We start from the raw sequence: 112,478 nt of genomic DNA on the forward strand, positions 1-112,478 counted from the left end.
GCGGGCCACGGGGTGACGCTCGGGGGATGGCGGGTACGCCGGATGCCGTGCCGTGTGATTCATCGCTCTCCGTCGTCCGTGTGCGGCCCTGCTCCGCAACTGCCCGGCGCGGGCCGCTTCCTGGGGGTATCGCGGCGTCCTTGCGACGTCAGGGGTGACCTTAAGCACGTCGCGCCGCCGAGCGCACCGAAATCGGGCATTTGACGGGGCTCCGATTGGTCAAGCGGAGATCGATGCGGCAAACTTTTAGACTGACCAGTCAGATCAAAGGAGGGGCAGTGGACACCACCCGTCAAGGGGCGGCGGTCATCGCCAAGGGGATCGGCGTCAAAGGACCGCGCGGATGGGCCTTCAGAGGTGTCGACATCTCCGCGGAGCCCGGTGCGCTGATCGCGCTGCAGGGCCCCTCGGGCTCCGGCCGCACCTGCCTCCTGCTCGCCCTCACCGGCCGGATGCGGCTCGCCGAGGGTCAGGCCGCCGTCGCGGGCTTCCCGTTGCCCAAGCGGATGGGCGCGGTGCGCGGGCGGACGGCGGTCGCCCACGTGCCGGGCGTCGCCGAGCTGGAGCCGGCCCTCACCGTCGCCGAACACCTCAAGGAACAGGCCCTGTTGGTCGGCCGGCTCAAGGGCTCCCCGCTCGGCGGGCTCTCCTGGGGCCGCCGCCACAAGCAGGAGCGCCGGGCCCGGATCGAGGCGGCACTGGCGGCCGTGGGGCTCGACCCCGACACCCTGCCGAAGGGGCTGAACACCGCCGTCCGCGACCTCGAACGCCCGGAGGCGCTGCGGCTGTCCCTGGCGCTCGGCATGCTGCACGAGCCGCACCTGCTCGCCGTCGACGACATCGACCTCAAGCTCTCCGCCGCCGAACGCGACCAGATCTGGGGCCTGTTGCGCGATCTGGCGGCGGCGGGCACCACCGTCGTCGCCGTCGCCGGTGACGCCCCCGAGGACGCGCTGATCGTCCGTACGGATTCCGGCGCCACGGCCGCACCGGGCGCCACCACCGATGCCACGACCACCGCCGGCCCGCAGGGCCCGGCCGACACCCACGAGGAGGAAACAGCGCATGCGTTCGCCGAAACTGGCCGCGCTTGAGCTGAGGCGTTTCGGCCGGGGCACACTCCCCCGGCTCGGCATCATCGCTCTCACGCTGATCCCCCTGCTCTACGGAGCGCTCTACCTCTGTTCCTTCTGGGACCCTTACAGTCGCCTGGACAAGATCCCGGTCGCCCTCGTCAACGACGACAAGGGCGCCACGGCCGACGGCAAACAGCTCGACGCCGGCTCCCAGCTCGCCAAGAGCGTCCGCGACAGCGACACGTTCGACTGGCAGGAGGTCGGCTCCGGTGAGGCGGCGAAGGGCCTGGAGGACGGCAGGTACTACCTCTCGCTGACGATCCCCTCGAACTTCAGCGAGCGCATCGCGTCCAGCGGCGGCGACTCCCCGCAGACCGGCGCGCTCCAGGTCCGTACGAACGACGCCAACAACTACATCGTCGGCTCGATCTCCAAGACGGTGTTCTCGGAGATCCGGGCCAAGACGTCGGCGAAGTCGTCGCGGCAGTTCCTCGACAAGATCTTCGTCTCCTTCTCCGACCTCCACGACCAGACGCAGAAGGCCGCCGACGGCGCCGGAAAGCTGGACGACGGGCTGCACGACGCCAAGGAGGGCGCGGGCAAACTCGCCGACGGGCTCGGTACCGCCGAGGAGAGCACCGGCAAGCTGTCGGGCGGTCTCGGCAAGCTCAACGAGGGCTCGGGCAAGGTCAGCGACGGTGCGGACACCCTGCACGACAAGGCCGGGCAGCTCGGCAAGGGCGCATCCGACCTCCACTCCGGCATCGGCCAGGCACAGGCCAAGGCCCAGCAGCTGAGCAAGGGCGCCGGGCAGGTCGCCGACGGCACCCAGCAGCTCGCCACGGCGGTCAACGGCCTCGCCAAGAAGGACCTCCCCTACCTCAAGAAGCACAGCGAGGAGATCGCCAAGGGGGCGCGGTTCGTCGCCGACCTCACCGAGGCCCTCGACCACGACCTGGGCACGCTGCCGGGCAACTCCAGGACCGCCGCGGCCAAGGCACGGCAGGCGGCCGACGACGCGGCCGCGGTCTACCGCAAGCAGTGCACCGCCGGCTCCACCAACGCCGAGTGCCCGGAGCTGAAGGGCGTCGCCGTCGGTACCGCCGCCGCGGCGGACGCGGCGGAGAAGGTCGACAGCGCCCTCTCCCGCCTCGACCTCGGCGCGCAGCGCGCCAAGCTGCGCGAGATCCACCAGGGCGCGGTGATGGTCGCCGAGCAGGTGCCGGCCCTCGCGAAGAACGCCGACGGCCAGATCGCGCAGATCAACAAGTTGAACGCCGGGGCGCACCAGGTGGCCGACGGCGCCGAGCGGTTCGCCACCGGGCTGGGCGCGCTCTCCAACGGCAGTGCCAAGATCGCCGACGGCAGCGGCCGGCTCGCCGACGGCGCGGGCGACCTCGCCGACGGCGCGGGCCAGGTCCACAACGGCATCGGTGACGCCAAGACCGGCACCGACCAGCTGGCAGGCGGCCTGGGCAAGCTGAAGGACGGCGCGGTCTCCCTCAACGGCGGCCTGTACAAGCTGAAGGACGGCTCCAACCAGCTGGCCAGCGGCCTGAACAGCGGCGTCGACAAGATCCCCGACTACGACAAGAAGCAGCGCGACGCGCGGACCGAGGTCATGGCCGACCCGGTCGAACTGGCCGCCAAGTCGATGCACAAGGCGCCCAACTACGGCACGGGCCTCGCCCCGTACTTCATCCCGCTGTCCCTGTGGGTCGGCGCGATGGTCGCCTTCATGCTGCTCCAGCCGCTGAGCAAGCGGGCGCTCGCCGCGGGCGCGCCGGGCTGGCGGATAGCCCTCGGCTCCTGGCTCCCGGCCTTCGCGATCGGCGTGGCCCAGGTCCTGGCGCTGATGGCCGTACTCCACTGGGGCCTCGGCCTGGAGATGGCGCGGGCGACCGCCACGGTCGGCTATCTGCTGCTGGCGACGGCGTGCTTCACCGCCCTGATCCAGCTGCTGAGCGCGGTCTTCGGACCGGCGGGCCGGGTGCTCACCCTGGTCATCCTGATGCTCCAGCTGACCTCGGCGGGCGGCACCTACCCGGTGCAGACCAGCCCCGGGTTCTTCGCGGCGATCCACCCGTTCCTGCCGATGAGTTACGTCGTCGACGGGCTGCGCCGTCTGATCACCGGCGGCGACCTCTCGGTCGTCACCCAGGGCAGCATCGTGCTGGCGGTCTTCACCGTCGCCTCGCTGGCCCTGACCTCGCTGACCGCGCGGGGCCGGCAGGTCGTCCGGATGAAGGACCTGCATCCGGAACTCAGCCTGTGACCGACACCGCCACAGGCCGTAGGGGCGGTGCCGCTGACGGCACCGCCCCCGCGGCGGGTTCCCGCGCCGCCCGGCGGGAGAGCACCCGCCGCAAGCTCTTCGAGGCCGCCGTCACGCTCATCGCCGAGCAGGGCTTCTCGGCCACCACGGTGGACGAGATCGCCGAGCGCGCCGGGGTCGCGAAGGGCACCGTCTACTACAACTTCACCAGCAAGAACGTCCTCTTCGAGGAATTGCTGCGGGACGGCATCGACCTGCTCGCCGCCTCCCTGCGCCAGGCCTGCGACGAGGCGACGGCGCGCGGCGGCACCCATATCGACGCCGTGGACGCGATGATCCGCGCCGGCCTGGAGTTCATCGCCGGCGCTCCCGCGCTCACCCAGCTGTACGTCGCCGAGTTGTGGCGTACCAACCGCAGTTGGCGCACCACCTTGCGGTCGGTGCGCGGCCGCGCGCTGACCGTCGTCGAATCCGTCCTGCGGGACGCGGTCGACGCCGGGGAGCTGAGCGAGGAGATCGACGTCCCGCTCACCGCGTCCGCGCTGTTGGGCATGGTGCTGGTGGCCGCCCTCGACTGGCAGTCCTTCCAGCCGCACCGCACGGTCGAGGACGTCCACGCCGCGCTGTCCCGGCTGCTCCAGGGCCGTATCGGCGGCCCCGTCGTCGCGCCCCCGGGCCCGTCCGTGGCCATTCCCCCGGCCCCCGGCTCGCGCATATCCCGCCCGGCCCGCCGGCCCCGTGCGCCGCGCGCCACCGGGCACGCCGCTCCCGCCTGAGCACGCGCGGGCCGGAGAGCGAGGCGCGCTCGGGCCCGCGCGGCGCAGTCGCCGGTACGCAGCCGCCGCCGGTACTCCACGGTGGCCGCTGCGCCCCTCCGGTGCCCGGCCCTGTCCCCGTAGCGAGTTTCTACCGTGGGGGCCGTGATGTGGAGTGAGGCGGAGTACCTCGACTGTCTGCGGGCCGAGCGGCGTGGCTACGCGTGGGTGATGCGGCAGCACGGCGGGCTGACGCCGGCGGAGGCCGAGCAGGCCGCCCTGGAGCGGTACCCGTACGAGCCGGAGGGCGCCCCGTACCGCGGGCTCGTCTTTCACGACGAGGCGTGGCACTGGGCGATGCGCGCGCTCCACGGCGATCGGTACACGGTGGAAAACCCCGAACTGGCCCGCCCGTCACCCGAGTACCTCGACCTTGACTGAGCGCCGTTCAGGGAGCGGCCCACGCCGAGGCCGAGCCGCGGCCGACGGCAGCGCCGGGCCACCCACCGACCCCGAGGTCACCGGGTCCCAGGCCACCGGGCCGCTCCCCGCCGCCCAAGCCCTCACCGGGCCGACCGCCCATCAGGGCACGCCGCCCCTCGGGCACGCCGCCCCTCGGGCACGCCGCCCCCTGAAGGCGCGGAAAAGGCGGACGGGCGGCAGCATCGGCAGCTGTCGCCCGTCCGCTCCCCTCCGTCGTGTCAGCCGCGTGCCGCCGCGATCTGACGGGCCATGATCGTGGTGAGTTCGTACGCCGTGTGGGAGGCGGCCACCGACGTGATCTCCGCGTGGTCGTAGGCCGGGGCGACCTCGACGAGGTCGGCGGAGACGAGGTGGCAGGAGGCCAGGCCGCGCAGGATCTCCAGGAGTTCGCGGCTGGTGAGGCCGCCGGCCTCGGGGGTGCCGGTGCCCGGGGCGTGCGCGGGGTCCAGGACGTCGATGTCGATGGAGATGTAGAGCGGACGGTCGCCGATGCGCTGCCGGAGCTGGTCGGCGATCTCGTCGACGCCGCGCCGCATCACATCGGCGGAGGTGACGATGCCGAAGCCCATCTTCTCGTCGTCGGTGAGGTCCTGCTTGCCGTAGAGCGGGCCGCGGGTGCCGACGTGGGAGAGGGCGGAGGTGTCGAGGATGCCCTCCTCGACGGCGCGGCGGAACGGCGTGCCGTGGGTGTACTCGGCGCCGAAGTACGTGTCCCAGGTGTCGAGGTGCGCGTCGAAGTGGAGCAGGGCGACGGGGCCGTGCTTCTTCGCGACGGAGCGGAGCAGCGGCAGCGCGATGGTGTGGTCACCGCCGAGCGTCATCAGACGGGCGCCGGTGGCGAGCAGATCGTCGGCGCCCGCCTCGATCGTCTCGACCGCCTCGTTGATGTGGAACGGGTTGGCGGCGATGTCACCCGCGTCCGCGACCTGCGCCAGCGCGAAGGGGGACGCGTCCTGTGCCGGGTTGTACGGGCGCAGCAGGCGGGACGCCTCACGGATGGCGTTGCCGCCGAAGCGGGCGCCGGGCCGGTAGGAGACACCGGTGTCGAAGGGCACGCCGACCACCGCGACATCGGCGGCGCCGACCTGGTCGAGGCGGGGCAGACGGGCGAAGGTCGCGGGCCCGGCGTAACGCGGGACGCGGGAGGAGTCGGTGGGACCGACAGGGCCGGACGCGGCGGCGGATGCGGTGGTCATGAGGGCGAGAGTAGAGAGCACGGGGGCGCCGGGGGATGGACATTTACGTGAGTCGGCCGCGCACCGTTCGACGGAACGGCCAGGCGGGAGCCGCCCACCGAGAACACGCGCCCGGCCGGGGCCGAGCCCGGCGCAGGGCCCCGAGCCCGGCGCGCCGCCCCGCCCGCCCCGGCCGGGCGCGGGCCTCGTACGCCCCCTAGGCCGAACCAGCCCCCCGGCCCACCGGCCCCGGGAATCCAAGGCCCCGCCCCAGCCTCACGCCCGGCCCACCGGCCCCGGGAATCCAAGGCCCCGTTCCGGCCTCACGCCCGGCGCAGAGACCCCCAGCCGGACGCGGCGGCCCGCCCACCCCGAAACCGCCTCCGGGCCGGGCATGAGATCCCGTACGCCCCCGAAGCCGGCCCGAACCACCAGCCCCCACCGGCCGGGCTCCCGAAACCCACGGCTCCGCCCCGGCCACCGACCTCGCACGCCCCTCCCGGCCCCGGGCCAGGCACAGGTCCCGGCGCGCCCTCCGCCCGAGCCTCGTCACGGGCCTCCCGCTCCCACAGACCCGGGCTCCAGCAGGCCACCGCCACCGCCCCGGACCGTCTCCCACCGCCCTACCGGATCCGGCCCGGCCACCGTCGCCGCCGTCCGGGCCCCGCCATCGCCACCCGGCCTCTTCCCCGATACGGAGATCGCCGTCAGGACCGCCTCGTTCGACGGCGCGGGGCGCCACCCGCTCGAAGAGCCGGGCCTGACGCGGAAGCCGGAAGCCTCGCCGTCTTCGCCATGGAACGCACCGCCCGAAGGCGCCCTCCGCGCCCCGAAATCCGGTGGGCCCGCCCGCCGTCACCCGCTGCGGGCACAATGGCGCCATGCCGATACCCACCGTGGACGCCGTCCCCACCCGTGCCGAACTCGTCGACCATCTCGTACGGACCCGGATCGCCGGTGACGTCGCCACGCCCCGGGAGAACAACCTCTCCCACTACCGGCGGCTCGCCAACGGCGACCGTCACTACTGGTTCGGGCTGGAGCTGGGCGACCGGTGGACGGACGAACAGGACGTCCTGGCGGTGATGGCGGAGCGGTGCGGGGTCATCGACGACCCGCACCACCGCAGCGGGCAGGACACCATCGATCCCGAGCTGACGGTCGACGCGCTGGAGCGGGCGGCGGCGGTGCTGCACAAGGCGGCCGCGGGGCGGCAGCGGGTGCTGTTCGCCACCGGGCACCCGGGCGGACTGCTCGATGTGCACCGGGCCACCGCCCAGGCGCTGCGGACCCGGGGCTGCGACATCGTCGTGGTGCCGGACGGACTCCAGGCCGACGACGGGATGGTGTTCCAGTTCGGCGAGGTGGCGATGCTGGAGCGCGGGGCGACGCTGTGGCACACCCACTCCCCCGCGCCGATGGCCGCGGTCCTCGACGGGCTGGAGCGGGCCGGCCGCCCGCTGCCCGATCTGGTGATGGCCGACCACGGCTGGGCCGGGTGCGCGGCGCAGCGCGGTATCGACGCGGTGGGCTTCGCCGACTGCAACGACCCGGCGCTCTTCCTCGCCGAGGCCGAGGGCACGCTGCGCGTGACGATCCCCCTGGACGACCATGTCCGCAGCCCCCGCCACTACGACCCCCTGACCGCGTACCTCCTCAAGGCCGCCGGCCTGCTCTGACCCGCACCGGGACGGAGGGGACGACGGACGGGACGGGCACCGAGCCGCAACGGGCCAGGGCGACCGACGGGCCACCGGGCCGACCGGCAGACCACCGCTCCACACACCGGCACCGGGACGTACGGGCAACCACCACCCCGTACGCCCCGGCCGCCCGGACACCCGCCCCCGGGGCACCCGGCCCGCTCCCCCGGGGCCCGTCCCACCCCGGAAAACCCGCCTCAAGCCCCCCGAGGCACCCGGACCACGCCCTCCTGGACGACCGAGACGGCCAGTTGCCCGTCGGCGGTGAAGATCTGGCCGCGGGCGAGGCCGCGGCCGCCCTGGGCGGTGGGGGACTCCTGGTCGTAGAGCAGCCAGTCGTCGGCGCGCAGGGGGCGGTGGAACCACATGGCGTGGTCCAGGCTCGCGCCGACGACGTCGCCGACCGCCCAGCCGCCGCGCCCGTGGGCGAGCAGCACCGAGTCCAGCAGCGTCATGTCGGAGACGTAGGTGACCAGGCAGATGTCGAGCAGCGGCCGGGCGAACGGCTCGCCGCCGGCGGCGGGCGGCAGACCGTCGAGCGATCCGTTGGTGCGGAACCACACCTGGGAGCGGGGCTCGCGCGGCTCCCCCGGTGTGGCGTACGGCGGCGGATCGACGTAGCGCAGGTCGACGGCGGCGCGGGCGCGCAGCAGCCGCCGGGGGACGTCCGGATCGGTGAAGCGGTCCGCGTGGCGGGGCAGCGTCTCGGCGGCGGTCGGCAGCGACAGCGGGTCGGGCGCCTTAGGCATCGGCTCCTGGTGCTCCAGCCCCGCCTCGTGGACCTGGAACGAGGCGGAGAGGTGGAAGACCGGCCGGCCGTGCTGCACGGCGACGACCCGGCGGGTGGTGAAGGAACGCCCGTCGCGGATCCGGTCGACGGTGTAGACGATCGGCGCGCCGGGGTCGCCGGGCCGCAGGAAGTAGGCGTGCAGGGAGTGCGGCGGCCGGTCGGCGGGGACGGTGCGGCCCGCCGCGACCAGCGCCTGGGCGGCGACCTGCCCGCCGAAGACGCGGGGCACCAGGGACGCCCGGCTGGTGCCGCGGAAGATGTCCTGGTCGATCCGCTCCAGATCGAGCAGGTCGAGCAGATCCTTGAGGGCGTCGTTCACGTCGTGCGGTTCCGTTCGGGTGCGATGCGGCGTACGGACCCGGACCCGGGTGGCCGGGTGCCGGGTCCGTACGCCGTCTCAGAGGTTCTGCCGGGACCGGACCCCGGTCACAGCCCCATCGACTTGGCGATGATCGAGCGCATGACCTCGCTGGTGCCGCCGTAGATGCGGCTGACGCGGGTGTCGGCGTAGAGGCGGGAGATCGGGTACTCCTGCATGTAGCCGTAGCCGCCGTGCAGCTGGAGGCACTTGTCGATGACGACGGCGGCGCGCTCGGTGGTGAAGAGCTTGACGGACGCGGCGTCGGCGGCGGTCAGCTCTCCGGCGTCGTGCGTGTCGAGGGCGCGGTCGACGAACGCCTCCATCGCGTCCACCTCCGACTGACAGTCGGCGAGGACGAACTTGGTGTTCTGGAAGGAGGCGACGGTCTTGCCGAAGACCTCGCGCTGCTGCACGTACTCCTTGGCGAACCGCACCGCCGCCGCGGCCTGGGCGTACGCGCCGACGGCGATGCTCAGCCGCTCCTGCGGGAGGTTCTGGCCGAGGTAGGAGAACGCCTTGCCCTCCTCGCCGAGCCGGTCGGTGACGGGCACCTTGACGTCGGTGAAGGAGAGTTCGGCGGTGTCGGAGGTCTTCAGGCCGAGCTTGTCGAGCTTGCGGCCGACGGCGTAGCCCTCGGAGGTGGTGTCGACGACGAGGAGGGTGATGCCGGCGCGGCGGTCCTCCGGCGACGGAGGGGCCGTGCGGGCGCAGACGATGACGCGGTCGGCGAGGACGCCGCCGGTGATGAAGGTCTTGGCGCCGTTGAGGACGTAGTGGCTGCCGTCCTCGGAGAGCTTGGCGGTGGTCTTCATCCCGGCCAGGTCGGAGCCGGTACCGGGCTCGGTCATGGCGATGGCCGTCATCATGTCACCGGTGACGAACGGCGGCAGCCAGCGCCGCTTCTGCTCCTCGGTGGCGTACGCGAGGAGGTAGGGCAGGCAGAGCGCGGTGTGGACGCTGGAGCCGCCGAAGCTGACGCCGGCGCGGGCGCACTCCTCGGTGATGACCGCGGTGAACTTGAAACTGGTCTCCCCCGCGCCGCCGTACTCCTCGGGGACCTCGATGCCGAAGACACCCAGCTCACCCAGTTTGCGGTAGAAGTCGCGCGGGGCGGCGCCGGCCTCCATCCACTGGTCGTAGACGGGGACGACCTCGGCCTCGATGAAGGCGCGGATGGTCTCGCGGAACGCCTCGTGGTCCTCGTTGAACACTGTGCGACGCACGGCCGCCTCCTCCGGATCGCTGCCTAAGCGCTTGCTCAGCGAAAGCTACCGGCCGGTCAGCACGGTGTCCAGAGACGCTCAACCACCGGACGGCGCACCGGCGGCGTCCACGGCGCCCGCCATGGCGCCGAACGCCCCGAGCGCCAGCCGCCGCAGCAGCCGCGCCATCTCGGTACGGCCCGGCAGCGAGCCGGGGCGGGCCAGATGCGGGGTGGAGTTGAGGAGGCCGAAGACCGCGTGGACGGCGGCGCGCGCCTCCGCCTCCGACGGGGCCGGGTGTACCTCGCGGACGACCGCCACCCACAGTTCGACGTACTCGCGCTGGAGGCGGCGCACCCGCTTGCGGTCGGTCTCGCGCAGCCGGTCCAGCTCCCGGTCGTGGACGGTGATCAGCGGGCGGTCGTCGAGGGCGAAGTCGATGTGCCCGTCGATCAGCGCGTCCAGCACCGCCGCGGGGCTCTCACCGCCCTCGGCGACCCGCATCCGGCCGCCGTCCAGCAGCCGCTCGCTGATGCCGACCAGCAGCTCGGCGAGCATCGCGTCCTTGCCGGCGAAGTGGCGGTAGAGACCGGGGCCGGAGATGCCGACGGCGGCCCCTATCTCGTCGACGCCGACGCCGTGGAAGCCGCGTTCGGCGAAGAGCCGGGCCGCCTCCTTGAGGATCTGCTCGCGGCGGCTGGTCGGGGCGGGATCGGACGCGTTGCTCATGAACGCAATTGTAGACAGTGGGGTTAGTGGTCGTTAACCTGAATGGAGCGACGTTAACGGCCATTAACCGCCGGGCCCCGTGGCGGCCCGCGGTGACCGAGCAAGGGAGCGCGTACTGATGGAGCAGGCACCGGTGCTGGGGAGCGCCGCCGATCCGGCGTCCGGCTCCTGGCGCGCCAACGAGGCGGCGCACCGCGCGCTCGCCGACGAGCTGCGGGAGAAGCTGGCCACCGCCCGGCTCGGCGGCGGTGAGCGCGCCCGCGCCCGGCACACCGCCCGCGGCAAACTGCTGCCCCGCGAGCGCGTCGACACCCTGCTGGATGCGGGCTCGCCGTTCCTGGAGATCGCGCCGCTGGCCGCCGACGGGATGTACGGCGGCGCCGCACCGGCCGCCGGGGTGATCGCCGGGATCGGCCGGGTCTCCGGCCGCGAGACGCTGATCATCGCCAACGACGCCACCGTCAAGGGCGGCACGTACTACCCGATGACGGTCAAGAAGCATCTGCGGGCGCAGGAGATCGCGCTGGAGAACCGGCTGCCGTGCCTGTACCTCGTCGACTCCGGCGGCGCGTTCCTGCCGATGCAGGACGAGGTCTTCCCCGACCGCGAGCACTTCGGGCGGATCTTCTACAACCAGGCGCGGATGTCCGGCGCCGGGATCCCGCAGATCGCCGCCGTCCTCGGCTCCTGCACCGCCGGCGGCGCGTACGTCCCGGCGATGAGCGACGAGGCGGTCATCGTGCGGAACCAGGGCACCATCTTCCTCGGCGGCCCGCCGCTGGTGAAGGCCGCCACCGGGGAGGTCGTCACCGCCGAGGAGCTGGGCGGCGGCGAGGTGCACGCCAAGACCTCCGGCGTCACCGACCACCTCGCCGAGGACGACGCACACGCGCTGCGGATCGTCCGCACCCTCGTCGGTACGCTCGGCGACCGCCCGCCGCTGCCCTGGTCGGTGCGGCCCGTCGAGGAGCCCAAAGCCGATCCGGCCGGGCTGTACGGCATGGTGCCCGCCGACTCCCGTACGCCCTACGACGTCCGCGAGGTCATCGCCCGGCTCGTCGACGGCTCGCGGTTCGCGGAGTTCAAGGCGGAGTACGGCCAGACGCTGGTCACCGGCTTCGCGCACCTGCACGGCCACCCGGTCGGGATCGTCGCCAACAACGGCATCCTCTTCTCCGAGTCCGCGCAGAAGGGCGCCCATTTCATCGAGCTGTGCGACCAGCGCGGCATCCCGCTGGTCTTCCTCCAGAACATCTCCGGCTTCATGGTCGGCCGGCAGTACGAGGCCGGCGGTATCGCCAAGCACGGCGCGAAGATGGTCACCGCCGTCGCCTGCACCCGCGTGCCCAAGCTGACCGTCGTCATCGGCGGCTCGTACGGCGCCGGGAACTACTCGATGTGCGGCCGGGCGTACTCACCGCGCTTCCTGTGGATGTGGCCGAACGCCAAGATCTCCGTGATGGGCGGCGAACAGGCCGCTTCCGTCCTCGCCACCGTCAAGCGCGACCAGATGGAGGCGCGCGGCGAGGAGTGGAGCGCCGACGAGGAGAACGCCTTCAAGGACCCGATCCGCGCGCAGTACGAGACACAGGGCAACGCCTACTACGCGAGCGCCCGGCTGTGGGACGACGGCGTCATCGACCCGCTCCAGACCCGCCAGGTGCTCGGCCTGGCGCTGACCGCCTGCGCCAACGCCCCGCTGCCCGCCCGGGACGCCGCGGCGCCCGGCTACGGCGTCTTCCGGATGTGAGCGACGTGCCGCACACGAGAGGGACTTCGAAGGCCATGCCCACCACCATGTTCGACACCGTGCTGGTCGCCAACCGCGGCGAGATCGCGGTCCGCGTCATCCGTACGCTGCGCGCCCTCGGCATCCGTTCCGTCGCCGTCTTCAGCGACGCGGACGCCGGTGCCCGGCACGTACGGGAGGCCGACACCGCCGTCCGGCTCGGACCCGCGCCCGCCGCCGAGAGCTATCTCTCCGCCGAACGGCTGCTGGACGCGGCGGCCCGCACCGGCGCGCAGGCCGTCCACCCCGGCTACGGCTTCCTCGCCGAGAACGCCGCGTTCGCCGCCGCCTGCGCCGATGCCGGGCTGGTCTTCCTCGGCCCGCCCGCCGCCGCCATCGAGCTGATGGGCGACAAGATCCGCGCCAAGGAGACGGTCCGCGCGGCCGGTGTGCCGGTCGTCCCCGGCTCCTCCGGCAGCGGACTGAGCGACGCCGAACTGGCCGCCGCCGCCCGCGAGATCGGTGTGCCCGTGCTGCTCAAGCCGTCGGCGGGCGGCGGCGGCAAGGGCATGCGGCTGGTGCGGGACGAGGCGCTGCTCGGCGAGGAGATCGCCGCCGCCCGCCGCGAGGCCCGCGGCTCCTTCGGGGACGACACGCTGCTCGTCGAGCGGTGGATCGACCGGCCCCGGCACATCGAGATCCAGGTCCTCGCCGACGGCCACGGCAACGTCGTCCACCTCGGCGAGCGCGAGTGCTCCCTCCAGCGGCGCCACCAGAAGGTGATCGAGGAGGCGCCGTCGGTGCTGCTGGACGAGGCGACGCGCACCGCGATGGGCGAGGCGGCGGTCCGCGCGGCCCGCTCCTGCGGCTACCGCGGCGCCGGGACCGTCGAGTTCATCGTCCCCGGCAAGGACCCCTCGGCCCACTACTTCATGGAGATGAACACCCGCCTCCAGGTCGAGCACCCGGTCACCGAGCTGGCCGTGACCGTCGCCGGGGAGCGCGGCCTCGACCTCGTCGAATGGCAGCTGCGCATCGCCGCGGGCGAGGCGCTGCCCTTCGCCCAGGAGGACATCGGCTTCGCCGGGCACGCCGTCGAGGCGCGGATCTGCGCCGAGGACCCGGCCCGCGACTTCCTGCCCACCGGCGGCACCGTCCACCTGCTGCGCGAGCCGCAGGGCGCCACGGTCCGCACCGACTCCGGCCTTTCCCAGGACGCGGAGGTCGGCAGCCGGTACGACCCGATGCTCTCCAAGGTCATCGCGTACGGCCCGGACCGGGCGGCGGCGCTGCGCACCCTGCGGGCCGCGCTCGCGGACACCGTCACCCTCGGCGTCACCACCAACGCCGGGTTCCTGCGCCGCCTGCTGGCCCACCCGGACGTGGTGAGCGGCGAGCTGGACACCGGTCTGGTGGAACGGGAGGCGGCCGCGCTGCTGCCGGACGGGGTGCCGGACGAGGTGTACGCGGCGGCCGCGGCGGTCCGGCAGGCGGCGCTGGAGCCAGCAGTCGACGCGGGCGGCTGGCGTGACCCGTTCGGCGTACCGGACGGCTTCCGGACGGGCGGCCCGGCGGCCCCCGTGCGGCACTGGCTCAAGCTGCCCGGACACGAGCCCGTCGTGCGGGAGGTACCGCCCGGCACCAACGGCGCCGAGGTGACGGCGGACACCGTACGGGTCACCGTCGACGGCGTGGTCCACACCTTCCACCGCGCCGGCGACTGGCTGGGCCGCGACGGCGACTCCTGGCACGTCGCCGACCACGACCCGGTGGCGGCGGCGCTGCTCGGCGCGGCCGGCGGGCACGGCGCCGACGCGCTGACCGCGCCGATGCCCGGCACCGTCACCGTCGTCAAGGTCGCCGTCGGCGAGGAGGTCCGGGCGGGCCAGGGGCTGCTGGTGGTGGAGGCGATGAAGATGGAACACGTCATCGCCGCCCCGCACGCCGGCGTCGTCACCGCGCTGGACGTCACACCCGGCGCGACCGTCGCCATGGACCAGGTGCTGGCCGTGGTCGATCCGCACGAGCCCGTCGATCCGCACGAGCCCGCGGCCGACGGCGAGGAGGAGCAGACGCGATGACGGCTTCCGGACTTCCCATGACGGTGCCCGCGCGGGGGCTGCCCGCGCGCGTGCGCATCCACGAGGTCGGCGCCCGCGACGGCCTCCAGAACGAGAAGACGGTCGTCCCGACCGAGGTCAAGGCGGAATTCGTGCACCGGCTGGCCGCCGCCGGACTGCCCGTCGTCGAGGCGACCAGCTTCGTCCACCCCCGCTGGGTGCCCCAACTCGCCGACGCCGAGGAGCTGTTCGGCCGGCTCGGGGATCTGGACGCGGCGGCGCTGCCGGTACTGGTCCCCAACGACCGCGGGCTGGACCGGGCGCTCGCCCTCGGGGCGCGGTCGGTCGCGGTCTTCGCCAGCGCCACCGAATCGTTCGCCAAGGCCAACCTCAACCGCACCGTCGACGAGGCGCTGGCGATGTTCGCGCCGGTCGTCGCGCGGTCGAAGGAGGCCGGGGTCCGCGTCCGCGGCTATCTGTCGATGTGCTTCGGCGACCCCTGGGAGGGCCCGGTGGCGATCGAGCAGGTGGTGCGGGTCTGCCGGGCGCTGCTCGACATGGGGTGCGACGAGCTGAGCCTCGGCGACACCATCGGCGTCGCCACCCCCGGCCACGTCCGGGCGCTGCTGACCGCGCTGAACGGCGCGGACGTGGCGACCGGCCGGATCGGCGTGCACTTCCACGACACCTACGGACAGGCGCTGGCCAACACCCTGGCCTCGCTGGAGCACGGCGTCACCACCGTCGACGCCTCCGCGGGCGGCCTCGGCGGCTGCCCGTACGCCAAGTCCGCCACCGGCAACCTCGCCACCGAGGACCTCGTGTGGATGCTGCACGGCCTCGGCATCGACACCGGTGTCGACCTCACCGCCCTCACCGCCACCAGCGTGTGGATGGCCGAGGCCCTCGGACGGCCGAGCCCGTCCCGTACCGTCCGCGCCCTCTCCCACAAGGAGTGACACCCATGTCCCTGGACCACCGCCTCCCCGAGGAGCTGGAAGAACTCCGGCGCACGGTCGAGGCGTTCGCGCACGACGTCGTCGCTCCGCAGATCGGCGAGTTCTACGAGCAGCACGCCTTCCCGTACCCGATAGTCCGCGAGATGGGCCGGATGGGCCTGTTCGGGCTGCCGTTCCCCGAGGAGTACGGCGGGATGGGCGGCGACTACCTCGCGCTCGGCATCGCGCTGGAGGAGCTGGCGCGGGTCGACTCCTCGGTGGCGATCACCCTGGAGGCGGGGGTGTCGCTGGGCGCGATGCCGCTGTACCTCTTCGGTACGGAGGAGCAGAAGCGGCAGTGGCTGCCGAAGCTGTGCACCGGCGAGATGCTCGGCGCGTTCGGCCTGACCGAGCCGGACGGCGGCTCCGACGCGGGCGGCACCCGCACCACCGCGGTCCGCGACGGCGACTCCTGGGTGATCAACGGCTCCAAGTGCTTCATCACCAACTCCGGTACGGACATCACCGGGCTGGTCACCGTCACCGCCGTCACCGGCCGCAAGCCCGACGGCCGCCCGGAGATCTCCGCGATCATCGTCCCGTCGGGCACCCCCGGCTTCACCGTCGCCGCCCCGTACTCCAAGGTCGGCTGGAACGCCTCGGACACCCGCGAACTCTCCTTCACCGACGTCCGGGTGCCGCTCGCCAACCTCGTCGGCGAGGAGGGCCGCGGCTACGCGCAGTTCCTCCGCATCCTCGACGAGGGCCGCATCGCCATCGCGGCGCTCGCCACCGGTCTCGCCCAGGGCTGCGTCGACGAGTCGGTGAAGTACGCCCATGAGCGGCACGCGTTCGGCAAACCGATCGGCAGCAACCAGGCGATCCAGTTCAAGCTCGCCGACATGGAGATGCGGGCGTACACCGCCCGGCTGGCGTGGCGGGACGCCGCCTCCCGGATGGTGCACGGCGAGCGGTTCAAGAAGGAGGCGGCGCTGGCGAAGCTGTACTCGTCGGAGATCGCGGTCACCAACGCCCGTGAGGCCACCCAGATCCACGGCGGCTACGGCTTCATGAACGAGTACCCGGTCGCCCGGATGTGGCGGGACTCCAAGATTCTGGAGATCGGCGAGGGCACCAGCGAGGTCCAGCGGATGCTGATCGCCCGGGAGCTGGGCGTCGGCTGACGGCCGCACCGGGGGCGGCGGCACGCGCGGCCGCCCCCGGGCCCGTCAGCTCCCGCCGACGCAGACCGGCCGGAACCCGGGATCGGCGGGCCCGCGCCGCCCGAGCGCGTTCAGCACCCACTGCGCGACGACGGGGTCCTTGGTCGCCTGGTCGTGCAGGAACGGATCGAGCGGGCAGCGGTCCTGGAGGACGACGTTAGTGACGTCCTTCTCCGGCCCCGTCAGCAGCGCGCTGGTGTACGGCACCACGACCTCGTCGTGCCGGGTGGTGACGACGGTGTAGTGGGGCCCGGCCGGCGTCTCGGTGCCGGCGTTCAGCTTCCGCAGCAGCGCCGAGCCGGCCGTCTGGTCGGTGCAGGCGGGGCAGAACAGCACGCCGAGCGGCCGGGCCAGCGGGTTGGCCGTGCCGTGGTTGGACGGGACGATGCCGACGAGGTCGTCGACGACCGCGGCGCCGCCGAGGAACTTCACGTAGTAGCGGGGCATCATGCCGCCCTGGCTGTGGCCGACGAGGTCGACCTTGCGCGCGCCGGTGGCGCCGCGTACCGCCTCGACGAAGTCCTTCAGCTCGGCGGCGGACTTCTCGACCCTGTCGGTCTCCAGGTGGCCGTAGTTGAACGCGAAGACGCAGTACCCGGCGGCCTTGAGCTTCGGGGAGAGCGCGGACTAGTTCTCGGCCATGAGCTTGAAGGTGCCGTTGACCAGGACGACCGGCTGCGGATGCGCCGGATCCGGCTTGCAGGACCAGTCGTTGGCGCCCCGGGGCGGGATGTCGAGCGGCGAGGCGACGGCCGGCGTGGGCGCGGCGAGGCCCAGCACGCCGAGGGCGAGAGTGGCCGCGCAGGTCAGCAGTGACCTGACGGCGGGGTGACGCAGACGCATGAGAGTCCCGGATTTCTGCGAAGGGTCGGTGCGGGGAACGGGGCCGGTTCGGCATTGCCGACCGGCGTTCGGGATCCTGACCTGGCCGTATCCCGCAGTCAAGACATTACCGTCGGTCACATCCGCCCGTCTGTGTCACACCCGCCCCACGGCCCCCACGAACGGTGACGGGCGGACCGCACCGGCCCGCCCGTCACCTCACACCCCGGCCCGCGGACCGCCCGTCACCTCACGACCGGGCAGGCCACGGCACCTCCGGCGACCGGTAGTAGCCGATGCCCATCGCGTCCCAGCGCGGACCCTGGGCGGCGAGCCGGGCCTTGTACCGGTCCCAGTTGTGGCTCGACGCCGGGGACCAGCCCAGTTCGGCGATGCCGGGCAGCCGGGGGAAGGCCATGTACTCCAGATGCGCGGAGGTCGACAGCGTCTCCGCCCACAGCGGCGCCTCCACACCCAGCACCCCCTTCCGGGGGACACCCGGCAGATACGTGGCCGGGTCCCAGTCGTAGGAGCGCTGCACGCTGACGTAACCGGCCCAGGCCAGCCCCAGCGGCGTGTTCTTGTCGTACTTCATGTCGAGGTACGAGCGGTCGGCGGGCGAGACGATCACGCGGGTGCCGTGCGCCGCCGCGTCGGCGACCTGCTGCCGTTCGGCGGCGGAGGTCGCGTCGTAGCCCCAGTACTGCGCGATGGCGCCCTTCGCCGGGTGCGCGCCGGTCAGCTGGTGCCAGCCGATGGCCGTCTTGCCGTACTTCGCGACGACCGGCTGCACCTTGTCCATGAAGGTGACGTAGTCGTCGTGGCTGGTGGAGTGCGCCTCGTCGCCGCCGATGTGGAGATAGCGGCCCGGCGTCATCGCGGCCAGTTCCCGGATGACGTCGTCGACGAAGTCGTACGTCACCTTCTTCGGCACGCACAGCGAGCTGAAGCCCACGTCGGTGCCGGTGTAGAGCGGCGGCGCCTTCCCGTCGCAGTTCAGCTCGGCGTACGAGGAGAGCGCGGCGTTGGTGTGGCCCGGCATGTCGATCTCCGGGACGACCGTCAGATAGCGGCTCGCGGCGTACCGCACGATCTCGCGGTAGTCCGCCTTGGTGTAGAAACCGCCGCGTCCGCCGCCGACCTGGGTGCTGCCGCCGTGCGAGGTGAGCTTGGGCCAGGAGTCGATCGCGATCCGCCAGCCCTGGTCGTCGGAGAGGTGCAGATGGAGAGTGTTGATCTTGTAGAGGGCGAGCTGGTCGATGTACCGCTTGACCTTCTCGACGCCGAAGAAGTGCCGGGAGACGTCGAGCATCCCGGCGCGGTAGCCGTAGCGCGGGGTGTCGGTGATCGTGCCGCCGGCGACCCGCCAGGCGCCGGGCTGCTCGGTGCGGCGCTCGACGGCCGGCGGCAGCAGCTGACGCAGCGTCTGGACGCCGTGGAAGAGCCCGGCCGGACGGGCCGCGCGGACGGTGACGGCACGGGGCCCGGACTCCAGCCGGTACCCCTCGGCGCCGAGTTCCGCGGTGTCGCGCCCGCCGAGCTTCAGGACGATGCCGTCCGATCCGGAGCGGGTGGTGACGGGCAGCGCGAAGCCGGTGGCGGGGCGGAGCACCCCGGCGAGGTACCCGGCGACCTGCCGGGCCTCGGCGCCGCCGCCGGTCACCCGGATCGCGGTCCGGTCGCCGAGCGTGTAGGCGCCCCCGCCCGGATGGACCGCGGCGGGGGCGGGGATGACCTGGTCGAGCGGGGTGGCGGCCGGTGCCGCGGCGGCCGTCGGCGGCGCCGCGGCGGTGGACATCCCGGCGGCCGTCACCAGCAGCAGGGAACTCAGGAGTCTGCGTCGTCTCATCGACGATCCCTTCGGCGAGCATCGTGCATGGCATGTCGAACATGGCATGGAGCGACCGAACGGTCACCATGCGTACCGCGCACCCCCTTCCGGGTCAAGGCATGGCTCCGTTCTCGACCGCCGCGCCACGTTCTTGCCCGATATCGGGCAGGATTCTTGCGAAACGCCCCGCTCCCCCGCAGTATCGATCCGTGCTCGAACCCCCCGCCCGCGGCGCGGACACCCGCCCCGCCCTCCACGACGACCTGGTGGACCACCTGACGCGCAGCACACCGCTGCAGCGCGGTGAGGCCACCCGGGTGGTGCTGGACGTGCTCGCGTACTTCGACGAGACGACGGAGGCGTTCGTCCGCCGCCGCCACCGCGAGCTCCAGCACCAGGGGTTGCGCAACGACGCGATCTTCGAGCGCATCCGGCAGGAACTGCCGCACCGCGCCGTGACACCACCGGATCTCACGGCCCGCCAGCTCCGCCGCATGGTCTACGGCTGACCGCACCGCGGTCTCCCGCACCGGCCCATCCGCCATCCCCACACCCCTTTCTTCCGGTTTCTTCCGTTCCATCCGTTCTTACGTCATCACCCGCGCGGCCGCCGCGCACCGGCAGCGCGTCCCCTCGCGCGCCGCGCGGCCCGCCACCACATCACCCAGGAGGCTCACCCCATGTGCGGAATCGTCGGATACATCGGTAAGCGCGATGTCGCGCCGCTGCTCCTGGAGGGGTTGCAGCGCCTGGAGTACCGCGGCTACGACTCGGCGGGCATCGCCCTGCACGCCAAGGCGTCCGGCAAGTCCGCCGGCGGTCTGAAGACCGCCCGCGCCAAGGGCCGCGTCCGGGACCTGGAGGCCCGGCTGCCCAAGCGGTTCCAGGGCACCGCGGGCATCGCCCACACCCGCTGGGCCACCCACGGCGCACCGACCGACGAGAACGCCCACCCGCACCTCGACGCCACCGGCGAGGTCGCCGTCGTCCACAACGGCATCATCGACAACGCCTCCGAGCTGCGGACCCGGCTGACCGCCGACGGCGTGGAGTTCGCCTCCGAGACCGACACCGAGGTCCTCGCCCACCTCATCGGCCGCTCCACCGCCGAGACGCTGGAGGAGAAGGTCCGCGAGGCGCTGCGCCACATCGAGGGCACCTACGGCATCGCCGTCCTGCACGCCGCCTTCCCCGACCGCATCGTCGTCGCCCGCAACGGCTCCCCGGTCGTCCTCGGCATCGGCGAGCACGAGATGTTCGTCTCCTCCGACGTCGCCGCGCTCGTCTCCCACACCCGCCAGGTCGTCACCCTCGACGACGGCGAGATGGCCACCCTCAAGGCCGACGACTACCGCACCTACACCACCGAGGGCTCCCGCACGACGGCGACGCCCGAGACCGTCGAGTACGCGGCCGAGTCCTACGACCTGGGCGGCCACGAGACGTACATGCACAAGGAGATCTCCGAGCAGGCCGAGGCGGTGGACCGGGCGCTGCGCGGCCGGATCGACGACCGCTTCGCCACCGTCCACCTCGGCGGCCTCAACCTCGACGCCCGCGAGGCGCGCGCGGTGCGCCGGGTGAAGATCCTCGGCTGCGGCACCTCGTACCACGCCGGTCAGATCGGCGCCCAGATGATCGAGGAGCTGGCCCGCATCCCCTCGGACGCCGAACCGGCCTCCGAGTTCCGCTACCGCAACCCGGTCGTCGACCCCGACACCCTCTACGTCGCCGTCTCCCAGTCCGGCGAGACCTACGACGTGCTCGCCGCCGTCCAGGAGCTCAAGCGCAAGGGCGCCCGCGTGCTGGGCCTGGTCAACGTGGTCGGCTCGGCGATCGCCCGGGAGACCGACGGCGGCATCTACGTCCACGCGGGCCCCGAGGTCTGCGTGGTCTCCACCAAGTGCTTCACCAACATGGTGGTCTCCTTCGCCCTGCTCGCCCTGCACCTCGGCCGCATCCGCGACCTGTCCGTCGCGGACGGCAAGCGGATCATCGAGGGCCTGCGCAAGCTGCCCGGCCAGATCGACGAGATCCTCAAGGGCGAGGACGACATCAAGAAGCTCTCGGCGCTCTACGCCGACGCCAGGTCGATGATGTTCATCGGCCGGGTGCGCGGCTACCCGGTGGCCCGCGAGGCGTCCCTGAAGCTCAAGGAGGTCTCGTACATCCACGCCGAGGCGTACCCGGCGTCGGAGCTGAAGCACGGCCCGCTGGCGCTCATCGAGCCGGCGATGCCGACGGTCGCGATCGTGCCCGACGACGAGCTGCTGGAGAAGAACCGCGCCGCGCTGGAGGAGATCAAGGCCCGCAGCGGCCGCATCCTCGCCGTCGCCCACCAGGAGCAGGAGAAGGCCGACCACACCATCGTCGTGCCGAAGAACGAGCCGGAGCTGGACCCGATCCTGATGGGCATCCCGCTCCAGCTCCTCGCCCACCACACGGCGCTGGCACTCGGCCGCGACATCGACAAGCCGCGCAACCTCGCCAAGTCCGTGACCGTGGAGTAGTCCGCGAAAAGCGGCCGACGGCTCCGTGCGTGCCACCACGCCGCACGGAGCCGCCGCCTCCCCTGCTGCCGGCGTCGCCCATACGCCGGCGGATGCCGCCGCGCCGGTAACCGTCATCTCCCGGTCGGCGGCACGCTCCCGACCCGCCCGGAACCTCCCCGGACGGACCGTCGAGCCCGACCGGTATCTACCCGTCACACCGTCACAATCCACCTCGGTACGGCAGTTGATCTCACGACTGCCCGCAATCCCCATGTCTTGGCCGCAAGTGTGCACACTCCGGGGAGATCCGGACGGGCCCCGAAAGGCCGCACACGGACACGCACGGGCACAGGGAGAACGGGACGGCCCCCGGGGGCGACACCTCACACCCCGGGCGCCGTAAGGCCCCGGAGAGCGACACGGAGGCCGCGGGGAAAGCCGGACGGGACGGACCGCACTGCGGCCCCGGACACCTGGAACCGGAAAATTCGGCGGACCGGGCTCAGGGGATGACGATGACCGGACGCTGCGCGCGACGCGCCAGCCGGCCGGCGACGGAGCCGAAGATCCGCCCCACGATGCCGTGGGTGGAGCCCACCACGATCCCGTCGGCCTCGTACTCCCGGCCGACCTCCTCCAGTTCGTGGCAGATGTCCCCGCCGCGCTCGACGAGGATCCAGGGGACCTCGGAGAGATGGTCGGCGCAGGCCAGCTCCAGGCCCAGCACCTCGGTGCGATGATCGGGGACGTCCACGAAGACCGGCGGTTCGCATCCCGCCCAGACGGTCGTCGGCAGTCTGTTGGCGACATGCACGATGATCAGGCCAGAGCCGAGGCGCCGCACCATACCGATTGCATACGCCAACGCCCGCTCGCTCGACATCGATCCGTCGAAGCCGACGACGACGCCGTGCCGGAACGCGGGATCACAGGGATGGTGCGCCTCTTCCGCCGCCCGGAGGTCGGCCAGCGGGTCGGCCACCTGCTTGCGGTGCGCGGGTTCGGAAAATTCGTGACCGGCCATTGGTGTCTCGGCGAGAACGTCCTCTTGCGGAGGGTGAACGGGGGACGGCGTGTGACTTGATCCGGCAGTTGACTGAGCTGGCCCGATCGAGAGGCCGACGTCTTAGTTCAACGAAGAACGATACGACCGGGAATCATCTTCCCAAGGCTTTACCCCAAGAGTACGGCGCCACTCCTCCGCTGCCCAGGGACGGCGGAGGCGACCGAGCGCCCGCTCGGGGCGGGGTGCGCCCCTCGAACGGTTCCCCGGAGCATGCCGGAGCACGGCCCGGTTGGCAATGCCCCGGCCTGCCCCGTACGTACCGCATGGGACACGTGTGACGTTCTCCGGCCATCCGCACCGCCTCCGGAGCCCCGGCCCGCGACGCGGAGCCCGTCCTTCCGCCACCGCCCGGCGCCCGGCGGCGGCCCCTGGCCCACACGGCGCGACGCCCGCCGGGACCGCACCCCGCCCGTAACCCCTGTGACTGCCGTGACGACCGCCGCACATCAGGACAGAGCGGGACGTAAACGGGCGGGGGCGCATCGGGGCAAGGGGCGTTCCGACACGTACGCAGGGCTCATCAAGGGAGCGCACAACCCCCTCCACAACCGTTTTCAGCCAACTTCAGGTCCGGATCACCACCCCGCCCCGGACACCCCTCAACCCCGGCGTGAGCAGGGCGGAAAGGACCGCTCGGCATGGTTGTGCCCTACTGCGAACGGGCAGAGCCGAGACGCGCACTTTCCCTGGAGGCTCGAGGAGTGGAACGCTTCGTGATCGAATGCTTCGCGCCAAGTTGCCATATCGACATACCAGTGGGTGGTGAACTTGGCACGCCATCCTCACGGGACACAGTAGATTCGATCTTGGTAGTTATGGCGGGGGAGCTGTGCAGTACCGAGAGGGCGAGACGACCGAGGGGGGCTTAAGTGCCATGAGCCAGGACTCCGCTGCCGTACCAGATCCCGCACGCAAGCTCGCTGCCCGACGACGCCGCGAAATAGTCGCGGTGCTCCTCTTCAGCGGCGGCCCCATTTTCGAGAGCTCCATACCGCTCTCGGTCTTCGGAATCGACCGCCAGGACGCGGGCGTTCCCCGATACCGATTGCTTGTGTGCGCGGGCGAAGACGCGCCTTTGCGCACCACCGGGGGGCTGGAACTTTCCGCCCCCTACGGGCTGGAAGCCATCGCCCGAGCCGGGACGGTCGTCGTACCGGCCTGGCGCTCCATCACCCAGGCCCCGCCGCCCGCGGCGCTCGACGCACTGCGCCGCGCGCACGAGGAAGGGGCCCGGATCGTCGGGCTGTGCACGGGGGCGTTCGTCCTCGCCGCGGCCGGACTGCTCGACGGCCGCCCGGCCACCACCCACTGGATGTACGCGCCGACGCTCGCCAAGCGTTATCCGTCCGTCCATGTGGACCCGCGTGAACTCTTCGTCGACGACGGCGATGTGCTCACCTCGGCGGGGACCGCGGCCGGTATCGACCTGTGTCTGCACATCGTGCGCAGCGACCACGGCGCGGACGCGGCGAACGCACTGGCCCGCAGGCTGGTCGTGCCGCCCCGGCGCACCGCGGCCGACCTCGGGCACCAGCGCTACCTGGACAGGTCTTTACCAGAAGAGATCGGCGCCGACCCGCTCGCCGAGGTCGTCGCCTGGGCGCTGGAGCATCTCCACGAGCAGTTCGACGTGGAGACGCTGGCGGCCCGTGCCTACATGAGCCGTCGCACCTTCGACCGGCGGTTCCGCTCCCTGACCGGGAGCGCCCCTCTCCAGTGGCTGATCACGCAGCGGGTCCTCCAGGCCCAGCGGCTGCTGGAGACCTCCGACTACTCGGTCGACGAGGTCGCGGGGCGCTGCGGTTTCCGTTCGCCGGTCGCGCTGCGCGGCCACTTCCGGCGGCAACTGGGTGCCTCGCCCGCGGCGTACCGCGCGGCGTACCGGGCCCGGCGGCCGCAGGGCGGTGCGCCCGAGGGCGGGCTGCGGACGGAGCGGGGCGAGCGGGCCGCTCCGATGGGCGACCGGTTCGCGGCGCTGGCCAATCCGGCCGCGGCGCTGGCCACCGCCGATCCGGAGGCCGGCAAACCGCAGTCGGACGCCTATGCGGCACGCCTTCCGGAGCCACCGGTCGGGCGGGGCGCCGGACGGCCCGTGCTGCCCAGCCAGCGTGAGCGCCCCGTAGGGTGAGTCGTATGAACGATCGCATGGTGTGGATCGACTGCGAGATGACCGGTCTCTCGCTGGCGAACGACGCGCTCATCGAGGTGGCTGCCCTGGTCACCGACTCGGAGCTGAACGTACTCGGCGACGGTGTGGATGTGGTCATCCGCCCGCCCGCCGAGGCGCTGGCCACCATGCCGGAGGTGGTGCGCGAGATGCACACCGCCTCCGGACTGCTGGACGAGCTGGACGGCGGCACGACGCTGGAGGACGCCCAGGAGCAGGTGCTGGCGTACATCCGTCAGCACGTGCCGGAGGCCGGCAAGGCGCCGCTGTGCGGCAACTCCGTCGGGACCGACCGGGGCTTCCTCCACCGCGACATGCCGACGCTGGAGAACTATCTGCACTACCGGATCGTCGATGTGTCGTCGGTGAAGGAGCTGGCCCGGCGCTGGTATCCGCGGGCGTACTTCAACAGTCCGGACAAGAGCGGTAACCACCGGGCGCTGGCCGACATCCGTGAATCCATCGCGGAGTTGCGCTACTACCGGGAGGCGGTCTTCGTGCCGCAGCCCGGCCCGGACTCGGACACCGCCAAGGCGCTCGCGGCCAAGCACGTGGTGCCGCCGGTGGCACCGTCCACGCCGTAGTGACGTAGCTCGCTCCCGGCAGAGCCAAAGCCGGGAGCGAGCACCCCTTCGGACCCTGTACACTTTTTCTCAGCCGGTGGGGAAAAGGAACCACACAGCACCGGTCATGGTGGGTATAGCTCAGCTGGTAGAGCACCTGGTTGTGGTCCAGGATGTCGCGGGTTCAAGTCCCGTTACTCACCCCAACGGCGAGGGCCCGGTTCGCGAAAGCGGATCGGGCCCTCGCCGCTTCTCGCTTTGCCGGAGTGCCGCGCGGGGCGCGGCTCCGCTTCCTTCCGTACGGACCGGTCCGGCATCCGTGTGTCATGTCCCGGATGCCGCAGCACCGCCGGAGCGTCACCCGCGCTTCACCGGTGGCTGGTGGTGTACGTCTCGTCGTCACCCGCCCCGCGGAAATTTCGAGGAGCCGTTCCATGCCCAGACCCGTCCGCCGTCATCTCACGATCGCCGCCGCCGTGGTGGCCGCGACCACCGCCGCCGTGGCCGTCACGACCGCCGCCGGTGCCTCCGACACCAAGGGGCAGGCGCAGCAGGCCATCAAGGGCGGGAAGGCGAAGAACGTCATCCTGCTGATCGGTGACGGGATGGGCGATTCGGAGATCACGCTCGCCCGCGACTACACGGTCGGCGCCAACGGGCGGCTGAACATGGACCGCTTCCCGCTCACCGGCGCGTACACCACGTACGCGGTGCACAAGGACGGCACGCCGGACTACGTGACCGACTCGGCGGCGAGCGGTTCGGGGTGGGCGACCGGGCAGAAGACGGTGAACGGGCGGATCTCCAAGACGCCGGGGACCGACAAGGCGGTGCCGACGATTTTGGAGCTGGCGCAGAAGGGCGGGTACGCGACGGGGTCCGTCACCACCGCTGAACTCACCGACGCGACCCCCGCGGTGCTCGCCTCGCACGTCACCGACCGCTCCTGCCAGGGTCCGGCGGACATGGCCAAGTGCCCCACCGACGCGGCCGCGAACGGCGGGCCCGGGTCGATCGCCGAGCAGTCCGTCAACCACAAGGTCGATGTGCTCTTCGGCGGCGGCAAGCAGCGCTTCGACCAGAAGGTGACCGACGGGCGGTACAAGGGTCTGACGGTGACCGGGCAGGCGCAGAAGCTCGGCTATCAGGTCGTCACGGACGACGCGTCGATGAAGGCGCTCAAGCCGGGCAAGCCGGTGCTCGGCCTCTTCGCGCCGGGCAACGTCCCCACCGAGTGGACGGGCAAGCCGGCGGCCAAGGGCGGTACCGACCCGCAGCGCTGTGTGACCTCCAACCCGGACCGTCCCGGCACCACGCCGAGCCTCGCCGACTCCGCGACGAAGGCGATCCAGCTGCTGGAGGCGAAGCAGAAGCACGCCAAGAAGGGCTTCTTCCTCCAGATCGAGGGCGCCTCGATCGACAAGCAGGACCACGCGGCCGACCCGTGCGGGCAGATCGGTGAGACCGCCGCGTTCGACCGTGCCGTCAAGGTCGCCCGGGACTACGCGGCCAAGCACCCGGACACGCTGGTGGTGACCACCGCCGACCACGGCCACGCCAGCCAGATCGTTCCGCTGGACGCGGCGCCGCCCGGTCTGACCTCCACGCTCGTCACCGACGAGGGCCAGCAGCTGAAGGTCAGCTACGGGACCAACGCGCCGGGCGAGTCCCAGGAGCACACCGGTACCGAGGTGCGGATCGCGGCGCAGGGCCCGAAGGCGTACCGGGTGCTGGGCGTGACCAACCAGACGGATCTGTTCCGCACGCTGCGTGAGGCGATGAACCTGCGCTGACCTGCGGAGACGGGAGGGGGAGACCGGGCGTCCGGTCTCCCCCTCCCGTCGTGTGCGCGGGCGCGGCGGGCACGGGTGGTCAGTAGCCGACGGTGAAGCGCTCGCCGGTGTGCCGGGGCTGCTCGATCTCGTCCAGGAGGGCGACCGCGTAGTCCTCGGCGGTGATGCGGCTGGTGCCGTCGGCGTCGATGATCAGGTCGTCCAGGGCGGTGCGGTAGGTGCCGGTGCGCTCGCCGGGCTCGATGAGGGCCGCGGGGCTGAGGTTGGTCCAGCGGATGTCGGAGACGGTGCGGTAGAAGTCCAGCGCGTCGCCGTGGGCGTGCATGATCTGGAGGAGGAACGCGGGCAGGCCCTCGGCGTCCCAGACCTGGGTGCCGTCCGGCTTGCGGAGGGAGCCGGCGCCGCCGACGGTCAGCAGCCGCGGGGCCGCGTCGCCGAGGGTGCGCAGACCGGCGACGAGCGACTCGGCGGCGGGGCGGATGGTGGCGATGTGGCCGGGGCCGTCGCCGCCGCCGACCGCGCTGATCACCGCGGACTGCCCGGCGGCCGCCTTCGCGACCGACGCCGGGTCGAGGACGTCGCCGGTGGTGACGGTCAGGTTCGGGTCGTCGAGGGTGAGCTTGGCGGGGTCGCGGACGACCGCGGTGACCTGGTGGCCGCGGCGGAGGGCCTCTTGGACGATACGGCTGCCGATGGTGCCGTTGGCGCCGAAGATCGCGAGCTTGGACATGGTCTCTCCTGGGGTCTGCCGCATCCTGGGCGGCTGGACGTTTTCCGTCATCGGCCAGGCCGACGTCTTCTACGCTAGAGCCGTCAGGTGCGTGGATCGCGGTGGACATGGGACGTGTGGTGGTGAAAATGCGACAGGATCGGGAGGCGGCCGTCGGGCGGGAGATTCCGGAGGTGGCGTTCTCCGCGCCTGCCGGGCGGCCGTCCGGGGTCGAGGTGCTGACCCTCGCCGAGCTGTGCGCGCGGGCCGACGCCTGCCGGCTGGCCACTCCGCACCGGCCCGGTTTCCACCATCTGCTGACCGTCACGCGCGGCCGGCTGCGCCACACCGTCGACTTCACGGAGCACTCCGTCGGCCCCGGCGACTGGCTGTGGTCGCGCCCCGGGCAGGTGCAGCACTTCGGGGACCTGTCGCGGGCGGAGGGGCTGCTGGTGCTGTTCGAGCCCGGGTTCCTCGATCCGGCGACGGCGTCCGCGGCGCGGATCGAGGACTGGTACGGCCCGGTCGTCCGGCGTCCCGAGGGCGCGGCGGCGCGGCGGGCGCGGGCGGCGCTGGGGCAGTTGCACGAGGAGTTCGGGGAGCGGGCCGGGCTGCCGTGGGCGGCGCATCTGGACGTGCTGCGGCATCTGCTGGCCGTGCTGGTGGTGCGGGTGGCGCATCCGGAGGTGCCCGCGGCGGACGCGGAGTGCGCGGCGGGGGCGACGTTCCTGCGGTTCCGGGACGCGGTGGAGCGGGATTTCGCGGTCAGCCGCCGGGTGGCGGACTACGCGCGGGCGCTCGGGTACGCGCCGCGGACGCTGTCGCGGGCGACGGAGGCGAGCGCCGGGATCGGGGCGAAGGAGTTCATCGACCGGCGGGTGGTGCTGGAGGCGAAGCGGCTGCTGGCGCACGGGGACGGCTCGGCCGCGGCCATCGCCGGGCGGCTGGGCTTCGCCGACGCCGCCAACTTCACCAAGTTCTTCCAGCGGCACGCCGGTACCACCCCGACGGCGTTCCGGGAGACGGTACGGGGCGGGGCGGACGCCGGGTAGGGCGCCGGGCGTCAGCCGGTGTACGCGGCGAACGTCCGGGTGAACTCCAGCGGCCGCTGGTCGACGGAGCTGCAGGTGGGCGAGGCGGAGCGGCGGGGTCCGCCGGGGCAGGGCCGGTCTCGGGCGGCGGACCACATCGAGAGGCCGCCGAGGTGGCGGGCGCGGGCGAAGGCGACGAGTTCGGCGGCGTCGCCGGGGGTGAAGGTCTCGGTCCGGACGTCGTTGACGCCGATCATCGGGGTGACGGCGACGGCCCGCCAGGCTTCCGCCTCGTCGAGCCCGAGGGCGTCCGTCAGCTGACGCCGTGTCGCGGTGGCCGCGTCGATGGCGTAGCGGCCCATGTCGCCGTCGTAGGAGGGGCCGTAGTCCATCGCCATGATGTTGACGGTGGAGACGGTGACGCCGTGGCGCCGGGCGTCGGCGACGAGGCGGACACCGTCGTCGGTGAGTCCGTCGGGCATCGCCGGCAGGGTGAGCGAGATGTCCAGGTCCGGGTGGGTGCGCTGGAGGCGGGCGAGGGCGCGGGCGCGGCGGGTGTTGGCGGCTGTGTTCCCGAGGGCGCTGCCTTCTATGTCGAAGTCGACGGCGGTGAGCCGGTAGTGGTCGACGGCCTTGGCGTAGGCGGCGGCGAGGGCGCCGGCCGAGTCGCAGACCAGGCCGAGTTCGGAGCCGTCGGCGCCGCCGAACGAGACACGGACGTCGCCGCCGGCTGCCCGCAGGCCGTCGATCTGGCGTGCCACGGGGTCCTCGTCCAGGGCTGCCTCGCCGCCCCAGGCCGGTTCGCAGCCGCCGTCGGAGGTGAGGAAGGCGAGGGTGAAGTGGCCGGTGCCGGTCCGCCGTTTCATGGCCAGGAGGTCGGGGGCCGGGTCGAGCGAGGTGTCGACGTACGGGGAGAAGGCGGCGGTCGGCCGGGGGACGGCGGGCTCCTCGGTCGGCGCGGTCGGATGGGGTGTTCCGGGTGGGTGGGCTGTTCCAGGTGGGTGGGGCGCCTTGTGCGGGGTGGGGCCGGCGGGCGCGGCGGTCCGCGGGGCGTGGTCCGGCGGCGGGGCGGGCGCGGGGCCGAAGGCGGCGAACACGGCGCCGGCGGTGGCCGCCACGGCCACCCCGGCCGAGAACAGCTTGGCCGAGCGGCTCGTACGGCGGTGAGGGACCGGAGGGCTCATGGCGTACACCTGCCTGTCGTCGCGGGGGCTGGGGGCGCGGTCCGTATGGGGCAAACGTTGGGAACGGTACGGGAGTTGGTGGGCGGGGGCGGGTGCGCGGGCGGGCGGAGGGCGTCCCTGTTCGGGGTGCGGGGGTGCCCCTGTTCGGTGGGGGGCGCGTGGGGGTTGGCGTCGGGTGTCGGGGGGGGCGGGGCCTCGCTGCGGGGCGGGGGTGGGACGTTGGGTCTCGGGCGTCGGATCTCCTGCCTGGGCAGGGGTGGGACGTTGGACCTGGTACGGGCGGGACGTGGGACCTCGGACATCGGAGCTCGGACCAGGGGCATCGGACGTTGGACCTCGACATCGGACCGGGTGCGGCATCGGACGTTGGACCTTGGGCGTCGAACCTCCGGTCGGGCCAGGGATAGGACGTCGGACCTGGTACGCCCGGCGACGTCGGGCTTCGGACGTCCCACATGGGACGCCGCCCCCTGGCCGGTCCGCGCCCGCCCCTCCGGCCGTACCCCCGGCCCCGCCCGGCCCCCGTACCTCCGCCCCGCCACCGGTCCGTGCCTCGGCTCCGGCATCCCGTCAGCTCACCCTTCTCCCGCGGCGGGGGCGGAGGGGGAGGCGGCGGCGGAGGCGGTGGGTGCCGGTGTGACGGGGGGTGTCGGGCGGGCCGTGGCCGTCGAGGGCGAGCCAGACGCGGATCTCGGTGCCGCCGAGGACGGAGCGGCCGATGCGGACGTCGCCGCCGGTCGACTCGGCCAGCCGGCGGACGATGTCCAGGCCCAGGCCGGTCGAGCCGTCGCCGCCGCCGGAGTGGCCCCGGCGGAGCGCGGCGTCCGGGTCGTCGATGCCGGGGCCGGCGTCCGAGACCAGCACGATGACGGCGTCCCCGGCCGGGCCCGCGTGGTGGACGTCGACGGCGAAGGCGGTGCCCTCGGGCGTGTGGCGGAAGACGTTGCCGAGCATCGCGTCGAGGGCGGCGGCCAGATCGGGGCGGGCCACCGGGACGCGCAACGGACGGTGGGCGCCCGCGACCCGGGCGGTGCGGCCCTCGTCCTCGGCCAGCGCGGACCAGAACGCCATCCGTTCCCGGATCACCTCGGCGGCGTCGCAACCGGCGGTGGCCGCCGCCTTCTGGGAGTGCGACTTCTGCTCCCGGGCGGTACGGATGATCTGGTCGACCTCGCGTTCCAACTGCTCGACGGCGGCCCGGGTGTGGTCGGCGGCGGGGCCGTCGCCGAGCGAGGCGGCGTTCAGCCGCAGGACGGTGAGGGGGGTGCGCAGCCGGTGGGAGAGGTCGGCGGCGAGTTCGCGTTCGTTGGCGAGGAGCTGGACGACCTGGTCGGCCATGGAGTTGAAGGCGGTGGCCGCCGAGCGCAGCTCCTTGGGCCCCTCTTCGGGGACGCGGACGCCGAGTTCGCCGGTGCCCAGCCGGTGCGCGGCGCCGGCCAGCCGTTTCGCGGCGCGGACCATCCGGGTGCCGAGCCGGTCGGCGACCGCCACCGAGCCGACGATCAGCGCCAGTCCGACGCCGGAGAGGACCAGCCAGGACGTCACGACGCCGTTGCCGAGCGCGGCGTCCGGTACGTACACCTCGACGACGGCGACGCCGGTCGCGACGGCCGTCGGCTGGAGCAGCGAGGAGCCGCCGCGGACGGGGGCGATGGAGGCGCGGCCGAGGGCGACGACGGAGGCGACATCGCGGTCGGAGGCGCGGCGGAAGCCGATACGGACCGGCCGGGAGCCCTTGCCGTCGCCGGGGACGTGGATGCCGATCCGGCAGCCGGGCCCGGTATCGGCGCTGGCCAGGGCGCGTTCGAGCTGGGTGCGGTCGGTGGTGATGGCGAGGACGGGGCCGATGGTGGCGGCCTGCCGTTCGGCGTTGGAGAACGCCCGGTCGCGCGCCATCTCCTTGACGACGAGGCCCAGCGGCACGGCGAAGGCGACCACCACCATCGCGGTGACCGCCAGTGCGACCTTGACCAGGGCCCATCTCACCGCGGCGGCTCCAGCTTCACGCCCACTCCGCGCAGGGTGTGCAGATAGCGGGGGCGGGCGGCGGTCTCTCCCAGCTTCCGCCGCAGCCAGGAGAGATGGACGTCGATGGTCTGGTCGTCGCCGTAGGACTGCTGCCAGACCTCGGCGAGGAGTTCCTTGCGGGGGACGACGACGCCGGGGCGTTCGGCGAGGAAGGCCAGCAGGTCGAACTCGCGGCGGGTGAGGTCGAGGACGGCGCCGTCCAAGGTGGCCTCGCGGCGCAGCGGGTCGACGCGGAGGCCGCCGATCCGTACCACGCGGGAGGGGGTCTCCGCGGTGCCGCCGGCGCGGGAGCGGCGCAGGACGGCCGCCATCCGGGCGGAGAGGTGTTCCACCGAGAACGGTTTGGTCAGGTAGTCGTCGGCGCCGTCGTTCAGCAGCCGGACGATCTCGGTCTCGTCGTCCCGGGCGGTGGCGATGATCACGGGGACGTCGGTGACGCCGCGCAGCATCTTCAGGGCCTCGGCGCCGTCCAGATCGGGCAGTCCGAGGTCGAGGACGACCACGTCGAAGCCGATGTGGGCCACCTCCCGCAGCGCCTCCAGGGCGGTGCCCACGCTCCGTACGGTGTGGGACGCCTCGGTCAGATGCCGGATGAGGGCCGAGCGGACGAACGGGTCGTCCTCGACGACGAGCACACTTGCCATGGGCGGCACCGTACGCCATACGGGGGTATCGTCCGGCGCGGAGTTGACGGCTGCCCGGTGGCGCCGCGGGCAGGCCCGCAGACCGGGCGCGGGGTGGCGGGAGGTGCGGGATGAGCCGGCTGCGGCGCGGGCTGATGCACACGGGGGCGTGGACGCTGGCGACCGGCGGCGCGGTGGCCCTCTCGTGGTTCGGGGTGCACGCGGTGCTGTCCGGTACGGCGTACGACCCGCCGCGCGCGGTCCCGCTCTCCGCGGCAGCCGCGCCCTCGGCGGAGACGGCCGCACCGCAGGCGTCCTCCACCCACCGCCCCAAGCCCTCCCCCACGCCGACCACCGCCTCGCCGTCGCCGGCCCCGTCGCGCCCCGCGCCGCCCGCCCGCCCGGAGCCGAGCGACCGGCCCTCCCCGCCGCCGACGGCCGTGACGCTGGACAGCACAGGCACCGTCAAGAGCTTCACGACATCGGGCGGCCGGGTCGCGCTGGACCTGCGGCCCGACTCGGCGCAGCTGGTGTCGGCGACGCCGGAGGCGGGCTGGGAGATGCAGGTGTGGAAGCAGGACGGTCTGATCCGCGTGGACTTCACCAGCGGCGGCGGTGACCGCCGCGCCACCGTGCTGTGCACCTGGGACGGTCACTCGCCGGTGGTGCAGATCAGCGAGAGCAGGCGCCGCAGCAGCAGTAGCAGCAGCGGGCCGGGGTGAGGCCGATGCCCACCCCGCGGGGCGGGCATGGGTGGCGTCGGGACCGGTCCGTCACGCGGACGAGGGACCGCCGGTAGCGGTCCTGCGCGGTGTCCGGCGTGGCGTCGTCCCGTACGGCGCGGGCAAGGCAGGGCCCCGCTCCCCGGGTCGGGCAAGGCGCGCCGGCGCCGGCCCGCTCCCGGCCCTCCCCGCCCGCTTCCTCAGGCGAAGACGTCCGGTGGTGGCTGCGGTGAGGCGACGGCTGTGGCGTCGGTGACCGGGGTCGCGCCGCCGGTGAAGTCGCGCAGGGCCCGGCCGTGTTCGACGCGGCCGGTCTGCGGGTCGCTCGCGGCGCGCCGGGTCAGTTCGGCGACGGGCAGCGGGTGCGCGGCGGCGAGCAGGACGGCGTTGCCGAACCGCTTGCCGCGCAGCACGGCCGGATCGGCGGTGAGCGCCAGCTCCGGCAGGACGGTGGCGACGGTGGCGATCTGGCCGCGCAGGAACCGCAGCGGTGGCCCGTCGGCGATGTTCGCCGCGTACCAGCCGCCGTCCGCCAGCGCCCGGCGGACCTCGGTGACGAACTCGGTGCTGGTCAGGTGCGCGGGCGTCCGGGCGCCCCGGAAGACATCGGCGATGATCAGGTCCGCCCAGCCGTCGGGGACCTTGGCCAGCTGCTCACGGGCGTCGCCGCCGCGTACCCGGATGCGCCAGCCGCTCTCCAACGGCAGCTCCCGGCGCACCAGTTGGACCAGCGGCGCGTCGATCTCCATCACCTGCTGGGTGGAGCGGGGGCGGGTCGCCGCGACGTAACGGGCCAGTGTGAGGGCGCCGCCGCCCAGGTGGACGGCGTGCAGTGGTTTGCCCGGTGCCGCCACGAGGTCGACGGCGTGGCCGAGGCGCCGCTGATAGGAGAAGTCGAGGTACTCCGGGGCGTCGAGGTCGACGAAGGACTGCGGGGCACCGTCGATCAGCAGCGTCCGGGCCCGGGGCCGGTCGCGGTCGGGCCGCAGTTCGGCGACGCCGCCGTCCACCGTCTCCACCACGGATTCCGCGCCGCCGCGCCCGCGTCTGCTCTTCGCCATCCCCCCAGTATGGCGACCGCCCCGCCCGGCCAGGACCACCGGGCGGGGCCGCGTCCACGCAGGTCAGGCCGGGACGGACAGGGAGGGGCGGGCTTCCGCCGACGGCGCGCGGCCCGCCCGCGCACGCCCCCGGCGCACGGACGACGGCAGGTACGGCCGTCAGGGGCGACGGCCCCGGGGGCGGCGCCGGACCGGTACGAAGCCCGAGCCCCGCCCGGCGCACGGAAGGCCCCCACGCGCCCCCGCCGCACCCCCCGTACGGCCCCCGGACCGCGAGCGGGCCGCCGCGACCGGAGTCGTGGCGGCCCGCTCTCACCCACGCGGTCCGGGCCGGACGCGGGGCGCGGCCGGCGGCCGGGTCACTTGTTGGCGCACTTGTTCCCGAATGCCGGGTTGAGCAGCGACACCACGCCGATGCTGTTACCGCACACATTCACCGGAATGTGGATCGGAACCTGCACGACATTTCCGCTCAGCACGCCCGGCGAGTGCGTGGCACTGCCGACGGCGGTGGCACCGCCGTGGCCGCCGTCGGTGGCGGAGGAAATCCCCGCACCACCGATCACGAGTGCGCAGCTGGCGGTGGCCAGCGCGACCGACGTGACGATCCGCTTCATCGCCCGTTTCCTTTCCTTCTGACGAATGGGACATCGGTCCCAACGACGGGCATCGGGCCGGGGATGCGGGTATTCCGCCGTACGGGAGAAACGTTCATCCTTATGGAAGACAGAACCCCGCAGCCCCGGTTGCGCAGTTCGCCCCGGTGCCGTATCCGCAGTGGCCGTCCGGCGTGCCGCCCGCTGCCGCGGGAAACTCTCTGCCAAAGTGCATTCCTGTTCGGCAGCCGCCGGTCAGGAGGACGTCATGCCCCGCAGTCCGGTCCGCGGTGCATTCCTGGGGACCGCGCGGGCGGCATCCGTACCGCGTTTTCCCGGAATTCCGCCCGGCGGGCCCGCGGCGGCGCCGGATGCGCCTTCCGGGACCTCCGGTGTGCCCCACCCTTCCGTTTTCCGGAGAGCGGTGCGCTTTCCCCGCTGTCGCCACATCGGAAAGCGCACGGCCGGAGTCGTTCGGCTCCACGGTCGCCACCCGTCCGCCGAATGGCTCCGGATTTTCCCTTTTCCGCTCCGCCGGGCCCGGCAAATTTGGTCCGGGCCCGGCGGAACGGAAAAGAGAAGCCCGCGGGAAGAAATCCCGTCCGGCGCCCCCGGAAACGCGGCGCCGGGGCCGTCCTTCCCTGCCCGCCGCCCCGTGAGATCCGCCCGTAGACCCCGGGCCCGTAAGGAGGTAACCGGTGAAAGTCCTGCATCTCGTCACCGGACTGGAGGTGGGCGGCGCCGAGCAGCAGTTGCGGCTGATGCTGCGCCGGCTGCCGTACCGCTGCGACGTGCTCAGCCTCAGCGGTGACGGGCCGGTCGGCGACGGTATCCGCGCCGACGGCGGGTCCGTCCTGTCCCTGGACGAGGACGAGCCGCCCACCCTGTCCCGTCTCGTCCGGCTGATCCGGCAGGGCGGCTACGACGTGGTCCACACCCACCGCTACCGCGCCTGCGTCACGGGCCGGATCGCCGCCCGGCTGGCCGGTGTCCGGGGCGTCGTCGCCACCGCCCACACCCTGGGCGCGACGGAGCTGGACGGCCGTCCGCTGACCCGCCGCGTCCGGGCGCGCTACCGGCGCACCGAGCGGCTGGGCACGGCGACGGTGGCCGTCTCGGAGCCCGTCGCCGTCCGGCTGCGCCGGCTGGGCGTCCCCCGGGAGCGCGTCGAGACGATCGCCCCGGGGGTCGACGCGGACGCCTTCCGCTACGACCCGGCAGCCCGCGCGGCGGCCCGCGCCCGGCTGGGTCTGGCGGCGGACGCGTTCGTCGTCGGGGGCGCCGGGCGGCTGGTGCCTGGCAAACGGTTCGAGCTGCTGGTCCGCGCGGTGGCGCAGGTACCCGGCGCCCGGCTGGTGCTGGCCGGGGACGGGCCGGAGCGGGCGGCGCTGGGGCGGGCGGCCGATCAGTTCGGGGTGGGCAACCGCGTCCTGCTGCCGGGCGCCTGGCACGGGGGCGGCGGCAGGAACGGCGACCCCGGGCTGCCCGCGCTCTTCGCCGCGCTGGACGTCTTCGTCGCACCCGCGCCCGCGCAGGCGTTCGGGACGGCCGTGGTGGAGGCGCTGGCCGCCGGGTTGCCCGTGGTGCACACCGGGTGCCCGGCCCTGGACGAGCTGCCCGAGGAGGAGGCGCCCGGCGCCCGGCAGGTCGTATCGCGCTCCCATCTGCTGGCCGCCGCGCTGCGGGAGGAGCGGCGCGCCGCACCACGCCGGCTGCCCCCGCCGCCGGCCGTCGCGCGGTACGGCGCCGACCGGGCCGCGCGGGCGCTGGCCGCGCTCCACGAGCGGGCCGCCGGGCTGCGGGCGCCCACGGCCACCGCCGGGGTCCCGCAGCCCGCCGCGTCCCGGGAGACGGCCGCGTCGGACCCGTCCCTGACGGGCTGACGCGCCGTCACCGCATCCGGCCGGTGCGGCCCGCACGGCGCCGCACCGACGAGAACCGCACGACGAGAAGGAGCAGGGAACATCCATGGACGACCTCGTGGTGGTGGGCGCCGGCCCCTACGGACTCTCGATCGCCGCGCACGCGGCGGCCGCCGGGCTGCGCCCGCGGGTCCTGGGCCGCCCGATGGCGACGTGGCGCGACCACATGCCCGGCGGCATGTACCTCACCTCCGCGCCCTGGTCGTCGGACCTGTCCGACCCGGCGGGCGCGTTCACCCTGGCGGCGTACTGCGCGCAGGCGGGCGTCCCGGTGCGGCAGGGCGTGCCGCTGCCGGGCACCGTCTTCACCGCGTACGGCCGGTGGTTCGGCGAGCGGGCGGTGCCGGCGCAGGTGGAGGAGCGCACGGTGACCGCGGTGCGGCCGGACGGCGGCGGGTTCCGGGTGGAGACCGCGGACGGGGTGCCGCTGCGGGCCCGTACCGTCGCGCTGGCGGTGGGCGCGGTGCCGTTCGCGCGCCGCCCGGAGCCGCTGTACGGGCTGCCCGCCGCGCTCGCCTCGCACAGCAGCGACCACCGCGATCTGTCCGGGTTCGCCGGGCGGGACGTGACCGTCGTCGGCTGCGGTCAGTCGGCGCTGGAGACGGCGGCGCTGCTGGCGGAGCTGGGGGCGCGGGCCCGGGTCGTGGCGCGGGCCGCGCGGATCCGCTGGGAGGCCCCGCCGCCGTCGCTGCTCCGCCCGTTCCCGGCCGCGCTGCGCGCCCCGCACAGCGGGCTGGGCGCCGGGTGGGCGCACTGGCTGCGGGCGGAGCTGCCCTGGGCGGTGCGGTGGCTGCCGGAGCCCGCCCGGGGCCGGGTGGCGCCCCAGACGCCGCGTCCGGCGGGTGCCTGGTGGCTGCGGGATCGCTTCGAGACCGCCGTCCCGGTACTGACCGGCCACCGGGTGCGCGCCGCCGTCCCCGGTGACGGCGTGGTCCGCCTCGAACTGGCCTCCGCCGACGGCCGGTCGACGGTGGTGGACACCGAGCACGTGATCGCGGCGACCGGTTTCGTGCCGGACCTGCGGCGGCTGCGGCTGCTCGATCCGCGGGTGCGCGAAGGGCTGCGGACGGTGCGGCCGGGCCGGTCGCCCGAACTGAGCGGGCTCTTCGAATCGTCGTGGCCGGGGCTGTTCTTCGCGGGCCCGCTGGCCGCGGCGTCGTTCGGCCCGTCGATGCGGTCCGTCTACGGCACGGCGTTCACCGCCGGGCGGCTGCTGCGCGGGGTGCGGCGGCGGCTGGGCAAGGGCCCGGGGAGCCTCGCCATCCCCCGTCCGGCACCGGGCCGCGCCGCGCCCGCCGCGCCGCCCGTGGAGCGGACCCCTTGCGGCGCGGTCCACGCCGACGAGGCGGCGCAGCCCGCCCGCTGACGGCGCACGCCGACCGCCGCGCGCCCCGGCGCCGCCCCGGACCACCGGGCGGGCACCGGGGCGCGTCGCCGTCCCGGCCGGCACGGCCAACGGTCCGCGGCCGGCCGCCCTCGGGGCGAGCCTCAGCTCAGCGGCAGCGGTCGACCGCCTCGATGGTGCGGGCCGCCTCGCCCAGGGCGGCGCGCAGGACGGCCGGGTCGGTGGCGTCGCCGTACGCGCCACCGGGCGGCACCAGCCAGCCGGTCCCGGTCACCGGCGGCTCCGGCGCGCCGCGTCCGACGGATCCGGCGAAGCCCCGGCCGAACGTCCGGGTACAGGCGCTGCCGGGCAGGTCCCAGCGTTCGGCGGTCCCGGCGGGGACCAGGAAGCCGAGGGTGTGGCAGGGGCCGTCGTGCAGGACCGGGCCGACGCCGTCGCGCAGCCGCAGGATGTCGACGGCTTCGAGCCCCTGCCGGGCGGGCACCGTGACGAGGTCGCAGAGCGGGGCCCGATCGGGCGGCGCCCCCACCCGGGCACGCGCCGCGCCACCCTCGCCCACACCGGACTTCCACACGGAAAACCCCTCCTTCTGCACCGCTGCCTTCCGACACCGTGTCCAACGGCGCGCCCCGTCAACAGCTACGGCGCCGGACCGCCGCAAAGGATGGCAGTTCATGGCGGATCGTGGGTGAGATATCCGGTTTGTAGCCATACTCTCCGTATCTGCTCCGTCACAGCGGGTACGTTCGTCCCGCCGCTCCGCCAGGAAGCGGCTCTCGCCGGAGAGAGGGCACGGAGAGGTCCGCCATGGCGTCGCCAACCGCGCGTTCCGCGTCGTCCCGCACCGTCCCCGCCCGTCCGAACACCGCCTTCCGGCAGCTGCGCGGCAAGCTGTCACCGGGTGAGTTCGCGGCGGCGGTACGGCGCTCCGCCCGGGAGATCGGCGAGCAGGTCTCGTGCGACGCCCGCTATGTGGGCCGCGTCGAGTCCGGGGAGATCCGCTGCCCGAACTACGCCTACGAGCGCGTGTTCCGGCACATGTTCCCCGGGCTGACGCTGTCCGACATGGGCTTCGCGCCGCGCGAGACGGTACGCGGACGGGGGGCGCGTACGGCGGCGGTCAGCGCCGCGCCCCTGGCACCTGCCCCCGACCACCGCGATACCTGTATCCCCAGCTGCGAGGAGAGCGACGTGCTGCGTCGCGCGTTCATCACCGGCGGCCCGGCGGCCGCCCTGGGCATCGCCGCCCCACCCGCCTTCGCCGTCCCCGCGCCCCGGCCGTCGTCCGGCGGCCGTCCCGGCAGCGCCGAGGCCGACGCCGTCGAGGACGCGGTCCGGCGGATCCGGCTGCTCGACGACCGGCACGGCGCCGACGACCTCTACCACCGCGCGATGGCGCCCCTGCACTCCGCGTACGCCCTGCTCGACGCGGGCGCACAGCGGCGCGCGGTCGCCGACCGGCTGCACTGCGGCGCCGGTGAACTGGCCCTGTCCGTCGGCTGGCTGGCGCATGACTCGGGCCGCTTCGGCGACGCCCGCGCGCACTACGCCGAGGCGCTGGCCACCGCCCGGATCTGCGGGGACGCGGCACTGGAGGCACACGCCTTCTGCAACGCCGCCTTCCTCGCCCGGGACGCCGGACGCCCCCGGGAGGCGGTCCGCGCGGCGCAGGCCGCCCAGCGGGCCGCGCGGCGGCTCGCCTCGCCCCGGCTGAGGTCCCTGCTGGCGCTGCGGGAGGCGGGCGGGCTGGCGCTCCTCGCCGACCGTTCCGGCTGCGAGCGCGCCCTCACCCGGGCCCGGCGGTTCTTCGGCGACGGGCCCACCGACCACGACCCCGAGTGGATGTCCTTCTACGGCGAGGCCGAACTGGAGGGCCTGGAGGCGCAGTGCTGGGCGGCCCTGGGCGACGGGGGGCGCGCGGTGGCCCACGCACGCCGTGCGGTGGCGCTCCAGCAGCCGCACTTCACCCGGAACACCGCCCTGTTCACGGCGGAGCTGGCGGGCGATCTGGCGGCCGACGGCGCGCCCGAGGAGGCGGCCGTCACCGGGGGCCGGGCGCTGCGGCTCCTCGGACAGGTGCGGTCCTCCCGGATCCGCGCGATGCTCGACTCCACCGCCCGCGCCCTGCGCCCGCACCGCTCCGCCCCGGAGGTCGCCGCGTTCCTGGAGCGGCACGCGGCGCTCCCCGCGGCCCGCCGGGGCTGACGGGGGCGGGGCGCGCTCCGTTCGGCGTGCGCCCCGCCCGCGTACGGGCCGCCCCCTCCCGGTCGCCCCGTACACCCGGCCCGGGGCGCGCCCGCGGGGCTCCGGCGCCGTCCGTCAGCCGAGGTGGCCGGTGTCGTTCCAGCGCTCGATGGCGGGCTCGCCGTACGCCCAGCCCAGGACGGACAGGGAGGTCGGGTCGAGGCGGATGCGGGCGGCGAACGAGACGTCCAGGCCGAGCCAGCGGGCGCCCAGGGAGCGCAGGATGTGGCCGTGCGCGAAGACCAGCACATCGCGGTCGGCGGCGCGCGCCCAGTCGATGACGCGGTCGGCCCGCGCGGCGACCTCCGCGAGCGTCTCGCCCTCGGGCACGCCGTCGCGCCAGAGGAGCCAGCCCGGCTGCCGCTCCTTGATCTGCGCGGGCGTCAGCCCCTCGTACGCGCCGTAGTCGACCTCCATGAGGGCGTCCCACCGCTCGGCGCGGTCGCCGAAACCGGCCAGCTCGCAGGTTTCTGCGGCGCGGCGCAGCGGGCTGGTGCGCACCTCGACGCCGGGCAGGCCGTCCCAGGGCGCGCGGTGCAGGCGCTCGCCCAGGAGCTTCGCGCCCCTGCGCCCCTCCTCCAGAAGCGGGATGTCCGTGCGGCCGGTGTGCCTGCCGGAAAGGGACCACTCGGTCTGTCCGTGCCGGGCCAGGAGGATGCGCGGTGCCATGGGGGCCGTACCTCTCGCCGATCTCTCGGCTGTTGTCGCAGGTGGTGCGGGTGGACGCGCGGGGTGCGCCGCGGCGTCGCCGCCGTACGGGCGGGCGCGGACACGGCTCCGGGCCCGCGCGCCCCGCGGATTCCATCATCGCGCACCGGGTCGTCCGGGGCCGGGCCGCCCTGGGGCGGAGCAGCGAGCCATACAGCGTATGGTGGACGGTCGCCGGAGACACCGGTGGGGCAGGCGCGGCGGCCGCCGCGCCCGGCGAAGCACGACGAAGAAGGTGCGCAATGGCGAGCGCAGCGCCCCGCACGGCGGCCCGGCCCGGCCGCCCCCGGTGGTGGACCGAACTCCCGCTCCTGGCCGCGGTGTACGCCGCGTACACCGCGGGCCGGCTGCTCGCCCGGGGCGACGTGGCCACCGCCACCGGGCACGGCACCGCCCTCCTCCGGGTGGAGCGGGCCCTGCACCTCACCCCGGAACCGGCGCTGAACCGGCTCTTCACCGGCGTCCCCGTGGTCGGCGTCCCCGCCGCGTACGCCTACGCCGCGCTGCACTACGTCGTCACCCCGGCGGTCCTGGTCTGGCTGTGGCGACGGCGGCCCGCGCACTACCGGGTGGCGCGCGGCCGGCTGCTGACCGCCACCCTCATAGGGCTGATCGGTTTCACCCTCTTCCCGACCGCGCCGCCGCGCCTGCTCGACGCCGGAGCGGGCTTCGTCGACGGCATGGCGCACTACGCCGGATACGGCTGGTGGGGCGCCGAGGCGTCCGCCCCGCGCGGTCTGGGCGGACTGACGAACCAGTACGCGGCGATGCCGAGCCTCCATGTGGGCTGGGCGCTGTGGTGCGGTGCGGTCGTGTGGCGGCTGGCCTCGTCCCGGGTGGCGCGGGCGCTCGCCGTGGCCTACCCGGTGGCCATCGCCCTGGTGGTGATGGGCACCGCCAACCACTACCTCCTGGACGTGGTGGCGGGCGTGGCCGTCATGGGCGTGGGCGCCTGGCTCTCCGGCCCGCTGCTCCGCCTCACCGACGCCGTACGCGCCCGGGTCACGCACTCCACCGCGGCGGAACCGGGTGCCCCGGCGACCGCACGGCGGGACCGGGCCGCCACCGGACGGCACGGGCGGGCGGGGGGCGTTGTCGGTGGCGGATGCGAGACTTCGCCGGGTGAACGTTTTCCGCGACAGCCGACCCGCGGCGACCGCTGCGCCGAGCGCGGCGCCGACGCCGTCCCCGAGCCTGCGGCAGCGCCTCACTGAGCTGCGCGGGCCGGGCATACGCCCCCGCGCGCTCGACGCGCGGGCGCTCGCCGCGCTGGCCGCCAACCCGGGCTGCCGCCGCCGCGCGCTGCTCGACGGCGCGGGCGTCGACAAGGCCGCCCTGGCCCGAGCGCTCGGCTCCCCCGCGGGCCACGGCCAGTCCCGGTTCGCCCTCGCCCGGGGCAACAGCTTCGAGGCCCGCGTCAAGGCGGACGGCGGCGCGGAGCTGCTGCGGCTGCTGCACGCCCGGCTGCCGTCCCACGTCCCCGCGCCCGAGGCGGACGAGGTCGCCGCGCCGGATCTGACGGCGGCCGGTCCCGAGGGCCGGGCCGCCCGGACGGCGCTGGCGCTGCGCGCGGCCACGGCCACCGGCGGCTGGACACTGCTGGACCATCCGCTGCTCGCCGTCGAGGTCGCCGGTTCGCCCGCGTACGTGGAGCCCGACGCGGTGGTGGTCCGCCCGGACGGCGTCTGGACGGTCGTGGAGATCAAGTCCTTCCCGATGATCGACGGCGTGGCTCACGCCGCCAAGGTGGGCGCGGCGGCCCGGCAGGCGGCGGTCTACGTCCACGCCCTGGAAGGCGTCGCCGCGCGGGTCACCGCCGGTGGTGAGCGCCCGGCCCGGGTCGGCGACCGGGTGCTGCTGGTGTGCCCGCAGGACTTCTCCAACCTCCCCACGGCCGCCGCCGTCGACATCCGCAAACAGCTCGCCACCACCCGGCGTCAGCTGGCCCGCCTCACCCGGATCGAGGAGATCACCGCCGCGCTGCCCCCGGGGACCACCTTCGACCTGCGTCTCGCCGACGACGGCCGGACGGCGACCCGCCCGGCCGCCGAGCTGGCCGACGCCGTCGAGGCGGTCGACGCGGCATACGCGCCCGAGTGCCTGGCCGCCTGCGAGCTGGCCTTCCACTGCCGCGGCCGCTCCCGTGAGCGGGGCGCGGTGGAGACCCTGGGGCGCGGCGTACGCGGCGAGCTGGGCTCGCTGCGCACCATCGACGCGGTGCTGGCGGCCGCCGCGGAACCGACGGCGGACGGCCCGGCGGACGGCTCCGGGAGGACGGAAGGCGAGGCGCCCCCGGCCGGGGTCCCCGCCCCCGCGCCCCCGGCCGACCCGGTGACCGGCCCGGCCGCCCCCGGGTGCGCCGACGCCCCCGACGACGCCGATCCGGCGCTCGCCGCACTGCGCCGCGCCGCCCGGTTGCGCGCCGAGGCGCTGGCCGCCGCGCCCGTCCCGCTCTCCCGTACCGCCCCCGGAGCGGAGGGTCCGGTATGCCGCTGATCGAGACACTGGCGCGGATGGAGGCGGCGGCCGCCGGCGCGGCCACGCCGCTCACCACCGTCCGCCACCGCCATCTGTCCGACCGCCCGCTGGTCTGCGTCCCGCTGACGACGGCGGGTGAGGCCGGTGCCCCGTTGGGCGCCCTCGTCGGCACCGACCGCGACCACCCGCTGCTGCTGACGGTGGCCCAGCCCCGCGACCGCGACCTGCGGTTCGCCTTCCTCGCCGAGCTGGCCGACGCGGCCTTGCCCTACCTGGACGGCTTCGCCGACACCGTCGGCCACGAGGAGCGCAAGGAGACCGACCCGGAGACCGGCAGGAAGGTCACCGTCCAGGTCGAGCTGTGCGCCGACGCCCCGCAGGTGATCGTGCCGTCCGCCGCGGGCGTCGCGTACCTCCGGCTGCTGGGCCGCTCGACGCGGTTCCGGCGGACGGCCGAGCAGGACCCTCAGGCGCCGTACCCCGCGCCGCCCCGGGTGCCGCTGCTGGGCCGCTGGCTGACCCACCTCGGCGAGCGCGCCCGGGTGCCCGGCTCCTGCCTGCTGCTGCCCATGACGGAGCTGCTGACCCGCCACTGGGCGACGGGCCAGAGCGCCCTGGAGGACCAGCACCTGGGCGCCCTGCTCGCCTGGATCGACCCGCCCGCGGGCCGCTCCGGCCGGGCCGCCGCCGAGGAAGCGGAGTCGGCGCGCGACGCGGACGGCATGCTGCGCTGCCCGCCCGCGGGCCCGGCCACCGACCCGGCGTTCGACAACGTCCTGCTGGCCCCCGCGATGGCCCGGTACGACGCGGGCGTACCCGGCGCCGCCGAGGAGCTGCACGAGCTGATCGGCGGTCAGCTCCGGCCCACCTGGGACGCGGTCTGGCGCGGCTGGGACCTGCTGCGCGCCCTGCCGCCCGGCGCCCACGTCGCCGACCGCTGGAAACGCGACCGCTGGTCGTACACCGCCCATCGCGACCGGGTGCGCGCGGGCGAGCCGCCGCAACCCAAGCGGGACGACGCGGTCACCGCCGCCCGCAAACTCGCCTCCCGGGAGACCGCCCAGGCCGAGCTCGACGCCCAGGAGGCGCTGGACGATCCGCTGGTGATGGCGGGGCGGCGGCTGGCCGGTGAGGCGTTCGCCGGGGAGGTCACCGCCGTCGAGGAGGCGTTCTCCGAGGGCGCCCGCCCGATGCCGCGCCCCCGGGTGACCCTGCGCACCGCCGACACCCCGCTGCTCACCGACGGCGCCCGGCTGTATCGCCGGCTGCCCGACGGCAGGACACAGACCGCGGTCTTCACGGCGTACGGGGACGGGGCCGCGGGCAGCCTGACGGTGCGGCTCACCGGTGGCATGGGGCGGGGCAAGGTGCCCGCGCCCGGTTCGGTGCCCGAGCCCGGTGAGACGGTCTGCTGGACGCTGTTCGAGCACGCCCCGCGCGGCGGCCCGCAGCTGCCGGAGCCCGAGGACACCCCGTGGACGCACGGCGGCCCGCCGCCCACCGGCCCCGAGGGGGACGCCCCCGGCCCGATGACCCCGGAGGACTTCCTGTGACCGGCGCCCCGTGGACGACAGCAGCGGCCCCCGGGCCGGGCGGCACCGAGCCGTTCGACCCGGGCGCGGCGGCCGCCGCGGCGACGGCCGCGATCCTCCACGACACCCTGCACAGCCCCCGGTCCGGCGTGGTCGTCGACTCCCCGCCGGGCGCCGGCAAGTCCACCCTCGTGGTCCGCGCGGCCCGGGAGCTGGCCGCCGCCGGACACCCGCTGATGATCGTCGCGCAGACCAACGCCCAGGTGGACGATCTGGTGCTGCGCCTGGCGGAGAAGGATCCGCAGCTGCCGGTCGGCCGCCTGCACGGCAGCGAGGCGGGCACTGTCGACCCGGCGCTCGCCGCACTGCCCGAGGTCCGCGCCTCCGCGAAGATCGGCGACCTCGCCGGGATGGACGTCGTCGTCTCCACCGCCGCGAAGTGGGCCCACACCAAGGTCGAGGAGGGCTGGCGGCACGCGATCGTCGACGAGGCGTACCAGATGCGCTCCGACGCCCTGCTGGCCGTCGCCGGGCTCTTCGAGCGGGCGCTGTTCGTCGGCGACCCGGGCCAGCTCGACCCGTTCAGCGTGGTCGGCGCCGAGCAGTGGGCCGGGCTCACGTACGACCCGTCGGCCAGCGCCGTCGCCACCCTCCTGGCGCACAACCCCGACCTCCCCCAGCACCGCCTGCCGGTCTCCTGGCGGCTGCCCGCCTCGGCGGCGCCGCTGGTCTCCGACGCGTTCTACCCGTTCACCCGCTTCCGCAGCGGTACGGGCCCCGGCGACCGGAGCCTGGCGTTCGGCACGGCGGGCGACGGCTCCGGTGTCGACCGCGTCCTGGACGAGGCCGCCGCGTCCGGCTGGGGCCTGCTGGAGCTGCCCGCCCGGCACACCCCGCGCACCGACCCGGAGGCGGTGCGGGCGGTGGCCCTGGTGGTGCGGCGGATGCTGGACCGCGGCGCGGCTGCCACCAGCGAGCGCGGTCCCGACCCGGAGCCGGTGACGGCCGCCCGGATCGCGGTCGGCACCGCCCACCGCGATCAGGCCGCCGCGGTCCGCGCCGCCCTCGCCGAGCTGGGCGTGAGCGGCGTCGTGGTGGACACCGCCAACCGCCTCCAGGGCCGCGAGTACGACGTCACCGTGATCCTCCACCCGCTCTCCGGCCGCCCCGACGCCACCGCCTTCCACCTGGAGACCGGCCGCCTGTGCGTCCTCGCCTCCCGCCACCGCCACGCCTGCGTCGTGGTCTGCCGGGCGGGCGTGGCCGAGCTGCTGGACGAACACCCGTCGACGGAGCCGGTCCAGCTGGGCGTCACGGTCAAATTCCCGGACGGCTGGGAGGCCCATCACGCCGTCCTGGCCCGCCTCGCGGAACACCGGGTGACGTGGCGGCCGTGACGCCTCGCCGGCGTCGCCGTCCCCGCCGGAAAAAGTCACGAACGAGGAAACCGGAAGTATCCGCCGTACAGCGAACCGCCCCGACCGGGAGGCCGGGGCGGTTCTTTCTAGCCGTGGGGAAGGCTGCTGCAATGCTTCCGGCAAGGCGGCCACACGATGACCGTTCCTTTGTACGCCTCAAGGGTCTCGTCATATGCGCCGACATCGACCAGACCGACCCGCCCGTCCCAGGAACTGACACAGAAGCGGCTGCCTTCAAAAAGCGGAAGACTCTTCGCGCCCTGCTGACCGATGCGGTCCACACACTGCTGGGAGGTGGGTGTGGCGGAATCCTCCCAGAGGGCAACCGAATTTTTCCGGTCCCAGAGGATTTGCAGGCCCTCGATCTCCACTCCCGCACCGTCACGCCCGGACTGATAGCTGACCTTGAAGGTGGTATTCGCCTCATCGTCGTCAGCCACGATTCTCGGCGGATCCGCGTCCAGGTCGACGGATGTCAGCTTCATTTCTCCGAACCACTGGGCATCAGCCGGCGGGCTCAATGACGGCGAAGGCTTCGGCGGGCTCGGTGACCACGAAGGCTCCGAAGGGGCCGGACTTCCGGCGGAACGGTCGGGTGAGGCCGCCGCCGCGCCCGGTGGCCGTTCGGCCGCCCCGCGTCCCTCGTCAGCGGGCGAACCCTGCGCGGTCGGCCACACCTTCAGCGCGAGAACGATGACGAGAACGAACGCGACCGGGACCACGAAGGGAAGAGCCGGCCGCCACACCCCGGGCAGGCGCCACCGGACGACCCGCCGCGGCCCCCCTCGGCGCACCGGGTAGTGGTAATGGTGCTCGGTGATCTGCTGGTCCCCTGAGGCTTGGTAGACCCTCCCTCGATCCGACGCATGCCCTTCGTTGTGCGGACCGGAGCCGCCGTCCAGCGGTCGTCCCATCGCGAATTCACCCTTCTGCGAGGTGCCGGTCCCGGCCTGCCCGATATCGGCCTGACGGAGATACGCGCCACACCGCCGCGCCCGCGCCCCGCGTGCGGGAACTGCCCCCCACACCCGGCGCACCGCCGGCGGTTTCCCCGGCCGCGCACACCTGATCCGCGAATACAGAATCCATCAATCCCCCATGCCCCATTACGTTTACCGGCCTCCCGGCACTCCCGCCACCAGGATGGCAGAGCCTCCGCTCGCGCAGAATCGCGCCCCGTCTCCGCGCAGGCACTTTCCGACGTACGGACGATTTTCGGAGTTCCCTGCGGGGACGACCACCGCATCTCCGCGCTTCCGGCTCGATTCCCGATTTATCCCCCCTCTCAATTCCGCAGAACAGCTCACCGAATCGCCGTCCGCCCAATTCACTCCTTATCACTGGTCCACCCGGAGATCGAGCCCCTTCCGTAACTCCGTCGGCCGCGTTCAGTACCGAACCGGACGGGAGCCCTCAGCTCGTTTCCCTGAGCCCCGATCGGACAGGCGAACACCGGGGGCGGAAGCGGACAGGGAACACCGGGGCGTGCGGGCCACGACGCCGCCGCCCGCGTTCGCCCCGGGCGGCGCGCGCCGGGGCCGTCCCGCTCCCCCGGCGCGCGCACCCGCGCGCGGTGGGCGTGCCCCCTTGCGCGGCGCGGGACAATGGAATGCGGCACTCGACCCTGGAGGTACGTTCATGTCCGAGCCGCGACCGGCTCCCGACCCGCGCGGCGCGGCGCCCCGGCGCATGCGGCCCGCGCCGCTGCTCTTCGAACCGCCCGAGGCCACGGCGGACCCGGAGCACTTCTTCGACCTGGAGTCGATAGCCGACCCGCACCAGCTGCTGGGCCGCTCCACGGAACTGGCGCTCGCCTTCCGTGCCGCCGCCGACCGGGCGACGGAGTTCCAGGCGCTGGCCGCCGCGCAGCTCGCCGACCCCAAGCGCTTCGACCGCCTCTCGCTGCCGGCCCTCGCCGAGCGCGCGGAGTGGACCGAGGACTACGCCCGCAAGATGGTCGAGTTCGGCCGGAGCCTGATGCGCGACGCCGCCACCCGCCCCGACGGCGGGGACTGAGCCGGTAGGGGGGCCGCCCGGCGGGGCCCCGGGCCCCGTCCGGCACCTCCGGACGACCGCCCGACCGCCGCGGCGCACCCACCTCACCGGCCCGTACGGGCCGCCCGTACCCCCTTGGAAGAACGCCCGCGGGCCGCCCCCGGAAAACGTCCGAAAGGTCACCCGTCCGGGTTTTCCCATGAGCCCACGGCATATGCGCGCGGGGAAGATACCCCTTACCGGCCCGTAGTGTCCCGGTTTCGGAAAACCACTTCGGAGGCGGGACGCCCGTCGGTAGACCTGTCCCATGAGCGACTGGCAGTCCGACACCTCTCCCGCCCCGGCGTCCCCGGGTTTCCCCACCGCCTCCTACGTCACCCTCGCCGGCGCCGACTGGCTGGCCTCCGCCAGCCCGCGTCCGGGGGCCGTGCGCTCCCTGTGGGCGCAGCGGCCCGCCGCACCGAGCGTGCTGCCGTGCGGTACCGCCTTCGACGTGATCAACGCGCCCGCGCTCTTCGGCCGCCGGATGGTCGACCGGCTCTGGTCGGACGGCCCCGGCTCCGGCCCGGTCGCCGCCCACCAGGGCCGGATCCTGCTCTTCGCCGCCCCGGGGACCGCGCAGCGGCTGCCCGCGCTGCTGGAGTGGGAGGAGTGGTCGGCGGCCGTCCCGCCGCTGCTCTGCCACGGCAGCGGGGACGCGGTGACCGTCCCGCCGCTGTACCCGGACGCCGGCCCCGCGGACGGCGCCGCCCCGCCCGCCTCCCGGTGGCTGGTCGCCCCCGACGTCCGCCGCCCCTGGCTGCCGGGGCCGGACGTCCTGCTGTGGGCCTGTGTGCGCGCCGCCCGGGTGGACGCCCCGGGCGGCGGCGCGAGCCTCGGGCACCCGGTCCGCACCGCCTCCGGCCGGGCCCCGGAGCGCCCCGCCACCGCGCTGACCTCCCGCTGAGCATCCGGCCGCCGGGCATTCGATTTTCGCCCTCCCCCTTCCGGGTGCTAAGGTCTTCCACGTCAGCAGGCGCCGCTAGCTCAGTTGGTTAGAGCAGCTGACTCTTAATCAGCGGGTCCGGGGTTCGAGTCCCTGGCGGCGCACAGACAGACAAGGCCCTCACTTCGGTGGGGGCCTTCGTCGTATGCGCGGGGCGGTTCAGGCGCGGGTGACCCGGACCGTCCAGTCGCCCGAGGGTTCGCGCGCCTCGACCTCCACCCGTACCCCGTCGGCGGCGTCCCGCAGGCTCTCCCCCACGCCGAGCGGGGCGTCGGCGAGCGGCGGGTGGACGGAGGTGCCGTGGCAGGCGGCGGTGGCCGGGTGACCGTCGAGGACCTGTACGGGGCCGGTGCCGGAGGCGGCGGTGGAGCGGACGCGGTAGACGAGGACGCCCTCGCGGCAGACCGTCCGGTCGTTGCCGGCGGCGTCGCGCGCCTCGACGGCGAGGGCGGTGTCCCGTCCGGTGCGGACCACCAGCAGCCGGGGGCGGCGCTCGTCGCCCGGTTCCATGGGGGCGGACAGCGGGCGCAGGGTGTGCCAGCCGGCGCCGGTGAGCCCGGCGCAGTCGACCTGGTTGTCGCCGAGCCAGCCGAGCTTCCACTTGTGCCAGGCGAACAGGTCGGGCGCCAGACCGAACTGGCTGCCCATGAGGTCCCAGTCGCCGACGTAGGTGTCCCAGTCACCCTTGCCGCTCTCGGGGCGGTGGTAGAGGTCCGGCAGGTCGAAGACGTGGCTGGTCTCGTGGGCGAGGACATTGCGGTCCGGCGGGTTCTGCTCGAAGACGGTGACGAAGCGCCGCAGGTCGGTGTGGTCGGCGCGCATCGGCTGGTCGAGGTTGACGACCTTGGTGGCGTCGGAGTCGACGCCGGGGGCGTCCGGGTCGGCGACGAAGTAGACGATGTCGTAGCGGCTGAAGTCGACGGAGGGATCGGCGGCGGCGACCGCGTCCCGGAGGTAGGACGCGCGGCTGCCCGCCGCCCAGTCGCGCCGTATTCCGTAGTCGGTGGAGCGGTGCGGCATCCGTACCCACTTCTTGTGGAGGTGGGGGCGGAGGCGGAACTTCCCGTACGAGGCGCGGTCGAAGAATCCGGAGGTGGCCGGAAAGTAGTTGCGGGCGAGTTCGCCGGCGCCGGCGACGGGGGTGGAATCGGGGAACGACAGGAAGATCATCACGGCGTCGAGGGCGCCGCGGGGGCGGGGGTAGGCGGCGTTCCAGGTGTCCAGCCCCTCGGAGTGGTGGGCGTCGGTGCGGCCGAGGGCGCACGAGAGGGTGGCTTCCGAAGCGGTGGCGGGGCCGGCGACGATGGAGGTCGCTATGAGCGCGGTCAGCGAGGTGGCGACGGCGGCGGCGCGGCGCAGCCGACGGGGTTCGGCCCTGTCGGGCGTCTGGGGGCGCACCACATCGACCTCCGGGGGCGGGAATTGGACACCCCACCCACCCTGTGATGATTTACAGGTGTTCGTCCTGTTTCCGCGTCCAGCGGAGTGAGCGGCGCCCCCGCGCCGCTCCGTCACGGAACGTCACACGCAGCCATCGCGGTCATTCCGGTGGGCTCCGGCGAACACAGCCGGGCAGAAATGGCTGAACTTCCGTCACCCGTGCCGATGATCACGGCGATGTCGCTGGCTCGCCCGCCGCGGCAGCCTCTATGATCGCCACACTTTCCAGCGCGGATTCCCCCCTCCGTCACGAGACCAGCGCCATGCGGGAGCGAGCAGTGAGCGGACACCCCGACAGGACGGGCCGCACGCCCGGAGTGACGCTTGGCTCCGTGACGGAGCGTAAGGGTACGACCAACGAACCTGGTGCACGGGCCGAGCGGCAGGGCGCCGCGGGCCGTCTCCCGGCGCTCGCCCACGAGAGCCCGGCCACGGCGTTCGGCGACTACCGCGCCGCGTTCCACGCCGCCCGGCTGCCGATGGCCCTGCTGGACGGCGACGGCCTGATCATCGCGGCCAACCCCGCCTTCGGCGAGCTGCTCGGCACCGACCCCGCGCGGCTGACCTCGGCCGCCGCCGCGGACCTCACCGACCTCGGCTCCGACCCCCGGCTGTGGACCGCCTACCGCGAGGTGCTGTGCGGCCGCAGCGACCGGCTGCGCTGCACCCGCCGCCTCAAGCACCCGGCGGGCCACACCCTCTGGGTGGAGGTCGGCGTCGAGCCGCTGCCGGACGGCGAACGGTTCCTGCTGACCGTCGCGGACAGCAGCGACCGGCACGATCTGCTGGCCCGGGTGCGCCATCTCCAGATGCACGATCCGGTGACCCGGCTGCCCAACCGCGCGCTCTTCTTCGAGCGGCTGTCGGCGGCACTGGAGGCCGCGTCGTTCGAACCGTCGGGCACCGGCCGTATCGGCCTGTGCTACCTCGACCTCGACGGTTTCAAGGCGGTCAACGACACGCTCGGGCACCGCGTCGGCGACCGGCTGCTGAGCGCGGTGGCGCAGCGGCTGAGCCGCTGCGCGGAGCGGACCGGCGCGCGGGACGACGACACCTCCCGCGGCCATCTGGTGGCCCGGCTCGGCGGTGACGAGTTCGCGCTGCTGGTGGAGAACTCCACCGGTACCGACCAGGTGGCGGAGCTGGCGCAGTGCGCGCTGGACGCCCTTGCGCAGCCGTTCGACCTGGCCGGACAGCGGCTGTCGGTCTCGGCCAGCATCGGTGTGGTGGAGCGCACCGCCGCCGGGACGACGGCCACCGGCCTGATGCAGGCGGCCGACACCACGCTGTACTGGGCCAAGGAGGACGGCAAGGCCCGCTGGACGCTCTTCGACCCCGAGCGCAACGCGCACCGGATGACCCGGCAGGCGCTGTCCAGCACGCTGCGGCCGGCCGTGGACCGCGGGGAGTTCACGCTGGAGTACCAGCCGCTGGTGGGGCTGGGCGACGGGCGGGCCGAGGGCGTGGAGGCGCTGGTGCGCTGGCGGCATCCGCAGTTCGGCACGCTGGCGCCGAATCGGTTCATCGCGCTGGCCGAGGAGAACGGCTCGATCGTCGAACTGGGCCGCTGGGTGCTGGAGACCGCCTGCCGGCAGGCCCGCGCCTGGCAGCTGGCGCGGCCCGCCGTGCGGCCGCTGGTCGTCAGCGTCAACGTGGCGGTACGTCAGGTGTGGGACTCCGATCTCGTCGCCGACGTGGCCGGGATCCTCGCGGAGACCGAGTTGCCGCCGGAGCTGTTGCAGCTGGAGCTGACCGAGTCGGCGGTGATGGGTTCGGCCGGACGGCCGCTCCAGGCCCTCCAGGCGCTGAGTGACATGGGCGTACGGATCGCCATCGACGATTTCGGCACCGGCTACTCCAACCTCGCCTACCTCAGCCGGCTGCCGGTCTCCGTCCTGAAGCTCGACGGCTCGTTCGTCAGCGGTTTTCGGTCACAGGAGCATCCGAATCCGGCCGATGAAACGATCGTGGAGGCGCTGGTCGCACTGGCGCACCGGCTGGGGCTGACGGTCACCGCGGAGTGCGTGGAGAGCGCCGAGCAGGCTGCCCGGCTCCGGCGGATCGGCTGTGACACCGGCCAGGGCTGGCTCTACGCCCGCCCGCTCCCCCCGGAGCGGATCACCGCCCTGCTCGACGCGGACGGCCGGACCGACGACTTCTGAGCGGACGGACGACTTCTGACCGGGCCCGCGCCGGACGGGGCGCGGCGGGAACGGCGGGCGGCCGACGGCGCGCTCCCGGGCCGGTGCGCCGGGCCACCGCGCGCCCCCGGCCGGGCCCCGTCACGGTGCGCTGCGGGCCGTACCGCGAGCAGTGCGCACGGCAGCCCGGCGCGCGCCCCGGACGGACGGGCTGTGACCGGCGCCGGCGCCCGGCGCCACAGCGCCGGTCGGCCCGCCCGGCCGCTCCGTGGGCGGGTCGGCCCCCGCGCGGTGTGCGGGGGCCGGTCCCGACCGGCTCAGTCGCGCGGCAGCCCGTACGCGTCGGCTATCAGCTCGTAGGAGCGCAGCCGGGCGGTGGCGCCGTGGGCGTTGGCGGTGAGCATGAGTTCGTCGGCGCCGGTGCGCCGGGTCAGGTCGTCGAGGCCCTGGCGGACGGCGTCGGGGGTGCCGTGGACGATGTTGGCGAGCCAGCCGTCGACGAAGTCGCGCTCGTGGCCGTTGTACGGATACGCGGCGGCCTCCTCGGGGCTCGGGACCAGGCCGGGGGTGCCGGTGCGCAGCCGGAGCATGGAGAGCGCGCCGGTCATGACCTGGCGGCGGGCCTCCCGCTCGTCCTCGGCGGCGAGCGTGGCGACGCCGATCAGGGCGTACGGCTCGGAGAGCACCTCGGAGGGGCGGAACGACGCTCGGTAGAGGTCGAGGGCGGGCACGGTGTTGGCGGCCGAGAAGTGGTGGGCGAAGGCGAACGGCAGGCCCAGGGTGCCGGCCAGCCGGGCGCTGAACCCGGAGGAGCCGAGCAGCCAGAGCGGCGGGCGGTGCGCGGACTGCACGCCACCGGGTGAGGTCGCCTGGACCGGCCCGGGGACCGCGTGGATGCGGGCGTACGGGTGGCCGTCGGGGAACGTGTCGTCCAGGAAGCGGGTCAATTCGGCGAGCTGCTGCGGGAACTCTTCCCCAAGGTCTCGACCCCGCTCGACCAGGGGAGACCCCATTGCGCCCTCATGGAGCCGCTCGGTGCGGCGCAGGGCCGCGGCGGTGGCGCCGTCGGTGCCCGGGGCGCGGCCGAGGCCGAGGTCGACGCGGCCGGGGGCCATCGCCTCCAGGGTGCCGAACTGCTCGGCGATGACCAGCGGCGCGTGGTTGGGCAGCATCACGCCGCCGGAGCCGAGGCGGATGCGCTCGGTGTGGGCCGCGAGGTGGGCGAGGAGGACCGCCGGGGAGGACGAGGCGACGCCGGGCATGGAGTGGTGCTCGGCGACCCAGTAGCGGTGGAAGCCGCGGCGCTCGGCCAGGCGGGCCAGCTCGGCGGCGGTGCGGACGGCGTCCGCCGCGGAGCTGCCCGCACCGACCGTCACGAGGTCGAGGACGGAGAGCGGGACGGGCGCGTCCCCCTGGGCGGTGCCGCGGATCTCGTCGCGCTGGGCCTGCTGGTCACTTTCGCCGCTCACGGGCGGGTCCTCCTCGCTTCGCCGGTCTGCGGCCACGATAACCGGAGAACAGCTCCGGTTATTCCCGGAGCCGGTTCACCCGTTCCCGTGAATCCGTCCCGGGGCGGCGCGGCGGCGCCGGCCCGCCCGGGGAGCCGCGGCGCCGCGCGAGGGCTTCCGGGCGGGCGCCGTCTCACCGTTCCCGGTGCGCGGCGGGGGTGAAGAGGGTACCCAGGGCGGGGCGTTCGACGGTGCGGCCCACCAGGCGCAGACCCTCCCAGACGGTGACCTGATTGGCGGTGAGGACCGGTTTGCCCAGCGCGGTTTCGAGGTCCGTCAGGTACGCGGCGGTGTGCAGGGCGGTGTCCGGCAGCAGAACCGCCTCGGCGTCCGGATGGTCGCCCGCGCGGGCCATGGCCAGCACCTCGTCACGGCCCCAGGTGCCGACCTCGGCGGCGGTGACGATGCCGCTGCCCCGGGTGGCGACGACCTCGGTGCCGGACGCCTTCAGGAAGGACCGGAACAGCTCCGCGACGTCCTCGGGATACGTCGCGGCGACCGCCACCCGGTGGACGCCGAGCGCCCGCACCGCGCCCGTGAACGCGAAGGAGGTGCTCGACGCGGGCAGCCGGGCGGTCGCGGACAACTCCCTGATCTGCCGCTGGGCGCCCTCCCGGCCGAAGACGAAGCTGGCGCTCGTACAGGCCCAGACGACGGCCTCGGCGCCCAGGGCGCGCAGTTCGCCGACGCCGGCGGCGAGCCGCGCCGCCGAGCCCATCTCCAGCAGCGCGTCGACCCGGTGGGCGTCCTCGCCGATGTCGGTGTGGACCAGGGGCAGGGCGATGCCCTCGCCGAGGAGCCGGGCGAGGCGCGGGTAGTCGTCCTCGGCGGAGTGGCCCGGGTAGAGGAAGCCGACCGTGGTCATGCGGTTCTCCCTTGGGTGGGGGCTCGGGTCGGGGGACGGCGCGGCGGTGCGGGGCGCGCGGGCCGGGGTCCGCGCGCCGTCGGGCGGCGCCGGGTTCAGTGGCGGGTGCCGCCCCGCCGGGCCCGTGGTTTTCGCGGGCGGCGCTCCGGGGGCTCGGCGGTCGGGGCCGGTTCCGCGGGCGGGGCCGTACGGGCGGCCTCGGGCGGGGCGGGCTCCGGCGGGGGCGGTTCGTCCGGGCGGGTGCCGGGCACCTCCGGGGCGGGCGGGGCACCGGAGTTCATCGCGGCGGGACCGGCGCGGGCCACCGGGTCCAGCAGCGCCTGGTACGGCCCGACCGCGTGGACACCGATCGCCCGCAGCGCGGCCCAGAGCGTGACCTGGTTGGCCGAGAGCACCGGCATCCGCAGCTCGGCCTCCAGCTGCGGGATGGCGTCGTACGTCGGGAGGTTGGTGCAGCTGATGAAGAGGGCGTCGGTGCGGTCGGTCACGGCGGTGCGGGCCATGGCGACGACCTCGCGGTAGGGGACCTGCCAGATGTGCCGGGTCAGGCCCAGGTAGGCGCGTCCGGTGACCGTCACGCCCGCCTCGCCGAGAAACGCCTCCAGGGAGTCGGTGACCGACCTCGTGTACGGCGTGACCACGGCGACGTGCCAGGCGTCCAGCTCCCGCAGCGCCTCGATGAGCGCGCCCGAGGTGGTGAGGGAGGGGACCGCCCCCGCCTGGACCATCGCCGCCGTCATCGCCCGCTCGCCCGCGAGGCCGCCGACGAAACTTCCGGACGTACAGGCATAGGCGATGACCTGCGGAGAGACCGCGCTCAGCGCCTCGACGGCGGCGCGCAGCGTTTCGTGTTCGCTGACCATACGGGCCAGGTCGAGGCTCACCTCGACGGGGACGAACGGGGTACGGGTGAGGTGGAGGGACACGTCGTCCGGTACCCAGCGCCACAGCTCACGGTCGAGGGCGAAGTCGAAGGGCGCGACGACGCCCACACCGAGCTGGGGCTGAGGGCCACCGAGGAAGGAGACGTCCATGTAAGCCCCTAGGAGAACGAAGGGCAGTGGCCAGGACCTGGCCAGAGGGGAAAGACAGCCGGGACGAGCCGGGACGTCGGAACAGTGCCGTTGTTGACACGGTAGATACGACTTCTTAGCGTGGTCAATCCTCACATCTCCGGCATTTCTCGGCCTCTCGTCCCGCGCCTCCGCCCCGGTCCCTCCGCCGCCCGCCGCCCCCGGTTCCGCCGCCCCGGTCCACATCTCAGAACGGCTTTGGCCCATGCCTGACAGCACCGTCCTCGTCCTGGGTTCCGACCCGCCGCCGAAGCTGGACCGGCTCACCGGCCGGGCCCGGGTGGTGACCGCCGAACCGGCCACCCTCGCCGGGCTGCTGCCCACCGCCGATGTGCTGCTGGCCTGGGACTTCACCTCCGACGCGATCCGCGACGCCTGGCCGGTCGCCGGACCGCGGCCCGGCTGGGTGCACACCGCGAGCGCCGGGGTGGACCGGCTGCTCTGCCCGGCGCTGGTCGCCGACGACACGGTGGTGACCAACGCCCGCGGCGTCTTCGAGCAGCCGATCGCGGAGTACGTCGCCGGGCTCGTCCTGGCCATGGCCAAGGACTTCCACGGGAGTTGGGAGCGCCAGCGGCGGCGGCACTGGGAGCACCGCGACACCCGGCGGCTGGCCGGCACGCACGCCGTCGTCGTCGGCTCGGGCCCCATCGGCCGGGCCGCCGGCACCACCTTGAAGGCGCTCGGTGTCACCGTCGAGCTGGTGGGCCGCCGGGAGCGCACCGGCGACCCGCAGTTCGGCACGGTGCACGCCGCCGAGGCGCTGCGCCCGCTGCTGGGCGGCGCCGACTGGGTGGTCTGCGCGGCGCCGCTGACCGACACGACGCGCGGCCTGTTCGGCCCGGAGACGTTCGCCGCGATGCGCCCGGGGGCGTCCTTCGTCAACGTCGGCCGGGGCCCGCTCGTCGACGAGGACGCGCTCGTCGCGGCGCTGCGCTCCGGGCACCTCGCGGGCGCCGCGCTCGACGTCTTCCAGCAGGAGCCGCTGCCGGCGGACAGCCCGCTGTGGCAGACGCCGGGCCTGTTCGTCTCCCCGCACATGAGCGGCGACACGCTGGGCTGGCGCGACGTCCTGGCCGCACAGTTCGAGGAGAACTTCGATCGCTGGGCGGCCGGGGAGCCGCTGCACAACGTCGTCGACAAACGGCTCGGCTACGTCCCGGTGCGGTGACCGGGGCGCCGTCCGTCCGCCCCGGGCACCGGCCGTGCCGGACCGCCCGCCGCCATCCGTCCCCGCCCCGCCCCGGGGCGGCCGCCCGACCGGAGGACGCCCATGTCAGCACCGAACCGGCTCGCCACGCTCTCGGCCCGGCAGCTCACCGACGGGTACGCCGCCGGTACGTTCTCGCCCGTGGAGGCGGTCACCGCCGCGCTGGAGCGGGCGGGCGCCGCGCAGGAGCGGACGGGCGCGTTCGCCCTGATCGACGCCGAAGGCGCGCTCGCCGGGGCCCGCGCCTCCGAGGAGCGCTGGCGCGCCGGGCGGCCGGCCGGCCCCGTGGACGGCGTCCCGGTGACCGTCAAGGACCTGCTGCTCACCCGGGGGCTGCCCACGCTGCGGGGCTCGCTGACGCTCTCCCCGGACGGCGCGGCGTGGGACGAGGACGCGCCGTCGGTGGCCCGGCTGCGGGAGGCGGGCGCGGTGTTCCTCGGCAAGACCACCACCCCGGAGTTCGGCTGGAAGGGCGTCACCGACAGCCCCCGGGACGGCGTCACGGGCAATCCGTACGACCCGTCGCGCACCTCGGGCGGCTCCAGCGGCGGCAGCGCGGCGGCGCTCGCGCTGGGCGCCGGACCGCTGAGCCTGGGCACCGACGGCGGCGGATCGGTGCGGATCCCCGCGTCGTTCAGCGGGGTCTTCGCCCTGAAGGGGACGTACGGGCGGGTGCCGCTGTACCCGGCGAGCCCGTTCGGGACGCTCTCGCACGTCGGGCCGATGACGCGGGACGCGGCGGACGCGGCGCTGATGATGGACGTGATCAGCGCGCCCGATCCGCGCGACTGGTCGCAACTGGGGCCGGTCGGCGGCTCGTACGTGGCGGCGCTGGCGGAGCCGGTGGCCGGGCTGCGGGTGGCGTACAGCCCCTCGCTCGGCTGGGACGTCCCGGTCGCGCCGGACGTGGCGGCGGCGGTGCGCGCGGCGGTGGAGACGCTGGCGTCGCTGGGCGCGCACGTCGAGGAGGCCGATCCGCCGATCGCCGACCCGGTGGAGGCGTTCCATGTGCTGTGGTTCAGCGGGGCGGCGCGGGTGGTGGAGCATCTGGACCCGGCCGGGCGGGAGCTGCTGGACCCCGGGCTCGCGGAGATCTGCGGCATCGGCGCCCGGTACGGTGCGCTGGACTACCTGGCCGCCGTCGACACCCGGATGGCGCTCGGCACCGCCATGGGCCGCTTCCACACCACGTACGACCTGCTGGTGACGCCGACGCTGCCGGACACCGCGTTCGCCGCGGGCGCCGAGGTGCCGCCCGGCTCCGGGCTCGGCCGCTGGACGGGCTGGACGCCGTTCACCTACCCGTTCAACATGACGCAGCAGCCCGCCGCCACGCTCCCCTGCGGCCTGGACCGCGACGGTCTGCCGATCGGCGTCCAGCTGATCGCGGCCCGCCACGCCGACGCGCTGGTCCTGCGCGCGGCACACGCGCTGTACGAGGCGGGGGCGGCGGGAATTCCGGCGGCCTGGGGGTGACGGGGCGCCCGGATCGGGCGCCGGCGTGGACGGCGGGCCCGAGCCGGAGTCGGGCCCGTGGGGCGCGCCCGCCCGTGCCGCGCGCCCCGGCCGGATCGCCGCACGCCCCGCGCCCCGGACGGGCTACGCCCGGCGGAAGCTGAGGCTCTCCCCCACCGCGCCGGCCCGCCACAGGTCCTGGCAGGCGTCGGCCATCCGGTCGAGCCCCTCGACGATCGTGCCCCAGACGATGCCGGGGACCCAGCCCGCGTCCCCGTTGATCAGCAGGTTGTTGCGTTCGTAGAAGAGCGCGAGGTCGACGACGGTGGCGCGGGTGCGGGCCGCGGAGCCGTCGGCGTAGCCGTACGCGGAGGTGCCCAACTCGGTGCCGCTGAAGGTGAAGTAGCACAGGTCACCGGGGATCGGGGTGATCGTGGGGTTCTCCAGCGGCGGCTCCTCGGGGGCGAACGGCGCGAGGAGGGTGTAGATCTCGTTACGTGCGTATTTGGCGTGGTAGACGTCACCGCCCAGGGGCAGCGCGTCCCAGACGGCGGCGCAGGTGCGCGGCGCGCGGTCGTCGAGCAGCCGGGCGGTGCAGTGGACGCCGCGCTTGTCCAGCGAGACGTCGAGAAAACGGTCGGTCATGGAGGTCTCCTTCGGTCCGTGGTGTGCCGGTGCGGGCGCCGCCGGGCGCGGCGCGGGCCGTACCCCGGGGGCCGCGCGGACCCGCCCCGCGCCCGGCCCTCCCGCCTGCCTATCCGCCGGACGGCCCGGGATCCGGGAGGGCGGCGCCGGGCGAATCGGTGAATTCCACCCGCGTCCACGGGAAAACCGGGCGCCGGCCGCGGCGACATACCTGTCCACACGGCCGCACACGCCCGCCGATGACGCATAACGCTGTCACTGCGGCACAATCCGGCACTCTCACCGTAGGCGGTGATAACGGATTTACACCACGCTCGGGCAGCAGTTCCATCAAGGGCCGGAAACAAGCGGCATACATTCGAACAGTTCGGGTAGTGGCGCGCCCATGGCTCCACCACAGGGGAAAGATTCAGGCATCAGTGTCAGAGGGATCAGCCGCCGCTCACTGCTGACAGGAGCGGCGGCTTTCGGTGCGGCAGGCGCCCTGACGGCGGCGACCGGGTGCGCCCGGGTCGATGTCACCGGCGCCACGGACGGCGGGCATCTCCTCGATGATCTGCGGGAGCGCGGCACGGTGCGTATGGGGATCGCCGGAGAGGCGCCTTATGCGTACATCGACAAGAACGGCGAGCTGACGGGCGAGGCACCCACCGTCGCCCGCACCATCTTCCGCAAAATGGGTGTCCGGAATTTCGAGCCGGTACCGGTCGAATTCGGCGCCCTGGTACCCGGGCTGCATTCCTTCCAGTTCGACGTCATCGTCGCCGGAATGTTCATCAACAAGACCCGCTGCCAGGCGGTGCTCTTCTCCGATCCGGATTACGAGTCGAAGGACGGATTTCTCGTCCCCAAGGGAAATCCGAAGAAAATCCACTCCTACCGTGACATCGCCCGCGGCGGCTTCCGGATGGGCACCGGCGTCGGATACGCGGAGCTGGACTACGCGGTCGGCAACGGCGTGCACAAGAACGTCATCCAGACCTACGGCGACACCATCGCCGGGATGGAGGCGTTGGAGGCGGGACGCATCGACTGCTTCGCGGGCACCGCACTCGCCATGATCGAGACGCTGCGGACCGGACGGCACCCGCGGGTGGAGATGACCGAGCCGTTCACCCCGGAGGTGGACGGCGTCCCGCAGCGCGACGGCGGCGGTTACGGCTTCCGGATCGGTGAGACGAAGCTGCGCGACGCGTTCAACCGCGAGCTGCACGCCATGAAGCGCAGCGGTGAACTCCTGCGGCTGGTACGGCCGTTCGGATTCACCGAGGACTTCATGACCGATCTCACGACGAAGGAGCTGTGCAAACGGTGACCGGAGCACTGTGGGAACTCTTCTTCAAAGGCGTGTGGATCACCGTCCAGTTGATGGTCTACAGCGCCGCGCTGGCCGCCGCCGTCGCCTTCGGCATCGGCATCGCCCGCACCTCCCGCCTGCGCGTGGTGCGCTTCCTGTCGGGCGCGTACGTGGAGATCTTCCGCGGCACCTCGGCGCTGGTCTTGATGTTCTGGCTGTTCTTCGCCCTGCCGCTGCTGGGCTGGCAGCTGGCCGGGGTGTGGGCCGGCACCCTCGCGCTCGGCCTGTCGTACGGCGCGTACGGCTCCGAGGTGGTGCGCGGCGCGCTGGCCGCGGTGGCCCCCGCGCAGCGGGAGGCGGCCATCGCGCTGAGCTTCACGCCCTGGCAGCGGATGCGGAAGGTCCTGCTGCCGCAGGCGCTGCCCGAGATGCTGCCGCCGTTCACCAACCTGCTGGTCGAACTGCTCAAGGGCACCGCCCTGGCGTCGCTGCTCTCCATCGGTGAGCTGACCTTCGAGGCGAAGCTCGCCCGGCTCTCCACCGGTGAGAGCGCCCAGGTCTACGGGATCATCCTCGTCCTCTACTTCGTCATCGCGTTCGTGGTGACCCGGATCATGCGGCTGGTGGAGCGGCGCGCCAAGGCGTCCGTCGGGAAGGCCCCGGAACGCTCCGGCGGTCTGTTCCCGCGCACCCCCGCCCCGGGCACCGCCGCACCGGCCGCCGGAGGTGGCAAGCCGTGAACACCTGGTCATGGGGGTACGTCGGCGACATCCTGCCCGACCTGCTGAAAGGTCTCGGCGTCACCGTCGAGGCGACGCTGCTGGGGTCGCTGGTGTCGTTCGCGCTGGGTCTGGTCTGGGCGCTCGCCCTGCGGTCGTCGAACCGCTGGGTGACGTGGCCGGTGAGCGCGGTCGTCGAATTCGTCCGCAACACCCCGCTGCTGGTGCAGCTCTTCTTCCTCTTCTTCGTGCTGCCGAGCTGGGGACTCACCTTTTCCCCGCTGGTCACCGGCGTCATCGGGCTCGGGCTGCACTACTCGACGTACACCGCCGAGGTCTACCGCGCCGGGATCGACGGGGTGCCCGCCGGACAGTGGGAGGCGGCCGTCGCGCTGAACCTGCCGCGCCGGCGCACCTGGACCGCGGTCATCCTCCCGCAGGCGCTGCGCCGGGTGGTCCCCGCGCTCGGCAACTACGTCATCGCGATGTTCAAGGACACACCGATGCTCGCCGCGATCACCGTGGGCGACATGCTGTTCCAGGCGAACACCATCGGCGCGACCACCTTCGACTACATGGAGCCGATCACCGTCGTCGGCGCCTTGTTCATCGTGATCTCGTACCCGACCTCTCTCCTCCTGCGAGCCCTGGAGCGCCGCCTTGTCCGCTGACACGCACCTCACGAAGGACGCCGCCCGCCCCGGCGGCACCGAGCTGATCCGCTTCGACCGCGTCACCAAGCGGTTCGGGCCCCACACCGTCCTGGACGCGCTGGACTTCACCGTCCAGGCGGGCAAGCACGTCACGCTGATCGGCCCGTCCGGCTCCGGCAAGACGACGATCCTGCGGCTGCTGATGACGCTGCTGACGCCGGACGAGGGCACCATCAAGGTCGGCGACGCCTATCTCACCCACGAGGAGAAGGGCGGCCGGCTGATACCCGCCGGCGAGAAGCACATCCGCGAGGTCCGCAAGAACATCGGCATGGTGTTCCAGCAGTTCAACCTCTTCCCCAACATGAAGGTGCTGCGCAACATCACCGAGGCGCCGGTCCACGTCCTGGGGCTGGGCAAGGACGAGGCGGAGGAACGCGCCCGCGACCTGCTCGAACTCGTCGGACTGACCGCGCACCTCGACAAGTACCCGACGCAGCTCTCCGGCGGCCAGCAGCAGCGGGTGGCCATCGCCCGCGCGCTGGCGATGCGGCCGCAGGTGCTGCTGCTGGACGAGGTGACCTCGGCGCTCGACCCGGAGCTGGTGGCCGGGGTGCTGGACGTCCTGCGGGACATCGCCCGCACCACGGACATCACCATGCTCTGTGTGACCCACGAGATGTCCTTCGCCCGGGACATCTCCGACGACGTGCTGATGTTCGACGCGGGCCGGGTCATCGAGTCCGGCTCCCCGGAGAAGATCTTCACCGACCCCGAGCAGGACCGGACCCGGGAGTTCCTCCGCGCGGTGCTGTGACGTCCGGCCTTGCCGCCCGGTGGCGCCCGGCCCCGTTCGCCGGGCCGGGCGCCACCGCGTCCCGGCCGCCCGCAAGCGCCTGTGACCATGGCATATGCGGTACCGGAAACCGGAGCGCGAGCCACCGGCGGAGTGTGGTTTTCGGTCAAGACCCTCTCCATCGAAGGTCGTTGGCCGCTATCGTGATAGAAGTCCCGCCGCCCGGGAACAGCCGGCGGCCCGCGCCGCTCGCGCCCGACGGTGGCGGATACGACGCAAGCGGTACCGACCTGCTAGGGGGCCACCGTGGCGCTGAAGCCCGATCCGACCGCGCCGTTCGCTTCGGTGCAGCACGCCCTGCGCGTCCTCGAAGCGGTCTCCCGGCACAGCGGCGGCGTGACCGATGTCGAGATCGCCCGCCGCACCAACCTCCCCGCCACCCATCTCGCGCAGATGCTGACGATGCTGCGGCGCGAGGGGTACGTCGAGCAGGTGCCGGACGGCGCGTACGTCGTCGGCGAGTCGCTGCTGCTGCTCGGCACCGGCGGCGACCGCGATCAGGCGCTCCGCGACAAGCTCCAGATCACCCTCGACGATCTGCGGGACTCGGTGGGCGCGGCGGTCTACATCAGCCGGTACATCGACGGCGAGGTCAAGATCCTGCACTACGCGGACGGCCCGCTCGCCCCGAAGGTCAACGAGTGGGCGGAGTTCCACCGCACCGCGCACGCCAGCGCGGTCGGCAAGTGTCTGCTGGCCCAGCTCGACCACGACGGACGCAAGGATCATCTGGCCCGGCACAAGGCCGCCCGGCTCACCTCCCGCACGATCACCAACGAGAAGATCCTGCTCCACAAGCTCGACAGCCAGCCGCCGACCGTCCCGGTCCTCGATCTCCAGGAGTACGCGGTGGGCACGGTCTGCGCCGCGGTGCCGATCACCGCGGGTGCGGCGGTGGGCTGCCTGGCGCTGTCGATGCCGCTGGAGAACGCCCACCGGCTGCGGCAGGCGGCCGACGCCCTGAACCGCCGGGCCACTCCGGTGCTGCTGTCGCTCGCGATCTGACCTGGCGCGGGCCCGCGGGCGGGGTGGTCAGAAGCACCCCCGGGAAGCAGGTAGTATTTCTTTCGTCAGCGCGCGCCGCTAGCTCAGTTGGTTAGAGCAGCTGACTCTTAATCAGCGGGTCCGGGGTTCGAGTCCCTGGCGGCGCACCTGTGAAGTGGGCGTCTCCGGTTTTTCCGGAGGCGCCCACTTCGGCGTTCACGGCAGGTGGTGAGCGGCCTGTGCACGTGCGCGGTGGCCGGTTACGCCCCGGCGTACAAGGGGCGCACGGGGGGCGTGACCGGGGGCACCCCGAGCGGACGCCCGGCCTCCGGGGCGGGGACGCCCGGCCCGCCATCCATACGGAGTCACCGTACGGATCGGGGACGCGCGGGCCGGACGGGCTCCGGAGGCCGGGTCGCCGGGGAGCCGGGACGTCGGGGGCCGGACGGCGGGCCCGGACGCGGGCGACGGTCGGACGGCCGGGGCGCTGGACACCCGGGCGCCCGCCGGTGGGGACACCCGCGTCGGCGGGCCCGCCGTTCGGCGGTCACCGGATCAGGAGAGGTCGACATCCGAGCAGGCGTAGAAGGCGTTGCCGGTGTCGGCGATGTTCCAGACGCCCAGGATGATGTGGTGGCCCTTCTTGCCGGTGGGCACGGTGCCCTGGGACTGCCAGGTGGCGTCCGGCTGCTTACCGCCCATCGGGACGGTCATGAAGGGCTCGGGCTCCAGGTCGGCGCGGGTGAGCGGCTTGCTCGGGTCGTAGCCGTCCTTGGTGATGAAGTACTGGAAGTCCGTGGTGGCGTGGCGGGCGGTGAGACGCCACTGGAAGGTGTAGCCCTGGCCGCCGGTCAGCTTGGTGGCGGGCCAGTCGCCGCCGCGCGGGTCGTCCAGCTCGGCGAAGCCTTCGTTGCCGCCGGAGCAGATCTTCCCGTCGGCGGGCCCGGCGCCGGGGAAGCCCTTGGGGCCCTCGACGCTCTGCGGTTCGTACTGGATGGCGCCGCAGTCCTTGACGGTGCCCTGGGCGCAGAGCGACTGACGGCTGACCGGTGCGTCGCTGTAGCCGTGGCTGGAGGCGCTGCTGGTGGAGAGCAGGGAGGCGCCGATGACGCCGAGCCCGATCATGGTGGCACTGAACCTCTTGCGCATAGCTCGCTCCTGGAGGACGTGGGGATTCCAACGAGGGGGAAGGTGCGGTGCGGTCTAGACCAACGCGAGGCTACGAGCGGACGCACGACATGTCCAGACCAATAACAACCGGGATTCCGGACTCCCGGAAACGAGGGCGCGGACGGCACGGCCCGGCGCGGCAGCGGCCAGGCCCGGCGGAAACGGGCGGGCGGGGCGGCGCGCAGCGCGCGGCGGAGGCCGGGGCGGGGACGGCAGGCGCAGGTCAGGGGCGGCGCGGGGCCCCTGGGGCGTCACGTCCAGGGCTGCCGTACGGGCGCGATCGGACCGTGGCCAGGCGGGCACAGGGCCGGGGCGGCGAGCGCGGGGCGTCGCCCGGCGGCGAGCGCCGGGCCCGGGAAATGCCGTACGGGTGCGGGGCGGCCGGCCCGGCGGACGCGAGGCGACCGGACGGCGACCGGACGGCAGGCGGCCGGCCCGGCGGACGCGAGGCGACCGGACGGCGGGCGGCCCGGCGGGTGGGAATCGGGAGGACGGCGGGCAGCGGGGGCGCGCGGCCGCCACGGGAACCAGGCGGCCGTCCGGACCGGAAGCGTGCGGTGCGGTCAGCGGCGGCGGAGGCCCGGAGGTTCCCCCGTACGGCCTGGGGGCGTACGGCCCGGCGCGGGGTGGTCAGGCGGCTGCGGCCGGGAGGGGGGTGGCGGAGGGGCCGGCGGCGGCCTGGATGAGGGCGGTGTAGGTGCGGCGCAGGGCGATCAGCGATTCCTGGGCCTCGCGGTAGACGGCGGCGTCGGGGCCACCGCGGTGGGCGAGGGTGCGGACCGGAGCGCAGTGCCGGTCCATGGCGCTGAGCCAGGCGCGGTGGTGGGCCGGGAGGTGGCGGCGGAACAGCTGGCGGCCGCCCTCGCCCATCCGGCGTCCGCCGATGCCGAGGACCGCGTCCGCCGCCTGGAGCACGGGCGGCTCCAGGGCGCCCTGCGCGGCGAGCGTCGCGATCACCTCGGACTGCCGGGCGGTGGCCGGGGCGTCCGCCAACTCGGCGGTCTCTTCGTAGAGTTGGGCGCGCAGGGCGCGCTGGATGCGGACCAGGCGGCGCAGCGCGGTCGGGGTGGAGGAGTCGTCCGGGGCGCGGCCCGCGAGGGTTTCGGCGAGGCGGAAGAGCCAGATGCCGTGCGCCTCCAGCCGGGTCACGGCGAGCATCAGCCGGTCGAGACGGCAGAGCGGTTCACCCTCCGGGGCCCAGCGCACGATCGGCACGAGCTGTTCGGTACGGGCGAGCTGGTCGATGGGGAGATGGCGGCGGGGTTTCCGCTCCGGGGCCCAGTTGTGCAGCGACAGCGCGGGCAGCGCCACGAACTGGTCGTGGTCGATGCGGTGCGCGATGGCGGACCACAGGTCGAGGAAGCCGCCGTCGGCGCTCCGGCGGGCGGCCGGTGCCTGCGGGTCGAGCCCGGACCAGCCGCAGGCCACCGCGATCACGGCGATCCGCATGGCGGCTGCCTCGGCGTTGCGCGGCGAGAGCCGGGAGACCCGCTGGCGCAGCGCGGTCAGCTCCCCGGCGCGGGCGGAGCGTTCGACGGCGGCGACGGCGTCCGCGGCGCTCGGCGCGAGGGCGACGGTCCGCGCGAGGGCGTCCAGCAGGGTCCAGGTGCCGATCATGGTGCGGACCGGGGGCCGCTCGGGCAGGAAACCGTGCACCCGCGGGTCGTGGGTACGGGCGTCACCGCGGGTGCCGTCGTCCCCGGTCGCGGCGCCGGCGGCGCTCCGCAGGTCGGGGCCCGAGCCCTGCCGGGGGACGGTCGCGGCCCGGCCGGTGCGCGGTACGGGCGACGCCGCCGGGCGGCGCCGCGCGGGGGCGGCCGTCTCCGGGGCTTCGGCGGTCGTGGTCCCGGTCGTCATCATCGTCCTCACCGTCGTCACAGTCATCGCCGTCTCAGCACTTCCCCGCCAGCAGCCGGGCCAGGTGGCTGTCCAGCTCCAGGTAGCGGTCCTCCTGGCCGGGCGGCACGATCGCCGTCGTCTGCTCCAGCCAGGCGGACAGCTCCGCGGCCCGCACCGACAGTTCGCAGACGCTGTCGTCGCTGAACAGCTCGATGTGGACCCGGCGCCGCCCGACCGGTCCCGCGGGCCACACCCGTACGTCCCCCTCGCCCTGCTCGCCATGGACCCCGCCCAGCAGCAGCTCCCGGGCGAACACCCAGGTCGCGGCGGTGACGCCGCGGGTGATGAAGTCGACCTCGACCTCGTACGGCCGGTCGCTGCGGTAGCTGAAGCGGCCCGCCACCGGCACCTCGTCGTCCGGACCGAGCAGCAGGGACATGTCGAGGGTGCGCTTGGCTGTCGACACCATGACGATCAACCTTTCCGAGGGAGGGACGGTCCCGGCGGACCCGGGTGGGGTGCGCGTCTAAGCAGACGTGAGGCGGCGTTACGGGGTTGCAGGCGGCGGGCAACGAGTGACGGAGGCCATCGCTCCGGATAGCGGGTGGCGGGCGCCCCGGGTGCGCCGGCGCGGCCGGGCCGACAGGTGCGGCGGTGGGCCGGGGCGGGCGCGAACGGCCTCATCCGGCCTGCTGGAACCACAGCTTGATGTGCCGTCACCGCCGTCGCCCTCCGTCCGCTCACGCCTGGCCCCGCTCCCGTCCCAGCCTCGCAAGGGGCGCCCCGGGCCGCATGTCGGCCGTCCGGCCAATGGCGCAATGCCGTGATCTTGATCCTCACAGACGGTGGCGGGCGGCCCACCTGCCGAAGGTCCCGAGGGCACGGGACTTTCGCCCGCCCCCGGATGCCGGTCGCGTCCGCCGTCCGGAGGTCGGTCGCATCCGCCATCCGGGCCGGTCGCGGCCGTGTGACACACCTCACCGCCCACGGAGGCATGAAAAGGCCGCCGGTGGTCCGAGGTGGTCAAAGGTGCCCGGGAACGTCGTGTAAAGTTCTTCAGGTCAGCAGGCGCCGCTAGCTCAGTTGGTTAGAGCAGCTGACTCTTAATCAGCGGGTCCGGGGTTCGAGTCCCTGGCGGCGCACAGACAGGCGAAAGGCCCTCACTTCGGTGGGGGCCTTCGTCGCATGTCCGCAATTTTTCGTCTCAGGGCACGGCGCCGTCGCTCCCGTGGCCGGTCAGGTAGGCGGAGACGACGGCGGTCGGGGCGGTGGCGCTGCGGGTGATCAGGCGGAGTTCGGCTCGGTGCGGGGCGCGGGCGGCGGTGGCCCCGGCGGGCAGGGGCGCGCCTCGGGGGTGGAGCCGGACGTCCCGCACCGTGAAGCGGGCGGTGGTGCCGTCGGCGCGGCGGACGTCCACCCGGGCTCCGGGGGCGAGGCGGGCCGGGCCTTCGGCGGTGGGGCCCCGGCCGAGGAGGACCGCGACGCCCGGCGTACCGGGCTGCGGCCCGTAGGCGTACCAGCCGGGTGGGCCGTCCCCCGACGCTGCCGGGGTGGCGGCGCCCGGAGGCCCGGGGGTGAGCGGTACGCGCAGGCCGAGGGCGGGGACGGTGAGGGTGCGCGGGGTGGCGGCGGGCAGCGGTGGGCGGGCGCGGAGGGGCGCCGGGCCGGGCGGGCGGCCGGCGGCGGCGATGTCGCCGGTGGTGGTGAGCCGGGCGACGGCGCTGTCACCGCCCCAGAGCCAGAGGCCGAGCAGCAGGACCGCCCAGGCGGCGCCGGTGAACCGGCGGGCGTGGGCGGGCCCGGGTCCCGTACGGGCGTGGGCGGGCGCGGGATCCGTGCGGGCGTGGGCGGGTGCGGGATCCGTGCGGGAGCGGGCGGGCGCCGGGTCGGGGCGGGCGGGAGCGGGTGCGGGCCGCGCAGGGGTACCGAGGGAGGGGGCGGGGGGCGGCTCAGGTGTCATCGGTGCCGCCGGTCTGGCGTTCGCGGCGGATGCGTAGCCGGAGCCGGAGCAGTTGGCCGGCGATGATCAGTATCGCGCCGCCGGCCAGCACCAGACCGACCGCCTGGGGGCCGCTCATCTCGGCGGCGGTGCCGCTCGCGAGGGGGTGGACGGGTGCCGCCGCCGCGGTGCCTGCCGCGACGTGGAACAGGAGGGCGGCACAGAGGGTGAGCAGTAGCGTGCGCATGGTGAACCTCCGCATACTCCGAAGGTCCGCCCGTGCGGGGGCGCCCGCATCCGGGGCGCGGCGGCGGTGCCCCGTTCAGGTGAGCGGGGCCCGGCGGCTCTCGCCGGGCCCCGGTTCCGTCAGATCAGGTCGACGAGGTCCGCGATGGAGTCCCTGACGTGGGTCGGCCGGTACGGGTGACGGTCGATGTCGTCCTTGGCGGTCAGCCCGGTGAGGACGAGGAAGGTCTCCATACCCGCCTCCAGCCCCGCGAGGATGTCCGTGTCCATCCGGTCGCCGATCATGGCGCTGGTCTCCGAGTGTGCGCCGATCGTGTTCAGGGCCGTCCGCATCATCAAGGGGTTCGGCTTGCCGATGAAGTACGGCTTCTTGCCGGTGGCCGCGGTGATGAGCGCCGCGACGGCTCCGGTGGCGGGAAGGGCCCCTTCTGCCGAGGGCCCCGTCTCGTCGGGATTGGTGGCGATGAAACGGGCACCGTTGTTGATCAGTCGCACCGCCTTCGTCATGGCCTCGAACGAATAGGTCCGCGTTTCTCCCAGGATCACGAAATCGGGTTCGTGGTCGGTCAGGACGTAGCCGACCTCGTGCAGGGCGGTGGTCAGGCCCGCCTCGCCGATGACGTAGGCGGAGCCACCGGGATGCTGGTCGTCGAGGAACTTCGCGGTGGCGAGGGCGGAGGTCCAGATGTTCTCCTCCGGCACGTCCAGGCCGATGCGGTTGAGGCGGGCGTGCAGATCCCGTGCCGTGTAGATGGAGTTGTTGGTCAGGACGAGGAAGGGGCGGCCGGATTCGCGGAGCCGCTTGATGAAGGCGTCCGCGCCGGGGACGGGGATGCCCTCGTGCATCAGGACGCCGTCCATGTCGGTGAGCCATGACTCGATCGGCTTGCGCTCTGCCACTGCCGGACTCCTGCCGTACGTGTTGACCTGGGGCGGCCGACGGTATCCCGCCGGTGCCTGCACGCCCAGCCTACGGGCGGGCGGGACGGGGCCGCGGGCGCCCCGTCCCGGTGGGGCCCGGTCAGCTGCCGGTGGCCTTGCGCCAGGCGTCGAGGTAGCGGGGGAGGTTCTTGTCGATGTCCTTCCAGTCGGGCTCGAAGATGTCGACGCCCTTCATGAGGGCGGACAGTTCCTTGGCGCGCGCGTCGGTGGCCTTGACGTCCTGGCGGGCGGCGAAGCCGCCGCCGACCGCGGAGACCTGGCGCTGGACGGGCTCGGAGAGCAGGTGGTCGAGGAACTTCTTGGCGTTGGCGGTGTGCGGGGCGTTCTTGACCAGACCCGCGGCGTACGGCAGCGCGAAGGTGGAGGGCTTGGCGCCGGGCTTCGCCGCGGGGAAGAAGATGCCCTGGTGCGGCAGGGACTTCGTGTTGGCGTAGTTCATCTGCACATCGCCGTTGGCGACGAGGAGTTCGCCCTTGTCGGTCTTGGGGGCGAGTTGGCCGGTGGAGGAGGACGGGCCGACGTTGTTGGTCTGGAGCTTCGCGAAGTACGTCATGGCCGCGTCGGTGGAGCCGAAGTCGTGCAGCGCCTTGACGAGGACGGCGGTGCCGTCGCCGGCGACGCCCGGGGTGGAGTACTGGAGCTTGCCCTTGAGCTTCGGGTCGAGCAGGTCCTGCCAGGTCTTCGGGGGCTCGGGCAGGCCCTCGGTGTTGTGGATGAAGCAGAAGTAGTTGTTGACGACGGAGGTCCAGCGGCCGGCCGGGTCCTTGTCCCCGGCGGCGACCTGTTCGGAGCCCTTGGGGCGGTACGTGGCGAGCAGCCCCTTGCCGTCGGCCTGCTGGATGAACGGCGGGAGGGTGACGATGACGTCCGCCTGGGTGTGGGACCGCTCGCGGGCCAGGCGCTGGACGGCGGCGCCGGAGCCGCTCTCGACGTAGTTGACCTTGATGCCGGTCTTCTTCTCGAAGTCCTTGAAGACCTGGTCGTAGAAGCCGTCGCCCTTCTCCCCGCGGAGTCCGTCGGCGCTGTAGACGGTGATCTCCGCGGCGTCCGGGTCGGCGGAGGTGCCGCAGGCGGTGAGGGCGGCGGGCAGGACGAGGAGGGCGGCGCAGGCGGTGAGCGGGGCGCGGCGGGGGCGGTGGCGCATGGCGAGGCTCCAGGGAGGGAGGGGTCCGGCCGGTCAGCGGTGGGCGGCGCGGGTGCGGAGGCGGGAGACGGCGAGGAGGACCAGCAGGGTGGCGGCCATCAGGACGACGGCGAGGGCGGCGCCGGCGAAGAGGGCGCCGCGGTCGGTGGTGGCGAAGATCTGGACCGGCAGCGGCATCCAGTCGGGCGGGTAGAGCATCATCGTGGCGCTCAGCTCGCCCATGGACAGGGCGAAGCAGAGTCCGGCGGCGGCGCTCAGCGACGGCAGCAGCAGCGGCAGTTCGACCCGCCACAGGACGTACGCGGGGCGGGCGCCCAGGCCGGCGGCGCTCTGTGCGTACGCCGGGTCGAGGCGGGTGAGGGCGGCGCCGACGGACTGGTGGCCGAAGGCGGTGACCAGCACCGTATGGGCGATGATCACGATCTGCGGGGTGCCGTTGAGGAGCAGCGGGGGCTGCGAGAAGGCGACCAGCAGGGAGAGTCCGACGACGACGGACGGGACGGCGAGGGGCAGCAGGAAGAGGCCGTCCAGGACGCGGCGGGCACGGCGGGGCAGCCGTCGGGCGGCGAGGGCGGCCCAGGTGCCGGCGGTCAGCGCCAGGACGCTCGCGGCCAGCGCGGTCGCGGCGCTGGTCAGCAGTGCGCTCAGGGAGTCGCCGTGGACCGCGTCGCGGTAGTGGGCGAGGGTGACGCCCGAGGGCAGGGCGCCGCTCCAGGCGGTGGCGAACGACGCGGCGACGATGACCAGCAGCGGCAGCGCGAACAGCGGCAGGAAGAGCAGCCAGAACACGGCGTGCGCGCTCCGGCGGGCGGCCTTGCTATGCAGCAGCACGGCGGTGACCTCCGGCTGCGGTACGCGCCATGACGTACCGGTAGAGGGCGTACAGGGCGGCGGAGAGGGCGATGTTGACGACGGCGACGACGCAGGCGCCGGTGTAGTCGCCGTCGAGGATCGCCTTGGTGTAGACGAGGACCGGGAGGGTGACGACGCCCTTGGCGCCGGTGAAGAGGACGATGCCGAACTCGTTGAGGGACATCACCAGGACCAGCGCACCACCCGCGGCGAGTTGCGGCAGCGCCTCCGGGAGGATCACCGTCCGCACGATCCGCGCCGGGCGGGCGCCGAGCGAGGCGGCTGCCTCCAGCTGGCCGGTCTCCAGTTGGGCGAAGGCGGCGAGCAGCGGGCGCATGACGAACGGCGTGAAGTAGGTGATCTCGGCGAGCAGTACGCCCCACGGGGTGTGCAGGAAGTCGAAGGGGCCGCCCGCCGCGCCGGTGACGTCGCTCCACAGGCCGTTGGCGATGCCGACGGTGCCGTAGAGGAAGAGGAGGGCGAGGGTGATGAGGAAGGAGGGGAAGGAGAGGAAGACGTCGATGAAGCGGGCGAGGGCCCGGCCGCCGGGGAACGGTACGAACGCGATGATCAGCGCGAGGACCGAACCGAGGACGACCGCGCCGAGGGTGGCGCCCGCCGCGATCCCCACCGTCACCACCAGCGCGTCGCGGAACGACGCCGCGGCCAGGACCTGGGCGTACGGCGCGGTGGAGCGGCCGCCGTCCTCCGGGGAGAAGGACTGCCACACCACCAGGGCCAGTGGATAGAGGAAGACCAGCGCGAGGGCGGCGACCGGCGGCAGCGCCCGGAGCACGGCGCCGGGGCGGCGGGCCGGACGCCTTCCGGGGGCGCGGGCCGCTTCGGGGTGCGCCCCCGTCGCCGCCGGGCGGGCGGTGGTCGCGCTAGACATCGGCGCCGCCGGTGAGCTGCGCCGGGACGAGGACCGCGTCGCCGGGCGCGAAGTGCAGGGTGATGTCGGCGCCGACGGCCGGGGGTTCGCGCAGTTCGCGGACGTCGGCGAGGACGCGGTGGCCGGAGACGTCGGCGGTGAGGCGGTGGGTGGCGCCGCGCCACTGGATGCCGGTGAGGGTGCCGCGCAGGGTGTTGGCGTCCGCAGTGGGTGCCGCGCCGGCGCCGACGAGGTGCGGGCGGACGCAGAGGGTGGCGGTGGCGCCGGGGACCGCGTCGCCGGTGGGGACGGTCAGCCGCTGTCCGGCGAGGTCCACGCCGTCGTCGGCGACGGTGACCGGCAGCAGGTTGGCGGTGCCGACGAACGACGCGGTGAACGCGGTGCGCGGGCGGCGGTACAGCTCCTGCGGGGTGCCGCAGTCCCGGAGCCGGGCCGTGTCCATCACGGCGATCCGGTCGGCCAGGGTCAGCGCCTCGACCTGGTCGTGGGTGACGTAGAGGATCGTGACGTCCGGCAACTCGCGGTGAAGGCGGGCCAGTTCGCCCATCATGTCGGAGCGGAGGGTGGCGTCGAGGGCGGAGAGCGGTTCGTCGAGGAGGAGGACGCCGGGGCGGATGGCGAGGGCGCGGGCGAGGGCGACGCGCTGCTGCTGGCCGCCGGAGAGTTCGCGGGGGTGGCGGTCGGCGTAGCCGGCCATACCGGTCATCTCCAGCGCCTCGCGCACCCGGGGGCCGGTCTCGGCGCGCGGCACCTTCTGCGCCTTGAGGCCGAAGGCGACGTTGTCGGCGACCTTCATGTGCGGGAAGAGCGCGTAGTTCTGGACGACGGTGCCGATGCCGCGCTTGTACGGCGGCAGGTCGGTGACGTCGCGGCCGCCGATCAGGATCCGGCCGCGGCGCGGGGTGACGAAGCCGCCGACGGCCCGCAGTGCGGTGGTCTTGCCGGAGCCGGAGGGCCCGAGCAGCGCCATGAACTCGCCCGGTTCGACGGTGAGGTCGAGGCCGTCGAGGACGACGGTGTCACCGTAGGCAACGTGGACGCCGTCGAAGCGGATCCCCGACGGGGGTGCCGCCTGGGCCGCCGTCATGTCGCCACCCCGAGCAGTGCGGGCAGTTCGGCGACCGAGCGGAGGACGTGGGTGGCGCCCGCCCGAGTCAGCCGCGCCGCGTCGTGGGCGCCGGTCAGCACCCCGGCGACGACGGACGCTCCGGCGCGGCGGCCGCTGAGCATGTCGTACGAGGTGTCCCCGGCGACGGCGATCCGGGCCACGTCGTGGGTGGCGCGGGTGCGCAGCAGCGCGGTGAGGACCATGTCCGGGCAGGGGCGGCCGCGTCCGGCGTCGGCCGGGCAGAGGGTGAGGGCGGCGAGGCCGTGCCAGCCGAGCGCGGAGAGGATGGCGTCCTGGGTGACGCGGGCGAAACCGGTGGTCAAGACGGTGGTGAGCCCGGCGGCGGTACACGCCTCGATGGCCTCGCGGGCGCCGGGGACAGGCGCGATCAGGCCCTCGCCGACGAGTTCGCCGTACGCGCCCTCGAAGGCGGTGTTGGCGCGCTGCGCCGCGTCCTCGTCGCCGAAGAGGTGGCGGAAGACGGAGATCTTGGATTCGCCCATGGTGGCGCGGACGTGGTCGAGCATGGCGGCGTGTTCGCCGCTGCCGGGGACGACGCCGAGGTGGCGGGCGGCGGCGTCGAAGGCACGCTCGACCAGACCGTCGTCGGCGACGGTGGTGCCGGCCATGTCGAGGACGACGAGTTCGGTGGCGTACGGGGAGTGCGGCGCGGAATGCGTGGCGGTCAAGGTGGTCACCAGCCCAGTTCGTTCGCGGTCTGTTCGGCGATGGCCGGTGAGCAGGTCATCCCGCGTCCGCCCGGTCCGGTCACCAGCCATACGCCGTCGCGCACCTGCTGGCGGTGGACGACGCGGGAGGGGTCGGTGCACTGGGCGTAGACGCCGGCCCAGCGGCGGCGGACGGCCGGCAGCGGGCGGCCGAGGATCTTCTCGACGACGCCGGTGAGGTGCGCGTACGGGTCCTCGACGACGTCGAAGCCGAACGGTGTCTCGTACTCGTGGGTGTCGCCGATGGTCAGTCCGCCGTCGGCGCGCTGGACCATCAGCAGCTGCATCTTGTGCGCGGCGGCGGTCGGCGTCTGCCGCTGGACGGCGGCGAGCGCGTCCAGCGCCTCGCTCGCGTAGGCGGGGTAGTAGCGGAAGCTGTCGGCGTCGGCGACGGAGGTGGTGAGCCGCTCGCCGAGCGGGTCGGTCTGCATCATCTGCAGCCGGACGCGGCGGACCGGCAGGTCGGGGGCGAGTTCGCGGACGAGTCCGCCGAGCCAGGCGCCGGTGCACAGGAGGACGGCGTCGCCGTGGTGGAGGTCGCCGTGGTCGTCGCGGACGGTCCGGCCGTCGGTGACGTCGCGGACCTCGCGGCCGCCGAGGTAGGTGTAGCGGCCGGAGGCCAGCAGGGCGTCCTTGAGGGCGCGTTGGGCGACGCGGGGCTCGACGGCGGCGTCCCGTTCGCACCACAGGGCGCCGAGGAAGTCGCCGCGCAGCGCCGGGTTGATCTCGCGGGCGGCGGGCGCGTCGAGGAGGGCGTACCCGCGGTCGGCGGCGTCCGGGCGGCGGGTGGCAGCCTCGGCGACGGCGCGCTCGGCCTCGTTCATGACGACGCTGAGCGATCCGGTGGCGCGGAAGCCGATCCCGGGGACGCGGGCGCCGATCTCCTCCCACAGCTCCCGGGCGCGCAGCGCGGTGGCCAGCTCCTCGCCCCCGGCCCGCCCGCTGACCCAGATCTGCCCGAAGTTACGGACCGAGGCGCCACGGGCCTCGGCCTCCCGCTCGATGTGCAGGACCTCGTGGCCCCGCTCGACTGCCTGCCAGGCGTGCATGGTGCCCAGCACCCCGGCTCCGACGACTATGACTCGCATGCCGCAGACGCTCGTGGCGATGGGTGACCCTGAACGGTCGCTTCGGCGACGGGTGTGTGAACGGGCCCGCAATGTTGGACTAGACCCGTTATGCGTTTGTGATATTGGAGGGGGTGAGCGGGTGCCGGCGCGGGCCGGTGCGGGTCGGTGCCGGGGTGCGGCGATTCGGCTGCGGGGGGCGGTGGGCAGCTTCGGCGGCCTGCGGCGACAGGTGCCGGGGCCAGGGGCGAGGAGTCGGCCGGGCTTTCCGGGGGACGGGCCTCCGGGCAGGGGCGGTTGGATCGGCCCGGCTCGGGGGCTGGGCCTGGAGGTCCAAGTGCGCCTGTGCGGCCGGGTGTTGAGCGGTGGGGTGGCGTGCCGCAGCCCGGCGCCGGTGCCGGTGTCCCGGGGCCCCGGGCCGGGGGCCGGTGTCAGCCGCTGGTGCCCGGGTTCAGGTGGGTGGTGAAGGAGAAGCGGTCGCCGCGGTAGAGGGAGCGGACCCGTTCCAGCGGCCGGCCCTCGGTGTCCCGTGAGAACCGGTGGATGAGCAGCATCGGCAGCGCGCCGGGCGTCCCGATCAGCAGCGCCTCGCGCGGGGTGGCGAGCACCGTCTCCAGCCGCTCGTCGGCGTCCCCGAATCCGATGCCGAGTTCCTCGTGGAGGTACGCGTAGAACGACGAGTCGGGCGCGAACGCGGTGTCCAGATCCGGAACCCGCGCCACCGCCACGTACGTGCTCTCCAGCCCGACCCGCTCGTCGTCGGCGAGGAGCACCCGCTCCATGTGCCAGACCGGGTCCCCGGCGGTGAGCCCCAGATCGACGGCGAGGACCGGCGGGCACGGGAAGCGGTCCAGCCCGATGAGCTGCCGCCCCGGGCGGCGTCCCTGGTTGCGGACGCCCTCGGTGTAACTGGCCAGGGAGAGCGGCTGCTCCAGCTTCGGCCCGGCGACGACGGTGCCCCGCCCCAGCCGCCGCAACCGCCCCTCCAGCACCAGCTCCCGCAGCGCCTGCCGCAGCGTCTCCCGCGACACCTCGAACCGCTGCGCCAGATCCCGCTCGGCGGGCAGCGGCTCCCCCTCCCCCAGCGCGTCGAGCAGCGCCGCGATACCGACCTTCGCCGCGTAGTACTTCGGTATGCGCCCGTGCTCGGGAATACCGGACCGGACGGGCGCGCCAGGCTTCTGGCCGTACGGAAAATCCACGGCGCGATCCTCGCACGGGCGGAGCACGGCGGTGGGGTGCCGGTGGCGCGGAAGGTGGGTTGCGGACGGTTTGACCTGGGGCGGAGCGGAAGCGCGGGGCAGCGGGGCGAGCCGCGGCGGTCCGGCCGCGGGAGGCGGGTGGGGGGCGTGGCGCGGGTGCCGGGACGGAAGCCGGGGCCTCGGACCGAGGCCCCGGCGGGCCGAGCGGATGTGCCCGGCCCGGTGGTTCAGCCGCGGAGCCGCCGGGCGGCGGCGAGCAGTCCGGCGCCGCCCAGGAAGAGGGCCGCGGCAGTGGCGGCGAGGGCGGGCATCGGCCCCTGCCCCGCATCGGCCAACTCCTGCGACCGGACGGGCCGAACGCGGTGCGACACCGGGGACACGTCGGCGGACCGGCCCCGGGTGGCCCGTACTGGATGGTCCTCGGTGGCCCGTACGGGGTGATCCCCGGTGAGCCGTACGGGACGGCCCCCGGGGGCCCGCACGGGACGGGCCCCGGTGAGCCACACGGGGCGATCCCCGGTGGCCCGCATGGGGTGATCCGCGGTGACCCACACGGGGTGATTCCCGGTAGCCCCTGCGGGGTGGTCGGCGGCCCGAGCCCTGGCATACGGATCCGGCTCTCCGGAGGGGATCGTGGTTGGGGTGCGGAAGGCTGGGGCCGCGTACGCCGGAGCCGCATTCGCCGCCGCGGCGGCGGGCGGAGCCTCGGCGGCCACCGCGAGAGCCGGGGCGATGACACAGGCGGCGGCCAACAGGGCTCCGGTGAAGATCACCCGGAACGTAGGGCCCGGAGACCACCGGACGGCTCCGGGAAGCCGTCCGGGATCGGCGCGACGAGCGGGTCGAGCCGCGGGCGGCCGGGCGGATTCGGGGGCGGCCCCGGTCGGACCGTACGGAACGACCGCGGGCGAGGCCGGGGCTACGGCGGGCGCAGCCGGGCCCATGGCGGACGCCGCCGCGCCGACCTCGGATGCGACCGGGCCCGCGACGGATGCGACCGGACCTGGGACGGACGCAGCCGCACCCACGACGGACGCGACCGGACCCGCGACGGGCGCAGCCGGACCCACGGCAGACGCGACCGGACCCGCGACGGCCCCAGCCGCACCCACGACGAGCGCAGCATGTCCCGTCAAGGTGGCGGCGGGGGCTGCCGATCCGGGCGGCTCGGTGGGGCGTGCGGTTGGTTCGACCGCCTCGGTGGGCGGGGGCTCGGGCGGGTGCGTCGCCATGACGGTCCTTTGCTGCTCGCCGGCCAGGACATACGGCGACGCGGCCCCCGGCCGCCACGCACCGTATGCGCCGGACCCTGCCACGGTGGACGGCCGCCCCCGGGAGGCCGGGCGCGTGTGCACCCGACCGGCCGCCGGATCCCGCCCTATCAGATGACTTTCCGTCAGGGCGGGCGTGCGCGAACGCCCGAGCCACCGGGAAGCCCTCCCCGCCGGACAACGTGCTCCCCGCCGGACGCGGCGAAGCCGCCGCCGGGAGGGAGCGGGTGGCGCCGGTCGCCCCGAGGCTCCGGCCTCCACGCCCCGGCTCCTCCGGCCCCGTGGGCCAGGCACGGCCGCCGGGAACATCCACCGCCGAACGCGGACGGATACCGGCGCCGGGAAGGGCCGGGCATATGGCGGTCGGCCCGAGGCTCCGGCGCCTCCTCGGGAGCCCGGGACCTTCCGGCGCGTGGGCCGGGTGCGGGCCCTTGGCCGCCGGGCCCTTCGAGGACGGCGCCCTATCGGGCGGCGAGTTCCCCTTCCTCCAGGGGCCGTTGTGGGCCGATCGCGCCCGTCGCGGCCCCGAAGAGGGGGGCGAGTATCAGGTGGGCCGCGCCTTCCGCCGCTGTCCAGGGGGTGCCGGCCGGGGCGACCGTCACCGGTGGGGACGAGGCACCGCGGACGGTGGCACGGTCCGTCAGTTCCCGGGTGACGCCGTGGAGGAAGGCGTCCTGGTGTGCGGCGATCGTGCGGCCGCCGAGCAGGATGCGGTCGATGTCCAGCAGCTCCACGAGGTTGGCGGCGCCGACGCCCAGCGCGCGGGCCGCGCCGGGCAGGTCGTCACGGGCGAGCGCTTCCAGGCACAGCGCCTCCACACAGCCGCGCCGACCGCATGCGCAACGTGGGCCGTCCCACCACACCACCTGGTGGCCGAACTCCCCGGCGCCGGTGCGCGGCCCCCGGTACAGGGCGCCGTCGAGCACCAGCCCGGCACCGAGGCCCGTCCCCAGGTGCAGGTAGGCGAACGAGCCGGGGCGGCCGGGGCCGTGGGCCAGGGCGAGAGCGGCGGCGTTGGTGTCCTTGTCGACGACGACCGGCAGTCCCAGCCGCTCGGCCAGGGCGTCGCGCAGCGGGAAGCCGTCCCACCCGGGGGCGCCGGTCACCTGGCGCAGCACCCCGGTGGTGTGGTCGAGCGGGCCGGGGCAGGCGACGCCGACGCCCAGCACGTCCGGTGCGCCGGCCACCGCACGGACTGCGGCGACCTGCCGCTCCACAGCGGTGAGGACCGGCTCGGCGCCCGCGGTGAGGTCGAGCGGGGCGCGGCGCACCTCCACCGGGGCGCCCGCGAGGTCGGCGAGGACGACGACGGCTTCGTCCCGGTCGAGGTGGACGCCTATGGCGTGGCGGGCGCCGGGGACGAGGCGCAGCAGCGTGGCGGGTTTGCCGCCGGTGGAGGCGCGGCGGCCCGCCTCCACCGCGAGGCCGTCGGCGCGGAGCCGGGAGGTGATCTTGCTGACGGCCTGTGGCGTCAGCGCCGTACGGGCCGCCAGCTCCAGTCGGCTGACGCCCTCCTCCCCCGCCGCCCGCAGCAGGCCCAGGACGAGCGCGGCGTTGTGCCCGCGCAGCGCGGGGAGGTTGAAGCCCGCCGCGGCACCGGCGGCGTGGGAGGCGGCGGCCGACGCTCCGGGGTGCTCCGGCGGCTCGTGGTCGTAGCTGGTCACGTCTGCATTGTCCCCAGCCCTTGCACTTCGGAAACACTGTTGCTTAAGTGGGTTCATGAGCGACTCCCCCGGCACCCCCGTACCCCCGGCCCGCGACGGCGCGCCGCTCCGCGTCGGCCTGATCGGTTACGGCCTGGCGGGCTCGGTGTTCCACGCCCCGCTGATCGCCGCGACCGAGGGCCTGGTGCTGGACACCGTCTCGACCCGCAGCCCCGAGCGGCAGGCGCAGGCCCGCGCGGAGCATTCCGGGATACGGACGGTCGCGGGCCCCGAGGAGGTCCTCGCCCGCGCCGGTGAGCTGGATCTGATCGTCCTGGCTACGCCCAACAAGACGCATGTGGCGCTGGCCTCCGCCGCGCTGGAGGCGGGCCTGCCGGTGGTGGTCGACAAGCCGCTCGCCGCCACCGCCGCCGAGGCCGACCGTCTCGCGGCGCTCGCCGCCGACCGCGGCCTGCTGCTCTCCGTCTTCCAGAACCGCCGCTGGGACAACGACTTCCGCACGGTGCGCAAGCTGCTCGACGAGGGAGCGTTCGGCGAGGTCCGGCGCTTCGAGTCGCGCTTCGAGCGGTGGCGGCCACGCCCGAAGGGCGGCTGGCGCGAGTCCGGCGACCCGGCGGAGATCGGCGGTCTCCTCTACGACCTCGGCAGCCATCTCGTCGATCAGGCGCTGACGCTCTTCGGCCCCGTCGCGTCCGTCCACGCCGAGTCCGACGTGCGGCGGCCCGGCGCGGAGGCCGATGACGACACCTTCTTCGCCCTCACCCACACCAGCGGGGTCCGCTCCCATCTGTGGGTGAACGCCGCCGCCGCTCAGCTGGGCCCGCGCTTCCGGGTGCTGGGCAGCGAGGCCGGATATGTGAAGTACGGCCTCGATCCACAGGAGGCGGCGCTGCGCGCGGGCGCCCGCCCTGGTGAGGAGGGCGTGGCGTGGGGTGTGGAGCCGGAGTCCGCCTGGGGCCGCCTCGGCGCCGGGGAGTCCCCGCTGAGCGGGGGCGGTACGCCGGTCCCGACGCTGCCCGGCGACTATCCGGCGTACTACGCGGCGGTGGCGCGGGCGCTGCGCGAGGGTGGCCGCCCGCCGGTGACCGCGGCGGAGGCGGCGGACACGCTGCGGGTCCTGGAGGCCGCGAAGCTGTCGGCGGCCGAGGCCCGCACGGTCCGGATCGGGATACCCGGCGCCTGAGAGCGGGGCCGGGGCCAGGGACGGATGCCCGAGCCCGGACCTGCCGGGGCCGGGTGACCGGGGTTCGGTCTCCCGGGCCCGAGCTGTGGGGCCGACCTCCAGGGGTCGGTCTCCTAGCCCGAGTGGCGGGGGCCGGCCTCCCCGAGCCGACCTCCGGGAGCCGACCTCCGGGAGCCGACCTCCGGGAGCCGACCTCCCAGGGCCGGACAGCTGGGTTGGGCCGCCGGGCCTGGGCTCCCCGGGCCGGGTATCCGGGCCCGCGGGCCGAGCCCGAGCCGCTGGACCCGTACCGCTGTCCGCCCCCACGCGGCCCGGACCGACGACCTTCCCGCCCGCCTGCCGCATGCCTCTGCCCGCTGTGCCTTGCCCCGGCCAGGACGGGGCCCCGGTCACGGCTGTGGCCGGGGCCCCGGGTGAGGGCGGCCGGGGCTCAGGGGCCGGCCACCGGGTGGATCAGTTTCAGCTGGTGCGGCGGTTGCGGATGAACAGGATGAGCGCCGCTCCGATGATCAGCGCACCGGTGGCGGAGCCGATCAGCCAGGGGTTGCTCGCACCACTGGCGGCCAGCTCGTCGTCACCGTGGCCGTGGCCGTGACCACCACCGTGGCCTCCGCCGTGACCTCCGCCATGGCCGCCGTCGCCACCGCCGGAGCCGTGGCCGTGGCCGCCACCGCTGGTCCCGCCGTCACTCCAGCCCCCGTGGCCGTCGCTCGGCGAGGCGCTGGGGTGCCCCGAGGGGTACCAGGTGGGCTCGGTCGGGTGATCGGTCGGCTCGGTGGGGTGATCAGTGGGCTCGGTGGGATAGCCGGTCGGCTCCGTCGGATGGCCGGTGGGCTCGGTCGGGTAACCGGTCGGCTCGGTCGGACGGCCGGTCGGCTCCGTCGGGTAACCGGTCGGCTCCGTCGGACGCCCGGTGGGCTCGGTCGGACGGCTCGTCGGCTCCGTCGGACGCCCGGTGGGCTCGGTCGGACGGCTCGTCGGCTCCGTCGGACCGGTCGTGGGCTCGGTCGGGGTCGCGGTCGGCTCGGTCGGCGTGGCCGTCGGCTCCGTCGGGGTCGCAGTCGGCTCGGTCGGCGTGGCCGTCGGCTCCGTCGGGGTCGCAGTCGGCTCCGTGGGCGTGGCCGTCGGCTCGGTCGGCGTCGCAGTCGGCTCCGTCGGGGACGCAGTCGGCTCCGTCGGACCGGTCGTGGGCTCGGTCGGGGTGGCCGTCGGCTCCGTCGGGGACGGGGTCGGGGAGGGGGTCTGGGTGCAGTCGGGGAGGTCGCCGGTGAAGGGGTAGTTGTGGAATTCGGAGCCGCTGGTGCCCAGGTGGTCCAGGGAACCGGCGGTGAAGAAGCGGCCGTTCATACCGGGCACGGTGACCGTCGTCAGGCTGGACTGCGGGCCGACCAGGACGGCGCCCTGGAACTGCGCGCTGCCCTTGAAGGTGACCGAGGTGGCGTCCGGGAAGTTCCAGAGCAGCCGCTCGCGGATGCCTTGGGGCTGGAGGTCGTGGCCGATGTAGGTGCTGATGGTGCGGCTGGTGCCGAGCATGTTGACGAGGACGGTCGCGCCGTCGGGGATGTTCTCGAAGGCGATGCCCTGATCACCGCCGCTCGCCGACGCGATGTCGAAGTCGACGTTGAAGACCTGGAGCTGCGAGGTGCCGTCACCGCGGAAGAGCGTCTGGTAGCCCTGGTTGACGGCGGTGCCGGTCGCGGGGCGCTGCTCCCCGCCGACACGGGCGTAGCACGCGCTCGACTCGGTCAGCTGTCCGCGCAGGTTGCGGTAGGGGTCGGCCGCCGCCGGGTCGTACTCGGCGCGCGGGCTGACGGTGCCGCTGAGCGTCCCGCCGTACTTGACCACACCGGAGGTGGCGCCCTCCTCGGCGAGGAGGCGCTGGCCCGGCGCGACGGTGACGTTGTTGCCGACGGTGAGGAAGTCGGAGCCGTTCGGGGGCGGGACCCGCGAGCCGACGCCGACCACGCCGACGTTGTAGACGCCCGAGCCGCCGGTCTTGTTCATGGAGAAATCGCCGAGGGTGACGATCTTGCCCTCGGCCTCGGCGGCCGAGCCGCCGACGCGGTAGTCACCGCCCACGTAGATGTTGATGTTCTCGTCCCGGCCCGCGATCGGGCCGTTGTTCGGGTCGTTGTAGGAGCCGGGGCAGCCACTGCCCAGGCAGGGGCCGAGCCCGCCCGGCAGGGGATCGGCGAACACCACGGCGGCGCCGAGCCCCAGCAGTGCGGCGAGCGCCGTACCGACCAGGGCGGCCAGCGCCGCCCTCAACCATCTTTTCTGCTTTCCTGGCATGCCGGGCACTATGCGGAGATCATCCGCGCGCGCGGGGGAGCACCCGGGCGCGTCGCCGAAAACCGACCGGCAGATGGGCCCCGGAGGGACCATCTGCCGTAGCGACACGCCCGGACACCGCGCCCCGACCACACCGGGCCTGCCGCGCCGGGCCACGCGGTCCGGCCTCCGGCCCACGCCCCCGGGGCGCAGCGCCGACCACGCGCCCGGGGCCGGACCCTCGCCAGGCAGCGGCTCAGGGACGAACCCCCTGGTCAACGCCCCGCCCGGATCACGCACCCCCGGGGCGCCGACCGGCACCCCGCCGGGCAACGCGCCTCAGAGCCGCCCCGGCCGACGCCCGTCAGCCAACGGGCCCCGGGCCGGCCCCGCCGCGCCCCCGCTCAGGCGTCCTTGAGCTGCTGGCGCTGGCGGCCCAGGCCGTCGATCTCCAGCTCGACGACGTCGCCCGCCCGCAGGTACGGCTTGGGCTCCGGCTGTCCCATGGCCACGCCCGCCGGGGTGCCGGTGTTGATGACGTCGCCCGGGTACAGCGTCATGAACCGGCTGACGTACCGGACGGTCTCGGCCACCGGGAAGATCTGCTCGGCGGTCGTGCCGCGCTGCCGCAGTTGGCCGTTGACCCACAGCCGCAGCCCGAGGTTCTGCGGGTCGGGCACCTCGTCGGCGGTGACCAGCCAGGGGCCCAGCGGGTTGAAGGTCTCGCAGTTCTTGCCCTTGTCCCACTGGCCGCCGCGCTCGATCTGGAAGGCGCGCTCGGAGACGTCGTGGGCGACGGTGTACCCGGCGATGGCGGCGCGCGCCGCGTCGTCGTCCGGGAGATAGCGGGCGGTGCGGCCGATGACGACGGCCAGTTCGACCTCCCAGTCGGTCTTCTCGGCGCCCCGGGGCACCAGGACCGTGTCGTCGGGGCCGACGACCGTGTCCGGTGCCTTCAGGAAGATGATCGGCTCCTCGGGGACGGCCGCACCGGTCTCGCGGGCGTGGTCGTGGTAGTTCAGCCCGATGCACACGACCTTGCCGATCCGGGCGACGGGCGGGCCGGTGCGCAGCCCCGCCGCGTCGAGGGCGGGCAGTTCGCCCGTACCGGACGCCGTACGGATGCGGGCGAGCGCCGCCTCGTCGGCGAGCAGTGTCCCGTCGATGTCCGGCACCAGTCCGGAGAGGTCCCGCAGGACCCCGTCCGCGTCGAGCAGCGCCGGGCGTTCCGCCCCTGTAGGTCCGACACGCAGCAGCTTCATCGGTACGACTCCCGTGGTCGAAGGTCGGCCCGGAAGGGTCCTCCCGGGCCGGCCGATGGGGACGGCCATCGAGCAATTGGCCGATCGTCCAAGAACCCCGCCCACTCCGCAAGACCCCCGTCCACGTACTGGAACGCGGGGCCGGAAAGCGTACCCGTACGGGAACGGCGTACAGCAGGGGGCCGGAAACCGTGCCCGTACGGGAACGGGGGCCGGTACGCGTTCCCGTACGGGAACGGGGTGGGTTCCCGGCCGCGCCGGTCAGGTCCGGGCGGGCACCGCGTCCGCCCGGGTGCCGCCGTCCGGGCCCGTGCCGGTCGGCTCGGCGGGCCGGTCGCGGTGGAGGAGGGCGCGTTCGCAGGCCGTCCAAGCGGTGGTGGTGACGACGTAGAGCGCGGCGGCGAGCGGCACCACGGCGACGGTGAGCAGCGTGGCGTACGACAGCAGCGGCAGCGCCTTGGTCAGGCCCGCGCCGCCCGGCAGTGCGGGGGCGGCGGTCTCCGGCCGGCGGGCCGCCGCGGTCCGCGCCCGCCGGACGTTCCAGGTGGCGACTGCCGCGACCAGCGCGAACAGGCCCAGGTAGACCAGGCCCTGCGGGCCGAACGGGCCGCCGTCGGCCAGCGCCTGCGGGAAGTGGCCGCCGAGCGGCGCGCCGAGGAAGGTGTGGCCGAGCAGCCCGGCGCCGCCGCCGGTGGAGAACAGGTGGTACATCACGAAGAAGACGGGCAGCTGGAGCAGCGACGGCAGGCAGCCGGCCAGCGGGGAGGCGCCCGTGGTGGCGTACAGCTCGGTGGTGGCCCGGCGCAGCTTCTCCGGGTCCTTCCTGTGCTTGCGCTGGAGGGCGGTGAGCTGCGGGGCGAGGGCGGCGCGGGCCCGTTCGCCGCGGGCGGCGGCGCGGGCGAGCGGATGGAGTGCGGCGCGGACCGCGAGGGTGCACAGGACGATGGCGGCGGCCGTGGCCGAGGCGCCGAAGAGCGGGGTGAGCGCCTCGGCGCCGTGCGCCAGCAGCGTGCCGAGCGGACCGAAAACAGACATGGGTGAGCCCTCCACGGGTCTCGTCGTGCCGGATGGAAGCGGCGTGACGGGCCGTGCGGGACGCGGGGCGTGCGGGGCGGGCGCCCTGACCGGATCGCCGCTCCGGCCGCGTCCGGTGGCCCGTGGTACGGGGCCGGGCGGTGCGGTCGGAACGGTTCCGGAACGTCCGGGCGCGGGGATCGAAGCCGTGCGCTCACGGAGCGGTTCCGGAAAGCGGGTGCGCGCCGGAGGGCGTACGCGCGGGTCCTCCACCCGGTACGGGCGGGTCCCGGCGGCGCGGCGCCGTGGCGGGCTCTTCCGGATACGGGCCGGGCTCCGCGAACGGGCCCGGCGGGCGGCGGGGCGGGCGGTCGCCGGTGCGTCTACGCGGCCGTCGGGAGGGCGCGGCCAGGTGCCCGGGGCCGCGGGCGGCCCGCGGCGTCCGGATCGCGTTGCGGCAGGAAGGCGGTGCGCCGTTCCCGGTCCCGGATCGCGGTACGGACCCGGCCCGGCGGCATCGGCCGGGCGCACCCGGCGAGGACCCCGAGGAGGAACGCCCGGCACAGCAGCAGGATGGCGCCGGTGGTCGCGGCCGCGGTGAGCGCCGTGGCCAGTCCGCTCTGGGCCAGCAGCAGCCCGACGACGAGGAGGGTCAGCGCGGAGGTGCGGAGCCGCCAGATCTCGGCGATACGGGCCACCGGGCGCCTCCTCACGGCCGTCGGTCACCGCACCGGAGCCCGGCGCGGCCCGCGCCACGGCGGCGCGGGAGCTGTCGTCGCGCCCAGGGTAACCACGGTGCGGGCCGTTCGGGTGACGGGCGGCGGGGCTGTGGCACGGACCACGCCGGGGAACGGGCCGGTCACCCCGCGACCCGGGCCCGGCACGCGGGACGCGGTCCGCTCCCCTTCACCCGGTCATCCGGCCCCTCATCCGGCCTTCGCCGCCGTCGCCTCCCCCGCGTCGGGCCGCTCCCCCGCCCTCGGGAACTCGTCGTCCAGCGCCAGCACCTCGGTGTCCGGGCGGGGGTCGTGCGCGCGCGGACCGAAGCGGGTGACGGTGAGGGCGACCGCGACGTTGAGCGCCAGGGCGAGCAGGCCCGCGTTGACGCCCCAGAGCGGGTCGTTGCCGCTGAAGACCGCCCCGCAGACGAGAGCGATCCCGGCCACCGCGCCGGAGACCGCCGCCTGCCAGGTCAGCCGCCGCCATACCAGCCCCAGCAGCAGCATCGGCACCAGTTGGGCCATGCCCTCGTACGAGATGAGGGAGAGGCGGACGAGGGTCTGCGGGGCGAAGTAGGTCAGGAGCAGCGCGAGGGTGCCGGCGGCGACCACGACCAGCTGCGACCAGCGTTTCTGGCGCTGCCCGGCCGGGCCGTCGAGCGGCGGCTCCGCGCCCGTACCCGCCCCGCCGCCGGACCGCGCGCCGAAGACGCTGCGGCCCCACATCGTGCCGATGACCAGCATGAACACTGCCATCGGGACGATCGAGGAGAGCGCCGCGGCCACCCCGATCACGCCGACCGCCCAGGCCGGCAGGGAGTCCGTGACGAGCTTGAAGAGCGCCAGGTCGGACGCGGCGCCGGTCAGCCCCGGCACCACGAACAGCGCCGCCATGCCGAGCGCCACCGGCACGAACAGCAGCACGTTGTACGCGGGCAGGTAGACGGCGTTGCGGCGCAGGGTGTCGGCGCTGCGGGCGCCGAGGTAGCCGGCGACGGTGGTCGGGAAGATCACCACGGTCAGCGAGTTGACGACGGTGGTGGAGAGGAACCAGCCCTGGCCGAGCCCGCCCGACTCGTGCCCGGGGAACGTCAGCCACTGCGGCTTCTCCGCGACCACCCGGTGGACGAAGTCGCCGTACCCGTCGAAGTAGTGCAGCGGCACGTAGACGACGAGGAAGCCGAGGGTGGCGATGACCAGGACGTCCTTGAGGACGGAGACCCAGGCGCTGCCGCGCAGTCCGCTGACCACGACGAAGGTGGTGGTCAGCGCGAAGCCCAGGAAGTAGGCCCAGTTGAGGCTGATCGCGCCGTAGGAGATCGTCGAGACGACGACGCCCATGCCGGTGATCTGGAGCTGGATGTACGGCAGCAGGCAGACGGTGGCGAAGAGGGCGACGGCGGTGCCCAGCCAGGGGCGGCCGTAGCGGTGGGCGACGATGTCGGTGATGCCGACCAGTCCGTGGCGGCGCGCGTACGCCCAGAGCATCGGGCCGACGACGTAGCCGAGGGCGTAGCCGCAGGACATGTAGGCGATGACGTAGAGGACGGGGGCGCCGAAGCGGTAGCCCCAGCCGGCGGCGCCGAGATAGCTGAAGCTGGTGTAGCTCTCACCGGCCATCAGCACCCAGATGAAGACGGTGCCCAGACTGCGGCCGCCGACCGACCACTCGGCGAGCCCGCGCTCACGGCGTCCGCCGCGCCGGGCGCGCACCGCCAGCAGGCCCAGCACCAGGGTCAACGCCATGAAGGCGCCGAAGACGGAGGTGGCGACGGTGGCCTTCATCGGTGCCCCCGCCGCAGGTCACCGCGGCGCGCCAGCCACACCGCACCCGGTGTCGCGACGGTCGCCAGCAGCATCCAGAAGAAGAGGAACGGCAGCCCGAACACCGTCGGCGTGACCCGGTTGACCAGCGGCAACGCGGCGAGGAAGAGGACGTAGGGCAGCAGCAGCCACAGCAGCGCCGGGCGCTTGCGGGAGCCCGGGGGCACGCCGCCGGGTGTCTGATTTCGCACGGGGCGAGAGCTTAGGCGCTCCTCCGCCCCCCGGCGGCATGCCCGTCGCCCCCGGCGGCAGGCCCGTCAGCGCGGCTCGGTGGCGCGCAGCACCGCCCAGACGATCAGCCGGTACGTGGAGGTGAACTCCGGCGTACAGGTCGTCAGGGTGAGGTACGCGCCCGGGGCGGTGAAGCCGTACGCGGGGTGGACGGTGCTGCGCGGCACGGGTGCGAGGACCCCGGTGTCACCGGGCAGGGTGCGGGGCAGCACGGCGCGGACGGTGTACGTGTGGACGGCGTCGGCGGTGTCGATACGGACGGTGTCGCCGGGCCGCACCCGGTCGAGGTGGCGGAACGGCTCACCGTGGGTGTTGCGGTGCCCGGCGAGCGCGGTGTTCCCGGCGGAGCCGGGCTGCGCGGTGCCCCGGTAGTGCCCGACGTACCCCTTGTCGAGGACGGCGGCGCGCCCGGTGCCCTCGGCTACCGGGACGGCCAGCCGGAGCCGGGGGATGCGCAGCACCGCGTACCCGGCGTCCGGACGGGGCGGCGGCGCGGGCCGGGCGGCCGGGGCACGGGGCGCGGCGGCCGTCGGCGGCGGGCCGGTGGCCGGGGCAGGGCCGGTCGCCGGCGCAGCACCGATCGCCCCGGTGGGCGGGCGCTCCGGGTGGGCCCACCGGCGTTCCAGCTGCCCGACGCGGTCCCGCGCGGCGTCCTGCGCCTGCCGGTTGGTCCACCACAGCTGATGGGCGACGAGCAGTAACAGCACCACCCCGCAGCTGACCAGCGCCTCGGCGCACACCCGCACCGCCCGTACCGGTGCCCGCCGTCCGCGCACCGCGACCGCCCGCTCCCAGGAGCCCTGCACGCGGGCACGGTAGACGGTGCGGGCGGAGGTCACCAGGGGTGTGGGCGGGACGCCCGCGTCCGTACGGCCTTGGGACTGACGCAACGTCAGCCGCGGGCCGCGCGCCCCGGCCCCGTACGGGCGCGGGCCGCCCTCACCCCCCGAACGCCCGCGACACCGTGTAGATGCACAGTCCGGCCAGCGCGCCCACCACGGTGCCGTTGATCCGGATGAACTGCAGGTCGCGGCCGATATGGGCCTCGATCTTGCGGGAGGTCTGTTCGGCGTCCCAGGAGGCGACGGTGTCGGTGATGAGGGCGGTGATCTCGTGCTGATACGTCGTCACGACGTAGACGGCGGCGCCCTCCAGCCAGCCGTCGACCTTGCCCTGGAGGCGTCCGTCCCGGGCGAGGCGCTGCCCGAGGGAGAGGAGGGCGGCGCGGGCCCGTTGCCGCAGTTCGCTGTTCTCGTCCTCCGCCGCCGCCACGATCATCGTGCGCACCGCGGTCCAGGCGGACGTGATGAGGTCCTGCACCTCGCCGCGGGCCAGCACCTCGGACTTGAGGCGTTCGACGCGGGCCCGGGTGTCCGGATCGTGCTGGAGATCGGCGGCGAAGTCGGTGAGGAAGCGGTCCAGGGCGCCGCGCGCCGGGTGCTCGGGCATGTCCCGCATCTCGGTGACGAAGCGCAGCAGTTCCTTGTAGACCCGGTCGCCCACCTTCCGGTCGACGAACCGCGGGGTCCAGCCGGGCGCGCCGCCGGAGACCGCGCTCATCACCGAGTCGCCGTGGGTGACCAGCCAGTCGTGGGCGCGGGCGCACACCAGGTCCACCACCCGCCGGTGGCCGCCGTCCGTGACGATCTTGCCGAGCAGGGTGCCGAGTCCGGGCGCGATCTCCTGCGCGTCGGCCCGCCGGGTGATCGCCTCCCCCACGACCGCCTGGACGTCGCTGTCGCGCAGCACGGTCAGCGCACCGCGCAGCGCGGTGGACAGTTCGGCGGTGACCCGGTCGGCGTTACGGGGCTCCGCCAGCCAGCCGCCGAGGCGGCGGCCGATGCCGACGGAGCGCAGCCGGCGGCGCACCACCTCGTCGGAGAGGAAGTTCTCCCCGACGAACTCGCCGAGGCTCTGCCCCAGTTGGTCCTTCTTGGTGGGGATGATGGCGGTGTGCGGGATGGGCAGTCCCATGGGCCGTTTGAACAGCGCGGTCACCGCGAACCAGTCGGCCAGCGCACCCACCATGCCCGCCTCGGCGGCCGCGGCGACGTATCCGGCCCAGCCTCCGGCGCCCACCGTCCCGGCCCATTTCGCCAGGGCGTAGAGCACCGCGACGCCCAGCAGCAGGCCGGTGGCGAGCGTCTTCATCCGCCGTACGGCCCGGCGTCTTTCCTGGTCGGCGGCGGTTCCCGGGCCGGTTCCGGCCGGCTGGGCCGCGTGCGGCGCCGAGGTCGTCTGCGTACGTTCCATCCACTCCACCCGTTCCCGGATCCCGCGGTGCGGCGCACCGCGGGCCGGCCGCGCCGCCACCGTGCCCCGGCGGCGGCCGGCCGTCTGCGTCAACTGTGACCCACCCGGTATCCGCCCGGGGAACGCGCCGCGGTTCCCGCGCGTCCCTCCCAGGAGGGGCGCGCGAAGGGCGCCGGGCGCCCCCCGTGTCCGCCGTGGGATCATGGCGGGACCGATCGGACCGCAACGGTGCCGCTGATCGCCGGATGCCCAGGTCCGCCGCCTTCCGCACGGCGAAGGCGGCGCAGCCGACGCGCCCGGCAGCCCCTGCCCGCCCGGAGCCTGCGGCTCCGCCGTCCCAGGAGATCCGCCCCGCATGAAGAAAAGTGTGGGCTACGCCCTGCTCGCCGGTCTGGCGGCCGTGGTGGTGCTCGTCTCGACCGCCATCTTCGTCGGCTTCGGCGGCGCCGGCGGGTCCTGGGGCACCGCCACCCACCAGCCCCGCAACCCGGCGGCGCCCGCCGTCTCCGGCCAGTGGGTCGGTACGTGGTCGGCGTCGGCGGCGGCGGCGGAGCCGGGCACCCTGGACGGCTACGCGGGCATGTCGATCCGGAACGTCGTGCACACCAGCGTCGGCGGCTCCCGCGCCCGCATCCAGCTGTCGAACCTCTACGGCACCCGCCCGCTGCCGGTCAGCCACGCCTCCCTGGCGCTGGCCGCGGCGCCCAGCGACCCGACGGCCGCGGCGGGCACGATGCGCCGCCTCGCCTTCGGCGGGCGCCCGGCGGTGACCATACCGGCGGGCGGCGCGGTCACCAGCGACCCGGTCCGGCTGTCCGTCCCGCAGGACGCGGACCTGCTGGTCACCACGTACTCCCCGTCGCCGTCCGGCCCCGCCACGTACCACCCCTACGCCCGGCAGACGTCGTACCTGGCGCGCGGGGACCGTACGGAGGACACGACGGGCGCCGCGTACACCGAGCAGAGCCCGTACTGGCGTTATCTGACCGGCGTGGACGTGTGGAGCAACGAGGCGCACGGCGCGGTGGTGGTGATCGGCGACTCGATCACCGACGGCATCACCTCCACCGCGGGCGCCAACCACCGCTGGACGGACTTCCTCGCCACCCGCCTGCGCACCGAACCGGGCGCCCCCCGCTACGGCGTCCTCAACCAGGGCATCAGCGGCAACCGCCTGCTCGTCGACGGCTCCCGCTTCTCCCCCAACAACGGCCCCAGCATGCTGTCCCGCTTCGACCGCGACGCGCTCTCCCGCAGCGGCGTGAAGGCGGTCGTGGTGGAGACCGGCATCAACGACCTGCTCAAGACGCCGCGCCAGTACGACCCGCGGAAGATCATCGCCGGGATGCGGCAGATCGTCCGCGACGCCCACGCCCGCGGTCTGCGGGTGACGGGCGCGACCCTCACCCCGTTCAGCGGCCACCGCGGCTACAACGCCAAGCTCGAAGCGGTCCGCAGCCAGGTCAACGCGACCATCCGCTCCGGCTCCGTCTTCGACGAGGTCGTCGACTTCGACAAGGCCCTCCGCGACCCCTGGTCCCCCGAACGCCTCCGCCCCGCCTACGACTCCGGCGACCACCTCCACCCCAGCGACGAGGGCTTCCGCGCCATGGCCGACGCGGTCAATCTGGACCATCTGCGACGGGCCGCGCCGGCTTCTCTGTGAGGGGGCGGGCGGGCTGGGGCCTTGACGGGCCTCTTTACCCGACAACGCGAATAAAGGCGGGATGGCGTGGACCCTGGGCCCCCGCGCGCCCTACCGTCCTCCTCGTCGGCGGGGAACGGCCCTGCCGACGAGGAGGGGAACCATGGCACGTGCGGAACTGACTCGCCTTACCGGAAACGTCGGCGGGCCCAACTGCGACGACGACGATTGCCCGAACGTCTACCGGGCGAAGAACGGAGCGTTCATCATCCAAGGACCCGTTTCCACCGCCTTCACCCCGCCCACGGGCGAGGGTCTGGTGGAGATCCCCGAGCCCGTCCTGAAGGAGGCCGTCCGTGCTCTTGGATGGTGAGGACTGGCGTCGGTTCTTCGACGCCTTCACGCGGGAGGCATGGCGGTTCGAGGCGCAGCCCACGTACACCATGCCCAATGAGCAGGAAAACTTCGCCCGCTTCCTGCGGGGCGAGGAGAAGCCCGTCGGCCACAATGCCCGCTGGCACGAGCGGGTGCGCGGCTATGTCGCCGACGGCAGGTACATCGGGCGGGTCCGCATCGTGTGGCAGCCGCTCACCGACTACCAGCGGTATCAATTCTCCTGGAGCATTCCCGGAAACATCGCAGCGGGCGAGGACATCCGCATTCTGGACGTGACGCGGGAGAATTATGGCCTGCCGCTCTCCGGACGCGACTGGTGGATGTTCGACACCTCCCGTATTGCCCATCTGAATTACCGCCCCGACGGCACCCAGATAAACCGCGAAACCTACGAGGGAGACCTTTCCTCATACCTGGAGCAGAAGCGCATCGCCCTGGAACACGCGGTGCCCTTCGAGGAGTACGTGAAGGGCCTTGACCTTCGACCCTGATCAGCTGGGCCGGTCGAAGGCCGACCTGGCAGAAACACTCCGCACCCTGCGCAAGCGAGCCGGACGCACTCAGGTCTGGCTCGCTCGGCGCTGCAATATGTCGCAGACCAAGCTCAGCAACATCGAGACCGGCCGGATCACGCCGGGCCTCGTCGATGTCGAGTTGATTCTCCGGGCCCTTGACGCACCGCCGGAATTCGTGGCGGAAGTGGCTTCGCTGGCACGGCTCGCCCACACGGAGTGGCAGGGCAAGCGCGCGTCATGGCGCCGGGGCCTGGAGAAACGCCAGGCGGAGCTGGCCGGTCTGGAGGCCGAGGCGACGACGCTCCGCTATTTCCTCCCCGCGATGGTGACGGGGCTCCTGGCCACGCCCGAGTACATCAAGGCCAGCCTCGGGCATTCCCCGGTGGACATCTCGGCAACGGTGACCAGGAAACTGGAGCGGCAGGCGGTCCTCCACGACGGCACGAAGCACTTCACGTTCCTTTTGACCGAACAGGCGGTGCGGTGGGCCCTGGTGCCCCCTGCCGTGCTGGCCGTACAGATCGACCGCCTGATCGCGGTGTCCCGCCTCCCTCATGTACGTATCGGCGTCATCCCGCTGGGGACAGGGATCGGGCGTGGCCCGCTGAACACCTTCACGGTGTACGACCGCCGGTTGGCGACGGTCGAGACATTCACCGGACGCATCGCGTTCCAGGACCCCAGGGATATCTCCGAGCACCTGGAGGTTTTCTCCCTGTACGAGGCCCACGCACTGTTCGGCGACGAGGCCAGGTCCGTACTCGGAGAATGGGCGCGCACCTGCCACCCATGATTGGTGGGGCCGCGCAGAATCGCTTCGCCATATCGCCCGAATTCTTCTATCCGGCTACGCGAATAATACTGGATTCCCCGGACTGCCATCCCGATGATGAATTCACGGCGACAAACGCCGCGACCTCGACAACAGGGAGGCACCCCATGTCCGCGTCCGACCTTTACGCACTTCCCCTGGACGGCATCGCGTTCCGGAAAGCCTGCGGCGGCAACACCCATCCCGACGGTGAGGCCTGCGCGACGCTCGCGGAGATCGGGCCCGGTGTGTGGGCGCTGGGGGACAGCAAGCGGCCCGGGGCGGAGCCGTTGCGGTTCACCGGTGCCGAGTTGGCGGCGGCGGGCATCGACCCGGCCCGTTTCACCGTTCCGGCCTGACCGGCCGCTCCCCGGCTGCCCCGCCTCCACGGGACGGGGCAGCCGCCGATTCCCTTGACAGGAACCTCCGTTGCACTTCCACGCCTACGCATGGACCGGCCCCAAGCAGCGTTTCGACGAGGAGGCGTTGCGGCGGCCGCCGTTTCCCGAGCCACCGCCGGCGGACGGCAGGCCGGAGCTGGTCCGCCGGTACCGGGAGGTGGCGGCGGAGTTCCCCGTCGTGGATCTGCCGCCGCTGGAGACGGCGCGGTGGCTGATCAAGCCGGGGGCGCTGGTACGCGGCACCTGGGACGGGCCGGCGGAGGCGGCGGACTGGCTCGGGGAGCGGCTGACCGCGTACGGGCCCCGGTTCGCGTCGGCGGCGGACCGGGCGCCCGCGCGGGCGGCGGCGCTGGCCCGCCGCGCCGCCGAACGGCTGGCGCGGGGCGGCGACGTCGCCCACGGCTTCTACCTGGAACGTCCGGCGTTCCTCTCCCTGGCGCTGGTGTGCTGCTCACCGAACCGCGCACTGCCGGAGCTGAGCTGCCCGGTGGGGCGGGAGCGGGCCGCCGGGCCAGGAGCTGACCGTTGAGGCAGCGGCCCGGCTGCCCACCCCCTCGCGGACGTCCCCCGGCCACCGGCCGCCCCCGGCGGCCGGGCAACCGCCCCCGAAATCCCCTCGCCCCACGACCGCACTCCCGCGAAACTCGCCCCATGACCTCAGAGTTCGCCGTGCGCCCGGCCCGCCCCTCCGATGCCCGCTCGCTGGCCGTACTGCGCTGGAGGTTCAAGCGGGAGGACCACGCGGGGCGACCGCCGGAGCCGGACCGTCCCGTGGAGGAGGCCGAGCGGTGGGTCCGGGACCGGCTCGGCGACGGCCGCTGGCTGGCCTGGGTCGCGGAGAGCGGCGGGGAGGTCTGCGGCCATGTCTTCCTCTGCCCGGTGGAGCGGATGCCGGAGCCGTACGAGGACAACGCGCCGATCGGGTACGTGACGAACTTCTACGTCACCCCGGCGCAGCGGAACAGGGGGACCGGCGCGGCCCTCCTGGAGGCGTTGAAGGCGCACTGCCGCGCCGCCGGTTTCGAGACGTTGATCGTCTGGCCGTCCGAGCGCAGTGATCCGCTCTACCGGCGTTCCGGTTTCCTGCCTTCGGAGGAGTTGCGGGAGCTGTCCCTCGGCTCCTGAAGGCTTCCGCTTCCGGCCCCCGGCCGATCGGTACCGCACGCCCCGGGCCCCTTCCGCCCCCCGGTCGGCGCCCTGGGGGCGGCGGGCACCTCCGTGCCACGCCCCGTCTCCGTACGGGCCCCGGAGGTGTCTCCCCCTCAGCCCCCCACCGCGTGCTCGCTGAACCGGCCGCAGGAGCGGAACCCGAGGCGGCGGTAGACGGGTTCGCCGTCGGTGGATGCCTGGAGGACGGCGCGGTGGTGGCCGCGTTGCCGGGCGGTGTGGAGGGCGGCGAGGGTGAGGGCGCCGCCGTAGCCGCGTCGGCGGTGGGCGGTCAGGGTGCTGATGTTGTAGATCCCGGCGACGTCGGCGTGGCAGAAGACCTCGGCGGAGCTGACGGGGTGGCCGTCCACGTAGCCGACCAGGTACGCGGCGGCGCAGTCGGCGGCGAGTGCCTGCGGGGCGGCGCGGTCGAAGAAGCGGCGGACGGTGGCGGCGGGCGGGGTCCAGTTCGCGGCGAGGACGGTGGCGTGGTCGGCCAGTTCGCCGGGGGTGGTCACCTGCCGGATGTCCAGCTCCGGTACGGCGGACGGCTGCGGGATCGCGCCCGGTCGCGGTGGGCCGGACAGCCCTGGGATCTCGTCCAGCTCGGCCCACATCGCCGTCTCATATTCCGTGGCCGGCGCCCCGGCGTCCGTCAGCCGTGCGCTCAGGTCCGGCGGTGTCGAGGCGGGCCCCACCCACCAGGAGAAGGGGCGGCCGGTGGCGGCCAGCGCCCGGCGGGTCGCGGCGATGCGGGCCGGGGCGTCCTCGGGGGTGAAGCGGGCGGCGGCGACGATGTTGAAGGTGTCGTCGTCCAGTCCGCTGTCGGCGATGAGCAGGTCCCCGGTCTCGGTGACGGTCGCGCCGGCCATGCTCCGGTGCAGGTGGCAGGCGTGCTCGGCCACGTTCCGCTCCATCCGAGCCAGCACGTCGGCCTCTTCGGAACGGGGAGGGGAGCCGGGAGAACCGGCAGACCCAGGGGTACGGGGGCCCTGCGGGAGGTGCGACGACGTCATGGCGTCCGATCCCAGCACAGCGGCGCGGGAACCGCACGGCATTTGTCCGGCCGTCGCCGGGTCGGGCCGGAAGCATCGCCACCGCGCCGCCACACAGAGGACGGGCCGTACCCACCGCTCCCGGCGAGTACGGCCCGCTGCACTCTCTTTCACGACGAGGCGCGCGTGCCCTGCGTCGCCCTACGTGTTGCCGCCCTGGTTGAGCCAGGCGCGGACGGATCCGCCGCCGTAGACGACGGTGTAGTCGGCCTTGCCGTCGCCGCTGATGTCGCGGAACGCCACCTTGTCACCGGGGTAGCCGGTCTCGTTGACGAAGTACCGGCGCTCGGTGAAGCCGCCGTGGCCGCGACCGCCGTTGTTGAGGTAGGCGTGCACGGCTCCCCGCTTGCCGACCATGAGGTAGTCGGCCTTGCCGTCGCCGTTGACGTCCGCCAGCCGCAGTCTGCTCCGGGAGCCGTAGAAGACACCCGGGGCCCAGTTGCGGTGTTCCTTCCAGTGCCAGCTCCAACTTCCCTTCTTCCCCGGGAGGTTGTAGTAGGCGTGGACGGAACCGTTCTCGCCGACCCTGAGGTAGTCATCACGGCCGTCACCGTTGACGTCGGCGAACCGGATGGACTCCGGCGGGACACCGCGGAAGAACGGGACATCCGACCAGCTCCAGCCGAGTTCGCCGTCCTTCAGGCCCAAGTTCCGGTAGAAGCGCGCGTTGCCGGTGCTCATCGAAGGGGGACTGACGATGTCGACGCGCCCGTCCCCATCGACATCGGCAAGGCGGAATTCACGGCTGAGCCCACGGAAGGAAATTCGGGAGGTCACCTCTTTCCAGCGCGGTTTTCCGGGCTTTCCCTCGCGGTTCAGGGCGATGCGTATCTGGCCGCTCTCGCCGACGCGTACGTAGTCGTCGCGGCCGTCCCCGTCGAAGTCGGCGAGGTCGGTTTTGCCCGAGGGGGAGGCCATCCCGGGGGCGACGGTGCCCAGCGCGCGCCAGCCCGGTCCGGCTTTGCTGCCGTCCGTGTTGCATCCGGCGTCCGGCTTCTGCGGAGCGGGCTTCTCGATCCACCCCTTGTCCGCGGCTTCCTTGATTCCCCTGGCGAAGTCGTAGCCGAGTTTCGCGTAGCCGGCGTCGTTGGGGTGGGCGTCGTTCTCCAGGCCGTCGCTGACCTTGACGTCACTGGTGTCGGTCAGCACCACATGTTTACCCTGCGCGCGGAGTTCGGAGACGACACCGGGCAGCTTGGCGTTGAACGCGTCGATGCGGGGCTGCATACCGGGCTTCGCGGTCGGAAGGACCTTCGCGACCACGACCACCGCCTTCGGCGATTCGTTCAGCACCATGCTGATCAAATCCTTCATCCGCAAATGCGCCGTCGACAGATCATGGCGCTGGTTGAAGTCATTGGTCCCGGCGTGCAGCGTGATCACATTCGGCTGATACCGAGGCACGGAACACTTGGCGTAATCCGCGATCTGATCGATGCGCTTGCCCGGATGCCCCTCGTTGTCCCGGTCGGACATGGTGCCGTTGCGCACGTTGCCGACGAAGTCGACGTTTCCCTTGCCGGCTTCTTTTTCGAGGGCGTCGTGCAACTCGTCGCGGTAGCCGTTGCCGTCGGAGCTCTCCTTGCCGAAGGTGATCGAGTCACCCAGTGGCATCACGCGGCGCCGGAGGTCGTTGTGCTCCCTCCTGTTGACCACCATCCCGGCCTCCTTCTGCAGCCATTCATAGACGCAATCTTTGTCGGGTTTGCAACCTTTCTTGTCGTAGGTCGCGGACATGTAGGCATCGGGCGGGCCTTCCAGCTTGACACGCGAAGCCACACCGGTTATGACCCGCGTATTGCCATCGAAGAAGCCGTTCGGACCGCCGGAGTCTCCCTTGCGGATACGGCCGTCAGTGGTCCGGACCCGGTAGCCGAGACCGCCCTTCGTGTCACGCACCAGGCCGTCGTTGTCGTTGACCTTCGTGTTCACGCCCTTGAGAGTTTTGGACGGGCCACACGTGGCGCATGTTTTCCCCCATCCGAAGGACTGCGCCTTTTCCTTCAGCCGCACCGGCTTGTTCGGCCCCAGCTCGGCGTAGGGAACTCCCCTGGTGTTCAGCCTGGAACCGCGCGACACATCCGCGGTGAGCACCGCGAGATCACCTCGGCTGTCCTTGCGGATGACGCGATGCCGGTCGCCCACGCCACGCTTCTTGTCGCCCACCAACACGAAAGTGTTCTCAGGGTCGACATGATCGAAGCAGTGTTCTGCTGTCAGAATTTTATTGCTGCTCGTGACAGTCCCTGAGCAGATGAACCGCTCCAGCGTATCGCCGTCGGAATCGGCCCAGATCTGTGCCATATCGGTGCGGTCTCCCGGGCTGGGCTCGGTCTCCCAGCCGTCCTCGATGGCATTGGCCGGGGTCGCCGTGCCCAGCCACACTCCTGCACCCAGGACGCAGGTCATGACGGACGCCAGGAGCCCCCGCGGTGCCCGGCGTCTCATTTCACGCATCCTCTTCACTTCTTCACCTTCGCTCTCGGAAGTTCAGGGCTGGAGAGAACCTGCTCGCGTCTCAAGAACCAAGGCCCCGCAATCGGGGCGTGGAAGCATCTTCATACGCCCCTGTTCCAGGGATCCGCTTATGAGAGTGCTTGTGGTTCTCAACTTCCAACAGCATCAAGCACGTTCGAGGCCGCCATTCGGTTCCACGCCGAGGAGTATTCGGCGCGGCGGCGTCCGTGCCGACGCTCTTCCCGCGCGGTGATGGTTCGATCCGGTCCATGAGGCCGAGGAGAAGATGAGCGGGTGCGGGAGACATCCTTGGAGTCACGCACCGGGAGGACGGAGCCCAGGCTGGTGGCGGCCTCCGGGTTGTCCGCTTCAGGTCCGGCCGGGAGCGGACAGGTGTACGGCGGCGGTCCGCCGGACCGGCACCCCGCGCGCCGCGTGCGCGCGCAAGAGGAACGTCAGCGTGCCGCAAGCCCCCACCGCGAAGCTGGGGGTGAACCACCCGTGCACGAGCTAGGAGCACGCACTCCCATGAAGAAGATCAAGGCAGCCGTCGTCGCGGCTGCCGTTCTGGCGGGGATCGCGGTCACCGCGGCGCCCGCCAACGCCGTGAGCCACTGCAAGCGCGCCGGCGCGACGTACGTCTGCGAGTACGGCGTCACCACCTACAAGTACCCCGACGGCACCAAGCAGGAGTTCCTCGTCGGCGCCGACAGCGCGGTGTGGACCCGCTGGAACAACACCAAGGGCAAGTGGACCGGCTGGGTCTCCACGGGCGGCAACGCCGTCGGGCGGATCGAGGTCGGCCACCGCTGGGGTGGCACTGACCGCTGGGCCTTCGACATCGTCGCCCTCCACCCCGACGGTGCGTACCGGGTCAACATCCGCAACCACGAGGGCCAGTGGACGGGCTGGATTCCCGTGCCCGACCCGACCTGATCCGGCCTGAATCGGGCTGCCCCGGCCTCCCCGGCGTGGCTGACCTGGGAAAGCCCCGCCCGCCTCTCGACCGGAGGCGGGCGGGGCTTTCCGTCGTACGCGGTCCGGTTCAGGCGTGGAACGCGTCCGCCTTGACGCCTTCGACGAAGGACGCGAAGGCGGTGGCGGGGACGGTCAGGCGCGGGCCGTCCGGGTCCTTGGAGTCGCGGACGGGGACGACGCCGTGTGAGGCGACGAGGACGGCGGTCACCTCGACGCAGGCGCCGCCGTTGTCACTGTGGGTGGATTTGAACCAGCGGTCGGCGGAGATCTCGATGCACTGGCCGCCGTTGTTGCTGTACGAGGACTTGAACCAGCGCTCGGCGGCCACCTCGACGCACTGGCCACCGTTTTCGCTGTACGAGGACTTGAACCATTGCAGGGGCTCGGTCATCACGGCACTCCCTTTCGCAGCCTTGTCGGCACGCTCCTGGATCGGTCCGAGGGTAGAAGCGCGACGGCGGCGCCCGCGAGAGGGCATACGAAAGCCCCGCCTGCCTCCGGTCGAGAGGTGGACGGGGCTTTTCGCCGTACGTCGGCCTGACTCAGGCGCGGAACTCTTCCGCCTTGACGCCCGCGACGAAGGACGCGAAGGCGGTGGCGGGCACGCTCAGCGCCGGGCCCTGCGGGTCCTTGGAGTCACGGACGGGGACGATGCCGCGCGAGGCGGCGAGGTCAGCGGCGATCTCGATGCAGGCGCCGCCGTTCTCGCTGTACGAGGACTTGAACCAACGGAGAGATTCGGTCGTCATGGGGAGCCCTTTCGCAACTGCTGGATCATGGCCACAGATTCCGCTTGGGAGAGCGCTTCGGCCTGTAGTTGATGGTAGGCCGTCAGCAGAGGCAGTACGAATGTGATGTCCCGCTCAAGATGGCCCTGGTGGGCTGACTCTGCGTACGACACGAGGGAGCGGTCGGGCAGAGTCAGCAGGTAGAGCGGCAGGCTCAGCGGCCGTCGGGCTCCCATGGCGAACGGCGCAACTTGAAGAACCGTGTTCGGCAGCTTGGCAAACTCAACCAGCCGCTCCAACTGAGCGTTCATGACGTCTCGCCTGCCGACAGGCCGACGGAGACAACTCTCATCGAGCATCACGAAGACCAGCGGCGCGGGCGTCCGGGCAAGAGTCTCCTGCCTCTCCTCGATGACCGCGATTCGTTCCTCTGCCTGCTCCTCGGTGATCGCTCCACGCTTCACCACGCTCTCCAGCAGCGCCGATGCGTACTCCGGCGTCTGTACCAGCCCCGGTATCACCCCGACCTCGTACAACCGGATCTCCGCCGCCTGCGCCTCATGGGCGACAAACTGCGGGAAGCCCTCCAGCAGGCCGGAGTTCTGGAGTTTGCGCCACGCGCGTTCGAATTCTTCCCCGGTGCCCAGCGCTACGTCCGCCCGCCGGGCGAGTGGAAGAGTTGGGCGTTTGCGGCCAGTTTCCACGGCCGAGATATGGGTGCCGGAATACCCCATCCGCTCGGCCAACTCCTCCTGCGTCCAGCCGCGTTCCTCACGTAACGTGCGCAAACGCGCCCCGAACGCGGCCTCCGGCGACTTGTCCGGGTCCAACTCCTTGCGATTCACGGCATGATCACCAACTTTTCCTCCCCCTGACACACGTTGAACGGTGCTCCCAACGTAAGCCAGCCTGAACCTCCCTGGTAGCGGAATGACTACGGAGAGGCACTAACGTGTCCGTCGAACGCAGGTCCGGAAAACGCGATCAGACTCCCTACCGCCCGCAGCGCGGCGAACTCGTCGCCGACGCCGAGCGCCGCTGTCTCGCCTTCGCCAAGAGCGAGTTGTGCGGGGCGTGGTCGCTGCGGTCGCTGACCGGCGGCGAGGAGTGGGTGGTGGACGCGGCGCACCTTCGCCGCCCGTCCCGCGCGGAGCGGCTGATCGCGGGGATCACGCTGGTCAACGCGCGCAGCCGGGGAGAGATCCTGTGACCGGCTACCTCGCCGAAGTCCGCCTCCAGCGGCGGCAGACGCACTCGGACGCCGACGCCACGCACACGGTCGGCGCGCTGTGGACCGTCTCGCCCGTCCTCGCCGTCCGGTGGCTGCGCGGGCAGGCGCTCCACCTCGCGGAACGGGTCGCGCCCGCTCCGGCGCGGTCGCCCCGGGCGTGGGCGTGGGCGATGCGGGGACCGGTGGCCGTCGGCGTACCGGATCGTGTCCGGCAGGTGCGGGCGTGGGCGCAGGACGCGGCGGAGGAACGGGCGGCGCGCGAGCACATCAAGCGCGGGCACGCCCTCTTCGTCACCCTCCCGGACGCCGAGCGCGTCCACACGCTGAGCATCTGGCCAGGTCAGACGCCGGGCGATGGCGGACAGCCGCCGCCGGAGCCGTTCCGGCACCGCATCGGCGGACTCACCCACCCGCTCTACGTCCTCGCCGAAGACCCCTGGAGGCAGCCGTGAACGCTCACCCCTCAGCCGGGGACGACTCCCCCGCCGCGCCACGCGCCGGCACCGTGGGCGAGGACGTCCTCCGCGTCCACGAACTCACCGGCACCGACGACCCCCGCCCGAAATGCGGCGCCGGGGCGGGCGAACCGGTCGATGAATGGCTCCGCGCGATCAACTGCCCGAACTGCCGGTAACCGTCTCATACGGTAACGATTTCACAACCCCGGCTGCCCCTTGGCGGGCTCCGCATCCCCCTCACCGCGGCGCCCGACGGCATGGACCGGCCCGGCGCGGCGCCGCAACTTACCGCACTATGGGGCGATTTGAACCTAACGCCGCGATGGTGTGGTCCGTCAGTAATTACGGCCTCTCAAGACGCAGGCGGACAATGCGAGTTGAAGCGGGTCGCCATTCCCGGGAGCGCTAACGGCCTTTACAAGTCCTTCACTTACCTCGGGTAGCAATTACCGCATTCCCGCACTCCGGTCCACGAGATCACTTCTGGATCATGCGGCATAAGATCCTCGGCGGAAGGCCGCCCCAGAGAAAGCGGGGGTGGCCTCTTCGCTGTGCGCCCTGTCGCGCACGCACCAAAGATCACAGGAAGAAGACCGCATGAGGTTCAGGAATATGGCCACCAAGACCGCGCTGGGTATCAGCGCGGCGGCCGTCGTCGCCCTCGCGATCCCCGGTTCCGCGCAGGCGACACCGACCGCTCAGACGGCCGCAGGACTTTCCTGCAAGACCAGCGCAGGAAAGACCGGCGGGTGGGGCGAGTGCACCGGCAAGGGCAAGTGGCGGGCACGGGCCGACTGCGTGACCGAGCCCGATGACTATTCCGACTGGATGGTGCAGAGCGGCGGCAAGCACCGTATGTACGTCGGCTGCACCTTCAAGATCCGCGCCGTCTACATCCAGCAGTAATTCACCGGACCGAGAGAAAAGAAAACCGAAGTGAACAGCAAGATCGTCAAGGGCATGCTGACCGCCGCCACCGGGGCGCTCGCGGTCGTCGCCCTCACCGCGGGCCAGGCCAGCGCCAGCGACACCGCCCCCGGCATCTCCCTTGCGAAGAGCTCCGGCTTCAGCTGCAAGAAGAGCGTCGGCAACACCGGCGGCTGGGCCGAGTGCACCGGCAAGGCCACCTGGCGCATCGAGTCGGACTGCGTGGCGCAGGCCGACCTCCGCAACGGCTGGTACGCGCAGTCCGGCGGCACCACCCGCCGCGGCGCCCCCGAGTGCCGCTTCAGCATCCGCGGCATCACCGTGGAAACGCGCTGACCACCGACCACCAGCGCTGAACACCCTTGGGGCGGCCATGAGGCCGCCCTGAGGCATTTCACGAGGAACGCCTTGAACATTCTGGAATTGGAAAACGTCACCCAAGGCTACGGCTCACGTATCGCCGTGAACGGAATAAGCCTTTCCCTGGGAATCGGCGCATTCGGCCTCCTGGGCCCCAACGGCGCGGGAAAGACCACGCTACTGCGCACCATGGCCACCCGCATATCCCCGAAAAAGGGCACGGTCACGTTCCGGGGAACGCCGCTGCGCGGCCGTAAAGAACTGCGCGCCGCCCGCCGCGACATCGGCTTCCTGCCGCAGTCGTTCGACTACCCCGAGAATTTCAGCGTGTTCGAGTTCGTCTCCTACTGCGCGTGGCTGCGCGAGATGCCGTCGAAGCGGATACCCGAAGCCACCGCACAGGCGCTGGAACGGACCGGACTGACGGAAAAGGCGAAGACGCCCCTGCGGAAACTGTCGGGCGGCATGCTGCGCCGCGCCGGCATCGCCCAGGCGATCGTCGGCGAACCGGCGCTCATCATCTTCGACGAACCCACCACCGGACTCGACCCGCAGCAACGGTCGGACTTCCGGAACCTCGTCCGCGACCTGAGCCGCACATCGAGCGTCGTACTCAGCACCCACCTCGCCGAGGACGCCTCCCTCACCTGCACCGGAATCGGCGTACAGCACCAGGGCGAACTCCTCTTCCGGGGCACGGCAGCCCAACTCGAAAGCCGCGCGAAGCCCGGAGCCGCGGGCGACACGGAGTTCGAACGCGGGTACACCTCTGTGATCGAAGGAGAGAGCTGACCGTGGGCTTCGTCAGAACGGAAATCCGCCGTAGCCCGCTGCTGCGCTGGTCCCCCGCGGCAGCCGCCGTCTACTGGGGAATTCTCTACTTCCTGCTGGATTCCTGGCGCGGTCTGTGGCCGGAGACCAGTTCCGCCGTGACCCAGCCGGTGGTCGTCTTCCTCGTCGCCGGTGCGATGGCCGCGGCCCACCGCGGCTACACGGCGTCCACCTCCGAACGGGACGACGTCTTCACCGCACACGCCCGGCCCGCATGGCACCTCGACCTCACGCGTATCACCGCGCTGCTCGCCGGAACCGTCGGTCTGTACGCCGTATCGGCTCTCGTCCCGCTGGCGGACACCGCACTGTCCGGCCCGCCGGGCAGCCCCGCCCCGGCCATGTGGGCGGCGAGCGCGCTGAGCCTGAGCGCCGTGGTGGCCGTCGCCTACACCGCGGGCCGGCTGATCCCCACCCGTTTCACGGCACTGGCCGCCGCGGTGCTCTGCTACCTGCTGATCTCCCTCCTCCCGCAGTACTCCGCACTCGGCTTCTGGATTCCCTCCGTCTCCGTCGTCGACCAGGAAGTCGGCCTCTCCGCCCTCGCCCTGAAGGCACTGCTCGCGGTGGCCGCGTTCGCCCTCGCCTGCTGTGCCTCCGCCGTCCGCGCGCGGTTTCCGGGGCTGCCCGGACGGAATGCCGGAAACGGTTCGCGGGACGCCGGGAGCGATGCCGGAAACACCGGGAACGGCTTGCCCCGCACAGTGTTCGCCGCCTCCGCCGCGCTTCTCGTCGTCGGCGCATTCGCAGGCAGCGGTATGCCGCTGACGCAGGCGCGGACCCCCGACGACTCCAACGTCGCCTGCGCCGAATCCGGCGCCTCCCGCCTCTGCTTCTGGGCGGACCACGCCACCTATCTCCCCGCGATGAAGAAGAAAATCGAGAAGGTGGAAGCCGTCACCCACGGAATCGCCCCGCAGGGCGTCACCTACGCCGAGAAGGGCATTCGCGGCGAAGGCGCGGGCATCGAGGTCGGCTACGGCGGCACCGCCGTATGGAGCGGTCTGATCGACGAGGCGCTGCCACCGTTCCGGGACTGCGCGGACGAGACCGAACGCCAACTCGAAAAGCGGGTCGCGGCATCCGCCCTGACCAGCGCCTGGGTCGAGGCGAAAGTACGGGGCGGCTCCGTCCGGGACCATTACGTGTACACCGGATTCGACCCGACCAAGCGGGTGGAGAAGGTCCTCAAGCAGCCGGAAGCCGACCAGAAGGCACAGGCGGCACGCTGGGTGAAGACCATTTCCTCCCCGTGCGGAAAAGCGTGAACGGGGTGAGAACGGCGCTCGGCTCCCTCTCCCCCGACCGGAGTTACCTCCTCCTGCGGCTGCGCGCCAAAAGGCTGGGCGGACCGGTCGCGGCACTCGCCCTCAGCGCCGTACTCGGCGGCATATGGGGCGCTTTCCCGCTGGTCATTCCGTCCTTCACCGAGGATTCCGAGAAACACACCACGCTCATCGAACTGCTGCCGCTCCTCACCGGCGCGGCGGTCGCCCTCTCCTGCCGTTCCGACCTGAGCGCATTCGAGAACGCGGCGCCCCGCGAGGAATCCCGCCTCCAGCGGTGGCATCTCCTCCTCGCCACCGTCATCGCCGCACTCGTGCAGTACCTCTCCTACGCCTGCGCCGCCGGCGATCTGGCGCAGACCGGGCTGCGGAATTACCTCGGATTCCTCGGGGTGTCACTCATCGCGGCGACACTCATCGGATTCGACAGATTCTGGGTGGCCCCGCTCGTCCTCGCCTTTCCCGCCTTCTTCCTCGGCAGTACGAGCGGGACCTTCCCCGGCGCCCTGTGGTCCTGGCCCACCCTCCCCGCGACGAACCCCGCCTCCTGGCTCGTCGCCGCCTGCTGGCTGGTGTGCGGCGCCGTCAGCTTTCTCTTCCGCACCGGCCCCCGCCTGTCGCGCCTGCGTATGCGGGTGAACTGACCGGATTTCCTGCCGTAGGGAGAAAAGCATGAGGAAGAAATGCATGCACCGGGTACGGCGCCCTGTCGCCACCTCCTTCGTGGTGGTGCCGGTCCTCGCGCTCACCCTCGGCCGGCAGCGCTGCCCTGGGAGGGCCCGGCAGGAGCGGACCAGGCCGTGCAGTGCGCGGGCCCCGGCTCATGCGACCGTCAGGCCCGCCACCCCCGGCCCCTCTCCCGCGTACAGCCGGGCGATGACGTCCTCGATGTCCGGCTCCCGGATCGACAGGTCCACCAGCGGGTACCGCTCGGCGAGCGCCGCGACCAGCGGCGCGGCGCTCGCCGAGGCGGGGAAGGCCAGCCACTGGCGGGGACCGGCGACCTTGACGGTGCGGGCGCCGGGGACGCCGTCGATCGGCGGGAGTTCGCGGTCCAGGTCGACGACGAGGGTGCGTTCGCCCTCGCCCGCCTCCCGCAGCCCGGCGAGCTGCCCGTCGTAGACGAGCGTGCCGTGGTCGATGACCATCACCCGGCGGCACAGCTGCTCGATGTCGGTGAGGTCGTGGGTGGTCAACAGGACGGTGGTGCCGCGCTCGGCATTGACGTCGCTCAGGAAGGAGCGGACCTTCGCCTTGCTGACGACATCGAGGCCGATCGTCGGTTCGTCGAGATAGAGCACCTCCGGGTCGTGGAGCAGCGCCGCCGCGATGTCGCCGCGCATCCGCTGGCCCAGCGAGAGCTGCCGTACGGGGACGTCCAGCAGCGGCGCGAGGTCGAGCAGTTCCACACAGCGCTCCAGGTTGGCGCGGTAGGTGGCGTCCGGGACGCGGTACATCCGGCGGACCAGTTCGTAGGAGTCCTTCAGCGGCAGGTCCCACCACAAGGTGGTGCGCTGGCCGAAGACGACACCGATCCGGCGGGCCAGGCGCAGGCGTCCGCCCGCGGCGCCGCCCGCGCCGGAGCGGGTGAACGGGTCGATACCGGCGACGCGCAGCCGCCCGGCGCTGGGCATCAGAATGCCCGTCAGCATCTTGATGGTGGTGGACTTCCCGGCGCCGTTCGGGCCGATGTAGCCGACCATCTCGCCGCGGGCGACGGTGAAGTCCAGCCCGGCGACGGCCCGCACCTCCTCGCGGACCCGGCGCAGCCGCCCCGCCTTCCGCCGTACGGAGAAGACCTTCTCCACCCCGGCGACCTCGATCAGCGCCTCTGTCACCACAACTCCCTTTCCTCACAAGCCTGTTGATTCATCTCAGCTGCCGGTGCTGCGGTACGCGGACAGGGCGCGGCGCCAGAACAGCCCGGCGGCCGTGCAGAGCAGTACGGCGACCGCCGGGCCCAGGAAGGCCACCCACTGCGGCAGGCCCAGCGGTTCGGGGCGGCCCAGCAGCCAGAGGGCGGGCATCCAGTTCACGAAGGCCAGCGGGACGATGAAGATCACCCCGCGCACCAGGTCCTGGGCGAAGACCGCCGGCGGGTACTGGAGCATCGTCCGGCCGCCGTAGGTGAAGGAGTTCTGCACCTGCGCGGCGTCCTGCGCCCAGAACTGGAAGGCGGCGCCCGCGACGTAGACCGCCCCGAAGATCGCGGCGCCGGTCAGGACCGTCACCGGCACCATCAACGCCCGGCCCGGCGTCCAGTCCACCTCGACATGGGCGAGCGCCCAGCAGAGCACCAGCAGCGCCTGGCAGATGCCGCCCAGCCGCCGCAGCGCGAACCGGTCGGCCGCCAGCTGCGCGAGGACCGGCACCGGACGCAGCAGCAGCGTGTCCAGTGTGCCGTCGCGGATCCGGCTGCCGAGCCGGTCCATGTTGCCCATCAGCAGGTCCGCGAGGTTCATCGCGGTGCCCGCCAGCCCGTAGAGCAGGGCGACCTCGGCCAGTGAGAAGCCGCCGAGGACGTCGATGCGGGAGAACATCAGCAGCAGCGCGACGAAGTCCAGCGCGGTCGCGGCGAAGTTGCCGACCGTCATCATCGCGAACGACGCGCGGTAGGCGAGCGTCGAGCGGATCCACATCCACACCAGCAGCCGGTACGCGCGCAGCCCCTGGGCCACCACCTCCGCCCGGCCCCCGGCATCCGCCGCGCGGGCCGCCCGTACCTGGTCAGCCACCGTTCACCACCACCTTCCGGGTCGCGTACGACTGGACCAGCCGGCCCAGTGCGAGCAGGGCCAGCGCCCAGGCGGTCTGGAACAGCAGACCGTGCAGCGCGCCCGCGCCGGTGCGGGCGCCGAGCAGGATGTCGGCGGGCACCTGGAGCAGCGCCGACCAGGGCAGCACCTGCGCGGCGTGCGCGAGGGCGTCGGGGAAGACCGGCAGCGGCAGCACCATGCCGGAGAAGAACAGCGCCGCCAGACCCGCGATCATCGCCAGCCCGGCGCCGTCCAGCAGCCAGAACGCCGTGAGGGCCACGAGATACCGCAGCCCGAAGCTGACGACGGCGGCCAGCACCGCCGAGGTCAGGAACAGCAGCCAGGTCCACGGCTCGTCGGGCAGCGCGAGGGTGAAGAAGCAGGCGCCGACGGCGAGCGGCACGATGCCCCGGCCGATCAGCTGGAGCACCGCCCGCCCGAGGTCGGCGGCGAGCCACCACAGCTGGAGATCGGCCGGGCGGTGCAGGTCCACCACGATGTCGCCGGTGCGGATGCGGTCCTGGAGTTCGTCGATCCCGCCGCCGCCCATCAGCGAGGTGGCTGCGAGCAGCGCCTGACCGGTCCAGGCGAAGGTCATCGCCTGCGGCAGGTCGTAGCCGCCGAGGTGGGGCCGCTGGTCCCAGAGGGCGGTGTAGGAGCAGGCGATGATGAAGCCGAAGACGGTGTTGGTGAAAACGCCGGACGCGGTGGCGGTCCGGTAGGTGGCGTAGCGCCGGAAACTTCCGGTCGCCACGGCCGCGTACAGCATCGGTCCGTTCTGCCTTTCCGGTACGGCGCCGCGGGCGCGACCACGCACGGCCGGCCGCGCCGGGGCGCGGGGATACGACGCCCGGTCCGCCGGGCGCGCGGGTGCCCGGCAGGCCGGGCGCGTAGAGGTGCCCGCCCGTGGGCGACGGGCGGGCGGTGCCGGGCGGGCGCGCGTACGGACGCGGCGGCCGGGCGGGGTGCGGAGGCGGACGGGGAGTCAGGGGCGGGCGGCGGGCGCCGCCCCGGGCGGTTCCGGAAGGGGTACGCGCCGGGCCTCGGGACCGGCGGCGTACCTGCCGGACGCGGCGGCCCGGCGGCAAACTCCAGACCCTAGTGGCACGTCCGCCACGGGCACCACCGCATTTCTCACCCGCCGGAGGGATCCGGCGCCGCCGTCCGGCCGCGGGCCGAACGGTCACCGGTGTGTGCCGTACCCCGGGAACGGATCAGATGATGCGACAGTACATACCGGTACACGAATCACCAATCCGCCCATCTCGCGCATTCCGTACGGCGCTGGTCCGCCGCGGCATCCGCCCGGCGCGGCAGAGGAGTCCCACCAGACATGAGCGAAGAGCCGCACGGCCCGGAGAACGGCGACCCCCGGACGTGGGGGCCGCGCCCCGGCAAGCGCAAGGACACCGCCCGGCGCCCCCGCCGCACCGGCTGGCGCCGCGCCTTCCCCACCTGGCGGATGGTCCTCGGCACCGCCCTGCTGATCGTGCTGGTCGTCGGCGGCGGACTGGTCGCCGGCTATCTCCTCGTCGACATCCCCGAGGCCAACAGCGCCGCCCGCGCCCAGAGCAACGTCTACCTCTACGCCGACGGCTCCGAACTCGCCCGCGACGGCGACATCAACCGCGAGAGCGTCCCCCTCGCCCAGATCCCGGAGAACGTCCGGCACGCCGTCCTCGCCGCCGAGGACCGCGACTTCTACTCCGAATCCGCCGTCGACCCCGCCGCGATGGTCCGCGCCGCCTGGAACACCGCCACCGGCAAGGGCAAACAGTCCGGCTCGACCATCACCCAGCAGTACGTCAAGAACTACTACCTCGGCCAGGAACAGACCGTCACCCGCAAGGTCAAGGAGTTCTTCATCGCCATCAAGCTGGACCGCGAGGAGAGCAAGGACAAAATCCTGGAGGGCTACCTCAACACCAGCTACTTCGGCCGCAACGCCTACGGCATCCAGGCCGCCGCCCAGGCGTACTACGGCAAGAACGTCGACCAGCTCACCACCGGTCAGGGCGCCTACCTCGCCGCCCTCCTCAACGCCCCCAGCGCGTACGACGTCGTCGCCCACCCCGAGAACCGCCCCCGCGTCCTGGGCCGCTGGAAGTACGTCCTGAACGGCATGGTCAAGGAACACTGGCTCAGCGCCGCCGACCGGGACGCCATGACCTTCCCCGCCCCCCGCGCCACCACCACGCCCAACGGCCTGAGCGGCCAGCGCGGTTACGTCGTCAAAGCCGTCACCGACTACCTCACCGACCACCACCTCGTCGACGAGGACACCCTGCGCTCCGGCGGCTACCGCATCACCACCACCCTGGAACGGAAGAGCCAGGAGGCCCTGAGCCGCGCCGTCGACGCCAAACTCACCGACCGGCTCAGCGACAAACGCCCGGTCGACGCCGCCGTCCGTGCCGGAGGCGCCTCCATCGACCCGGCGACCGGCCGCGTCGTCGCCCTCTACGGCGGCACCGATTACGCCCGGCAGTACGTCAACAGCGCCACCCGCCGCGACTACCAGGTCGGCTCCGTCTTCAAGCCGCTGGTCTTCGCCGCCGCCGTACAGAACCGCTCGGTCACCCAGAGCGGCGCCCGCATCACCCCGAACACCTCCTACGACGGCACCAACAAGCGCATGACCGTCCAGCGCGGCCACCCCACCGGCTTCGCCCCCGCCAACGAGGACAACCGCTCGTACGGGAACATCACCGTCACCGCCGCCATGGACAAATCCGTCAACGCCGTCTTCGCGCAGATGGGCATCGACGTCGGCCCCGCCAAGGTCAAGGACACCGCCGTCGCCCTCGGCATCCCCGAGGACGCCCCGGGCCTGGCCACCTCCCAGGGCGCCATCTCGCTGGGCACCGCCACCCCCAGCGTCCTGGACATGGCCCAGGTCTACGCCACCCTCGCCCACCACGGACGGCACCGCCCGTACACCCTCGTCGCCAAGGTCACCCGGAGCGGACAGCCGCTCCCGCTGCCCGACCGGCCGGAGACCACCGCGGTCAGCCGC

Annotated in this window: 103 protein-coding genes, 4 tRNA genes and 1 pseudogene (2 of these 108 running past the window's edge); 55 read left to right on the forward strand and 53 right to left on the reverse strand. The window is 73.4% G+C overall.

Annotated elements, in window-relative coordinates:
• Positions 1-63 carry the 5' portion of a discoidin domain-containing protein gene (locus ACZ4M8_RS04160; RefSeq protein WP_467603133.1) on the reverse strand. 2,757 nt of this gene lie to the left of the window's left edge, so 63 of the gene's 2,820 nt are visible here — the first part of the coding sequence; it begins with the start codon at positions 61-63; its stop codon lies beyond the left edge, outside the window.
• Between the two features lie 215 nt (positions 64-278).
• On the opposite strand from ACZ4M8_RS04160, the gene ACZ4M8_RS04165 reads away from it, so the two are divergent.
• The 4 genes from ACZ4M8_RS04165 (at position 279) to ACZ4M8_RS04180 (ending at position 4,547) form a co-directional block, all read left to right on the forward strand.
• Positions 279-1,094, forward strand: coding sequence for an ATP-binding cassette domain-containing protein (locus ACZ4M8_RS04165; RefSeq protein ID WP_467603135.1), 816 nt, complete (start codon positions 279-281; stop codon positions 1,092-1,094).
• Complete coding sequence (locus ACZ4M8_RS04170) at positions 1,066-3,351, forward strand: YhgE/Pip family protein (RefSeq protein WP_467603136.1); 2,286 nt, start codon at positions 1,066-1,068, stop codon at positions 3,349-3,351. The genes ACZ4M8_RS04165 and ACZ4M8_RS04170 overlap by 29 nt, the downstream gene beginning before the upstream one ends.
• The gene (locus ACZ4M8_RS04175) at positions 3,348-4,127 is read left to right on the forward strand and encodes a TetR/AcrR family transcriptional regulator (RefSeq protein ID WP_467603137.1); all 780 of its coding nucleotides are present in this window, start codon (positions 3,348-3,350) and stop codon (positions 4,125-4,127) included. The genes ACZ4M8_RS04170 and ACZ4M8_RS04175 overlap by 4 nt, the downstream gene beginning before the upstream one ends.
• Before the next feature lie 144 nt (positions 4,128-4,271).
• Positions 4,272-4,547 (forward strand): hypothetical protein, encoded by a 276-nt coding sequence (locus tag ACZ4M8_RS04180; RefSeq protein ID WP_467603139.1) that lies wholly within the window; start codon positions 4,272-4,274, stop codon positions 4,545-4,547.
• A gap of 260 nt (positions 4,548-4,807) precedes the next feature.
• Here the strand turns inward: ACZ4M8_RS04180 and speB are convergent, their stop codons facing one another.
• Positions 4,808-5,785: an agmatinase gene (gene speB / locus ACZ4M8_RS04185; protein ID WP_467603140.1), complete on the reverse strand. Its 978-nt coding sequence runs from the start codon at positions 5,783-5,785 to the stop codon at positions 4,808-4,810.
• Positions 5,786-6,645: 860 nt separating this feature from the next.
• Here speB and ACZ4M8_RS04190 point away from each other — a divergent pair.
• A complete protein-coding gene (locus tag ACZ4M8_RS04190) occupies positions 6,646-7,443 on the forward strand; it encodes a phosphatase (protein WP_467603142.1) in 798 nt (265 codons plus the stop codon).
• 221 nt (positions 7,444-7,664) lie between these two features.
• Here ACZ4M8_RS04190 and ACZ4M8_RS04195 read toward each other — a convergent pair whose 3' ends face one another.
• The 3 genes from ACZ4M8_RS04195 to ACZ4M8_RS04205 form a co-directional block, all read right to left on the reverse strand.
• Positions 7,665-8,576, reverse strand: coding sequence for an acyl-CoA thioesterase (locus tag ACZ4M8_RS04195; RefSeq protein ID WP_467603143.1), 912 nt, complete (start codon positions 8,574-8,576; stop codon positions 7,665-7,667).
• 107 nt (positions 8,577-8,683) lie between these two features.
• Positions 8,684-9,841, reverse strand: a complete 1,158-nt coding sequence (locus ACZ4M8_RS04200) for an acyl-CoA dehydrogenase family protein (protein ID WP_467603144.1) — start codon at positions 9,839-9,841, stop codon at positions 8,684-8,686.
• A gap of 78 nt (positions 9,842-9,919) precedes the next feature.
• On the reverse strand, positions 9,920-10,549 hold the full coding sequence (locus tag ACZ4M8_RS04205) for an SACE_7040 family transcriptional regulator (protein WP_467603146.1): 630 nt from the start codon (positions 10,547-10,549) through the stop codon (positions 9,920-9,922).
• Positions 10,550-10,667: 118 nt separating this feature from the next.
• On the opposite strand from ACZ4M8_RS04205, the gene ACZ4M8_RS04210 reads away from it, so the two are divergent.
• Genes ACZ4M8_RS04210 through ACZ4M8_RS04225 form a run of 4 tightly spaced genes read left to right on the forward strand, consistent with a single transcriptional unit; the run spans position 10,668 to position 16,460 of the window.
• Positions 10,668-12,299, forward strand: coding sequence for a carboxyl transferase domain-containing protein (locus ACZ4M8_RS04210; protein WP_467603147.1), 1,632 nt, complete (start codon positions 10,668-10,670; stop codon positions 12,297-12,299).
• A 35-nt stretch (positions 12,300-12,334) separates the two neighbouring features.
• Complete coding sequence (locus ACZ4M8_RS04215; protein ID WP_467603148.1) at positions 12,335-14,359, forward strand: acetyl/propionyl/methylcrotonyl-CoA carboxylase subunit alpha; 2,025 nt, start codon at positions 12,335-12,337, stop codon at positions 14,357-14,359.
• A complete protein-coding gene (locus tag ACZ4M8_RS04220; protein ID WP_467603150.1) occupies positions 14,356-15,297 on the forward strand; it encodes a hydroxymethylglutaryl-CoA lyase in 942 nt (313 codons plus the stop codon). The genes ACZ4M8_RS04215 and ACZ4M8_RS04220 overlap by 4 nt, the downstream gene beginning before the upstream one ends.
• 5 nt (positions 15,298-15,302) lie before the next feature.
• Positions 15,303-16,460 carry an acyl-CoA dehydrogenase family protein gene (locus tag ACZ4M8_RS04225; RefSeq protein WP_467603151.1) on the forward strand — a complete coding sequence of 386 codons (1,158 nt, stop codon included), beginning with the start codon at positions 15,303-15,305 and terminating at the stop codon, positions 16,458-16,460.
• Between the two features lie 45 nt (positions 16,461-16,505).
• Here the strand turns inward: ACZ4M8_RS04225 and ACZ4M8_RS04230 are convergent.
• Together ACZ4M8_RS04230 and ACZ4M8_RS04235 are read right to left on the reverse strand one after the other, a co-directional pair.
• Positions 16,506-17,342, reverse strand: a pseudogene (locus ACZ4M8_RS04230) (alpha/beta fold hydrolase).
• A gap of 229 nt (positions 17,343-17,571) precedes the next feature.
• Positions 17,572-19,170, reverse strand: coding sequence for a beta-N-acetylhexosaminidase (locus ACZ4M8_RS04235; RefSeq protein ID WP_467603153.1), 1,599 nt, complete (start codon positions 19,168-19,170; stop codon positions 17,572-17,574).
• A 191-nt stretch (positions 19,171-19,361) separates the two neighbouring features.
• On the opposite strand from ACZ4M8_RS04235, the gene ACZ4M8_RS04240 reads away from it, so the two are divergent.
• Together ACZ4M8_RS04240 and glmS are read left to right on the forward strand one after the other, a co-directional pair.
• On the forward strand, positions 19,362-19,661 hold the full coding sequence (locus ACZ4M8_RS04240) for a hypothetical protein (protein ID WP_399090711.1): 300 nt from the start codon (positions 19,362-19,364) through the stop codon (positions 19,659-19,661).
• A 171-nt stretch (positions 19,662-19,832) separates the two neighbouring features.
• Complete coding sequence (gene glmS, locus ACZ4M8_RS04245; protein WP_467603154.1) at positions 19,833-21,662, forward strand: glutamine--fructose-6-phosphate transaminase (isomerizing); 1,830 nt, start codon at positions 19,833-19,835, stop codon at positions 21,660-21,662.
• 484 nt (positions 21,663-22,146) lie between these two features.
• Here the strand turns inward: glmS and ACZ4M8_RS04250 are convergent, their stop codons facing one another.
• Positions 22,147-22,668, reverse strand: coding sequence for a universal stress protein (locus tag ACZ4M8_RS04250; protein ID WP_467603155.1), 522 nt, complete (start codon positions 22,666-22,668; stop codon positions 22,147-22,149).
• Positions 22,669-23,584: 916 nt separating this feature from the next.
• Between ACZ4M8_RS04250 and ACZ4M8_RS04255 the strand changes: the two genes are divergently transcribed.
• From ACZ4M8_RS04255 to ACZ4M8_RS04270, 4 genes are all read left to right on the forward strand, one after another.
• Positions 23,585-24,838, forward strand: a complete 1,254-nt coding sequence (locus tag ACZ4M8_RS04255) for a GlxA family transcriptional regulator (RefSeq protein WP_467603157.1) — start codon at positions 23,585-23,587, stop codon at positions 24,836-24,838.
• A gap of 5 nt (positions 24,839-24,843) precedes the next feature.
• Positions 24,844-25,461 (forward strand): oligoribonuclease, encoded by a 618-nt coding sequence (gene orn / locus ACZ4M8_RS04260; RefSeq protein ID WP_467603158.1) that lies wholly within the window; start codon positions 24,844-24,846, stop codon positions 25,459-25,461.
• Positions 25,462-25,570: 109 nt separating this feature from the next.
• Positions 25,571-25,646 (forward strand) — tRNA-His (locus ACZ4M8_RS04265).
• Between the two features lie 228 nt (positions 25,647-25,874).
• Positions 25,875-27,233, forward strand: coding sequence for an alkaline phosphatase (locus ACZ4M8_RS04270; RefSeq protein WP_467603159.1), 1,359 nt, complete (start codon positions 25,875-25,877; stop codon positions 27,231-27,233).
• Between the two features lie 79 nt (positions 27,234-27,312).
• On the opposite strand, the gene ACZ4M8_RS04275 is transcribed toward ACZ4M8_RS04270, so the two are convergent.
• A complete protein-coding gene (locus ACZ4M8_RS04275) occupies positions 27,313-27,963 on the reverse strand; it encodes an NAD(P)-dependent oxidoreductase (protein ID WP_467603161.1) in 651 nt (216 codons plus the stop codon).
• Between the two features lie 128 nt (positions 27,964-28,091).
• Here ACZ4M8_RS04275 and ACZ4M8_RS04280 point away from each other — a divergent pair, with 128 nt between their 5' ends.
• Positions 28,092-28,994 (forward strand): helix-turn-helix domain-containing protein, encoded by a 903-nt coding sequence (locus ACZ4M8_RS04280; RefSeq protein ID WP_467603162.1) that lies wholly within the window; start codon positions 28,092-28,094, stop codon positions 28,992-28,994.
• Positions 28,995-29,005: 11 nt separating this feature from the next.
• Here ACZ4M8_RS04280 and ACZ4M8_RS04285 read toward each other — a convergent pair whose 3' ends face one another.
• The 3 genes from ACZ4M8_RS04285 to ACZ4M8_RS04295 all read right to left on the reverse strand — a co-directional run bounded on the left by ACZ4M8_RS04285 (position 29,006) and on the right by ACZ4M8_RS04295 (position 32,829).
• Positions 29,006-30,157, reverse strand: a complete 1,152-nt coding sequence (locus tag ACZ4M8_RS04285) for a chitinase (RefSeq protein WP_467603163.1) — start codon at positions 30,155-30,157, stop codon at positions 29,006-29,008.
• 570 nt (positions 30,158-30,727) lie between these two features.
• Positions 30,728-32,143 (reverse strand): sensor histidine kinase, encoded by a 1,416-nt coding sequence (locus ACZ4M8_RS04290; RefSeq protein ID WP_467603165.1) that lies wholly within the window; start codon positions 32,141-32,143, stop codon positions 30,728-30,730.
• The gene (locus ACZ4M8_RS04295) at positions 32,140-32,829 is read right to left on the reverse strand and encodes a response regulator transcription factor (RefSeq protein ID WP_467603166.1); all 690 of its coding nucleotides are present in this window, start codon (positions 32,827-32,829) and stop codon (positions 32,140-32,142) included. Before ACZ4M8_RS04295 ends, ACZ4M8_RS04290 begins: the two co-directional genes overlap by 4 nt.
• 119 nt (positions 32,830-32,948) lie before the next feature.
• Between ACZ4M8_RS04295 and ACZ4M8_RS04300 the strand changes: the two genes are divergently transcribed.
• The gene (locus ACZ4M8_RS04300) at positions 32,949-33,530 is read left to right on the forward strand and encodes a hypothetical protein (protein ID WP_467603478.1); all 582 of its coding nucleotides are present in this window, start codon (positions 32,949-32,951) and stop codon (positions 33,528-33,530) included.
• A gap of 200 nt (positions 33,531-33,730) precedes the next feature.
• Here ACZ4M8_RS04300 and ACZ4M8_RS04305 read toward each other — a convergent pair whose 3' ends face one another.
• Both ACZ4M8_RS04305 and ACZ4M8_RS04310 read right to left on the reverse strand, forming a co-directional pair.
• Complete coding sequence (locus ACZ4M8_RS04305; protein ID WP_467603167.1) at positions 33,731-34,591, reverse strand: spermidine synthase; 861 nt, start codon at positions 34,589-34,591, stop codon at positions 33,731-33,733.
• Between the two features lie 359 nt (positions 34,592-34,950).
• A complete protein-coding gene (locus tag ACZ4M8_RS04310; RefSeq protein WP_467603169.1) occupies positions 34,951-35,208 on the reverse strand; it encodes a chaplin in 258 nt (85 codons plus the stop codon).
• Between the two features lie 677 nt (positions 35,209-35,885).
• On the opposite strand from ACZ4M8_RS04310, the gene ACZ4M8_RS04315 reads away from it, so the two are divergent.
• Entirely contained in the window at positions 35,886-37,070 is a 1,185-nt protein-coding gene (locus tag ACZ4M8_RS04315) for a glycosyltransferase (protein ID WP_467603170.1), read from the forward strand.
• Between the two features lie 85 nt (positions 37,071-37,155).
• A complete protein-coding gene (locus ACZ4M8_RS04320; RefSeq protein WP_467603171.1) occupies positions 37,156-38,475 on the forward strand; it encodes an NAD(P)-binding domain-containing protein in 1,320 nt (439 codons plus the stop codon).
• 127 nt (positions 38,476-38,602) lie between these two features.
• On the opposite strand, the gene ACZ4M8_RS04325 is transcribed toward ACZ4M8_RS04320, so the two are convergent.
• Positions 38,603-39,028, reverse strand: a complete 426-nt coding sequence (locus ACZ4M8_RS04325; protein ID WP_467603173.1) for a hypothetical protein — start codon at positions 39,026-39,028, stop codon at positions 38,603-38,605.
• Positions 39,029-39,261: 233 nt separating this feature from the next.
• On the opposite strand from ACZ4M8_RS04325, the gene ACZ4M8_RS04330 reads away from it, so the two are divergent.
• Complete coding sequence (locus tag ACZ4M8_RS04330; RefSeq protein ID WP_467603174.1) at positions 39,262-40,659, forward strand: tetratricopeptide repeat protein; 1,398 nt, start codon at positions 39,262-39,264, stop codon at positions 40,657-40,659.
• 114 nt (positions 40,660-40,773) lie between these two features.
• Here the strand turns inward: ACZ4M8_RS04330 and ACZ4M8_RS04335 are convergent, their stop codons facing one another.
• The gene (locus ACZ4M8_RS04335; RefSeq protein ID WP_467603176.1) at positions 40,774-41,367 is read right to left on the reverse strand and encodes a histidine phosphatase family protein; all 594 of its coding nucleotides are present in this window, start codon (positions 41,365-41,367) and stop codon (positions 40,774-40,776) included.
• Positions 41,368-41,648: 281 nt separating this feature from the next.
• Between ACZ4M8_RS04335 and ACZ4M8_RS04340 the strand changes: the two genes are divergently transcribed.
• Genes ACZ4M8_RS04340 through ACZ4M8_RS04355 form a run of 4 tightly spaced genes read left to right on the forward strand, consistent with a single transcriptional unit; the run spans position 41,649 to position 46,813 of the window.
• The gene (locus tag ACZ4M8_RS04340; RefSeq protein WP_467603177.1) at positions 41,649-42,620 is read left to right on the forward strand and encodes a phosphatase PAP2 family protein; all 972 of its coding nucleotides are present in this window, start codon (positions 41,649-41,651) and stop codon (positions 42,618-42,620) included.
• The gene (locus ACZ4M8_RS04345; protein WP_467603179.1) at positions 42,529-43,902 is read left to right on the forward strand and encodes a hypothetical protein; all 1,374 of its coding nucleotides are present in this window, start codon (positions 42,529-42,531) and stop codon (positions 43,900-43,902) included. Before ACZ4M8_RS04340 ends, ACZ4M8_RS04345 begins: the two co-directional genes overlap by 92 nt.
• Positions 43,893-45,437, forward strand: coding sequence for a hypothetical protein (locus tag ACZ4M8_RS04350; RefSeq protein ID WP_467603180.1), 1,545 nt, complete (start codon positions 43,893-43,895; stop codon positions 45,435-45,437). Before ACZ4M8_RS04345 ends, ACZ4M8_RS04350 begins: the two co-directional genes overlap by 10 nt.
• Complete coding sequence (locus ACZ4M8_RS04355) at positions 45,434-46,813, forward strand: AAA domain-containing protein (RefSeq protein ID WP_467603182.1); 1,380 nt, start codon at positions 45,434-45,436, stop codon at positions 46,811-46,813. The genes ACZ4M8_RS04350 and ACZ4M8_RS04355 overlap by 4 nt, the downstream gene beginning before the upstream one ends.
• A 107-nt stretch (positions 46,814-46,920) precedes the next feature.
• Here ACZ4M8_RS04355 and ACZ4M8_RS04360 read toward each other — a convergent pair whose 3' ends face one another.
• Positions 46,921-47,319, reverse strand: coding sequence for a hypothetical protein (locus tag ACZ4M8_RS04360; RefSeq protein ID WP_467603183.1), 399 nt, complete (start codon positions 47,317-47,319; stop codon positions 46,921-46,923).
• A 1,153-nt stretch (positions 47,320-48,472) separates the two neighbouring features.
• Between ACZ4M8_RS04360 and ACZ4M8_RS04365 the strand changes: the two genes are divergently transcribed.
• The 3 genes from ACZ4M8_RS04365 (at position 48,473) to ACZ4M8_RS04375 (ending at position 49,918) form a co-directional block, all read left to right on the forward strand.
• Positions 48,473-48,850, forward strand: a complete 378-nt coding sequence (locus tag ACZ4M8_RS04365) for a hypothetical protein (protein WP_467603184.1) — start codon at positions 48,473-48,475, stop codon at positions 48,848-48,850.
• Between the two features lie 286 nt (positions 48,851-49,136).
• Positions 49,137-49,775, forward strand: coding sequence for a bifunctional DNA primase/polymerase (locus tag ACZ4M8_RS04370; protein ID WP_467603185.1), 639 nt, complete (start codon positions 49,137-49,139; stop codon positions 49,773-49,775).
• Between the two features lie 69 nt (positions 49,776-49,844).
• A tRNA-Lys gene (locus tag ACZ4M8_RS04375) sits at positions 49,845-49,918 on the forward strand.
• Positions 49,919-49,973: 55 nt separating this feature from the next.
• Here ACZ4M8_RS04375 and ACZ4M8_RS04380 read toward each other — a convergent pair.
• On the reverse strand, positions 49,974-51,215 hold the full coding sequence (locus ACZ4M8_RS04380) for a M6 family metalloprotease domain-containing protein (RefSeq protein WP_467603186.1): 1,242 nt from the start codon (positions 51,213-51,215) through the stop codon (positions 49,974-49,976).
• Positions 51,216-51,517: 302 nt separating this feature from the next.
• Between ACZ4M8_RS04380 and ACZ4M8_RS04385 the strand changes: the two genes are divergently transcribed.
• Entirely contained in the window at positions 51,518-53,416 is a 1,899-nt protein-coding gene (locus tag ACZ4M8_RS04385) for a putative bifunctional diguanylate cyclase/phosphodiesterase (RefSeq protein ID WP_467603188.1), read from the forward strand.
• Between the two features lie 296 nt (positions 53,417-53,712).
• Here ACZ4M8_RS04385 and ACZ4M8_RS04390 read toward each other — a convergent pair whose 3' ends face one another.
• From ACZ4M8_RS04390 to ACZ4M8_RS04400, 3 genes are all read right to left on the reverse strand, one after another.
• Positions 53,713-54,864 (reverse strand): LLM class flavin-dependent oxidoreductase, encoded by a 1,152-nt coding sequence (locus ACZ4M8_RS04390; RefSeq protein ID WP_467603189.1) that lies wholly within the window; start codon positions 54,862-54,864, stop codon positions 53,713-53,715.
• A 172-nt stretch (positions 54,865-55,036) separates the two neighbouring features.
• A complete protein-coding gene (locus ACZ4M8_RS04395; protein ID WP_467603190.1) occupies positions 55,037-55,768 on the reverse strand; it encodes a maleate cis-trans isomerase family protein in 732 nt (243 codons plus the stop codon).
• 95 nt (positions 55,769-55,863) lie between these two features.
• Positions 55,864-56,802, reverse strand: coding sequence for a maleate cis-trans isomerase family protein (locus ACZ4M8_RS04400; RefSeq protein ID WP_467603191.1), 939 nt, complete (start codon positions 56,800-56,802; stop codon positions 55,864-55,866).
• A gap of 244 nt (positions 56,803-57,046) precedes the next feature.
• Between ACZ4M8_RS04400 and ACZ4M8_RS04405 the strand changes: the two genes are divergently transcribed.
• Positions 57,047-58,012 carry a D-2-hydroxyacid dehydrogenase gene (locus tag ACZ4M8_RS04405; protein WP_467603192.1) on the forward strand — a complete coding sequence of 322 codons (966 nt, stop codon included), beginning with the start codon at positions 57,047-57,049 and terminating at the stop codon, positions 58,010-58,012.
• Between the two features lie 102 nt (positions 58,013-58,114).
• The gene (locus tag ACZ4M8_RS04410) at positions 58,115-59,527 is read left to right on the forward strand and encodes an amidase (RefSeq protein WP_467603193.1); all 1,413 of its coding nucleotides are present in this window, start codon (positions 58,115-58,117) and stop codon (positions 59,525-59,527) included.
• 123 nt (positions 59,528-59,650) lie between these two features.
• On the opposite strand, the gene ACZ4M8_RS04415 is transcribed toward ACZ4M8_RS04410, so the two are convergent.
• The gene (locus tag ACZ4M8_RS04415) at positions 59,651-60,151 is read right to left on the reverse strand and encodes a DUF3830 family protein (RefSeq protein ID WP_467603195.1); all 501 of its coding nucleotides are present in this window, start codon (positions 60,149-60,151) and stop codon (positions 59,651-59,653) included.
• 385 nt (positions 60,152-60,536) lie between these two features.
• On the opposite strand from ACZ4M8_RS04415, the gene ehuB reads away from it, so the two are divergent.
• The 6 genes from ehuB to ACZ4M8_RS04445 all read left to right on the forward strand — a co-directional run bounded on the left by ehuB (position 60,537) and on the right by ACZ4M8_RS04445 (position 64,827).
• Entirely contained in the window at positions 60,537-61,466 is a 930-nt protein-coding gene (gene ehuB, locus ACZ4M8_RS04420; protein WP_467603196.1) for an ectoine/hydroxyectoine ABC transporter substrate-binding protein EhuB, read from the forward strand.
• Positions 61,463-62,188 (forward strand): ectoine/hydroxyectoine ABC transporter permease subunit EhuC, encoded by a 726-nt coding sequence (ehuC, locus tag ACZ4M8_RS04425; protein WP_467603198.1) that lies wholly within the window; start codon positions 61,463-61,465, stop codon positions 62,186-62,188. Before ehuB ends, ehuC begins: the two co-directional genes overlap by 4 nt.
• Positions 62,185-62,838 carry an ectoine/hydroxyectoine ABC transporter permease subunit EhuD gene (ehuD, locus tag ACZ4M8_RS04430; protein WP_399090605.1) on the forward strand — a complete coding sequence of 218 codons (654 nt, stop codon included), beginning with the start codon at positions 62,185-62,187 and terminating at the stop codon, positions 62,836-62,838. Before ehuC ends, ehuD begins: the two co-directional genes overlap by 4 nt.
• Entirely contained in the window at positions 62,828-63,637 is an 810-nt protein-coding gene (gene ehuA / locus ACZ4M8_RS04435; protein ID WP_467603199.1) for an ectoine/hydroxyectoine ABC transporter ATP-binding protein EhuA, read from the forward strand. The genes ehuD and ehuA overlap by 11 nt, the downstream gene beginning before the upstream one ends.
• A gap of 285 nt (positions 63,638-63,922) precedes the next feature.
• Entirely contained in the window at positions 63,923-64,681 is a 759-nt protein-coding gene (locus ACZ4M8_RS04440; protein ID WP_399090599.1) for an IclR family transcriptional regulator, read from the forward strand.
• A 72-nt stretch (positions 64,682-64,753) separates the two neighbouring features.
• Positions 64,754-64,827, forward strand: a tRNA-Lys gene (locus ACZ4M8_RS04445).
• Positions 64,828-65,215: 388 nt separating this feature from the next.
• Here the strand turns inward: ACZ4M8_RS04445 and ACZ4M8_RS04450 are convergent.
• The 3 genes from ACZ4M8_RS04450 to ACZ4M8_RS04460 form a co-directional block, all read right to left on the reverse strand.
• Positions 65,216-65,809 carry a lytic polysaccharide monooxygenase auxiliary activity family 9 protein gene (locus ACZ4M8_RS04450; protein ID WP_467603201.1) on the reverse strand — a complete coding sequence of 198 codons (594 nt, stop codon included), beginning with the start codon at positions 65,807-65,809 and terminating at the stop codon, positions 65,216-65,218.
• Positions 65,810-66,460: 651 nt separating this feature from the next.
• Complete coding sequence (locus tag ACZ4M8_RS04455) at positions 66,461-67,714, reverse strand: hypothetical protein (RefSeq protein ID WP_467603202.1); 1,254 nt, start codon at positions 67,712-67,714, stop codon at positions 66,461-66,463.
• 7 nt (positions 67,715-67,721) lie between these two features.
• Complete coding sequence (locus tag ACZ4M8_RS04460) at positions 67,722-68,138, reverse strand: SsgA family sporulation/cell division regulator (protein WP_467603204.1); 417 nt, start codon at positions 68,136-68,138, stop codon at positions 67,722-67,724.
• A gap of 599 nt (positions 68,139-68,737) precedes the next feature.
• On the opposite strand from ACZ4M8_RS04460, the gene ACZ4M8_RS04465 reads away from it, so the two are divergent.
• Positions 68,738-68,811 (forward strand) — tRNA-Lys (locus ACZ4M8_RS04465).
• A 62-nt stretch (positions 68,812-68,873) separates the two neighbouring features.
• On the opposite strand, the gene ACZ4M8_RS04470 is transcribed toward ACZ4M8_RS04465, so the two are convergent.
• The 12 genes from ACZ4M8_RS04470 to ACZ4M8_RS04525 all read right to left on the reverse strand — a co-directional run bounded on the left by ACZ4M8_RS04470 (position 68,874) and on the right by ACZ4M8_RS04525 (position 80,724).
• A complete protein-coding gene (locus tag ACZ4M8_RS04470; RefSeq protein WP_467603206.1) occupies positions 68,874-69,629 on the reverse strand; it encodes a class F sortase in 756 nt (251 codons plus the stop codon).
• On the reverse strand, positions 69,619-69,855 hold the full coding sequence (locus ACZ4M8_RS04475; protein ID WP_467603207.1) for a hypothetical protein: 237 nt from the start codon (positions 69,853-69,855) through the stop codon (positions 69,619-69,621). Before ACZ4M8_RS04475 ends, ACZ4M8_RS04470 begins: the two co-directional genes overlap by 11 nt.
• Before the next feature lie 119 nt (positions 69,856-69,974).
• Positions 69,975-70,754 (reverse strand): HAD-IIA family hydrolase, encoded by a 780-nt coding sequence (locus ACZ4M8_RS04480; protein WP_467603209.1) that lies wholly within the window; start codon positions 70,752-70,754, stop codon positions 69,975-69,977.
• A gap of 121 nt (positions 70,755-70,875) precedes the next feature.
• Positions 70,876-71,940 carry a 2-aminoethylphosphonate ABC transporter substrate-binding protein gene (locus ACZ4M8_RS04485; RefSeq protein ID WP_467603210.1) on the reverse strand — a complete coding sequence of 355 codons (1,065 nt, stop codon included), beginning with the start codon at positions 71,938-71,940 and terminating at the stop codon, positions 70,876-70,878.
• Between the two features lie 33 nt (positions 71,941-71,973).
• Positions 71,974-72,771 carry an ABC transporter permease gene (locus tag ACZ4M8_RS04490; protein ID WP_467603211.1) on the reverse strand — a complete coding sequence of 266 codons (798 nt, stop codon included), beginning with the start codon at positions 72,769-72,771 and terminating at the stop codon, positions 71,974-71,976.
• Entirely contained in the window at positions 72,758-73,684 is a 927-nt protein-coding gene (locus ACZ4M8_RS04495; protein WP_467603213.1) for a 2-aminoethylphosphonate ABC transporter permease subunit, read from the reverse strand. The genes ACZ4M8_RS04490 and ACZ4M8_RS04495 overlap by 14 nt, the downstream gene beginning before the upstream one ends.
• Positions 73,677-74,771: an ABC transporter ATP-binding protein gene (locus ACZ4M8_RS04500; protein WP_467603214.1), complete on the reverse strand. Its 1,095-nt coding sequence runs from the start codon at positions 74,769-74,771 to the stop codon at positions 73,677-73,679. The genes ACZ4M8_RS04495 and ACZ4M8_RS04500 overlap by 8 nt, the downstream gene beginning before the upstream one ends.
• Positions 74,768-75,490, reverse strand: a complete 723-nt coding sequence (locus tag ACZ4M8_RS04505; RefSeq protein WP_467603216.1) for a phosphonatase-like hydrolase — start codon at positions 75,488-75,490, stop codon at positions 74,768-74,770. Before ACZ4M8_RS04505 ends, ACZ4M8_RS04500 begins: the two co-directional genes overlap by 4 nt.
• Positions 75,487-76,608 carry a TIGR03364 family FAD-dependent oxidoreductase gene (locus ACZ4M8_RS04510; protein ID WP_467603217.1) on the reverse strand — a complete coding sequence of 374 codons (1,122 nt, stop codon included), beginning with the start codon at positions 76,606-76,608 and terminating at the stop codon, positions 75,487-75,489. The genes ACZ4M8_RS04505 and ACZ4M8_RS04510 overlap by 4 nt, the downstream gene beginning before the upstream one ends.
• Positions 76,609-77,018: 410 nt before the next feature.
• Positions 77,019-77,789 carry a GntR family transcriptional regulator gene (locus ACZ4M8_RS04515; protein ID WP_467603218.1) on the reverse strand — a complete coding sequence of 257 codons (771 nt, stop codon included), beginning with the start codon at positions 77,787-77,789 and terminating at the stop codon, positions 77,019-77,021.
• Positions 77,790-78,016: 227 nt separating this feature from the next.
• Complete coding sequence (locus tag ACZ4M8_RS04520) at positions 78,017-78,160, reverse strand: hypothetical protein (protein WP_467603220.1); 144 nt, start codon at positions 78,158-78,160, stop codon at positions 78,017-78,019.
• A gap of 1,361 nt (positions 78,161-79,521) precedes the next feature.
• Positions 79,522-80,724 (reverse strand): ROK family protein, encoded by a 1,203-nt coding sequence (locus ACZ4M8_RS04525; RefSeq protein WP_467603221.1) that lies wholly within the window; start codon positions 80,722-80,724, stop codon positions 79,522-79,524.
• 55 nt (positions 80,725-80,779) lie between these two features.
• Here ACZ4M8_RS04525 and ACZ4M8_RS04530 point away from each other — a divergent pair, with 55 nt between their 5' ends.
• Positions 80,780-81,907 (forward strand): Gfo/Idh/MocA family protein, encoded by a 1,128-nt coding sequence (locus ACZ4M8_RS04530; RefSeq protein WP_467603223.1) that lies wholly within the window; start codon positions 80,780-80,782, stop codon positions 81,905-81,907.
• Between the two features lie 459 nt (positions 81,908-82,366).
• On the opposite strand, the gene ACZ4M8_RS04535 is transcribed toward ACZ4M8_RS04530, so the two are convergent.
• The 8 genes from ACZ4M8_RS04535 to ACZ4M8_RS04570 all read right to left on the reverse strand — a co-directional run bounded on the left by ACZ4M8_RS04535 (position 82,367) and on the right by ACZ4M8_RS04570 (position 91,481).
• Positions 82,367-84,199, reverse strand: a complete 1,833-nt coding sequence (locus ACZ4M8_RS04535) for a choice-of-anchor A family protein (protein ID WP_467603225.1) — start codon at positions 84,197-84,199, stop codon at positions 82,367-82,369.
• Between the two features lie 383 nt (positions 84,200-84,582).
• Positions 84,583-85,440, reverse strand: a complete 858-nt coding sequence (locus tag ACZ4M8_RS04540) for a fumarylacetoacetate hydrolase family protein (RefSeq protein ID WP_467603227.1) — start codon at positions 85,438-85,440, stop codon at positions 84,583-84,585.
• A gap of 261 nt (positions 85,441-85,701) precedes the next feature.
• Positions 85,702-86,475, reverse strand: a complete 774-nt coding sequence (locus ACZ4M8_RS04545; RefSeq protein ID WP_467603228.1) for a YidC/Oxa1 family membrane protein insertase — start codon at positions 86,473-86,475, stop codon at positions 85,702-85,704.
• Positions 86,476-86,837: 362 nt separating this feature from the next.
• A complete protein-coding gene (locus tag ACZ4M8_RS04550; RefSeq protein ID WP_467603230.1) occupies positions 86,838-87,152 on the reverse strand; it encodes a DUF6412 domain-containing protein in 315 nt (104 codons plus the stop codon).
• Positions 87,153-87,380: 228 nt separating this feature from the next.
• The gene (locus ACZ4M8_RS04555) at positions 87,381-88,958 is read right to left on the reverse strand and encodes a sodium:solute symporter family protein (protein WP_467603232.1); all 1,578 of its coding nucleotides are present in this window, start codon (positions 88,956-88,958) and stop codon (positions 87,381-87,383) included.
• Positions 88,955-89,188: a DUF3311 domain-containing protein gene (locus tag ACZ4M8_RS04560; RefSeq protein WP_467603233.1), complete on the reverse strand. Its 234-nt coding sequence runs from the start codon at positions 89,186-89,188 to the stop codon at positions 88,955-88,957. Before ACZ4M8_RS04560 ends, ACZ4M8_RS04555 begins: the two co-directional genes overlap by 4 nt.
• A gap of 66 nt (positions 89,189-89,254) precedes the next feature.
• Positions 89,255-90,034, reverse strand: a complete 780-nt coding sequence (locus ACZ4M8_RS04565; protein WP_467603235.1) for a class E sortase — start codon at positions 90,032-90,034, stop codon at positions 89,255-89,257.
• 133 nt (positions 90,035-90,167) lie between these two features.
• Positions 90,168-91,481, reverse strand: a complete 1,314-nt coding sequence (locus ACZ4M8_RS04570) for a DUF445 domain-containing protein (RefSeq protein ID WP_467603237.1) — start codon at positions 91,479-91,481, stop codon at positions 90,168-90,170.
• Positions 91,482-91,836: 355 nt separating this feature from the next.
• On the opposite strand from ACZ4M8_RS04570, the gene ACZ4M8_RS04575 reads away from it, so the two are divergent.
• The 7 genes from ACZ4M8_RS04575 (at position 91,837) to ACZ4M8_RS04605 (ending at position 96,374) form a co-directional block, all read left to right on the forward strand.
• The gene (locus tag ACZ4M8_RS04575) at positions 91,837-93,147 is read left to right on the forward strand and encodes an SGNH/GDSL hydrolase family protein (protein WP_467603238.1); all 1,311 of its coding nucleotides are present in this window, start codon (positions 91,837-91,839) and stop codon (positions 93,145-93,147) included.
• Positions 93,148-93,289: 142 nt separating this feature from the next.
• Positions 93,290-93,499, forward strand: a complete 210-nt coding sequence (locus ACZ4M8_RS04580) for a hypothetical protein (RefSeq protein ID WP_467603240.1) — start codon at positions 93,290-93,292, stop codon at positions 93,497-93,499.
• Positions 93,483-94,013, forward strand: coding sequence for a DUF6879 family protein (locus tag ACZ4M8_RS04585; protein WP_467603241.1), 531 nt, complete (start codon positions 93,483-93,485; stop codon positions 94,011-94,013). The genes ACZ4M8_RS04580 and ACZ4M8_RS04585 overlap by 17 nt, the downstream gene beginning before the upstream one ends.
• On the forward strand, positions 93,997-94,830 hold the full coding sequence (locus ACZ4M8_RS04590; RefSeq protein WP_467603243.1) for a helix-turn-helix domain-containing protein: 834 nt from the start codon (positions 93,997-93,999) through the stop codon (positions 94,828-94,830). Before ACZ4M8_RS04585 ends, ACZ4M8_RS04590 begins: the two co-directional genes overlap by 17 nt.
• 146 nt (positions 94,831-94,976) lie before the next feature.
• Positions 94,977-95,207 carry a DUF397 domain-containing protein gene (locus ACZ4M8_RS04595; RefSeq protein ID WP_467603244.1) on the forward strand — a complete coding sequence of 77 codons (231 nt, stop codon included), beginning with the start codon at positions 94,977-94,979 and terminating at the stop codon, positions 95,205-95,207.
• A 70-nt stretch (positions 95,208-95,277) separates the two neighbouring features.
• A complete protein-coding gene (locus ACZ4M8_RS04600; protein WP_467603245.1) occupies positions 95,278-95,778 on the forward strand; it encodes a hypothetical protein in 501 nt (166 codons plus the stop codon).
• Between the two features lie 122 nt (positions 95,779-95,900).
• Positions 95,901-96,374, forward strand: a complete 474-nt coding sequence (locus ACZ4M8_RS04605; protein WP_467603247.1) for a GNAT family N-acetyltransferase — start codon at positions 95,901-95,903, stop codon at positions 96,372-96,374.
• 137 nt (positions 96,375-96,511) lie between these two features.
• Here the strand turns inward: ACZ4M8_RS04605 and ACZ4M8_RS04610 are convergent, their stop codons facing one another.
• Complete coding sequence (locus ACZ4M8_RS04610) at positions 96,512-97,312, reverse strand: GNAT family N-acetyltransferase (RefSeq protein ID WP_467603479.1); 801 nt, start codon at positions 97,310-97,312, stop codon at positions 96,512-96,514.
• 279 nt (positions 97,313-97,591) lie between these two features.
• Entirely contained in the window at positions 97,592-99,859 is a 2,268-nt protein-coding gene (locus ACZ4M8_RS04615) for an FG-GAP-like repeat-containing protein (RefSeq protein ID WP_467603248.1), read from the reverse strand.
• Positions 99,860-100,435: 576 nt separating this feature from the next.
• Here ACZ4M8_RS04615 and ACZ4M8_RS04620 point away from each other — a divergent pair.
• Positions 100,436-100,843 (forward strand): hypothetical protein, encoded by a 408-nt coding sequence (locus tag ACZ4M8_RS04620; protein ID WP_467603249.1) that lies wholly within the window; start codon positions 100,436-100,438, stop codon positions 100,841-100,843.
• A gap of 109 nt (positions 100,844-100,952) precedes the next feature.
• On the opposite strand, the gene ACZ4M8_RS04625 is transcribed toward ACZ4M8_RS04620, so the two are convergent.
• From ACZ4M8_RS04625 to ACZ4M8_RS04635, 3 genes are all read right to left on the reverse strand, one after another.
• Positions 100,953-101,276, reverse strand: coding sequence for a DUF397 domain-containing protein (locus ACZ4M8_RS04625; protein ID WP_467603251.1), 324 nt, complete (start codon positions 101,274-101,276; stop codon positions 100,953-100,955).
• Positions 101,277-101,427: 151 nt separating this feature from the next.
• Positions 101,428-101,634 (reverse strand): DUF397 domain-containing protein, encoded by a 207-nt coding sequence (locus ACZ4M8_RS04630; protein WP_467603252.1) that lies wholly within the window; start codon positions 101,632-101,634, stop codon positions 101,428-101,430.
• A complete protein-coding gene (locus ACZ4M8_RS04635) occupies positions 101,631-102,458 on the reverse strand; it encodes a helix-turn-helix domain-containing protein (protein ID WP_467603253.1) in 828 nt (275 codons plus the stop codon). Before ACZ4M8_RS04635 ends, ACZ4M8_RS04630 begins: the two co-directional genes overlap by 4 nt.
• Positions 102,459-102,565: 107 nt before the next feature.
• On the opposite strand from ACZ4M8_RS04635, the gene ACZ4M8_RS04640 reads away from it, so the two are divergent.
• From ACZ4M8_RS04640 to ACZ4M8_RS04675, 8 genes are all read left to right on the forward strand, one after another.
• Positions 102,566-102,823 (forward strand): hypothetical protein, encoded by a 258-nt coding sequence (locus ACZ4M8_RS04640; protein WP_399090487.1) that lies wholly within the window; start codon positions 102,566-102,568, stop codon positions 102,821-102,823.
• Positions 102,820-103,296 (forward strand): hypothetical protein, encoded by a 477-nt coding sequence (locus ACZ4M8_RS04645; protein WP_467603255.1) that lies wholly within the window; start codon positions 102,820-102,822, stop codon positions 103,294-103,296. Before ACZ4M8_RS04640 ends, ACZ4M8_RS04645 begins: the two co-directional genes overlap by 4 nt.
• The gene (locus ACZ4M8_RS04650; protein ID WP_467603257.1) at positions 103,293-103,478 is read left to right on the forward strand and encodes a hypothetical protein; all 186 of its coding nucleotides are present in this window, start codon (positions 103,293-103,295) and stop codon (positions 103,476-103,478) included. Before ACZ4M8_RS04645 ends, ACZ4M8_RS04650 begins: the two co-directional genes overlap by 4 nt.
• 421 nt (positions 103,479-103,899) lie before the next feature.
• Entirely contained in the window at positions 103,900-104,208 is a 309-nt protein-coding gene (locus ACZ4M8_RS04655; RefSeq protein WP_467603258.1) for a hypothetical protein, read from the forward strand.
• Between the two features lie 30 nt (positions 104,209-104,238).
• On the forward strand, positions 104,239-104,565 hold the full coding sequence (locus tag ACZ4M8_RS04660; protein WP_467603260.1) for a hypothetical protein: 327 nt from the start codon (positions 104,239-104,241) through the stop codon (positions 104,563-104,565).
• A 72-nt stretch (positions 104,566-104,637) separates the two neighbouring features.
• On the forward strand, positions 104,638-105,381 hold the full coding sequence (locus ACZ4M8_RS04665; protein WP_467603261.1) for an ATP-binding cassette domain-containing protein: 744 nt from the start codon (positions 104,638-104,640) through the stop codon (positions 105,379-105,381).
• A 2-nt stretch (positions 105,382-105,383) separates the two neighbouring features.
• Positions 105,384-106,688, forward strand: coding sequence for a hypothetical protein (locus ACZ4M8_RS04670; protein WP_467603263.1), 1,305 nt, complete (start codon positions 105,384-105,386; stop codon positions 106,686-106,688).
• Between the two features lie 5 nt (positions 106,689-106,693).
• Positions 106,694-107,350, forward strand: coding sequence for a hypothetical protein (locus ACZ4M8_RS04675; RefSeq protein WP_467603264.1), 657 nt, complete (start codon positions 106,694-106,696; stop codon positions 107,348-107,350).
• Between the two features lie 177 nt (positions 107,351-107,527).
• On the opposite strand, the gene ACZ4M8_RS04680 is transcribed toward ACZ4M8_RS04675, so the two are convergent.
• The 3 genes from ACZ4M8_RS04680 to ACZ4M8_RS04690 are packed head-to-tail and all read right to left on the reverse strand — an operon-like array spanning position 107,528 to position 110,231.
• Positions 107,528-108,544, reverse strand: a complete 1,017-nt coding sequence (locus ACZ4M8_RS04680) for an ABC transporter ATP-binding protein (RefSeq protein ID WP_467603266.1) — start codon at positions 108,542-108,544, stop codon at positions 107,528-107,530.
• Between the two features lie 36 nt (positions 108,545-108,580).
• The gene (locus tag ACZ4M8_RS04685; protein WP_467603267.1) at positions 108,581-109,441 is read right to left on the reverse strand and encodes an ABC transporter permease; all 861 of its coding nucleotides are present in this window, start codon (positions 109,439-109,441) and stop codon (positions 108,581-108,583) included.
• Positions 109,434-110,231: an ABC transporter permease gene (locus tag ACZ4M8_RS04690; protein WP_467603268.1), complete on the reverse strand. Its 798-nt coding sequence runs from the start codon at positions 110,229-110,231 to the stop codon at positions 109,434-109,436. Before ACZ4M8_RS04690 ends, ACZ4M8_RS04685 begins: the two co-directional genes overlap by 8 nt.
• A 564-nt stretch (positions 110,232-110,795) precedes the next feature.
• Between ACZ4M8_RS04690 and ACZ4M8_RS04695 the strand changes: the two genes are divergently transcribed.
• A protein-coding gene (locus tag ACZ4M8_RS04695) for a transglycosylase domain-containing protein (RefSeq protein ID WP_467603270.1) crosses the window boundary here: on the forward strand, positions 110,796-112,478 show its 5' portion. The gene runs 546 nt beyond the window's last position; only the first 1,683 of its 2,229 coding nucleotides appear in the window; it begins with the start codon at positions 110,796-110,798; its stop codon lies off the right edge, out of view.

It is taken from the genome of Streptomyces sp. NPDC027185 (assembly GCF_055567035.1).

What these genes read in the sequence shown, in the direction of transcription:
- ACZ4M8_RS04170 (WP_467603136.1), top strand. Translation starts at nt 1,066, where the DNA reads ATGCGTTCGCCGAAACTGGCCGCGCTTGAGCTGAGGCGTTTCGGCCGG.
- speB (WP_467603140.1), bottom strand. Translation starts at nt 5,785, where the DNA reads ATGACCACCGCATCCGCCGCCGCGTCCGGCCCTGTCGGTCCCACCGAC.
- ACZ4M8_RS04190 (WP_467603142.1), top strand. Translation starts at nt 6,646, where the DNA reads ATGCCGATACCCACCGTGGACGCCGTCCCCACCCGTGCCGAACTCGTC.
- ACZ4M8_RS04205 (WP_467603146.1), bottom strand. Translation starts at nt 10,549, where the DNA reads ATGAGCAACGCGTCCGATCCCGCCCCGACCAGCCGCCGCGAGCAGATC.
- ACZ4M8_RS04210 (WP_467603147.1), top strand. Translation starts at nt 10,668, where the DNA reads ATGGAGCAGGCACCGGTGCTGGGGAGCGCCGCCGATCCGGCGTCCGGC.
- ACZ4M8_RS04215 (WP_467603148.1), top strand. Translation starts at nt 12,335, where the DNA reads ATGCCCACCACCATGTTCGACACCGTGCTGGTCGCCAACCGCGGCGAG.
- ACZ4M8_RS04220 (WP_467603150.1), top strand. Translation starts at nt 14,356, where the DNA reads ATGACGGCTTCCGGACTTCCCATGACGGTGCCCGCGCGGGGGCTGCCC.
- ACZ4M8_RS04225 (WP_467603151.1), top strand. Translation starts at nt 15,303, where the DNA reads ATGTCCCTGGACCACCGCCTCCCCGAGGAGCTGGAAGAACTCCGGCGC.
- ACZ4M8_RS04235 (WP_467603153.1), bottom strand. Translation starts at nt 19,170, where the DNA reads ATGAGACGACGCAGACTCCTGAGTTCCCTGCTGCTGGTGACGGCCGCC.
- glmS (WP_467603154.1), top strand. Translation starts at nt 19,833, where the DNA reads ATGTGCGGAATCGTCGGATACATCGGTAAGCGCGATGTCGCGCCGCTG.
- ACZ4M8_RS04250 (WP_467603155.1), bottom strand. Translation starts at nt 22,668, where the DNA reads ATGGCCGGTCACGAATTTTCCGAACCCGCGCACCGCAAGCAGGTGGCC.
- ACZ4M8_RS04255 (WP_467603157.1), top strand. Translation starts at nt 23,585, where the DNA reads ATGAGCCAGGACTCCGCTGCCGTACCAGATCCCGCACGCAAGCTCGCT.
- orn (WP_467603158.1), top strand. Translation starts at nt 24,844, where the DNA reads ATGAACGATCGCATGGTGTGGATCGACTGCGAGATGACCGGTCTCTCG.
- ACZ4M8_RS04270 (WP_467603159.1), top strand. Translation starts at nt 25,875, where the DNA reads ATGCCCAGACCCGTCCGCCGTCATCTCACGATCGCCGCCGCCGTGGTG.
- ACZ4M8_RS04275 (WP_467603161.1), bottom strand. Translation starts at nt 27,963, where the DNA reads ATGTCCAAGCTCGCGATCTTCGGCGCCAACGGCACCATCGGCAGCCGT.
- ACZ4M8_RS04280 (WP_467603162.1), top strand. Translation starts at nt 28,092, where the DNA reads ATGCGACAGGATCGGGAGGCGGCCGTCGGGCGGGAGATTCCGGAGGTG.
- ACZ4M8_RS04285 (WP_467603163.1), bottom strand. Translation starts at nt 30,157, where the DNA reads ATGAGCCCTCCGGTCCCTCACCGCCGTACGAGCCGCTCGGCCAAGCTG.
- ACZ4M8_RS04295 (WP_467603166.1), bottom strand. Translation starts at nt 32,829, where the DNA reads ATGGCAAGTGTGCTCGTCGTCGAGGACGACCCGTTCGTCCGCTCGGCC.
- ACZ4M8_RS04305 (WP_467603167.1), bottom strand. Translation starts at nt 34,591, where the DNA reads ATGGCGAAGAGCAGACGCGGGCGCGGCGGCGCGGAATCCGTGGTGGAG.
- ACZ4M8_RS04310 (WP_467603169.1), bottom strand. Translation starts at nt 35,208, where the DNA reads ATGAAGCGGATCGTCACGTCGGTCGCGCTGGCCACCGCCAGCTGCGCA.
- ACZ4M8_RS04320 (WP_467603171.1), top strand. Translation starts at nt 37,156, where the DNA reads ATGGACGACCTCGTGGTGGTGGGCGCCGGCCCCTACGGACTCTCGATC.
- ACZ4M8_RS04330 (WP_467603174.1), top strand. Translation starts at nt 39,262, where the DNA reads ATGGCGTCGCCAACCGCGCGTTCCGCGTCGTCCCGCACCGTCCCCGCC.
- ACZ4M8_RS04335 (WP_467603176.1), bottom strand. Translation starts at nt 41,367, where the DNA reads ATGGCACCGCGCATCCTCCTGGCCCGGCACGGACAGACCGAGTGGTCC.
- ACZ4M8_RS04340 (WP_467603177.1), top strand. Translation starts at nt 41,649, where the DNA reads ATGGCGAGCGCAGCGCCCCGCACGGCGGCCCGGCCCGGCCGCCCCCGG.
- ACZ4M8_RS04350 (WP_467603180.1), top strand. Translation starts at nt 43,893, where the DNA reads ATGCCGCTGATCGAGACACTGGCGCGGATGGAGGCGGCGGCCGCCGGC.
- ACZ4M8_RS04360 (WP_467603183.1), bottom strand. Translation starts at nt 47,319, where the DNA reads ATGAAGCTGACATCCGTCGACCTGGACGCGGATCCGCCGAGAATCGTG.
- ACZ4M8_RS04365 (WP_467603184.1), top strand. Translation starts at nt 48,473, where the DNA reads ATGTCCGAGCCGCGACCGGCTCCCGACCCGCGCGGCGCGGCGCCCCGG.
- ACZ4M8_RS04370 (WP_467603185.1), top strand. Translation starts at nt 49,137, where the DNA reads ATGAGCGACTGGCAGTCCGACACCTCTCCCGCCCCGGCGTCCCCGGGT.
- ACZ4M8_RS04385 (WP_467603188.1), top strand. Translation starts at nt 51,518, where the DNA reads ATGCGGGAGCGAGCAGTGAGCGGACACCCCGACAGGACGGGCCGCACG.
- ACZ4M8_RS04395 (WP_467603190.1), bottom strand. Translation starts at nt 55,768, where the DNA reads ATGACCACGGTCGGCTTCCTCTACCCGGGCCACTCCGCCGAGGACGAC.
- ACZ4M8_RS04400 (WP_467603191.1), bottom strand. Translation starts at nt 56,802, where the DNA reads ATGGACGTCTCCTTCCTCGGTGGCCCTCAGCCCCAGCTCGGTGTGGGC.
- ACZ4M8_RS04405 (WP_467603192.1), top strand. Translation starts at nt 57,047, where the DNA reads ATGCCTGACAGCACCGTCCTCGTCCTGGGTTCCGACCCGCCGCCGAAG.
- ACZ4M8_RS04410 (WP_467603193.1), top strand. Translation starts at nt 58,115, where the DNA reads ATGTCAGCACCGAACCGGCTCGCCACGCTCTCGGCCCGGCAGCTCACC.
- ACZ4M8_RS04415 (WP_467603195.1), bottom strand. Translation starts at nt 60,151, where the DNA reads ATGACCGACCGTTTTCTCGACGTCTCGCTGGACAAGCGCGGCGTCCAC.
- ehuB (WP_467603196.1), top strand. Translation starts at nt 60,537, where the DNA reads ATGGCTCCACCACAGGGGAAAGATTCAGGCATCAGTGTCAGAGGGATC.
- ACZ4M8_RS04450 (WP_467603201.1), bottom strand. Translation starts at nt 65,809, where the DNA reads ATGCGCAAGAGGTTCAGTGCCACCATGATCGGGCTCGGCGTCATCGGC.
- ACZ4M8_RS04455 (WP_467603202.1), bottom strand. Translation starts at nt 67,714, where the DNA reads ATGACTGTGACGACGGTGAGGACGATGATGACGACCGGGACCACGACC.
- ACZ4M8_RS04460 (WP_467603204.1), bottom strand. Translation starts at nt 68,138, where the DNA reads ATGGTGTCGACAGCCAAGCGCACCCTCGACATGTCCCTGCTGCTCGGT.
- ACZ4M8_RS04470 (WP_467603206.1), bottom strand. Translation starts at nt 69,629, where the DNA reads ATGACACCTGAGCCGCCCCCCGCCCCCTCCCTCGGTACCCCTGCGCGG.
- ACZ4M8_RS04475 (WP_467603207.1), bottom strand. Translation starts at nt 69,855, where the DNA reads ATGCGCACGCTACTGCTCACCCTCTGTGCCGCCCTCCTGTTCCACGTC.
- ACZ4M8_RS04485 (WP_467603210.1), bottom strand. Translation starts at nt 71,940, where the DNA reads ATGCGCCACCGCCCCCGCCGCGCCCCGCTCACCGCCTGCGCCGCCCTC.
- ACZ4M8_RS04495 (WP_467603213.1), bottom strand. Translation starts at nt 73,684, where the DNA reads ATGTCTAGCGCGACCACCGCCCGCCCGGCGGCGACGGGGGCGCACCCC.
- ACZ4M8_RS04500 (WP_467603214.1), bottom strand. Translation starts at nt 74,771, where the DNA reads ATGACGGCGGCCCAGGCGGCACCCCCGTCGGGGATCCGCTTCGACGGC.
- ACZ4M8_RS04510 (WP_467603217.1), bottom strand. Translation starts at nt 76,608, where the DNA reads ATGCGAGTCATAGTCGTCGGAGCCGGGGTGCTGGGCACCATGCACGCC.
- ACZ4M8_RS04530 (WP_467603223.1), top strand. Translation starts at nt 80,780, where the DNA reads ATGAGCGACTCCCCCGGCACCCCCGTACCCCCGGCCCGCGACGGCGCG.
- ACZ4M8_RS04535 (WP_467603225.1), bottom strand. Translation starts at nt 84,199, where the DNA reads ATGCCAGGAAAGCAGAAAAGATGGTTGAGGGCGGCGCTGGCCGCCCTG.
- ACZ4M8_RS04540 (WP_467603227.1), bottom strand. Translation starts at nt 85,440, where the DNA reads ATGAAGCTGCTGCGTGTCGGACCTACAGGGGCGGAACGCCCGGCGCTG.
- ACZ4M8_RS04545 (WP_467603228.1), bottom strand. Translation starts at nt 86,475, where the DNA reads ATGTCTGTTTTCGGTCCGCTCGGCACGCTGCTGGCGCACGGCGCCGAG.
- ACZ4M8_RS04555 (WP_467603232.1), bottom strand. Translation starts at nt 88,958, where the DNA reads ATGAAGGCCACCGTCGCCACCTCCGTCTTCGGCGCCTTCATGGCGTTG.
- ACZ4M8_RS04570 (WP_467603237.1), bottom strand. Translation starts at nt 91,481, where the DNA reads ATGGAACGTACGCAGACGACCTCGGCGCCGCACGCGGCCCAGCCGGCC.
- ACZ4M8_RS04575 (WP_467603238.1), top strand. Translation starts at nt 91,837, where the DNA reads ATGAAGAAAAGTGTGGGCTACGCCCTGCTCGCCGGTCTGGCGGCCGTG.
- ACZ4M8_RS04580 (WP_467603240.1), top strand. Translation starts at nt 93,290, where the DNA reads ATGGCACGTGCGGAACTGACTCGCCTTACCGGAAACGTCGGCGGGCCC.
- ACZ4M8_RS04595 (WP_467603244.1), top strand. Translation starts at nt 94,977, where the DNA reads ATGTCCGCGTCCGACCTTTACGCACTTCCCCTGGACGGCATCGCGTTC.
- ACZ4M8_RS04605 (WP_467603247.1), top strand. Translation starts at nt 95,901, where the DNA reads ATGACCTCAGAGTTCGCCGTGCGCCCGGCCCGCCCCTCCGATGCCCGC.
- ACZ4M8_RS04610 (WP_467603479.1), bottom strand. Translation starts at nt 97,312, where the DNA reads ATGGAGCGGAACGTGGCCGAGCACGCCTGCCACCTGCACCGGAGCATG.
- ACZ4M8_RS04615 (WP_467603248.1), bottom strand. Translation starts at nt 99,859, where the DNA reads ATGACCTGCGTCCTGGGTGCAGGAGTGTGGCTGGGCACGGCGACCCCG.
- ACZ4M8_RS04620 (WP_467603249.1), top strand. Translation starts at nt 100,436, where the DNA reads ATGAAGAAGATCAAGGCAGCCGTCGTCGCGGCTGCCGTTCTGGCGGGG.
- ACZ4M8_RS04625 (WP_467603251.1), bottom strand. Translation starts at nt 101,276, where the DNA reads ATGACCGAGCCCCTGCAATGGTTCAAGTCCTCGTACAGCGAAAACGGT.
- ACZ4M8_RS04630 (WP_467603252.1), bottom strand. Translation starts at nt 101,634, where the DNA reads ATGACGACCGAATCTCTCCGTTGGTTCAAGTCCTCGTACAGCGAGAAC.
- ACZ4M8_RS04655 (WP_467603258.1), top strand. Translation starts at nt 103,900, where the DNA reads ATGAGGTTCAGGAATATGGCCACCAAGACCGCGCTGGGTATCAGCGCG.
- ACZ4M8_RS04690 (WP_467603268.1), bottom strand. Translation starts at nt 110,231, where the DNA reads ATGCTGTACGCGGCCGTGGCGACCGGAAGTTTCCGGCGCTACGCCACC.